The following is a 111,468-nucleotide window of genomic DNA, read 5'->3' as shown; positions in this document are numbered from 1 at the left end:
CGTTGCAGTGGCAAGTCCCCCGCTTAAGTATCCATGTTTCTTTGGCATTGATATTCAACGAAGAAGCGAGTTGATTGCTGCCAATCACTCTGTGGAGGAGATTCGTGAGATTATCGGTGCAGATAGCTTGACCTTCCTTTCCCTTGAAGGCTTGATTGAAGAAATCGGTGTCAAAACAGATGCACCAAACGGGGGGCTTTGTGTCGCTTATTTTGATGGAGACTATCCAACGTCACTAGAGGATTATGAAGATTGCTATCTCAAGAGTTTGAGTGAGCAAACCAGTTTTTACTAGAGGAGAAAACATGACAGATAATGCTTACAAACAAGCAGGTGTGGACGTTGAAGCAGGCTATGAAGTCGTTTCACGGATTAAAAAACATGTGGCAAAAACCGCTCGTATGGGTGTTTTAGGAGGATTAGGTGGCTTTGGCGGAGCGTTTGACCTCTCTAGCCTTGATGTCAAAGAGCCAGTTCTCATCAGTGGCACAGACGGTGTCGGCACCAAGCTCATGCTAGCAATCAAGTACGATAAGCACGATACTATTGGTCAAGACTGTGTGGCGATGTGTGTCAATGATATTGCAGCCGCAGGAGCAGAACCGCTTTATTTCCTAGATTATATCGCAACAGGCAAGAATATCCCAGAAAAGCTAGAGCAAGTGGTCAAGGGAGTGGCAGATGGCTGTGTGGAGGCAGGCTGTGCTTTAATCGGCGGTGAGACAGCTGAAATGCCTGATATGTACGAGGCGGACGACTATGATTTGGCTGGTTTTGCTGTTGGTGTGGTGGAGAAATCCCGCATGCTAGACGGTAGCCGTGTGAAAGCAGGAGATGTCCTTTTGGGTCTTGCTTCAAGTGGCATTCACTCTAATGGCTATTCTCTTGTGAGAAAGGTCTTTAAAGACTATACTGGTGAGGAAAAATTGCCTGAGCTAGAGGGGGCTCTACTCAAGGATGTCTTACTTGAGCCGACTCGGATTTATGTTAAATCCTTACTTCCTCTTTTCAAGGAAGATCTGGTCCACGGCGTTGCCCATATCACAGGAGGTGGTTTTGTAGAAAATATCCCTCGAATGTTTGCTGATGACCTTGCTGCGGAGATTTTTGAGGAAAAACTGCCTGTTTTACCGATTTTCACTGCTTTAGAGCGCTACGGTAAGATTCCCCACAAGGAAATGTTTGAAATCTTTAACATGGGAATTGGCATGGTCTTAGCCGTTGCACCAGAAGATGTCAAGAAAGTTCGTGACCTTCTTTCAGAAGAAGTCTACGAGATCGGACGAGTGGTAAAGCGAAGTAATGAGGGAGTGATTTTTTCATGAAACGCTTAGCCGTTTTTGCCTCTGGAAATGGCAGTAATTTTGAGGTTTTAGCCAAGGAATTTCCCATCAGTTTGCTCTTTTGTGATAAGAAAAACGCCTATGCTTTAGAAAGAGCTAAACGCTTAGGAGTGGATCATCACAGTTTTGAGTTAAAGGACTTTGACAATAAAGTTGCTTATGAAAAGGCGATTATCGCTCTTTTACAGGACTATGAAATTGATCTGATTTTGCTTGCAGGTTATATGAAAATCGTGGGTGAAACCTTGCTGAGTGAGTATGAGGGAAAGATCATCAACATTCACCCTGCCTATCTACCAGAGTTTCCAGGTGCCCACGGAATTGAGGATGCTTGGCGTGCTGGTGTTCTAGAATCTGGTGTGACCATTCACTGGGTGGATGCTGGAGTCGATACGGGTCAAATCATCGCTCAAAGGCGCGTACCTAGACGAGCAGATGATACCTTAGAAAGTTTTGAACACCGCATTCATGAGATGGAGTATCAGCTCTATCCTGAGGTAGTCAGGACACTTTTAGAAGAAACATAAAGGAGAAGACATGACAAAAAAAGCGCTGATTAGCGTATCGGATAAGACAGGTTTGCTTGATTTTGCAAGAAACTTACAAGATCTTGGTTGGGAGATTTTATCAACTGGAGGGACCAAAAAAGCCCTTGAAACAGCAGGGCTTAGCGTGACTGGTGTGGAGGAAGTGACCCAGTTTCCAGAGATGTTGGACGGACGTGTCAAGACCCTTCACCCCATGATTCACGGTGGACTTTTGGGACGCAGGGATCTAGATAGTCACAAAGAAGCTATGCGTGAACACGGCATTTCTCCGATTGATATGGTGGTGGTCAACCTCTATCCTTTTAAAGAAACCATTGAAAAGCCTGATGTGACCTACGCTGAGGCGGTGGAAAATATCGACATCGGTGGGCCTTCGATGATCCGCTCTGCGGCTAAAAATCATGCCAGTGTGACCGTTTTGGTGGATAGCGCTGACTATGCTAGAGTTTTGGAGGATCTAGAGCAAACTGGCGAAACCACGCTTGAGACGAGAAAAAACCTTGCAGCCAAGGCCTTTCGTCACACAGCAGCTTACGATGCCTTGATTGCAGGCTATTTCACCCAGCAGGTGGGAGAAAGTCATCCTGAAAAGCTGACTTTGACTTACGACCTCAAGCAAGGCATGCGCTACGGAGAAAACCCTCAGCAAGCAGCAGACTTCTACGCAGCCCCTCTTGCTAGCAACTACTCTCTAGCTAGAGCCGAACAACTCCACGGAAAAGAACTTTCTTACAACAATATCAGAGATGCAGATGCTGCCATTCGCATTATCAGAGACTTTATGGATACACCGAGTGTGGTGGCGCTTAAGCACATGAACCCTTGTGGTATTGGTCAAGCAGAAGATTTAGAAAGTGCATGGGACTATGCTTACGAGTCTGATCCTGTCTCTATCTTTGGGGGCATTGTCGTTTTAAATGGCACTGTGACCAAAAGCATCGCTGAAAAGATGAGTAAGATTTTCCTTGAAATCATTATCGCACCAGACTTCACACCAGAAGCTTTAGCGATTTTGGAGAAAAAGAAAAATATCCGTCTGTTAAAACTTGACTTTACAGAGCAAACCCAAAGCCTAGATGAGCTAGAAGTGACAGGTGTCCTAGGAGGTCTTTTGGTATCTGAGCAGGACAAGAGCGTAGAAAGAGAAGACACTTGGCAAGTCGTGACTAAAAAAGCTCCGACAGAAAGACAGAAAAAAGCCCTAGACTTTGCTTGGCGAGCTGTCAAATACGTCAAGTCAAACGGAATCATCATCACGAATGACCACATGGTCTTAGGTGTTGGACCAGGTCAGACCAACCGTGTCGGATCTGTTAAAATCGCTATTGAAGGCGCAAAAGACCGCCTAGAAGGCGCTGTCCTAGCTAGTGACGCCTTCTTCCCATTTGCAGATAATATCGAAGAAATCGCAAAAGCAGGCATCACCGCCATTATCCAACCAGGTGGTTCTATCCGTGACCAAGACTCTATCGATAAAGCCAACGAATACGGCATCAGCATGGTCTTTACAGGAATCAGACACTTTAGACACTAACATAAGATACAAAGGACGTAAAAAACGCATAGTGAAAATAGGAAAAATAGCGATGAAGTTTTAGCTTCTAGCGATTTTTCTCTTTTTCAGACAGTGTTTAGTCCGTGTTCAGTTGCATAAGATACAAAGGACGTAAAAAACGCACGTTCATAGGAAGAGGGTGTATTTACAATCCTTTACATAGCCAATCGTATGATATAAGTGCGTTTTCGACATTTTACCTTGTCATTATATTGACTTATATATTTTCCGAAAGTCCACAAAAAAAGACCTAAAAAAGGTCTCTATCAATGAGTTCAGTAGGCAAGAAACTAGCACCCTCAGCACGGTGCTTTTTTTAGTTTTTTTAGTAATTATTATAGCATAAATCAGCTTAATCATAAATGGATTTGCGGTGTCCTACCTCCAAAGCAAGAATAACCATCTTGTCGTCTTGGATGTCGCAAATCAAACGGTAATCACCGATACGATAACGCCATTCTCTAGCTCTATCTCCCGTTAACCCTTTACCGTGTTGTCTAGGATTTTCGGTTTGTTCTAAATGTTTATCAATCCAAGAAAGTAGTAAACGTTGGACGTGCTTGTCTAGTTTCTTGATTTGTTTCTGAGCTTTTCTAGAATATTCTACATGGTAGGTCATAGGCCTAATTCTTTCTTAAAATCAGCGTGTGAAACAGTTTCAGGGTCTTTTTGATATTCGTCATAAGCAGTATGATAGATATTTAAGTCATACTCATCTTCGATTTTTTGACTGAGCGCTGTTTTGAAAAGCTCGGATAAGGTTTTTCCTGTTACTTGTGCATAAGATCTAAAAAATTCTTCCTCTTGTTGATTGAGACGTAATGATACAGTAGCCATGGTTTTTCCTCCTTTTTGTAATACATTGTAGCACACAAAATGTTAGTCGTCAAGTAAGGTCTCCAGCACGCCCTGCTTGTAGTGTTTGGCAAACTCTAACAAGGCTTCTTGCATAATGGTATTGTAGTCATCGATGGTCAGATTGAGAATGTGACACATTGCGGTGCGTGATAGGCGTTTCTTGCCGATAGTACAATACCAGTTGGCCAGTATCTGTCTTTTAGGCTCGGTCATGTTATCCAGTACCCTGTCAATCTCAACTAACAAAGCAGACGCATGATCCGCAAAATTACCCTCGTAGTTATTGGTCAGCTTGTAAAGGTTCTTATAATTGCCCAGCACCCGCCTAGAATGTCCCAAAATGGTTTTGATTGTCATGGTCTAGCCCTCCATGGTATAATAACCTTGTACCTTAGGTTAATTATACACTAAAGCTAGCGGTTCCCTGTTGGCTTTTTTTGTCATTTCTCGGAGTTCAAGTCCTTCTGTCACTTAAAAATTCAAGCTGCCTTTGTAAAACCTTAGTATTCCTACTTTACTGTTTTCGGCACCTCACCAAACGCCCTTATTTGCCCCTGTCATCGTCTTTTGGTGGTGTGTGATGATTTAGTCTATCATAGACAAACAGTGGCTAGAATGGAGCAAAAAATCAATTTAGCGACCTACTCCGTTGCGACCAAGCAAATGCCGTGACGGTAGCATTCCGCAAATTCCACCAAAGCTTTATTCAAGACTTCGTAAAACGTAGTTTCAGAATAACCCAGCTCGGTGTAAATACAAAAATCATAGACCTTGGGTAGGCAATATTTACGCTTTAAGATATTTCGGTAGTCCTCGCTAACCATGTCCAAGGCTTTTAGAATATCATCACGCTCTTGCTCGGCTTGGGCTTTTCTTGTGACTTGATATTCCACTTGGCTGTAACGTTGATGATTTGATTTAGTTTTGTTATCTGACCAAGTGGGGCTGGTTATGGTCTGATAAGGTGTACCTGCTACCCTGCTTAATCGGCGGTAGCTGTTTAGCACTTTCTTGGCTTTCTTGATGGTCGCTTTCTCGTCAATATCCAGTAAAAACATTGTCGGCTGTCTCCTTGATACAGAATACCCCTAGTCAATGACAGGGGTAGTGGTGCGTGTGTTCGGTTTGTGCTATTCTAAATTTCGATTTAATCGGTGTAAAAAACAACATTGAGGTTCTCGTCTAAGTCCCAAAGGCTATCAACTTCATCAACACTTGGAAAGCTCTCAATCATAATTATAGACTTTTCAAATTGTTTTTGTCGTAGGTATATCCCAACCTTATCGGATTTTAGTAATACCCCGTTGATAGCAAATAGACCGTCCAATTCTGGCGGTCTTTCTACGAATAGCACCTTGTTGCCGTTGCGGTTTTCCAATTTGTCTGATATCACCTTTAATCTTGAGACTAGAGCTTTTTTATTCATCGTCAAACCTCGCTTCGATTTCTTCGATATATTCCATGATGTCCTCGGTCTCGTGGGCTTTGTAGCCAAATTCCAAGATAGTTCTAGCACTCTGCTGGCGGGCGTAGGGGCTTATAGATTCATCTAGCATAATATCCCGCAAGACCTCCACCGCCTCCGTACTAGCCGACTGTAAACGGGCGGTGGCTTGTTGCATGATGTCGCTTCTTGCTTTCCTATAAGCTCTTTTAAAAGCAATAGATTTCAGGTATTTGTGGCCTGTTGTCCGTGAGATACCCGCTTTTTGAGAAGCCTCCTCAATGGTGCGTGAGGTGAGAAGAGCGGTTAAAAAGTTATTTTGCTTGGTGTTTAGCTTTTCAACCATCATCATCCCTCTGTTCTAACAGGCTTCTGATGGCTATTCTAAAATCTTTGTTATAACGGAACGTCTTAAAATCGGGTGTTTGTGACAAAGCGTTTATTTGTGCTTCCAACTCTTCGTTAGTCAGTAAAGCACTAATAAAATCAAACCATTGGGCCATGACCTCTTCCAGTGAGTCGCTGTTTAAATACTCTAACCGCTCTTCTATCATCTCAAGGCGCTTCAATAGGGCTTGTTTGTTCATGTCGTCCCTACCATTTCTTGGGGTTGACCATCTTTTTGTAAAGCTCTTCGTTTTCTTCTTTGAGTTTTACCCGTTCAGTGTAGCTCAAGCGGTCAAATTCTTCTTGGGTGAGTTGGTTGGTCTTGCGATACTTTTCCAGTTCGTCTTTTAATTGCGCATTCTCTTGGACAACTTTCTTATACTCACCATGTACCAAATCAAGCGTCTTAACTGTTGATAATTCTTCAATCATTTCTTTGTCCATCGTTTTTAACGTCCTTTCATGATGTAAGCCAAGTCGTTGGGATCGCCAAAGGTTTGGTCTCGGCGCCCCTCAAAAAACTCTCCTGCATCGGATAGATAACCTGTTGAGTAGGTTATGTAATAGTCGTGGGCATTGATTTTATCCACCAATTCTCCGTAACCTTGACCTGAAAATTCCGTCCCCAATTCTTTTGCTTTTTGCTTGTAAGCTGTATTGTAGGTATTGATACGGTTAAATAGCTCCTTGGCAGCCGTGATGATAGATTCACGCTCCGTTACTAGCTCTGTTTGTTTGTCCAATTGCTCTTTTAGATAACGTTCAACGGGTAACCCTCGGATTTTTTGGGCTAAGGGGAGAATGCGTTGCTTGGCAATTTCCTTAGCTTGTGCTTTGACTGATGGTAAAAACTGCTTTTTCTCATGGAGTAGTGTAAAGTCTTCAAAGGTAAGAGATTCAGCATTTTTCTTCTCCAATTCTTTGATTTCTCCTTCTAGTTTGATAACCTCGCTATCGAATCGCTCGATAATAGCAAATTCTTTGGCCAGTTCATCAACTTGTTTTTGTAACTCCTCTTTTGTTATCATTGTATTTTTCCTTTCTTTGATAAATAGAAAAGGCATGACAAAGAGTGGTTAAAACTCTCTATCATGCCTCTTTTTGTAGTAGTCGGCTATCTGATCACTTCATCCTTGGTTACGGACACCTTGGTCACTTCGCCTTGGTGGAGTGTTAGCGTGACGCTTCCAAATTCTGGGGTAATCACATTTCTTATTATACCATTTTTTTTGTAATAAATAAAGCCTTCTTCCATCTCACTCACCTTAACCCCTCCTTATTGTTAAATTTCGTTTAGGTTTGTTCAGTAATTTTCATAGTCAATTTTCCTGTTTGAGTTCTCTGATGTGATAGCGTTTATCCTTGATTCCAAAGGCTCTGAAACTATTTCCTTCCAGTCCTTTAGTAATACGGCTATAATTTCGCTCATTGTAAACCCGCTTCATTTCATCGGATGTCAAGTTGGTATTGATAATAGTTGTTTGTCTTGCATTTAGAATTTTAAATAAAAAGTTTTGTTCCCAGTCGCTTTTAGCTTTGATTTCAGCATTTTTAGCGCCTAAATCGTCTAAAATGAGATAGTCCACCCCAGTTAGTAGCTTGATCGCTTCATATTCTGTCAAGTTGGCTTGCCTTCCGTAGTTCCAACCGCTTTGGATTTGTCCCACAATATCATCAAAAGTCAAAAAGAGCACGCTTTTAGGTTGTCCTCTGTCTTTGTAAAGCTCATTGATATTCTTGGCTATAGCTAGACAAAGATGGCTTTTACCAATGCCAGTCCCTCCAGTAATCAAAGTATTGCCTACCATACCGTTGAGATACTTCAAAGCTTGACCTTTGGCAAAGGCCAACAATTTTTGTTCTTCGTCGGTCTGTGCTACATAGTTTTTGAAAGTAGCATCATCAAGTTCTGCTGGGATAATGCTATTGCGCTCCAAAACGTCATAGGTCGATCTATAACTATCTTTGTTTTGTAAGTCTCTCAAGCTTTTTTCTTTTTTAGCTTCGATAACTTCTTTGGCGCATTCAGGGCAAAACTCTTGATACTGCCAATCTTCGCCATCTGGAATAGGGTATCTAATTTTCCAGTAATTGACTTTGTGTGTGTCACAAAGGCGGTCAATCACCTCCCGACGGCGGTGTTGGTCAAATTGTTCTGTCATGTCACCTCCATACTGCCTCCTAATCTAAGTTTTAGGGGGCAAATAGCGTCTATTTTTATCCAAATGATAAATAATACCACCTAACAATAAAATCGCTCTATGGCCTCGTGAGAGCCTAAAAAGGTTCATCAGCACTTGGTTGCCAATTATCGTAGTTTCTGGGCGTGTGTTTCGTGGTGTTTTTACGTTGTGAGTTCCGCACTAAATCAACGGTCATCAATCTATCAGATTTCCAACGTTTCAGAATGCTTTGGATATAGGCAAAGTTAGCTTTACCGTGTCTGACCGCCTCTCTCAAAGCCTCCAAGATAAGGTCGTCTTCAAAATCTTCTAGCATGTAACCTAATTCTTCTCTTTGAAACTGGGATAAGGGCAAGCCTAATTCTTGCTCAAAGGCTTCATAGAGTTTTTTATATTCTTGACTGAAAATAGGGGGAGTAGCAGGGGGTGTCTCTATACTAGATATAATGCTACCACTACCCCCTTTTCTTGGTAACTCAGTCTTGGTTCCCTTAGTCTTAGTAATATCAGTCTTAATTGAGTGTAATTTTTTCACGTCCGTAGAGCCCTTTTTTACACTATCAGACGTGTAATTTTTACACTTCCTAGATGTATTTTTTACACTTTCAAGAAAGAGCATGTTTGGCTTGTTTAGACCTTGTCGTTTTTCTTCCAACAATCCCTTGTCTATCAATTCCTTTTTGATGTTGATAACCGTTTTATTGCTACAATCTAGATCATACATGAGTTGGTTGACGGTATAGAATTGATACACGCACCCACGCTCATCAATCCAGCCGTTATCAATCGATAAGCTCAAGCGGTCAAAGAGCAACATATACATGAGTTTGGCGTTAGAGCTTAAATCGGAATAAGCTTCATCAGTAAACAAGACCTTTGGCATTTTGTAAAAAGCCATAGCTTGCTTCAAGTCATTTGCTTTTATTGGCAATGGTAGCCTCCTTTATCTTAAAATTTGTGTGCGTGATCATCAATTCCCATAAATAAGAGAATGTCGCTAATCTTGTAATAGGTCTTCTTGGTATCTTCAAGCGGTGGCTGGTATTTCCTCAGACCTGCCTTTTCCCACTTACGCAAGGTTTTTCCCTTGATATTTAGTTCATCCTTTAGGTCAGACGCTTCAATCAAGCCTGTTACTCGTGGCTTTTGTTTTTTGGCATAAGAGAAGAAGCGGGTCGCAAAGTCTGACAGCCACGTCATGACCCGTTCTTCAAAGCCTTTAGAAAATATTTCCATCAGTTGTACCTCTTTATTTGTATCACAGCCCCGTAACGCTCCCTAACGACGTTTCTTTTGGGCTCTGGTGTTTGGCTTGGTTCTTCTTCCTGCGGTAGCTGGTAGCGGATCAGTTTGACGGCTAGCCAGACTAAAAGTAGCAATAAGACCAGCTCAAGCGGTAGTGGTAGGTTGATTTCTTGGATCATGTTTCTTCCTCCTCGCTCTTTCTTCTCTTATTCCTGCAATTCTGCCTATCTCAAAAAGATAGAGCAGCGCTAGGCTTGTTGAGTTGTGCTTATATAGGTATTCCTGGTAAAAGTTAATCGCTTTAAGGTCGGTAGCGTTAACTGGTTGGAGTTCTGCGATTTTGCTGATTTCTTCTAGTGTCATTCTTTCTCCTCCATGATCTTCTCAATAAAGCGATAATGGTCGCTAGCTAAATGGCTTAAAGAATCAATAGCAAGCGTTAAAACGTCTGCATACTGTTCCTTTAGCGCTATAAAATTATAAAAATCGGCTTGGCTATTTTTAATGCTCCTTAGCCATCCTTCAACCAAAATCAAGGCGTTGCTCGGTGTCGCCATTTGACTTGTTAGGTCTTCATACTGATCAAGGATTTGTTCTGTTTTCATTTCTCGTCCTCTCTTTTGAGTGCTTCATGTTTTTTACTGTACTGTTTTTTGTTATCCAATCATTTGTAGCCAAGATACCCAAATTATGCTATAATTTAAGTATCTTATATCACTAAAACCCCTTTAATAACGGCTTGCCTGCTCGTTATTTGTGTTTTAGTTAGTGTTTAAAGGCTTGTGAGTTTGGCGACTGTTAAGCCTTTTTTTGTTGCATTTTAGTCACTAAGTAAGCCAAAGACACCGAATAGGGGCTGTCTAAATTCTTCCACCTCTGCTGGGTGCCAATTCTCCATGGTAGCTCTGATATAAGCTAACTTGAGTTTATCCTTGACGGCACAATAATTTAGAATTTCCTCAAAGCTGGCCAAGCCAATATCAATGACTGTCGGGCGAATATCTCGCAAGTAGGAATAAGGCACGCCCTTGGTGTAGCCATAGTAGCGAAGTAGGCCGTACATGCCCAAGCAAAAGTAGTCTTGGTGCATTTCGTCATCTTTTGGTTGGATGATAATGCTTGCCTTGGATAGCCTATCGCGTAAGATTCCCACTAACTCGGCTGGTGTTGGGATTGGGATTTCTCCAGTTTTTGGCTCGTTTAGAGCCTTTTTCATTGCCTCGAATTGTTCAATGTAGGCTACCTTATATTCCAAGGCACGTTGGCCAGTGTAGCCCATAGCTAGCAAAGTAAAACCTTTTTGGGTCATGTAATAAAGGGGACGAGTTTCTCCTTTGGGGTCTATGTATTCCCCCTTGGCAAAATAAGTGTCGCATTTTAGGTTAACGAGCACAGATCTGTGCTCGTTGATTTTCTCCATTTCCTCTATCTTTTTCCGAATATCCGTCAGCACTCTTCTGTGTTCCTTGTTAAATACCTCAGCAACCTGTAAACTACTGACAACTAATTCATCATTTCTTAGAATAATTCCTAGCTCCATTTTGGTCTCCGTTTCTTTAATTTTTTTTGGGTACGAAAAAAGTACCCTATTTTTTCTCCCTGTAACTGTTAAGGGTTCACAAAATAGAGTACGCATGATATAATATTTACGTACCTACTTTGTGGGTCGCCCCCTGTTTAGTTGCTCGGTCGCCAAACTAAGACAACTAAACAGGGTTCTTTTTATTTTTCAGACTTTAAAAGTTCTATTCCTTTCAAAATCGCTTGGGATTTTGTCAAGTTTCTGGCCGTTGCTACGTCTTCCAAATTTTGGAACTCATCAGCCGTCATCTTGATTGTTACCTTGCGATTTTTAGGATTTTCGCTTTTAGGTCTTCCAATTTTTGCAGTCATGGATTTCCTCCTTTCTGACTGTACCATTATTATATAACGGTACAGCCCATAAGTCAACCCCTAAATCAAACTTTTTTTAATTTTTTTGCGTACTCTATTTAATTGTCAAAGGTCAAGTTGTTCCCTTCAGATTTGGGGACGTTTTTTTGTTTTGGTCGGCATCTCTACTTCGATTTTTCAAAGGTGAAAGGTAGTGAAAAATCTTATTTATCGTCTTCTAGCCAGTTCATGACAGCATTATAGATCCGCCGTGGGGCATCATAGTCGCCATTCTCAACCTTGGCTAGTGTGACGTGTGTTGTCTCTAGCCTTTTGGCTAGATCTTTAGCGGTCATACGCTCAATAGCTCGCTTTACTCGAACACGCTCAGCCATTTCTTCAGTAATAAGCATTTTGTATCCTCCTTTTCTAAATAATAGGTAAGTAGTGAAAGATAAGACAGATTGAAAAAATCATCTATAAGTTATCCAAAACGGATAACTTGATTTTAGTATATATCTATTTTTGTTACTTGTCAACACTTTTTTTAAAAAAAGTTATCTTTTTTGGATACAATAATAGAAAATAATGTTATAATAATGGCGAAAGGTAGTAGTTACTATGAACAGATTGAAAGAATTACGCAACGAAAAAGGCCTAACCCAGCAAGAGTTGGCTGACGCAATAAATGTTTCAAAAATAACCATCTTAAGATGGGAAAAGGGCGAACGGGATATAAAATCAGCCAAGGCTCAGCAACTTGCTGACTATTTCGGTGTAAGTGTAGTGTACTTATTGGGGTATCAAACAGAGGAAGAACGTAAGATAATAGAAAATACCGTTAAGAGTATAGAACCAATTATCAATCTTCATAAAGAGTATAAAGAGAAACTAGAGTATGCTAAGAATAATGACATTTCAGATTTGATAAATTCCGCTTGGAATAACGAAAGTATAAGTTTGTATTGCAGCCGTTTATCTGAGGTTATAAACCAAATTGTTGTGAAGGATAATTACTCAGAAAAGGAACAAAAGGAAATAGAGACGTTGAAAAATGAGATACTATCCTTATTGGACTTCATCTATGGTATGCGTTTAAAATTGGAAAATCATGTTTACTATTATAAGTAAGGGGGGATAATATGGGATTCTTTTCTAATCTATTCAAACCGTCTCAAAATATAAACAAAACATTTACAAATAAAAAAGCAGATAAAGAACTTGATTCTAAATACTGGAATATATGGGATAAACGTCCTAGTCTAGTTGATTACTACGGTCGTCCATGGAATTTAGCTCCTTATACTGATAAATATAAAACTGATGAAGGTTTTAAATTAAGAGAGTTACTATTATTGATATGGTGGGGCAAGCCTAAAAAAGGACGGAAGATGTCTGCATCTATACCTAAATATTTTTTTAATGATTATGCGCTGAACGGCGATAAATTAACCCAAATATTCAAAAGAAAAGGATTATTATTTGAAAATAACGGACAGATAATACTTACAGAACAAGGAAAAAGTATTTATAATAAATATTACACTTTGTGGGAAGTTCATTCTTTTAAAGAATTACCTACTTGCTTAGACTCGGATTTCCCTAATTGGAATCTGAAGCTATTCACTATCGAATGGTATAAGCAAAAAATAAAATACCTCAAAGCTGAAAATATCCATAACAAAAAAATAATTGATTTTTATAAAGATTATCCAACATATAGTAACGGACTAGATCGCATGGACAGTGTAGAATATTTTCAGGGTGAAATCGAACGGAACCAACTAGAGATTAAGGCGTTATTGGAAAAAATACAGATTCTATCCAATGATTAAATTTAAGCTTCAAAATCTATCCAGTCATTGATTCATCTAAACAAACAACAATGTAATTTTACTTTCCAAAATTGAAAAGCAAACAAGGATCTAACTCCAAGTGAGGTTCTCACGCACCTCCCTCTGTTTTAGGACGGCGCCCTATTTTAGGGCGTCCTAGGCTGTTGGTTTAACCTCCCCCTCTTGAAAACCTCGGATAAAATTCTGTACAGGGAATTGATGTCTGATTGTGACTCAATAACAAATCGTTAGTGAGAACCTCAAAAAACCTCAATTTCAAACTATCAGGGGTGACGGGCTGGAACGCCCCATCATATTTTCTTGTGGTGTGTGAGACTATAAAATTTAGAAAGGAAAAATAATGTATTCGCAAAAATATCTTGATGACGTTCTTGTTCGCATGGCCTATCATTCCAGCGGCATAGAGGGCAACACCATATCCTTGCCCGAAACCGTCAGCATTATCATTGAAAATAGCCTACCGGGTAATCACAAAAGCATCCGTGAGTTTTATGAGATAGAGAACCATAAGCAGGCTTTTAGCTTTTTGCTGGATCAGCTAGATAGTCAACCACCTCTTACAGTGGGACTGATACAAGATTTTCATGCTCTCTTGACGGATAGATTGCAGCATGATAGAGGACGTTTTAAAAGTTCCCAAAATGCTATTATCGGGGCAGAATTTAAAACAGCTACACCAGAAGAAACACCCTATTTGATGACTCAGTGGGGGGACAATACGTCCTATCGTCTAGAAAATGCCCAAAGTGATGAGGATATTTTGGAGGTGTTGGCTGATACGCATATTCAACTAGAGCGCATTCACCCTTTTTCTGATGGTAACGGCCGAACAGGTCGCCTTATCTTGATGTATCTTGCTATGAGGTATCTTGGCGCCCCAGTCATTATCAGCAAAGACAATCGGGCGGAGTATATGGAGTTGTTGGCTAACCAAGATAGTAAAGGCTTGGCCAACCTACTTCAGCAGTCGCTGACTTATGAAAAAGACCGTATGATACAGTTTTAACTATAGAGTGTGCGTGATCCATTTCTTCTTGATGGAACAGTGACAATTTTATAAAATAGCGATAGAATAAAGGGGTAAAAGATTGTTTTTATCATTGGTCAATACCTCCTTTCCAAGGTGGTATCGTTAGCCCCAGTGATGTTATACCATATTTTTAAAAGCCCCCTATTGGCCTCTCTGTACACTTTTTTCTTCGGTCATATAAATTCCCACCCAGACCAAAAACAAGCGAAAATCGGGGCATTCTCGTAGATCCTCGCATGATATCACCTAAAACCCCTTTAATAACGGCTTGCCTGCTGATGTATAGAAAGGTATATCATGAAAATCAACGAAGTTAAAAAGAAAAATGGTAGCATTGTCTACCGTGCTAGCGTCTATCTTGGTGTGGATTCTGTCACAGGAAAGAGAGTTAAAACTAGCATAACGGGACGAACTAAAAAAGAGGTCAAGAATAAAGCCCAGCAAGCTCAAATCGACTTTAAGGCTAATGGATCAACTGTTTTTCAGGAAGTTAAGATAAAGACCTATCAAGAATTGGTAGACTTATGGCTTGAGAGTTACCAGCTCACGATCAAGCCCCAGACTTATCTCAGTACGCTTTCTTTTTTAAAAACGCATATTTTGCCGACTTTTGGGCATATGAAGTTAGATAAAATAACGCCCAGCCTTTGCCAAAGTTTTGTTAATCAATTATCTACAAAGCTGGTTAATTTTAAAGTACCGCATTCCATCAATCGGCGCATTTTACAGCTAGGGGTCACGCTCCAGCTCATTCCTTACAATCCAGCTCGTGAAGTTATCATGCCCAAGCAAAGGAAAGAGGGGCGCAAGGCAGTCAAATTCATAGATCCAAGCGACCTGAAAACTTTTCTTGACTATATGGAAAAGCAAGCAAACCGCAAGTATTTATACTATTTCGAATATGTCTTGTATAGTTTGCTTTTGGCCACCGGTTGCCGTTTTGGTGAGGCGGTTGCCCTTGAGTGGTCAGATATTGACCTAGATCAAGGGACTATCAGTATAAATAAGACTTATAACCGCCAAATCAAGCAAACTACCACGCCAAAAAGTAAAGCGGGGAACCGTACTATCAGTATTGATAAAAAGACGGTCAATCTGCTCAAACTCTATCGTAGTCGACAAGCACAGTTATTTAGAGAGGCTGGTCAAGAGCTTCCAAGCGTTGCCCTAGCCGTCCCGAATCGAACCTACCAAGACATGTCTATCCGACAATCAACATTGAAACAACGTTGTAAGGACGCAGGGATAGCCCGTTTTAGTTTTCATGCTTTTAGACACACGCACGCTAGTCTATTGCTTAATGCCGGTATCAACTATAAGGATTTGCAATATCGGCTGGGCCATGCTAATATAACAATGACGCTAGACATTTACGGACACCTTTCCAAAGACAAAGAAAAAGAGGCGGTTTCCTATTATGAAAAAGCCATCAATAATCTTTAGTCCACAAAAATGTCCACAAATTTAGTTTTACAGTCTTATCAAGGCCTTAAACTCCTTGATATATCAATGTTTTTAAAGGAGATATACAAAATCATGACAAAAACGCACGTTTTGACTTATTTTTTCTAAAAGAAATTAAAAAACCAGTCGACTGAATGAACTGCTCCCTGTCAAGTGGACAATGAAATAATAAAAGATTAGGCGACGGCCTTGTTCCTCATTTCAAGAGGGGCAAGGCCGTTGTTGCGTTCTTGAAAACGTTGATGATTATAAAAATAGATGTAGGCATCAATATCTGACACCAGCTCCTCAAAGGTCTTATATTTCTTCAAATCATAGCACTCCGTCTTAAAGTGCCCAAAGAAACTTTCAATTGGTGCGTTGTCAATACATTTGCCAACACGAGACATAGAGCGTGTCATCTGATACTGGGGCGTTAAACGGTAATAATCTTTCGAAGTATACTGCGAACCTCGGTCGCTGTGAATTAATGGTGTCGCATCCGGATTAGCTGTTCGTGCTTTACGAAGCGTTTCTAACACCAACTCATTATCATTAAACTGACCAACCACATAAGCGACAATAGAGCCGTCATAAAGGTCCTTAATAGCACTCAAATAGGCTTTACAGCCGAGACCATACTTCAAGAACGTCACATCTGTACACCATTTCTGATTGGGGGCAGTAGCTGTAAAATCACGATTGAGAATGTTGTCTTCTACATTGACAAAGCTGGTCTTGGTACAGTAGCCCTTAGCCCTTCTGATAATGGAACGAATGCCTAAAATGTGCATCAAGCGACGAATCCGCTTCTTGTTGTAGTTTGTTTCAAGCTTGCGATTGACAAATAGCGTCATACGACGATAGCCAAGAATGTCATTATGTTGACTATGAAGGTCCTTGATGACGTCTATCAATCTTGTATTTTCTTGTTCCGAAGGAGTTTCTTGATGATGTAACCACTTGTAATAGCCCGAGCGAGATACCTTTAGAATACGGCACAAGTGGCTGATAGAAGCCTCTTCTTGTTCTTTCCTGTATTCTTTAATCGCTTTGAAGGATTCTAAGTGGCGACCTAGTCTTACCGTCGGTTTCGTCGTTTGATGTCTTCTAACTTTTTTAGCAGGCCGTTCTCCATTTCAAGATACTTAATCCGTTCTTCCTGTTGCTTGATTTTGAGGCGTAACTCTTCTTCTGGAGTAAGGTTTGGTTTACTTTCAAGGCCTTTTCCACGTCGGTCGAGGAGGCCGTTAGAACCGTCCTTCTCGAACTTTCTCACCCAAGAATAGACCTGTTGGTAGGAAACACCATACTTCTCAACAGCTCCTTGGTAATCTTTCTCGTGGGCAAGAGTAAAATTGACAATCTCAACCCGTTCTTCAAATGTTGTCTTGCGTCCTTGTTTCATACGACTCATTCCTCTACTAGTAGCTTTCAATTCTTTACCACTAGTCTAACGTTTTATCCATGAGCTGAGAACATAATGACAAGAAATTCCATATTTTTCAGTCAAATCTTTGAGACTTCCCAAGCCACTGAGATAGTCGGAAACAGCTTGTTCCTTTAGTTCCTTACTATACTTCGTCCAGTGACGGCTTTCCTCTAGCCCTTCAATACCAGCTTCTTTGTACTTCCGAACCCAGTTCGATAGGGTGTCTTTAGACACACCATGGTGCTTAGCTAACCAGCTAAGTGATTGCCCAGCTTCCAAGTGGAGTAGAACAATTTCTAGTTTCTCAGAGACAGACTTTGGACTTCTTTTGGACATAGTAAAACTCCCTTTATCGTTTCTAGTGAAAATTTTTGTTTTTTCACTGTCCACTATAAGGGGAGTATATCAGAATGTCGATTGGTTTTTTAGGCTTTTAAACAGGCTAAAATTTCTTTTTCTATCCGTTTTTTTTGCTCTGTTTGATCAGAGACTGAAAGGTTTAAGATATAGGTTTGAAAAAAGAAACTCATGAGATGACTTGATATGATTCTAAAGAAATCTTTGGTAGTCAGATCAAAAGCAAGTTCTGGGAATTGTTCTTTTAAGGTAATCAGAAAGGACTCCCACTGACTGAAAAAATCGTGCTGATCTAGAATCTCTAAAAAAGCCTGTCTCATCTTCTCTTGCACCATGATTTCTTGCCAGATGATTTGGACGAGTTCGTGATTTTCCCCTAAAAAATCGAGGCGGTCTGTCACGATAAAGTGAATGAGATCTTCTAATTTTTCAAATTGAGACAACTGATCAAAAAAAGGATGAAAAATGGAAGGAAAAATCTCTCGAATCATCTCAAGCAAGATGCCGTCTTTGGTCTTAAAATATTTAAAAATCGTAGCTTGAGAAACCTCAGCTTGTTCAGCGATTTCCGCTGTAGAAGTCGCTGAAAAGCCTTTTTTTGAAAAGAGGTCAATCGCAGCTAAAAGTACTTTCTTTTTCCCCTTTGGGGCTTTGTGTAAATCTAGCCACTGCATATAGGTGGTGATAATCGTTTGGTTCATGTCATACTTTCCTGTATCGTTTGAGTCCTGTGATATTGATGAAAATGAGAATAATAAGAAATCCAAGGAGAGCTAGGCAATCGTTTGAGATAGCCTGAAAGCTTGCGCCTTCAAGAATGACTCGACTCATAGCGTCTCCTGAATAGGAGAGAGGAAGAATCTTAGCAAAAGCGCTTGCCCAGTTTGGCATGCTCTCTAAAGGAATGATTCCTGAAAAAATCAGCTGAGGCATAACGATGAGTGGGATAAACTGCATCATCTGAAATTCGGATTTGGCAATTGTTGAGAGTAAAAGTCCAAAAGACAAGGCGACTAAGGCAAGAAGACCTGCTACTATTATAACATAAAAGAGATTTCCTGTAACTTCTATACCGAGTAAGAAGATAGCAGAAGTAAGAATCACTCCCGTTTGCAAAAGAGCTAATAAACCGTAAGCCAAAAGATAGCCAAAGACAATCTCAGATCGTGTGACCGGTGTAGCCAAAAGGCGATCCAAGGTTCCTGTGGTTCGCTCTTTGAGAAGCCCCATACCTGAAATGAGAAAAACAAAGAAAAAGATGACAAAACCGATGATAATCGGAATGATTTTAGCAAAAAATCCTGTGTCTTGATCGCCGTATTGATAGCTTTCTTGGATAGTTGGCGAATTTGTTCCCCTAAAGTTGGGGTTCATGCTTTTGAGAGCAGTTGTCATATTTTTGACGCCTATTTTTTGTAGACTCGCCTTGAAGATGGATCTCGTATAGTTTGTTTTTGAGGCATCGGTATTGGCATAGATGATTTTATAACCTGTCTCTTTTTGATAGGAAATCACGGCATCTGTCTCATGATTTTTTAGATCCTGCTTTGCAGTGTCTAGAGTTTTGACTTTCCTTAGAGTGATATTTTTGGCATCATGTAGCTCATCAGTGAGGACTTTTTCAACTCCAACGGTGGTGATGTTGACCTTGACTTCAGTGTTTGCACTAAACATGGTATTGATCAACCACATCATGAGAATGGGAGCGAAAAGCATCATGGCAAGCGTGCGTTTATCACGGAAAAATTCTGTTAAAATACGTTTACAAATAGCAAATGTAGAGTTCATTTTTCTGTCCTTTCATTTTTTTGTTCAATGTTTAAAAAGACATCTTCGATAGAAGCGACTTGATGGGTTTTCTTGAGTTGGTCTGGTTGATCCAAAGCGATGAGTTTTCCGTTTGAAAGAAGTCCCACCTGATCCACCAATTCCGCCTCATCCATGACATGAGTCGTTATGAGAATGCCCTTTCCTTCTTTTTTAAGACGAAAGAGTTCTTGCCAGATTTGCCTTCTAAGGCTAGGATCTATCCCAACCGTTGGTTCATCGAGGATGAGAAGTTCTGGATTTCCCAAAAGAGCGATAGCCAAAGAGAGCCTTCTTTTCATTCCTCCTGAGTAGTTTTTGACCTCTTTATCGAGGTGTTCAGCTAGGGCGGTGACCTGAGCGACGTGATCGATGCTATCTTTTATCCGCTTTTTTTTCAATGCCTTTCATTTGAGCAAAAAAGGTTAGATTTTCTCTAGCAGTGAGAGCGTCATAGAGGGCATCAGATTGCGCCATATAACCGATTTTCCCTAGAATTTCCCGATTCGGCATGGCTTTTCCTAGGAGTAGGGCTTCTCCGCTATCTGCTTTTTCCATCCCCATACTGATTTTGATGAGTGTCGATTTTCCAGCACCGGACGGTCCAATCAGTCCTAAAAGTTCCCCTTTTTTGAGAGTTAAACTCAGCCCGTCTAGGACTTTTTGACTTGAAAAAGATTTTTTAATCTTTTGTATAGACATAAGAGTATCCATAGTCTAGCTCCTTTTATTTTTATTATAAGTGATTGCTCACTCACTTTTATAAGATTAGTATAGCGGGTAATCACTCACTTGTCAAGAACAAAATATTTTTGATTGAGATATGGGAAAACGATAATGATATTTAAATTTAATAAAAAATAGGTTAAAGGAAGAAAAATGACGAACATTTATGATATAATAAAGAAAAAACATTCGACAGAAAGGGAAGTCATGAAATTATTGGTTGTAGGTTCGGGTGGTAGAGAACACGCTATTGCAAAGCAACTTCTAGCATCAAGCAAGGTTGAGGAGGTTTTTGTCGCACCAGGAAATGCTGGGATGAAACGTAGTGGTTTGACACCGGTTGCTATCTCAGAGAGTGATTTTGAGGCGCTGATTCATTTTGCTAAGGAAAAGGATGTCGCTTTTACATTCATTGGGCCTGATAATGCTTTAGCAGATGGGATTGTAGATCGTTTTGAACAAGTCAATCTCAAGGCATTTGGACCGACTAAAAGGGCAGCTGAGCTTGAATGGTCAAAGGCTTTTGCTAAGGAGATGATGGCAAAATACCAGATCCCAACAGCAGAGTATAAAAGCTTTACAGACTTTGATCTGGCGCTAGAATATGTGCGCAAAAAAGGTGCGCCTATCGTCATCAAGGCAGATGGCTTAGCGCTCGGAAAAGGTGTCGTGGTTGCTATGACCCTGGAAGAGGCAGAACAAGCCCTTTACGACATGCTGGTGGATCAACAGTTTGGATCAAGTAGCGCTCGAGTCATCATCGAGGACTTCTTAGAAGGGGAGGAGTTTTCTTTGTTTGCCTTTGCAAATGGGAAGAAATATCACCTCATGCCGACAGCGCAAGATCATAAGCGGGCTTTTGATGGAGATAAAGGGCCAAATACTGGTGGTATGGGCGCTTATTCCCCAGTGCCACAGATTTCAGATGAGGTGGTTGCCTTAGCTGAAAAGACCATTATTGCACCGATTTTAAAAGGAATGGTAGAAGAAAATAGACCCTATCTAGGTGTGCTTTATGCAGGGTTGATTTTGACCAAGGATGGACCTAAGGTGATCGAGTTTAATGCACGTTTTGGTGATCCAGAAACGCAGGTCATCCTCCCACGTTTAACGTCTGACTTTGCAGAAAATATCATGGATCTCTTAGATGAAAACACACCGAACTTTACATGGAAAAAAGATGGTGTCACCTTAGGCGTCGTTGTAGCAAGCGAGGGGTATCCTAGAGCCTATGACAAAGGTGTGAAATTGCCTGATATAAAAGAACTCACTACCTACTACGCAGGAGTTTTAGAAAATGATGAGGGTGAGTTGCTCTCAAATGGCGGTCGTGTCTATATGCTTGTGGCAGAAGGTGAAACGGTCAAAGAAGCACAAAGCAAGGTGTATGCAGTGCTTGAAGAAAACCAAAGAGAAGGTCTGTTTTACCGTACAGACATCGGCAGTAGAGCCATCAAGGAGGAAGAAAAATGACAAAAGTTGGCATTATCATGGGGTCTAAGTCTGACTGGACAACCATGCAAAAAACCGCAGAAATTCTAGAAAAATTCGGTGTTTCCTATGAAAAAAAGGTTGTCTCTGCTCATAGAACGCCTGATCTCATGTTTGACTACGCAGAAAAGGCTAAAGAAAGAGGAATTGCAGTCATCATCGCTGGAGCAGGAGGGGCAGCACATCTCCCTGGTATGGTAGCAGCCAAGACCACCCTTCCTGTGATTGGTGTGCCAGTCAAATCTCGTGCCTTGTCTGGGCTTGATTCTCTTTATTCTATCGTGCAAATGCCAGGAGGTGTACCGGTTTTGACCATGGCGATTGGTGACGCTGGTGCGGTCAACGCAGGACTTTCTGCGGTGAGAATTTTAGCGATTGAAGACAGCCAATTGGCGCAAAAGTTGACGGATTATCACAAAGAGCAAGCCAAGCTAGCAGAGGAGTCCACGCATGAGCTATACTAAGACGATTGGAATTTTAGGGGGCGGTCAGCTAGGGCAGATGATGGCAATCGCCGCCATCTATCGTGGGCATCGTGTCGTGGTGTTAGATCCAGCAGCGGACTGTCCAGCATCTAAGGTGGCAGAGGTCATCGTAGCGCCTTATGATGATGAAAATGCCGTGCGTGAGCTAGCAAAACGTTCGGATTTGATTACCTATGAGTTTGAAAATGTTGATGCAAACGCTTTAGACAGTGTTGCGACTTTAACGAACATTCCGCAAGGGACAGATCTCCTTCGGATGACACAGGACAGAAGGCGTGAAAAAGCTTTTCTTAAAGACGCAGGGATTCCGATTGCTCCTTATCAAGTCATCGAAAGCGCAGCGGATTTACCAGAGGAGATATCTCAAGTCCGTGTGTTAAAAACGGCGCGTGGTGGCTATGATGGTCATGGTCAAGTGGTGATTAGAGATGAAGAAGATTTGAAAAAAGCAAGGGAGCTAGCAGATAGTGCACCTTGTGTTTTGGAGGATTTTCTGACATTTGAGATGGAAATCTCTGTCATTGTGTCTGGAAATGGCAAGGACATCACGGTCTTTCCTGTTCAGGAAAATATTCACCGCCACAATATTCTCTCAAAAACCATTGTTCCTGCTCGAATCTCTGATGAGTTAGCCCAAAAAGCAAAAGCTCTTGCTTGGAAAATCGCCAAAAACTTGCAACTTTATGGTACACTATGTATAGAGATGTTTGTAGCAGGTGGCGAGATTTTGGTGAATGAGCTAGCACCTCGTCCACACAATTCGGGGCATTATAGCATTGAGGCTTGTGATTTTTCCCAGTTTGACACACATATTTTAGGGATTTTAGGAGAAAACCTGCCTGAGATTACCTTGCATGCGCCTGCTGTTATGTTAAACGTTTTGGGGCAAGATATGCAAAAAGCGATTTCTTATCAAAAGGAACACCCCAAGGCGCACTTACATCTTTACGGCAAAGAACAAGCCAAGCATAACCGCAAGATGGGGCATGTGACGGTCTTGACAGATCGCCCTGATGAGGTGGAGGAGTTTCATCTTTAGGCGAAGGTTAAGGGCATTTATAAGGTGGAAATCTTAGGACACTTTTTGCTCCCATCTTGATAGTCGGAGTTTATGGCGATTTCGTCTATCAAAAGACGAGAAAGGTAACCGATAGGATTGCTTTACAGGGGTCAAATCAAGAGCTTTACGCCCTTTGCTGGTGATTTTAATTTGAAAACAAATAAAGGAGAAGACATGTTAGAACGTTACACCCGCCCTGAAATGGGGGCAATCTGGACAGAGGAAAACAAGTACAAGGCTTGGCTTGAAGTGGAAATCCTAGCCGATGAGGCTTGGGCAGAGCTAGGGGAAATCCCTAAAGAAGACGTGGCTTTGATCCGTGAAAAGGCAGGCTTTGATGTCAAGCGGATTTTAGAAATCGAAGAAGAAACTAGACATGACGTGGTCGCCTTTACCCGTGCGGTGTCTGAGACCCTAGGACGTGAACGCAAGTGGATCCACTATGGTCTCACCTCAACTGACGTGGTGGATACGGCTTATGGCTATCTTTACAAGCAAGCCAACGACATCATTCGTGAGGATTTGCGCAGGTTTACCGACATCATCGCAGACAAGGCGCGTGAGCACAAGATGACCATCATGATGGGGCGCACCCACGGTGTCCATGCAGAGCCTACGACCTTTGGGCTGAAACTGGCGACTTGGTACAGCGAGATGAAGCGCAATATCGAGCGCTTTGAAGTGGCAGCTCGTGGCGTAGAGGCAGGAAAAATCTCAGGAGCAGTCGGAAACTTTGCCAATATCCCTCCTTTTGTGGAAAAATACGTCTGTGACAAGCTAGGCATTCGTGCGCAGGAAATCTCAACCCAAGTCTTACCACGTGATTTACACGCTGAATACTATGCGACGATTGCGCTGATTGCAACCTCTATCGAGCGCATGGCAACGGAAATCCGTGGTCTGCAAAAGTCTGAACAACGTGAAGTAGAAGAGTTCTTTGCCAAAGGACAAAAAGGCTCATCAGCGATGCCTCATAAACGCAACCCAATCGGATCTGAAAACATGACAGGACTTGCCCGAGTGTTGCGTGGCAACATGGTGACAGCTTTTGAAAATGTGGCGCTTTGGCATGAACGTGACATCTCTCACTCATCAGCAGAGCGCATCATCGCACCAGACTCGACCATTCTCTTGGATTACATGCTCAACCGTTTTGGCAATATCGTGAAAAACTTGACGGTCTTTCCTGAGAATATGATTCGCAACATGAACTCGACCTTTGGGCTCATTTATAGCCAGCGTGTCATGCTAGCTCTCATCGAAAAAGGCATGACGCGTGAAGAGGCATATGATTTGGTGCAACCAAAAACGGCTAAGTCTTGGGACGAGCAAACCGACTTTAAACCGCTTTTAGAAAGCGATGAAAGAGTGATGGACTTGTTGAGTCAAGACGAGCTTGATGAACTCTTTAATCCTGTTTATTACACCAAGCGTGTGGATGAGGTCTTTAAGCGCCTGGGATTAGAAGATTGATAGAATATAGCGTTTGTCTTTTATACTTTTGTTGACTCGTTATAAAAGCAAACGAAAAGATGATAAAAAACAAGTGAACCGCTTCTAAAGGAGTGGCTCGCTTTTATGAGAAAAAATAAAGGAGAAAACTATTTTATGCAAGAAAAGAAAGTTCAAGTGATTGAACTCTTTTACGACCTTGTCTTTGTTTATGCCATCTCAAGGATGACAGGGCTTATCCACCATCTGCATCATGGTAGGATTGGAGTTTTTGAGATTTTTACTTATATCAGCTGTGTCTTTATCGTTTTACACGTCTGGATGGTGCAGACCGTCTTTTACAACCGCTACGGTCAAGGGCGAGGCAGAGATGTGATGATGCTACCTCTTGGGATGATTCCTCTGCTTTATATTTCAAGTACCTTTACGGTAGATAGTGAGAGTTGGAGCCGGATTTTTCAACCTCAAGTCATTGCTATTGCGCTTTTATCCCTCCTTCCTGCCGTTCAGTATGCTTTGGAATACCGAGAGAGTCAAAACAGCGTTGATAAACGAATCACAGGAGGCTTTGCCCTGTCTTTAGGACTAAGGGCGCTCTTAACGCTGATTTCTGCTTTTTTACCTTATCAGATTGGTTTTATTTTCTTTTTCATCATTGTTTTTGGTGGGAACTTCTTTCCTCTTCTCTTCACTCAAAATTTAAGTCAAAGTGAGGTTAACTTCCCTCACTTGGTAGAGCGCCTATCTCTTTTGGTGATTCTCACCTTTGGGGAGATGATTATCGCTATTGCCCCTTATTTTACCATTAAAACGTTTGGGATCATGTCTCTTTTGGTCTTTCTTATCACAGTCAGTCTCTTCTTTCACTATCAAGCCACCTTTGATCATATGGTGGACCACCACAGAAAGGGAGAATCTGGGGTCAAGATGATTTATACCCATTATCTCATCTTTATCGGTCTTGGTCTAGTGACTGTTTCCTTGAGCTTTTTTAAGGAGACGGTAGATCCTTTCTTTTTGATTGGCTTACTCTATGCAGGTTTGGGGATGTTTTATCTAGGCATTTATGCCAATGCCTCCTATCAAAAAGACAATTTTCGCTATCCTAGGAGTTTTCTCCTCATCCAAGCTGGGATTTTCCTAGCTGGTATGCTACTGAGTTTTCTTTTTACCAGCAATCTTTTGGCTATTTTAGTCATTGCAACGGTAGTGGTTTTCGCCCTAGTAGGGAGAACGACACAATTTTACATACGCTATCACTGATGAGAAGGGTTGGGCAGTTTTTGCCCAACTATTTTTTGTTCCTTGAACTGTCAAATTAAGATTAGAAAATCTAGGCGAATCATGGTATAATAGGACTGAAAATCCAAGCAAAGGAGAAAACAATGGAAGCGCTCAAAAAAGAAGCTGGCATCAGAGCTGCCGCTTATGTGACCGATGGTATGGTTGTGGGGCTTGGAACAGGTTCTACGGCCTACTATTTTGTAGAAGAGTTGGGACGACGAGTCAAAGAAGAAGGCTTGTCAATTGTGGGAGTGACCACTTCAAGCAGGACTAGCAAACAAGCCCAAGGGCTAGGGATTCCTCTCGTGTCTATTGATGATATTGATAGGATTGATGTCACCGTTGATGGCGCAGATGAGGTGGACAAAGACTTTAACGGTATCAAGGGAGGTGGAGGTGCCCTCTTGATGGAAAAAGTGGTGGCTATGCCAACTAAAGACTACATCTGGGTGGTGGATTACACCAAGATGGTAGACACCCTAGGTGCGTTTAAATTGCCAGTTGAGGTGGTGCGCTATGGGGCTGAAAAGTTGTGTCGTTCCTTTGCTGAAAAAGGCTATGCGCCTGCTTTTCGAGAAAAGGACGGCGAACGCTACCTGACAGATATGGGCAACTATATCTTAGACCTTGATTTGAAGGCGATTCCAGACCCTGTTGCCTTTGGTTTGGAGCTAGACCACACGGTCGGTGTGGTAGAGCATGGTTTGTTTAACGGCTTGGTGGACAAGGTTATTGTGGCCAGTCCAGAAGGTGTCAGCGTTTTAGAGAGTGGAAAATAAAGGAGAAAAGATGACAAAATTCAACCGTATTCATTTGATTGTACTGGATTCTGTTGGGATTGGGGCTGCCCCTGATTCGGACAAATTTTTTAATGCAGGTGTCCCAGATACCGATTCGGATACCTTGGGACATATTTCAGAAACCGTAGGGCTACATGTACCCAACATGGCTAAGATTGGTCTTGGTAATATTCCTCGTGTAGCGCCTATGCCGACCGTTCCTAAAGAAGAGCATCCAACAGGCTACGCCACCAAGTTAGAAGAGGTATCGCTAGGAAAAGACACCATGACTGGTCACTGGGAAATCATGGGACTCAATATCACAGAGCCTTTTGACACCTTTTGGGATGGTTTTCCAGAAGATCTGCTAGAAAAGATTGAAGCCTTTTCAGGACGAAAGATTATCCGAGAAGCCAATAAGCCTTATTCTGGAACTGCGGTTATTGATGACTTTGGTCCACGTCAGATGGAGACGGGTGAGTTGATTGTCTATACGTCGGCTGATCCGGTGCTTCAGATTGCCGCTCATGAAGACATTATTCCGCTGGATGAGCTCTACCGGATTTGTGAATATGCACGTTCGATTACCATGGAGCGTCCGACCCTACTTGGTCGGATTATTGCCCGTCCTTATGTGGGAGAGCCTGGCAACTTTACTAGAACAGCTAATCGCCATGATTACGCAGTGTCTCCTTTTGAAGATACGGTCATGAACAAGCTGGCAGATGCGGGAGTTTCTGTGTATAGCGTGGGTAAAATCAGCGATATTTTCAATGCCTCTGGTGTTACCAACGATATGGGCCACAACCAATCCAACAATCATGGTGTGGATACGCTTCTTAAAACCATGGCGTTGCCTGAGTTTGAAAAAGGGTTCTCCTTTACCAACTTGGTTGACTTTGATGCGGTCTATGGTCACCGCAGAAATCCAGAAGGCTACCGTGATGCCCTAGAGGAATTTGACGCCCGCTTACCTGAAATCATGGCAGCCATGAAGGAGGATGATTTGCTTCTCATCACCGCAGACCACGGCAATGACCCGACCTACGCTGGTACGGATCATACCAGAGAGTATGTGCCGCTTCTTGCTTATAGCGCCTCCTTTAAGGGTTCTGGTCTTCTTCCAGTCGGTTATTTTGCAGATATTTCTGCTACTATTGCTGATAATTTTGGGGTTGATAAGGCCATGATTGGTCAGTCTTTCCTTGCAGATTTGGTTTAATAGAAAGGGATACAATGACACATTTAATGGAAAAAATCAAAGAAACAGCAGCTTTCTTGAAAGAAAAAGGCATGAGCGCCCCACAATTCGGCTTGATTTTAGGATCTGGTCTAGGGGAGTTGGCAGACGAGATTGAAAATCCAATCGTGATGGATTACAAGGATATCCCTAATTGGGGTCGCTCAACTGTTGTTGGGCATGCTGGCAAACTGGTTTATGGTGACTTGGCTGGCAAGAAAGTCTTGGCCCTTCAAGGACGTTTCCATTTTTATGAAGGCAATCCCCTTGAAGTGGTGACTTTTCCTGTGCGCGTGATGAAGGCACTCGGTTGTGAGGGTGTTCTTGTGACCAATGCGGCAGGTGGGATTGGCTATGGCCCAGGAACCTTGATGTTAATCAGCGACCATATCAACTTCACTGGACAAAATCCTCTAATCGGTGAAAACCTTGAGGAGTTTGGCCCACGTTTCCCTGATATGTCCAACGCCTACACTAAGGCTTACCGTGAGGTCGCGCATGAGGTCGCATCTAGCCTAGGTGTGGATCTAAAAGAAGGCGTCTATCTCGGCGTGACGGGTCCAACCTATGAAACCCCAGCTGAAATCTTGGCCTTTAAAGGCATGGGAGCGCATGCGGTTGGCATGTCCACTGTACCAGAAGTCATTGTGGCAGCTCATTCTGGGCTCAAGGTTTTGGGAATTTCTGCCATCACTAATTTTGCCGCAGGTTTCCAAAGCGAGCTTAACCATGATGAAGTCGTCGAAGTCACTGAGCGCATCAAGGAAGAATTTAAAACCCTCATCAAAGCCATTTTAGCGGAGCTTTAGGATGAAACAAGAGGTCAAACTGCTTGTTCTAGCAGTCGTCTCAGCCATTTTGACTGGTTTTTCAGCGATTTTCTTACATGATGTGCTGGATGTGGTGCAAGAGCTTGCTTATGGACATGTGGATGGCGAATTTTTGGTTCTCTCCACGCATGTCTTTCCCCTAAGACGGAGTCTGGCTGTGATCTTGGGAGGAATGGTGGTTGCGCTTATCTGGTACCTCTTGCAGAAGAGCGCTTCTCTTCACAGCATTAAAAAGCAGATGCTCTTAGCCAGTGAGGGAGAAGCGCCACCTTATTTGAGGCAGTTTTTACATGCCTTGACTCAGATTTTAGCTGTAGGAACAGGTATGCCCATCGGAAAAGAAGTGGCACCCAGAGAGTTAGGTGCCTTGGGGGCCAATCTATTGGTGAGAAAATCAGGTCTAGGACTTGAGGACAGTCGCCTCTTGATTGCAGCCAGTGCAGCCGCTGGTCTAGCAGCCGTTTATCAAGTCCCTCTAGCCAGCTTTATCTTTTTATTTGAGGCGCTAAAGCTAACCAAAACATGGAAAAATGGTGTGGTGGGTGCCCTCATCATCTGGATAGCGACCAAAGTAGGCCACTTGGCTATTTCAGACAAGCCGACCTATCAGCTGCCAAATCTAGTCTTGAGCTTAGAAAGCCTTGGTCTTGCGGTGCTGCTGGGGTTAGCCATTCCTTTATTGGCCCTTTGGTTTCGAAAAATCGTCCAGTGGGCAGAAGGCTCTCGTTTGAAGGACAAAAGACTTTTGCTGGCGCTTCCAGTGGTTAGCCTTTTGGTGGGGGTATTGGCTTATTTCTATCCAGAGATTTTGGGAAATGGTCGGGATTTGGCTCAAGCCATCTTTTCAGGCACTAGCTTGATGAACGCGCTGCTTTTGATTGCTATCAAGGCTTTGGTCGTGGTCTTGGCTTTAAAAAGTGGGGCTTATGGAGGGACCTTGACCCCTGGCTTTGCCCTAGGGGCAGGTCTTGGTTTTGTCCTTGTCTCCCTCTTGCCTTTTGGGGGATCTTCCCTCCTTCTTTGGGGGAGTGTCATTGGGGCAGCGACTTTTTTGTCTCTTTCTACGAATGCGCCCTTCACTGCCATTTTTTTAACACTTGGCTTTACAGGCCAGTCTTTCTGGTTATTGTTACCGCTTGGTTTAGCGGTCGGTCTTGGTCAAGGGGTGAAACACTTCCTTAACCGTTATCATATCGTATAAAGGAGAAAACACGTGTCTATTCACATTGCAGCGAAAGCTGGAGATATTGCAGATAAAATTTTATTACCGGGTGACCCGTTGCGGGCTAAGTTTATTGCAGAAAACTTTTTAGAAGACGCCGTTTGTTTTAACGAGATTAGAGGCATGCTTGGCTTTACAGGAACCCATAAGGGAGAGCGTGTCAGTGTTATGGGAACAGGGATGGGGATGCCGTCTATTTCCATCTATGCGCATGAGCTCATCACCGAGTATGGGGTGAAAAAACTCATTCGTGTAGGAACAGCAGGTTCACTCAGTGCAGATGTCCATGTTAGGGACTTGGTGCTGGCTCAGGCAGCCGCAACCACGTCACGCATCATTCGTAACGACTGGCCAGAGTATGATTTGCCACAAATTGCGGACTTTACCCTCTTAGACAAGGCCTATCACATCGCAAAAGGTCTTGATTTGACCGTGCATGTGGGTAATGTCTTGTCTGCCGACTTGTTCTACTCAAATCTTTTTGAGAAAAATCTTCAACTCGGTCAGCTCGGTGTCAAGGCTGTTGAGATGGAGGCGGCAGCCCTCTACTATCTAGGAGCGAAGCATCAAGTACAGACGCTAGCTCTCATGACCATTTCAGACAGCTTAGTGTATCCATCGGAAGATACCACCGCAGAAGAGCGTCAAAACACCTTCACCGATATGATGAAGGTGGGCTTAGAAACCTTGATTGCGGACTAATCATGTCAGAAAAAATGCGTCGGAACTTTTGTTCCAGACGCATTTAGTTTTTCTTCTTCATCTCACCATGTGGGTAGTAGGTGCCTTCTGGCATGTCGTTGATAAAGACGTGGATGGCTTCTTTCGGCGCTTTGGCAATACGAGAAACCACCTCAGTGACTTCACGCGCTAGCTCAATCTTTTGCTCTGGGGTCCGACCTTCAAATAAATCAATCTTGATAAATGGCATGATTGTTCTCCTTTTTGTTATCGTTACCATTATTATATCATAGTTTCTTAGGCTTTTTGGAATAAAAATCTAGGTTCAGTATTCATTTTTTAAATAGCTATATACGTTATTAACATTGTACCTTTCGAAGTAGATAAGGTAAACTAGATGTATCACATGAAGAAAGCGAGACAAACAATGGAATATACAGTTTTGAATAACGGCGTGAAAATGCCTATGGTAGGCTTTGGAGTGTTCCAAATCTCAGATCCTAAGACCACACAAGAAGTGGTGGAAGAAGCGATTAAAACTGGCTATCGTCTTATCGATACCGCTCAATCTTATGGCAATGAAGAAGCAGTTGGAAAAGCTATCAAGGCTTCTGGTGTGGCGCGCGAAGATCTCTTTATCACCACCAAACTGTGGATTAGCGATATGACTTACGAGGGGGCCAAGCGAGCCTTTCAAGAATCCTTGGAAAAATTGGATTTAGATTATATTGACCTTTATTTGCTGCACCAGCCCATTGGAGATACCTTTGGGTCTTGGCGGGCGCTTGAGGAATTTTATAAAGAGGGTAAGATTCGTGCTATCGGCGTGTCTAACTTTAAGCCAGACCAGTTGGCAAACCTCTCCCTCTTTAACGAGGTAAGGCCTGCGGTCAATCAGATTGAACTCCACGTCTTCCACCAAAAAGAGAAGGAGCGTGCCTACATGGCGCAAAAAGGCATCCAAGTTGAGAGCTGGGGAGCCTTTGCAGAAGGCAAGTTTGACGTTTTTACCAACCCAACCTTAACCGCTATCTCAGCAAAATATGGTAAGACGCCTGCTCAAGTCATGTTACGCTGGCAACTGCAATTAGGTGTGGTGTCCCTGTCTAAGTCTGCCAATCCAGAGCGGGTGCGTCAAAACTTTGACATCTTTGACTTTGCCTTGAGTGATGAGGACATGGCAGAAATCGCTAGTCTCAACCGTGATGCCACTGTCTTTATGGATCATCACGACGAAAAAACGGTGGAACTCCTCGCAGGCTTTGTCGGCAAAACCTTTTAGTGTATCAGAAAAGCTGGGCATAAGCTCGGCTTTTTTCTGTATAGCCTTGCCATTTATCTTTGATGACTTTGTTAGCCTTCCTTCTCTAACCTGAGGAGGATTTGTTTGTTCGGATTTTCGCTTCTATTTTTTGAGATTTCTGTCGACTTCTTCGTGTCAAATGCGGTATTTTATGATAAAATAAAAAAGACGTGAAAATAGAATAGGAAGATGGAATGGCACAGCTATATTACAAGTATGGAACCATGAACTCAGGCAAGACCATTGAGATTTTAAAGGTAGCCCATAACTATGAAGAACAGGGAAAACCGGTGGTCATCATGACCAGCGCCCTTGACACACGCGATGCTTTTGGTGTGGTGTCTAGCCGCATGGGCATGAGACGAGAGGCGATTCCCATCTTTGATGAGACGGATGTCTTTGGTTTGGTGGCGAACTTAGAAGAGAAGCCCTACTGTGTTTTGATTGACGAATGTCAGTTTTTAAGTAAGGAAAACGTCTATGATTTGGCGCGCATTGTGGATGAGTTGGACGTTCCTGTTATGGCGTTTGGTTTGAAGAATGATTTTAGAAATGAACTCTTTGAAGGAAGCAAGCACCTCCTGCTTTTGGCTGACAAGATCGATGAGATTAAGACCATTTGCCAGTATTGTTCCAAAAAAGCCACTATGGTGCTGAGGACCAAGGATGGCTTGCCTGTTTATGATGGTGAGCAGATTCAGATTGGTGGCCACGAAACCTATATTTCCGTATGTCGAAAGCACTATTTTAATCCAGAAATTGAGAGATAAAGAGGAGAGATGATGTGAATATTTATGATCAGTTGCAGGCGGTAGAGGACCGCTACGAAGAGTTAGGCGAGCTTTTAAGTGACCCAGATGTGGTCTCTGATACCAAGCGCTTTATGGAGCTTTCTCGTGAGGAGGCGAGAACTCGTGAAACCGTGACCACTTACCGTGAGTACAAGCAGATTTTACAAAACATCACGGACGCAGAAGAAATGATCAAAGAAGCAGGCGGAGACGCTGAACTTGAGGAAATGGCTAAGATGGAGCTAAAAGAAGCCAAGGAAGCCAAGAGCGACTACGAAGAAAAACTCAAGATTTTACTGCTTCCTAAGGATCCTAATGATGACAAGAATATCATCCTTGAAATCCGTGGGGCAGCAGGTGGCGATGAGGCAGCTCTCTTTGCAGGAGATTTGCTTTCTATGTATCAGAAATACGCAGAAGGTCAAGGCTGGAAGTTTGAGGTCATGGAGGCTTCAACCAACGGTGTCGGCGGTCTCAAGGAAGTGGTGGCTATGGTTTCTGGGGAGTCAGTCTATTCCAAGCTCAAGTATGAGTCTGGTGCCCACCGTGTGCAGCGTGTCCCTGTGACGGAAAGCCAAGGTCGGGTACACACCTCGACGGCTACGGTTCTCGTCATGCCAGAAGTGGAGGAAGTCGAGTACGAGATTGATCCAAAAGACTTGCGTGTGGACATCTATCACGCATCTGGAGCTGGTGGACAAAATGTCAATAAAGTAGCAACAGCGGTGCGGATTGTCCATCTTCCGACCAACATCAAGGTGGAAATGCAGGAAGAAAGAACCCAGCAGAAAAACCGTGAAAAAGCCATGAAGATTATCCGTGCCAGAGTGGCAGACCACTTTGCCCAAATCGCTCAAGACGAGCAAGATGCAGAGCGCAAGTCCACCATCGGAACAGGGGATCGCTCTGAGCGGATTAGAACCTACAATTTCCCACAAAACCGTGTGACAGACCACAGAATCGGTCTGACACTGCAAAAACTCGATACCATTCTCTCTGGAAAACTCGATGAGGTGGTCGATGCCTTGGTCCTTTATGACCAAACGCAAAAATTAGAAGACTTGAATAAATAATGCGTCTTGCACAGAAACTAAAAGACTTAGAAGAAGAACTCGTCCTTCTTGGGGAAGAAGCAGAGAGCCTTGCTTTTACTTATCGTGCCTATAAGGGTTGGGATTTGACGCAGTTTGTGTTGCATTTGCAAAGGGAGTTGAGTGCGGAAGATGAAGCCCTCCTAGAAAGGATTTATCAGCAGTTGTCCCAGCATATTCCGCCCCAGTATATCTTGGGGAATGCGGAGTTTTGTGGCTTGCAGTTAGCCGTAGATAAGAGGGTCTTGATTCCACGTCCTGAAACTGAGGAGCTGGTGGCTCTCATCTTGCAGGAAAATGAAACGCAAGATTTACGTGTGCTAGATATTGGCACTGGAAGTGGTGCGATTGCTCTATCTTTAAAAAAAGAGCGTCCCACTTGGCAAGTGCGAGCGAGTGATCTCTCGCCTGAAGCCCTTGCAGTGGCGAGAACAAATGCAGAAAGTCTGAGGTTAGCGCTTGACTTTGTTCAGTCAGATGTGTTTAGCCAGATTTCAGGAACCTTTGATATCATCGTTTCAAACCCTCCCTACATTGCAGAAACAGACAAAGATGAGGTGGGGTTGAATGTGCTAGCTTCAGAACCTCATCTGGCTCTGTTTGCGAAAGACGATGGGCTTTCCATTTACCAAAAAATCGCAAGACAAGCAGAAGGTTTTCTCCTCCCCAAAGGAAAAATCTATCTGGAAATCGGCTACAAGCAAGGACAAGCGGTTAGAGTGCTATTTGAGAAAGCTTTTCCTGATAAGCGTGTGCGCGTGCTGATGGATAGTTGGGGTAAGGATAGAATGGTGGTAGTGGACTGATGGAACAATACCTAGAGATATTAGAAGATGGCGGTGCCGTGGTACTTCCGACCGAAACTGTCTATGGACTCTTTGCTAAAGCGCTGAGTCAAGAAGCAGTGGACTTGGTCTATGCTCTCAAAAAACGCCCTAGAGATAAGGCGATGAATCTGAATGTGGCTGATTTTGAGGACATTTTACACTATTCTAAAGTTCAGCCTAGTTACCTCAAAAAGCTCTACGATGCTTTTTTACCTGGCCCTTTGACCGTGATTTTACAAAGTAATAACCGAGTACCTTCTTGGATCAATTCTGGTCTTGATACCGTTGGTTTTCGGCTACCTAGTCACCCTGTGACGAGAGAACTCATCCAAAAAACCGGTCCTCTCATCGGTCCTTCTGCTAACTTGTCTGGTCAGGCTAGTGGAAAGAAGTTTGAGCAGATTATGGCAGATTTTGCTGGACAGGTGACAGGATTTGCTGACGACGGTTTTTTAACGGGACAAGATTCGACCATTTTAGATTTATCAGGAGATCAGGCAAAAATCTTGAGACAAGGTGCTATTACAAAAGAAGAATTGCTGACTGCAGTGCCAGAACTGGTATTTGAAAGGAGTTCGTCATGATCAGACCTCTCACCCTAGAAGATGCAGCGGATGTCAAGCGTCTTAGCCAAGAGCTGGGCTATACGGTTCCCTTGGACTTGGTCCAAAGACAGGTCCAAAAGCTGATCCAAGATGATCATCACTACCTCATTGGGTATGAAAAAGATGGACGCTTGGTAGCTTATCTTGATGCCCAAGTTTACGAGAGTCTCTATTCAGAGACGGGGTTTAATATCCTAGGCTTGGTCGTTTTGGAAAGCTGCAGGAAAGAAGGCATCGCAAGACAACTTCTTGACCAGCTAGAAAAGGAGGCAAAAGAGCGAGACTATCATTTTATCCGGCTGAACTCAGCCGACCATAGATTGGGAGCCCATGCTTTTTATGAAAAGTGTGGCTATGAGGGGGATAAAGTTCAACGACGCTTTATCAAGCTATTGAAACAAAGGAGACACTACCGATGACACGCAACAGAACAGACTACATGACACTTGACCCAGAAGTTTTTGCAGCCATTGAAGCAGAAGGACAGCGCCAACAAGACAATATTGAACTCATCGCCTCTGAAAACGTGGTTTCTAAGGCCGTGATGGCGGCTCAAGGAAGCCTACTCACCAACAAATACGCTGAAGGCTATCCAGCCAAACGCTACTACGGTGGAACAGATGTCGTCGATGTCTTGGAAAACCTCGCTATTGATCGGGTGAAAGAGATTTTTGGCGCAAAATTTGCTAACGTCCAACCCCACTCAGGTTCGCAAGCCAATGCAGGGGCTTACTTTGCCTTGGTTGAGCCAGGAGATACCATCCTTGGCATGGATCTCTCAGCTGGAGGACACTTGACTCATGGTTCACTAGTTAATTTCTCTGGAAAGACCTACAATTTTGTGCCTTATACCGTAGATGCTGAAACAGAGGAGTTAGACTATGATGCCATCTTGGCTCTAGCCAAAGAACACCAACCAAAACTCATCGTTGCAGGAGCCTCTGCTTATTCGCGCACCATTGATTTTGCCAAATTCCGTGAAATCGCAGATAGCGTAGGAGCTAAGCTCATGGTGGACATGGCGCATATCGCAGGGCTTGTGGCTGCTGGACTGCATCCAAATCCAGTCCCTTATGCAGATGTCGTGACTTCAACCACACACAAGACCCTTCGTGGACCTCGTGGTGGCTTGATCTTAACCAATGATGAGGAACTCGCTAAAAAGATTAACTCTGCCATCTTCCCTGGTCTACAAGGTGGTCCCTTAGAGCATGTCATCGCAGCCAAGGCGGTTGCTTTCAAGGAAGCCTTAGATCCAAGTTTCAAGGATTACATGCGCCAAGTTCTTGAAAATAGCAAAGCGATGAGTCAAGTCTTTGCTGAGGATGAAGATTTCCGTGTCATCTCAGGTGGCACAGATAACCACCTCTTTATGGTGGATGTGACCAAGGTTTTGGAAAATGGGAAAATCGCTCAAAACCTCCTCGAAGAAGTCAATATCACACTCAATAAAAACAGTATTCCATTTGAAACCCTTTCTCCCTTTAAAACATCAGGGATCCGTATCGGGACACCAGCCATCACCAGCCGTGGTATGGGTGTAGAAGAAAGCAAAGAAATTGCACGTCTCATGATCAAAGCCATGAAACACTCTGAAGATGAGGCTATGCTAGCAGAGATTAGAGCAGACATCAAAAAGCTGACCGATGCCTTCCCGCTTTACGAAGACTAATGACGGATTTAGATTTTTACATTCAAGAAATTATCATTCACCAATTTACCCCAAATGAGACCGACATCCATTATTCCACGACACCCCTCACCCTAACGCCAAATCTAGACGACTATTTCAGAAAGAAGTTGAGCCGCGTCTTTTCAGAAGAGGCCAAGCGTGGCAAATTAGAAGATGACCATCCTTTTGTGGAGATTTTGTCAAAGGATTTGATGTCTCTTTCCACCATTATGACTAAGAAGTGGCAGGAAGCCTTTGTCTATACGGAAAATCAACGGATCAATGACTTGGTTTTTCTCTCCTTTAAACGTGGAGATAAGGCATATGTGGCTTTCTTGCGCCTTCCCTTACAGGACAGTCTGGAACATCTGGCTACTCTGGATACCCCTACTATTCAAGTGCGACAAAACAACCTACCTGCTCCCTCTCAAGCACCTGCAGACGGGATTGCTATTTCTCTTTCTAGCCATGAGTACTACCTGATTGAAAAGCGTGTGAAATCAGAAGATGGCTTTGCCCATTATTTTTCAGAAGCATTCTTAGCTCTTGCTCCCAACCCCTCTATTAAAAAGAGTATTCAGGTCTTGGAGCAGACGGCTAAAAAGATTGCGGGGCAGTTTCAGCAGGATGACTATGCCTTTGCTTCCAAGATGAAAAGTGCCCTTTTTGACCAGATGACAGAGAAACAAGAGCTATCACCCGAAGATTTGGCTAACCAGCTATTTGATCACAATCTGACGGCTAGACTAAGATTTGTAGATCAGGTCAAGGAAAGTATTCCAGAACCCATTGAGCTTAAGGATATTGATTATTCTAAACAGAGCAAAAAGCTGGAAAATCAAAAATTATCCCTATCTAATGGCATTGAACTCATTGTACCCAATCAGGTCTATCAAGATGCGGATGCGGTGGAGTTTATCCAAAATGAGGACGGGACCTACTCCATCTTGATTAAAAATATTAAGGACATCATCAGCAAATGATCAAGCGAATCATGAAGCTGTTGCTCCTTGTCGCCGTTATCTTTTCTGCCTTTTACAGTTATCGGACTTACCGTGATGTCCAAAACGTGCTATCCTATCGCCCTTTGGTGCGAGAGGTTCTAGCAGATCATGATACGCATATCAATGAGGAACTGTTGCTTTCTATGATTTACACCGAAAGCAAGGGCAGGAGTCAAGATGTCCTCCAATCTAGCGAGAGTTCCACAGGAGGACAGGGCAATATCACCGATAGCAGAGAGAGTGTCAAACAAGGGGTAAAACTGCTGTCGGATAACTTGGATAGGGCGCAGGATGCTGGGGTTGATTCGTGGACAGCCGTACAGGCCTATAATTTCGGTACGGCTTATATCGACTATGTGGCTAATCATGGTGGGAAAAATAGCATTGATTTGGCCAGTACCTATTCGAGAGACGTGGTGGCACCCAGTCTTGGGAATAAGACTGGCACGACCTATCGATACTACCACCCTATCGCCCTCTACTATGGTGGTGGGGAACTCTACCGCAACGGTGGCAATATCTACTACGCCAAGGAGGTTCAGTTTAATCGCTGGATTCTGCGTCTTTTTGGATTGGGGAAATGATAAGACGAAACGACTGAGAAAACTCGGTCGTTTTTGTTGTTGTCTCAAAAAAATAAAATGTAATTATAAAAAATCACAAAAAGTTGTTGACAAGATTTTTCGCGAATGCTAAAATAATATCGTCGACAAAAGATGTAATTACGCAAAACTACAAAAGGAGATCGTATGAATCATTTAAAAGAATGGGCAACCATAACCAGTGGCACGCCACAATTTCGCATCGTAGAGACTACGGATAAGGTAGCGCCGATTTACCTATCATATAGTCAAGCAGATCTGGATGAGGATTTATCTGGCCAACCGCAGGAAAAAGATCGCATCAAGACTTACCAAACGTTTGATCATGTCGAACAGTTAAAAGAGGGGGATCTTGTCATCAGTCTGATTTCTGGACGAGCCGCTCTGGTCAGCAAGGCGCATGAAGGTTACCTTTTTACTCAAAATTACCTCAAAGTCAGTCCAAACGAAGGATTAGACAAGACCTACTTGCTCTTTCTCCTCAATGAAAGTCGAGAGATGCAAAGACAATTTCGTATTGAAAAGCAAGGAACCATTGTCAAAAAATATACGACAAGAGGGATTAAAGACTTGATCTTACCGACTCTTCCATCTCTAGAGGAACAAAGAGCGATTGGTCAGTTGTATCTGGATTTGCTCAAAGAAGAGCAGTTAAAATGCCAGCTAGCTAAAAGAGAGTGTCGTTTCTATATTGAACAGCTCAAAAATCACGTCGAAAAGTAAAGGAGAAAATATGTTACCAGTAACTGAACGAGAATGGTCCATTTACATCTTATTTTATCGCTATCTCGCCTTTGATGGTCTAGTGGACTGGGAAATTTTTGAAACAGTCCAAAACAGCGAGGATTGCCAAACGCTTTTTCAAGAAGTGAGTGATCATCTAGCTGAGGATTCAAACCAAGGATTGCAGGAGATCCTTAACTTTATTAAGGAAAGGTTCGTTGATTTGGATGAGAGAGACAAAGAAGAGGTGTCTGAGACATTACAAAGTTGGGTGAAAAAACTCAAGAAAACGGATTTCAGTCGAGAAAAAATCAAAGACCTTTGTGAGGAAAGCATTGCTAGTTTACCAAGTCCTTATGTTCCAGCTAGTCTGGCTCAACTGATTGGAAAGATCATCCTGCCTAAAACAGCTAGCTCCCTTTCTCTTTATGAGTTTGATATGAGGTCTGGCAGTTTATTAGCTCATTTAGTATCGGAGGTACAAGAAGCAGGGATTCGTTTTTCTGCTTACGGTGAGGAGTCAGATAGCATGCACTTTCATCTCGCCCTTATTCGTTTTTACTTGTCCGATGTGAATGTTGAGGCCAAATCAGTTCGTGCGATTGATGAAAAAGAACTAGGGAAGGATTTTGACATTGTTGTAACCACTCCTTTTGATTACGCTCCCTTGTCTAAGGGAGTGTTCACAAAACTAGAGCAGGATCCTCGCTACCAATCTTATGCCTCAGCTGTCGATAAATCATTCCAACTGTCTTTACTTCACGGACTTTATCACACCAAAGAAACGGGGACTTTTGCCATCATTATTCCTCAAAGTTTTCTTTTTAAAGGAGGAAGGGAAAGGAAACTGAGAGAGGAGCTTTTGACAGGTTCATTAGGCAATCTCTTAGAGACTATTATCCTCTTACCTTCAAGAATGTTTCGCCATATGGGGGTGTCTATGCAACTCCTTATCTTTAAAAAGAACCGCACGACAGATGATGTGCTCTTTATTGATGCGTCAGAGGACTTCAAACGCCTTAGAAAAGAAGTCCTATTAGACAAAACAGCTATGCAGAAGATTCTAAATACCTATGAAAAGAGAATCAGTCAAGTCGGATATAGCTATCTTGCAACCTTAGATGAAATCAAAGCAAATGAGTACAACCTCAATCCCGCACGCTATATCCAAGTTGCAGAGGAAGACAAGATTGATTTAGACCAAGAAAAAAAGACGCTAGAAGAGGTCAGAAATCAACTGAACCCTATACAAGAACGCATCCAAAGCAATATCCAATTCCTTAATTTGATAAAGTTTTAAGAAGAAAGGAGAAAAGAATGAATCAAACGACATGGCAGGAAGTATTAATTCCCACACAAGAGGAGATGACCGATTTTCTAAAGGCTAAGCTATCGCAGTACGGTTATCAGATTATTTGCTCGCACAATCCATCTATCATTGGAGCTTTTTTCAACGAAGATGAAGGTGCTCCCCTTCTAGTGGCTCACCTGGATACGATCAATACCCACTATGGTGAGAATTTACAAAGTGAGGATATCCTTGAAACAGAGGATATCGTCGCTCTTTGTGAATATGCTCCTGAAGAAGTAAAATGCCTAGGAGCCGATGACAGAGCAGGGGTCAAGACGATTTTGGATCTGTTGGAGATGGGCAAACGCCCCAATGTCCTGTTTACGACCGATGAAGAAATTGGGTGCAAGGGGACGAGACAATTTCTCGATAAGCGCTCAAGGAAGTTATCAAGCAAAGAAGAGAGCATTGATGCAATGATAAAAAGAAGTAGCCTCCTAATTCAGATTGATCGCGGAAAACACCAAGGGTCTTGGAATGAAATGGTCTTTTATCAGTATCCTATTTGGCAAAATCCAAGACTTAGCCGTCTGCTCGAGAACTATTTTGTGACGGCAAGAGGAACGAATACCGATGTCGCCCTTTTGGGTCAAGCTTACAACAAGCCTCTTGTTAATGTCTCAGCTAGTTATCAGTACGAACATAGCCGAGATGAATATATCAGTAAGGCTCATTATCAACAAAATCTAAGCTCGCTAGCTCAACTTCTTAATGACTTGGAAGACGTAGAAGAAAGAATCACTTGGCGATATACCTGAGATGATGGTGATAAAAAAGAGGAGTAACACTCCTCTTTTTTGCAAGTATCAGAGCCTTTCTGATGATGACGCCTAGTCCTGCGCCTAGATTTTTGGTATAATAGAACAGCGACCTTGGTTTGATTTTAGGAAAAGGAGAAAAGATGATAGCCTTTTTTACCAGCCACCCTAGCCAAGTACCTCATTTAGGGCTTGTGGGACATGGCTTGCTCTTACTCAGCCTGATTTTGGTTTTTGTGGTGACGAGACGCTACTGCGATAGCAAAAGGGTGCAGCAGCTCTTTTATGTGAGTCAGGGTATTCAGATTCTCTTGCTCTATGGTTGGTATATGGCTAGTCACGCTCCCTTATCAGAGAGTTTACCCCTCTATCATTGTAGGCTTGCTATGTTTGCCCTTCTTTTTTTGAGGGAGGAGAGTCCGATTAAGACTTACTTTGCCCTTGTTGGTGTCTTTGGTCCCATAGCTGCCTTGTCTTATCCTATTTTTGATCCTTTTCCTATCTTTCATGTGACCTTTTTTTCTTACCTCGTGGGTCACTTGGCGCTTTTTGGCAATAGTCTTTTCTATCTCTACCGCACGCCTCAGATAAACCTAGATATTAAGCATCTGGCTTATCTGACCTTGGGTTTAAATCTCCTTTTAGATGGGGTTAACGCCGTGACCAAAGGTAATTATGGCTTTTTAGCCCATCCTCCTTTAGTGGGCAATCACGGATGGTTGCTCAATACATTGATTGTTTCTGCTGTTTTTGTGTTTGTTATGCGTGCTGTCTCTCTTTGGATACAAGGGCACAGACAAGCAGAAACCAAGTACTATACACTAATAAAATAAATGAGGTTATGATGACACTTACTGAAGAAATTAAAAAACGTCGCACATTTGCTATTATCTCCCACCCCGACGCAGGGAAGACCACCATCACAGAGCAGTTGCTCTATTTTGGTGGAGAAATCCGTGAAGCAGGGACAGTCAAGGGGAAAAAGACCGGAAATTTTGCCAAGTCTGACTGGATGGACATCGAAAAACAAAGAGGAATCTCAGTGACCTCCTCTGTTATGCAGTTCGACTACCGCGAAAAACGGGTCAATATCCTTGATACCCCAGGGCATGAAGACTTTTCAGAAGATACCTATCGCACCCTTATGGCTGTGGATGCTGCTGTCATGGTCGTGGACTCTGCCAAGGGGATTGAGGCGCAGACTAAAAAACTTTTTGAAGTCGTCAAACACCGTGGCATTCCTGTCTTTACCTTTATCAACAAGCTAGACCGTGATGGTCGTGAGCCTTTAGAGCTGCTCGAGGAATTAGAGGAAGTCCTTGGTATCGCTAGCTACCCGATGAATTGGCCTATTGGGATGGGAAAGAGTTTTGAAGGTCTCTACGACCTCTACCACAAGCGCCTAGAACTTTACAAAGGAGAGGAGCGTTTTGCGCCACTAGAAGCAGGCGAGCAACTTTTTGCCAATAACCCTTTTTACGCCCAAGTCTTAGAGGACATCGAGCTCTTGCAGGAAGCAGGAAATGCGTTTTCAAAAGAGGCTATCTTAGAGGGCAAGCTGACCCCTGTTTTCTTTGGTTCTGCCTTGACTAATTTTGGCGTACAGACCTTCCTTGATGGTTTCCTTGATTTTGCACCAGAACCTCACGGACACATGACCACAGATGGGGACATGATTGATCCGTTTGACAAAGATTTTTCCGGTTTTGTCTTTAAAATCCAAGCCAATATGGACCCAAGACATCGTGATCGCATCGCCTTTGTACGCATTGTCTCTGGTGAGTTTGAGCGTGGCATGAGTGTCAATCTCCCACGTGCCAAAAAGACAGCCAAACTCTCTAACGTGACCCAGTTTATGGCAGAAAGCAGGGAAAATATCGAAAATGCCGTAGCAGGAGACATTATTGGGGTTTATGATACAGGGACTTATCAGGTGGGGGATACCCTAACGGTTGGAAAAAACAAGTTTGAGTTTGAGCCCCTACCGACCTTTACCCCAGAGCTGTTCATGAAAGTCTCTGCCAAAAATGTCATGAAGCAAAAATCCTTCCACAAAGGCATGGAGCAACTGGTCCAAGAGGGAGCCGTGCAGCTCTACAAGAACTATCAAACTGGCGAATACATGCTCGGAGCAGTCGGTCAACTCCAGTTTGAAGTCTTTAAACACCGCATGGAAAATGAGTACAATGCCGAAGTCGTCATGACCCCAATGGGTAAAAAGACCGTGCGCTGGATCAAACCAGAAGATTTGGATGAAAAGATGAGCTCGAGCCGAAACATCCTAGCCAAGGATCGCTTTGACCAACCTGTTTTCCTCTTTGAAAATGACTTTGCCCTTCGCTGGTTTAATGACAAATACCCAGATATTGAGCTAGAAGAGAAGATGTAACCTTCTCTACCACTCATAATACGGATAAAAACAAGGAGGCAGCCGATGACCCTAAGTGATCAAGACCGCCAGATGGAACTAGGCGAATTTTACAAAGAACTCAGAATAGCCAGAGGACTTAAACAAAAGGATGTAGCAAGAGACCTGCTTAGCACCTCCCAGCTCTCGCGTTTTGAAAAAGGGGAGTCTATGCTTTCTGCTGATCGTCTCCTCATCGCCATCTCAGGCATTAACATGACCTTTGAAGAGTTTGCCTATAAGCTCAATAACTATCAAGAAGCAGAGCATGTGAGGTTTAATCGAAAAATAAAGTCTTATTTTAATCACCAAGATATTGATAGTTTGAAAAAATTGGCACAAAGCGATTTTTTAAAGAATGAACTAGATATTTATCAGGATCTTTATCGAATTTTGATTGATATGTTTATTCATATGATAGATGGCACAGACTATCCAAAAAAAGAAGTCGGACAAAAGATTTCAACTTATTTGTTTTCCATAGAAGAATGGACAGAATTTGAATTAACGATATTTGCCAATGCTCAGTGGATTTTATCTGATGGTTGTTTACTGGAATTAGCATCTGAGTTATTACATAAATCTAAAAATTATAGGATGCTTTATCATGAAACATTAGTTGATGTTCTGATTAACCTTATTTCTGAGATGATTGATCGAGAATTTTATGAGAAAGCTAATCGATTTATTCAGGAATTGGAAAGTATTACGGAAGATTACGATGCCTTTCCAAGAATTATGATGAACTATTGTCGATTATTGATTGATTTTTTACAAAGTCATCAAAAAAACACAAAAGAAATAGAGGCTTTTATAGCCTCTGTTAGAATAGCAACCAGCGATGTGATTGCGGATTTATTGGTCTTTAATCTTGATTATTACAAGAAAAAATTAGGATTAATGATAGATGAGAGGAATCAAGATGGTAAAGGGTAAAAGGAAATGAATAAGGGCTAAGAATTTATGATGATTTTTCATAAGGCGTTCTTCCTTTGTTTTATATCCTCATATGGTATAAAAGTAATTTTGTGAAGAAACTTGCAAATATGGGATTCCTGAAAAATTGGGATGCAAATTTGCAAGTTTTTTTGATGGGCTTTTTTAGGTGGTATAACAAATGTGTGAAATGAAGAATCATAAACGAGGAGGTAAAGGTGAAACACAAAAAAATATTTAGTAACATACTGAAATAAATTGTTTCATTTTAAAATATAAGTGCTATAATAGAACCATAAAGAATAACAAGCGATTTCAGAAAGGGAATCATCATGAAAAAGTCAACCTCAAAAAAAGTTTTAGCCATTATCGGACTTTCCTCTCTCCTTATTTTAGGTGCATGTGCAAAAAAAGAAAATGCCGAGTCTGAATTCATGAACAAAGATAAGACGGTGCAAAGTAGCTCCTCATCTAGTAGCAAGGCAACAGCCAAGAAAGTAGCTAAAGCATCAACACCATCATCCGCAAAAGCAATGCAACAAGCAAAAGGAAACAGTAAGCCCGTCGTATCAACTGCGACACCAGCTCCATCTGTATCTTCGGCTTCCCCATCGGCAGCGGAAAGTAATACAAGTCAAGTCCCTTCATCATCAGATGAAACAGAAACAAGCAATAATAGTGCAAGCAATTCAGAAAGCGTTGGAGCTGGAGCCGGAGCTGTGGCAAATGTCAATGCAATATTGTCAGGTGATTTTTCAAGTATAGCAGGAACTTGGATAAATGGAAATGGCAGTCAGATTTTTCTTGATAGCGATGGTACAATTCCTGGACAAATCACACATGGTTGGACTCAGCGTGGTAGCTACATCTATGGAGGTATAAGTAATCAAGGTGGCGCTTCAGAAGGTATTGTCATTATCCCAGCAGGAGTTCCAGATTCCGAAGGTAATGTGGATAGCCGTGATCGTTTTGCCATTACTCAATCAGTTAGCGATCTTACAGCACCAAATGTTTATTATCATCAATAACAATCTCTTTACACCCAACTTCTTCAAAAGAGTTGGGCGTTTTTGTACTAAAATATTTTGTAACATTTAGCAATAAACCGTTGCATTTTAAAATATAAGTGTTATAATAGAGTCATAAAAAATAACAAGCGATTTCAGAAAGGGAATCATCATGAAAAAGTCAACCTCAAAAAAAGTTTTAGCCATTATCGGACTTTCCTCCCTCCTTGTTTTAGGAGCGTGTGGTAAGAAAGAAAATGCCGAGTCTGGATTCATGAACAAAGATAAGACCGTTCAAAGTAGCTCTTCATCTAGTAGCAAGGCAACAACAAAGAAAACACCTAAAGCCTCTGTTTCTTCCTCTTCAAAGGCTTCTCAAGTCAATGCAGAAAGTCAAGCTCCTGTTACGGAAATGCAGGCAGAAGCAGCACCGAATACTGCACAGGTGGCATCTCAATCTGCTCCAGAAGTACCACAAACTGACACAGCAGCTTCTGTCATTGTGGGAGATGTCAATTTGACGGCTCTTGCATCTGGTGATTATTCCAGCATTGCAGGGACTTGGGTTAATAAACAAGGAGAATCCTTAACGATTACCCCTTCTACGATTGTGAGCGATCAAACAACAGAGATGGAACTTTTTTCCCCTTCTATTAACGGAGATAGATTTAACTCAGGAATAGGAGTGGCAGGACATAGAGGACCTGGTTCAGCAGCTTTCAGTGTTATCCCAACAGGTGTCGTTGATAATAATGGAGTTGTTTCTCAAGTCGATCGGATTGCAGTCGGTCAAAGTGTCTCTGCTGAATTTGATTCAGAAGTCTTTTATCGTCAATAAGAAATAATACTAGATTTCAGAAAGGGAATCATCATGAAAAAAGTAACCTCAAAAAAAGTTTTAGCCATTATCGGACTTTCATCTCTCCTTGTTCTAGGTGCATGTGGCAAAAAAGAAAACGCCGAATCCGAATTCATGAACAAAGACAAGACGGTGCAAAGTAGCTCTTCATCTAGCAGTAGCAAAGCTGTAACCAAGAAGGCACCGAAAGTGTCAACACCGTCTTCAGCAAAGGCAACGCAAACAGAAGAAGATAGTGATTCAGCTGCTTCCCCTGCGACCCCAGCTCCCTCTGTGTCTGCCACTTCCCCATCCGTTGCAGCAAATAAAGAAGCTCAAACCACCCCATCATCAGCTGATGCAACATCAAGCAGTAATCGTGTGACCAACTCAGGAAGTAGTACTGGTGGCGTCAATCTAAGCGCTATGGTAGAGGGGGACTACTCAAGTGTAGCAGGAACTTGGGTAAATGGAAACGGAGAAGTGGTTCATATTCGTGATAACGGAAGTATCGATGGGAATACGACAGGCTGGGAAATTCGTAATGGCATCGTGAACGGTGGATTTGGTCAGATGAACGGACCAGCAATTAGTTTTGCCATTATCCCTGCTGGTGTGCCAGACATGGAGGGAAATGTGGACAGTCGCGATCGTTTTGCGATTGTTCAGTCCGAGGGTGACTTAACAGCACCACATGTTTACTATCATCAATAAGTCATCCTTTTCACTCCAACTTTTCAAAAGAGTTGGAGTTTTATTTTTGTAATATAATGAAATAAACCGTTGCGAAATAGAAATGAAAATGATATAATAGAATTATCTGGTTGAGGTCTTACCGAAACTAGTGTCTTGTCTCTTTTTACCAGCTATTAAAAATTTAAAACCGACTCAACCTGTTCTTGTTGATAGGAGGGGACAAGGCTTGTATCCAGTTTCATCAGAGACTGGATTTTTATTTGATGTTTACGGAGGGCTTTTATTATCTTTTTGCTTGATTTTATGATATACTGGATAAGTTGTCTATTGTGATAATGAGAACCCGTATTCACAAGTGAAGTGTTTTTAGGTAAGAGACAAGTTTTTCGCTAATCAAGGCAGTTTTTGAGGAAATACTGACTGTATTTTGAAAAAAATTAACGTTGAGTAGCTGAAAAAACCTGCCTTAGATAGAAGGACTGAACTGTGAATACGGGTTCTGGAATAACAGGTGGATCAGACAGCTTCGCACTGTCTGTTTAGAAAAGGAAAACATGAAATTTACAGAACTTAATTTATCCGATGAAATCTTATCAGCTGTTGAAAAGGCTGGTTTTCAAGAACCTTCTCCCATTCAGGAGTTGACGATTCCTCTTGCCTTAGAGGGCAAAGACGTCATCGGTCAAGCACAGACCGGAACAGGAAAAACGGCAGCTTTTGGCTTGCCAACCTTAGAAAAGATTCACCCACAAGATCAGACTGTGCAAGCCTTGGTCATCGCTCCGACTCGTGAGCTTGCGGTACAAAGTCAAGAAGAGCTCTTTCGCTTCGGTCGAGAAAAGGGAATCAAGGTGCGGGCGGTTTATGGTGGCTCAAGCATCGAAAAACAAATCAAGGCGCTTCGCTCAGGGGCGCATGTGGTGGTGGGAACACCAGGGCGCTTGCTAGATTTAATCAAGCGCAAGGCGCTAAAGCTTGGTTATGTGGAAACCTTGATTTTGGATGAGGCAGATGAAATGCTCAACATGGGCTTTTTGGATGACATCGAGGACATCATTAGCCGTCTTCCCAAAGAGCGTCAGACGCTCCTCTTTTCAGCGACCATGCCAGATGCCATCAAGCGCATTGGGGTTCAGTTCATGCAAGAGCCTGAGCATGTCAAGATTGCGTCCAAAGAGTTGACCACAGACTTGGTGGACCAATACTATATCCGTGTCAAGGAGCAGGAGAAGTTTGATACCATGACGCGCTTGATTGACGTGGAGCAGCCTGATTTGGCCATTGTCTTTGGTCGGACCAAGCGTCGTGTGGATGAGTTGACCCGTGGCTTGAAGTTGCGTGGTTACCGTGCTGAAGGCATTCACGGCGACTTGGATCAAGGCAAGCGTCTGCGTGTGTTGCGTGATTTTAAAAATGATAACTTGGACATCTTGGTAGCGACTGATGTGGCAGCGCGCGGTCTAGATATTTCTGGTGTGACCCACGTCTATAACTACGATATTCCTCAAGATCCGGAGAGCTATGTGCACCGGATCGGACGGACAGGACGGGCTGGAAAACACGGGATTTCCATTACTTTTGTCTCGCCAAATGAGATGGGCTATCTGTCTATCATTGAAAATCTCACCAAAAAACGCATGAAGGGCATGAAACCACCAACGGAAAAAGAAGCTTTTGATGCGAAAAAACATGTTGCCCTGAAAAAGATTGAGCGTGATTTTGCTGATGAAAATATCCGCAAGAGCTTTGACAAATTTAAAGGGGACGCTCTTAAACTAGCCAGTGAGTTCAGCCCAGAAGAGTTGGCGCTTTATATCTTGAGCCTCACGGTGCGAGATCCAGAAAACTTGCCAGAAGTTGAGATTGCTCGTGAAAAACCATTGCCATTTAAGCCATCAGCTAGCCAACAACGCTCTGGTAACCAAAGACGACGTGGCAATGACAATCGCAGAAGAGAGTTTCATCGTGATGACAATCGTAGCCGTAACCGTAAGGAATACCGCTCAAGAGATAACCGCAAACCACGCCAAACCTCTAGTGAAAAACATAGTGGATTTGTCATTCGAAATAAGGGAGATCGCTAAAACCTAGAAACCAGAGTTTGACTCTGGTTTTCTTTGATACAGAAAACATTGACGAAAAGATGAAAAAGGTCTATAATACCATTATTGTAAAGGAGAAATCATGTTTTCCAAAGTCAAAAAGTTTTTTATCGGTCGTCCCTTGCGGTCTTTGGACGAAGGAGATGAAGGACAGGCGCTCTCGAAAAGAGAGGCTCTTGCGATGTTATCTAGTGATGCGCTCTCATCTGTGGCTTATGGACCTGAGCAGGTCGTTTTGGTCCTGTTTGCGGTATCAGCTGGAGCTATTTGGTGGTCGCTTCCAATTGGTTTTTTGGTCTTGGTCTTGCTGGCTAGTTTGACCATTTCTTATCGTCAGGTCATTGCCGCTTACCCTCAAGGGGGCGGTGCCTACATGGTGACCTCGCAAAACCTTTCTGCCAAATGGGGCTTGGTTGCTGGGGGTAGTCTTTTGGTGGACTACATGCTGACGGTGGCGGTTTCTGTCTCGGCTGGTGCTGATGCCATCACCTCGGCTCTTCCCATGCTCCATCCGTATAATCTGCACCTGTCTATTTTATTGGTGCTCCTTTTGATGTTGATGAACCTACGGGGCTTGAGAGAGTCGGCGACTTCTTTGATGGTGCCGGTTTATCTTTTCATTGCTAGTAGCTTTTTGCTCTTGCTGTTGGGGATAATCCAGCTATTCACAGGGCATCTCCCTTATCACGCGGCGGCAAGGATTGGCTCAAGCATCACTGGGGTTAATCTTGTTCTTTTATTACGGGCTTTTACTAGCGGATCTGCATCCCTAACGGGGGTAGAGGCGATTTCAAATTCGGTTCCTTTTTTCAAGCAACCTAAAGTAGAAAATGCTGCCAAGACCCTGACCATCATGTCGGTCATCTTAGGTCTTTTATTTGCAGGCATTACTTTTTTCAATTATTGGTTAGGGATTGTCCCTACCAAGGGAATCACGACCTTAGCTCAAATGGCATCGACCATTTTGGGGAAATCAGCTCTTGGACAGGTCTTATTTTATCTTTTTCAATTTTCAACAGCCTTGATTTTAGCGGTGGCTGCTAATACTGGATTTTCAGCCTTCCCCATGTTGTCTTACAATATGGCTAAGCAAAAATATATGCCCCATCTCTATTTGGAAAAAGGGGATCGTCTGGGCTATTCCAATGGGATTTTGACCTTGGCTATTGGGGCTATTCTTTTGCTTTTGATTTTTGAAGGCAAGACAGAGAGCTTGATTCCGCTTTATACGATTGGTGTTTTTGTGCCCTTTGCCTTAGCACAGACAGGGATGATTCAGTACTGGCGGCGTCAGTCTGGTAAGGACTTCTTCAAAAAATCCCTAGCCAATCTTGTTGGAGCCTTTATCTGTTACGGCATCATCGCTATTCTTTTGGTCTTTCGTTTGGGAGACATCTGGCCTTTCTTTCCGATTTTAGCAGTCCTGGTGTCCCTCTTTTTAGCCATCAAAAGCCACTATCAAAATGTGGCAGCTCAGTTGCGTTTGCATGAGGTCAAAGCGCCAGTGCGCTATAAGGGTAATCTCGTCATTGTTTTGGTGGGAAATGTCACTCAAGTCAGTATCGGTGCCATGAATTACGCTTCTAGTATTGGAGATCGGGTGGTGGCGCTCCATGTGTCCACCAAGGAAACTCAAGAAAAAGATGCTGAAGTGGCTGAGGAGTTTCACCATTATTTCCCAGAGATTGATTTTAAAAATGTCAAAACCAGTTACCGTGATATTATCCGTCCGGCCATTCGTGAAGTAACCAAGATTAGCCATAAAGCCAAGGCAGAAGGTTATACCGTGACGGTGCTCATCCCGCAGTTTATCCCTAATCATAGCTGGCAGAACATCTTGCACAATCAGATGAGTTTGAAACTGAAGTATTACCTCAAATGGCACGAAGATGTCATCATCGCCAGCTATTCTTACCATCTAAAACGTTAAAAGTAAAACAAAAGCAGTCTAGAGCATGTGATTTCTAGTCTGCTTTTTTTTCAAGAAAATTGGAGCACGAAATCATTTTTTTACTGGACATTAGGAAAAAATAGGTCTATAATGAAAGCGTAAACAAAATTGGAGGTAAAGAAAATGGTAAAAGTTGCTATTGTTACAGGTGCTGCACAAGGAATTGGTCTTGCGATTGCTCAGCGTTTGCATCAAGATGGATTCAAACTAGGATTGCTGGATTACAATGCTGAGGCCGTTGAAAAGGCTAGCGAGCAGTTTGCTGGAGATGCGATTGCTGTTGCTGTGGATGTGTCTAAGCGCATGGATGTCTTTGCAGCTTTTGACAAGGTTGTTGAAGCTTTTGGTGATTTGCATGTCGTGGTTAATAACGCCGGAGTAGGTCCGACAACACCAATCGATACCATTACTGAAGAACAATTTTATCAAGTTTATGGCATCAATGTTGGGGGCGTTTTGTGGGGCATTCAAGCGGCACACAAACATTTCAAGGATCTTGGACATGGTGGTAAAATCATCAATGCCGCTTCACAAGCAGGGGTTGTAGGAAATCCAGAATTGTCCCTTTATAGCGGAACCAAGTTTGCTGTGCGCGGTATTACGCAAGTAACAGCGCGTGACTTGGCAGAAGAAGGCATCACGGTCAATGCCTTTGCACCAGGAATTGTCAAAACACCGATGATGTTTGACATTGCCCACAAGGTTGGTCAAAATGCAGGCAAGTCAGATGAGTGGGGCATGGAACAATTTGCTAAAAACATCACCTTGAAACGCTTGTCAGAGCCAGAAGATGTTGCTAATGCGGTTGCCTTCCTAGCCGGCAAGGATTCTGATTACATTACTGGACAAACCATTATTGTTGATGGTGGGATGCAATTCCACTGATCGATTTTGGAGTCTTTGGGAGCTTTTTCCCAAATCCTTAATAGTGATACTAGAAAAACCTTGGAAATGTTGTACTGACCCCCAAAAGTTGGACATTTTATTTATCTAAAGGATTTAGTTCTGTACCCCACAGGACTAAGTCCTTTTAGTTTTGCTTTGATTCGTTTGTTGTTGTAGTAAAAAATGTAATCTGTGATAGCTTGCTCAAGGTCATCAAGGGATTGATAAGACTTCTCAAATCCATAAAACATTTCAGATTTGAGAATGCCAAAGAAGGACTCCATCATCCCATTATCTGGACTATTTCCCTTGCGAGACATAGAGGAACGAATTCCTTTGGTTTTCAAAAAGTGATGATAAGACTGGTGCTGGTATTGCCAGCCTTGATCGCTGTGAAGAATGGTTCCGCTATATGAATCTGCTGGAAAAACCTTCTCAAGCATGGTTTTAATCTGTTTCAAGTCAGGTGAGCGAGATAGGGTAAAATCAATAATCTCACTGTTATAGCCATCAAGAACAGGGGAGAGATAAAGTTTCCCTCCAGGTAAGGCAAACTCCGTCACATCGGTATAGCACTTCTCGTAAGGTTTAGAGCCTTCGAATTGACGTTTAATCAGATTATCAGACTTCTTACCAACCTCACCTTTGTAAGAAGAATACTTGCGCTTACGACGAATACGAGCGGTCAAGCCTAACTCTTTCATCAAGCGCTGCACCTTTTTGTGATTGATGATAAAGCCACGATTTCGTAATTCTAAATGAATCCGACGATAGCCGTAATTACCTTTATGGTCATCATAAATAGATTGTATTTCATCCTTGATAGTTTTCTCCTTATCTGGCTTAGCCAGTCGCCTCACTTGATAGTAATAGGTGGAGCGTGGCAAATCAAGGATTTCGAGTAGCGTTTCTAGGGAAAACTGATTCGTTAATGCTTGAATGATTTCTGTTGCTCTTTGCGCTTTGCTTCGTCCCTCAAGCGGTATTCTCTCAGCTTTTTTAGCACAGCATTCTCCGCTCTAAGGTATTCATTTTCATGTTTTAGTCGTTCTAACTCTGTCATTTGGTCCAAAGTCTTTTTTGGTTTACGTCCCATCTTTGGTGGTCTCCCTCTTGATTTTTCAAGAATAGTATAACCGTTTTTCTTGTATTTGGCTATCCAATTTGGGAGCATCCCTCGATTTGGCAAGGCATAATCAAGGGAAACTGAGAGTTGAGAGCAACCATGAATCAAGACTTTATCCATTATTTCCTGCTTTAATTCGGGTGAATAATACCGATTTTTACCCTTTTCAACAATCTCAACACCATATTTATCCATGAGTTTAACCATGTACTTGAGATTGGAAGGACAGACTTCATATCGCTGACTGATCTGAGGCCATGATACACCTCTCTTTCTCAACTTGTATATACCTCGTTTATCTTCATAACTTAATTTCATAAGAAAAGCACCCCAATCGTTAGATTTTGTGTCTAACTTTTGGGGTGCAGTTCATGTTTCCAAGGTTTTTCTTAATTTGCTTTTTGCGTTAGGTTTTTTAAGCTCTTTCTGATGATATAAAGCGTGACCAAAAAGGCGAGAGCATCTGCAATAGGACCTGCAAACATGATGTGATCGACACCGCTCATATGCGCAAAGAAAAAGAGCAAGGGAACAATGAAGAAAAATTGTTTGCAAAGGGCGAGAAAAGCGCCTGTCTTGGCTTCTCCGATAGAGGAGAAGAAGGTGGTAGAGATGATTTGCGCACCATTGAGAAAGACACAAGCAAGGAAAATTCGCATGTAAGTCACACCATAAGCCATATAAAGCGGATCATGTGAACCAAAGAGTTTGAGGATTTGCGGGGCAAAGACCTCAAAGATGACAAAGGCGATAAGAGAGATGATGGTGGCGATTTTCACAGCTAGCTTGTAGGCTGCTGTGACTCGGTCAAATTGTTTGGCACCGTAGTTAAAGCCTAAGATAGGCTGGAGCCCTTGGGTCAGACCTAAGATGACGGCTGTGAAGATCATGTTGAGCTTTTGGACGATACCAGAAATGGCGATGGGAATATCACTCCCATAGATGGAGTGGGCACCGTAGGTGCGCATGAGATTATTGGTGATGATTTGCACCGCTGTGACCGCTAATTGGTTAAACATTGGCGTTAAACCAAGCGCCATCAAGCCAAGAAGAATGGCAGGCGATAAGCGAAAATCCGACCAAGAAAGGGTCACATGTTTAAAGCGTGGAAGGTAGGCTAGGATCATGATGCCAGAGATAATCTGACTAATGACCGTGGCCCAAGCTGATCCTGCAATGCCCCAGCCAAAACCAAAGATAAAGATAGGGTTGAGGATGATGTTTAAAATAGCTCCAAGCAGGATGGCGTTCATGGAGTACTTGGCAGACCCATCGGCACGCACGAGAGGATTGCCTCCAGCAGAAAGGAGGAGAAAGGGAATCCCTATGTTAGTGATGCTGGTATAGGTCATGGCATAGTCGAGAATGGCATCGGTTGCTCCAAAGGAAATCATCAAGGGCTTTAGAAAAATCCAGATCAGAACCGCTAGGAGAATCCCGATGAGAACCAGTCCACTAAAGGTATTGCCAACGATTTGCTTTGCCTTTTGTTGGTGGCCTGCCCCCATTTCAAGATTGAACTTGGAGGCTGCTCCTACCCCGATGAGGAGGGCTAGCGCAATGGTGATGGTGGTGATGGGAAAGGCGATGTTGGTCGCAGCGTTGCCCAGATAACCGACCCCGTGTCCGATGAAAATCTGATCCACGATATTATAGAGGGTATTGACGACGTTAGCAATCGTGGCTGGGATGACAAACTGCTTGAGCAGGGTTGGGATGGGAGCACTTAGCATGTGGTCACGTTTGGAAGTCTGTGCCATCTTACTTGTCCCTCCATGGTGTGGTGTAGGGGTACCAGAGGTTGGCACCGTGGTGCTGGAGTCTGGACCAAGGGTAAACTTCTTTTCCTTCTTTGATCAGCATATCCTCGAGATAGTCTCTGACCTTCCAGACATCTCCTGGATTTGCCCCCTTCATGCTAAGGACAGCTTTTAGGGCTTTTTCGGTGAGTTGGGTGTCTGCAAGGACTTGCTGGGTTGGGTATCCAAGACGCTTGAAATTTTCTTCTAATTCGTGTTGGGTTGCGAGGGTTTCTGCTTTGGTGAGCATGGTTACTCCTTTTCTAATAGTAGTGTTAGTAGGTGTGTGAGTTCCTGCTTTTGGTTATCGGTCAAAGAGTGTGTCAGTCTTTGGTCAATTCTTTTTCCGATAGCCCTCATCTGTTCTTTGAAGGCCAAGGCCTTGTCGCTCAGGGTGATGAGGTTACTGCGTTTATCCTCTGGATTTTTGGTGCGGATGATAAAGTCATGCTTTTCCAGATTTTGCAAAAGCCCCGTTACGGTGGGATTACTCATGGAAAAATAGGCCTCAATCTGCCTCTGGGTCATCTGTTTTTCTCGGTAGAGTAGTTTGACAATCTTGAATTGAGCATGGGTCAGTTGGTAGGGCGCCAGTTCTTGATTGGCTAATTTGTCAAAAGCGAGACTGGCTTGTTTGAGCAAAATTGAAATAGACGGCTTAGTCATGAAAATTCCTCCAAAAAAGATAGCCTCCTATATATTATCATAGGAAGCTATCTAAGTCAAGAGGTGTGCTCTTCTCGGCGATGTAGGCGAGTTTTTGCTTGCGGGTCTTTTTTTTAAACTGGCTTTCTGCCTTTAGGGCAGAAGATTTATCTGAGAAGGTTTCAAAATAGAGGAGCTCGACCGGTAATCGGCTCTTGGTATATTTGGCCCCTTTGCCCTTTTGGTGGGTGGCGAGCCGTTTTTTTAGATCGGTCGTATAGCCCGTATAGAGGCTACCGTCTGCACAGGTCAGGACGTAGAGGTAGGCTTTAGTTTCCTTTTCCAAAGTAAATCTCCATAATCTCATCCGTATAGGTATTGTCGTCTTGATGTACAATCAAGGGAGGGAGTACCTTAAAGCCTTCCATGGAGCCGTCTTTGATGGCTTCGATGAGGAGCATATTGGCTGGCTTGTCCTGCTTGGGATAGATAAACTGGAGCCGTTTTGGCGCTAACTTGTAGCGTTTGAGGGTTTCTAAGATTTCCAAAAAACGGTCAGGACGATGTACCATAGCTAGACGGCCGTGGGATTTCAAAGCCTGCTGACTGACGGCACAAATGGTTTCTAAATTTGTCGTGATTTCGTGCCTAGCAAGGAGGTAGTGGGGCGAGATATTTTTCTTGGAATCGGGTTGGTTTTTAAAATAAGGCGGATTGCAAAGAATCAAATCCACTTGAGAGCGTTCTACATGTTGGAGGAGGTTTTTCAAATCGTCTTGAATCATGGTGATTTGATCCTCCAGATGGTTGAGCTGGATGGAACGTCGTCCCATATCCGCTAGGCGCTCCTGCAATTCGATAGCTACAATAGGCAGGTGTGTTTTGGTGCTAGCAAAAAGAGCCACTGCTCCATTTCCACTACACAAATCCACAATTAGTCCTTTTTTTTGTGGGTAGTGGGGAAAGCGTGACAGCAAAACCGAGTCCAGAGAATAGCTGAAGACTTCCTTGTTTTGAATAATCTTGGTATCCGTTGAAAAAAGTTGATCAATGCGTTCGTTATCGTGTAAAAGTTCCTGTATCATACCCTTTATTATACCATAGATTTCCTTAAAACTTGCCATTTACCGTCATCAATGCTAAAATGAAAAGATAGTAAAGAAAAGGAAGAAAATGATGGCGACAGAATATCAAAAAATGCTAGCTGGAGAGTGGTATGATGCCAACTTTGATCAAGAATTGATTGCAGCGCGTTTGGTGGCACAAGACAAGGTGTTTGACCTCAATCAGCTAAAACCCAGCCAGTTGGAGGAGAGAAGAAACCTTCTAAAAAGTCTCCTAAAAGAGATGGGAGAGGATGTCTTGGTTCTTAGCCCTTTTACCTGTGATTATGGGAAAAATATCTCACTAGGAGCAGGAACCTTTGTGAATAGTCACTGTTACTTTATGGACGGGGCACCGATTTCACTAGGTGAGCATGTCTTTGTGGGGCCCTATACGGGTCTTTATACCGCTCATCATCCCTTGGATGCTAAGACGAGAAATCAGGGTTTGGAACAGGCAAGACCCATCACGATTGAGGATGATGTCTGGATTGGGGCAAACGTGACTATCACACCGGGTGTCACCATTAAAAAGGGCAGTGTCATTGCAGCAGGATCTGTGGTGACCAAGGACATTCCTGAAAACAGTCTAGCAGCTGGTGCGCCTTGTCGTGTTTTGCGCACGATTGATCAAACTATCCCACTAACAGGAAAAGAGGAAAAATAATGTTTTATGCTTATTTGAGACACTTGGTGGTCTTTCTCCTATGGATTGTAAACGGTAATGTTCACTATCATCATGTCAACCGTTTGCCTAAAAAGGATGAAAATTATATCTTAGTTGCTCCCCATAGGACGTGGTGGGATCCGGTTTACATGGCTTTTGCTGCAAGACCCAAGCAGTTTATCTTTATGGCCAAAAAAGAACTGTTTACCAACCGTATCTTTGGCTGGTGGATTCGCATGTGTGGCGCTTTTCCCATTGACCGTGAAAATCCTGGTACCGACGCCCTCAAATATCCCATCAAGATGTTGAAAAACAGTTCACGTTCTCTTCTCATGTTTCCAAGTGGTAGTCGTCACTCTAGTGATGTCAAAGGGGGTGTGGCTGTCATTGCCAAGATGGCCAAGGTTCGGATTGTGCCATCTGTCTATCTAGGACCATCTAGTTTTAAGGGCTTGATTAAGAGTGAGCGGATTGACATGAATTTTGGAGAGCCGATTGACATTTCTGATGTGAAAAAGATGAACAGTGAAGGGATTGAGATCGTTTCAAATCGCATTCAGGCTGCCTTTGATCAGCTGGATCAAGAAGCAGGTCAGGTGCACGATAACAAAAAGCCAAATCCCTTGTGGCTCTTAATTCGTATTCCAGCGGGCGTTTTAGCCATCATTATTGTCTTTTTGACTTTGGTCTTTAGCTTCTTAGCCAGCTTTGTCTGGGATCCAGACAAACACCGGAAGGATTAATGTGTGATAAAAGATTGGACAATGGTTCAATCTTTTTTTGTTTTTACGAATAAATAGAGTGAAAACAAGGAGGACAACACATGATTGCAAAATATATGACATTAGTTGATAGAAACAAGGGGTTAGCCACCCTCTTATTGATTGTTTTGGTGATGGTGACGACCATCTTACTCTTGTCTTATTCCCTTATTCCAGAGCCAAATCCCTTTCAAGAAGCGAGTTTGGCAGCTGGATTTTGGGGAGGTTTGGGATGCTAGATTTGGTAGGATGGCTGAAGGCGAATAAATGGTTGGCAGCTGGGATTTCTAGTCTTGTGGTGATTTTACTTGGTGTGGCGGCTTGTTTTGGTCTATTTTCACCCAAAGAGAAAACGTCGCTTGACCAGCTCTTAGAGAGCAACTCCGCGTCAAGTTTAGTGACCAAAACGAGCAAGGAAGCAACATCCAGTTCTTCATCACAAAGCCAAGTCGTGGTGGACGTCAAAGGGGCGGTCAAGCAAGAAGGCATTTACAAACTCAAAACCGGAGCACGAGTAGCCGATGCCATCACAGCAGCGGGTGGTTTTCTAGAAGGCGCTGATAAAAAGTCGGTCAATCTGGCTCAAAAGCTGAGTGATGAAGCGGTGGTCTATGTCGCTAGTCAAGGAGAAAATGTGAGTGTTGTTGCGAACGCCACGACTTCCCAAAATCCTTCCAGCCCCTCAAAAGAAGCCAAGGTCAACATCAACACCGCTAGTCTGGCTGAACTTCAGACCATCACGGGTATTGGTGCCAAGAGAGCCCAAGACATCATTGATTACAGGGAAAGTAATGGGGGATTTAAGACCTTGGAGGATTTGAAAAAGGTGTCTGGTATTGGTGAAAAGACCTTTGAGAAGATTAAGGAGGGCTTGACGATTGGTTAAATACTTTCCCATTAAGCCAATTTATTTGGCTTTTTTCTGTTTAGTGCTGTATTTTACCATTTGGCGCTTTTCGATTTGGTCGCTTCTCTTACTCATCTTTTTAGGTCTCGCTCTTTGTGTGCAATATAGGCCAAAAACGGTGTTTCACGTTTTGCTTTGTTTGGTGGTATTTGGTAGCATCACTTATTATCATAAGGAGGCAGCGACCAAGCAAGCCGAGAGAAAAGTCACTCAGCTGAGCGCCTTGCGCCTGCAACCCGATACCATCCAAATCAATGGGGATCGGCTGAGCTTTCGAGCGAAGGCAAAGGAGCGCCAGTTTCAGGTCTTTTATCAGCTAAGGTCGGAGCAGGAAAAGCGGTATTTTGAACACTTGAGCAGTCCTCTTCTTTTACGTGGAGAGATGAGCTTGTCTGATCCAGAGCAGATGAGAAATTTTAAGGGTTTTGATTATCAGGCTTATTTGAAAACACAAGGCATTTACCAGCTGGTGAGGATTGAGCGGTTGACAGCAAGGCAGGAAGTAGCGGCTTCTGACGTTTTTGAGATCTTGAGTCAGTGGCGCAGAAAGGCGATCGTCCACAGCCAAGAGACTTTTCCAAAGCCCATGAGCCACTATATGACAGGGCTTTTGTTTGGCTATTTGGACAAGTCTTTTGAGCAGATGAGCGATGTCTATTCGGAGCTTGGCATTATCCATCTCTTTGCTCTTTCTGGGATGCAAGTGGGCTTTTTCATTGGGTATTTTAGGAAGGGCTTGTTGCGTCTGGGTGTGAGAGAGGATTGGGTCAACTTAGCCCAAGTTGCTTTTTCCTTTCTCTATGCTGGTTTGACGGGCTTTGCCATCTCTGTGATGCGTAGTCTTATCCAAGCCCTCTTGTCTCGTTATGGCATTAAGCGGTTGGATAATCTGGCGATTACGCTGATCCTCTGCTGTGTGTGCTTGCCGATGAGTCTTTTGAGTGTGGGTGGGATATTGACCTTTCTTTATGCCTTTATGATTGGGATGATGGACTTTGAGGGGCTTTCTCACTATAAGCGTCAGATTCTATCATCTATTGCGATTTCTCTTAGTGTGGTACCGATCTTGCTCTATTATTTTGCGACCTTTCAGCCTTGGTCCATTCCCCTGACGGCTCTTTTTTCTTTCTTGTTTGATGTGATTTTTCTGCCGCTTCTATCCCTTCTTTTTCTGCTGTCTTTTCTTTTACCCTTGCCTTTTTTTAATGGTTTATTTGTCTTATTGGAAAAGGTCATGTTGGTGTTAGGAGACATCTTGCCCAAGCCCTTGATTTTAGGGAGTCCGTCTCCCTTGCTTTTATTGCTGCTGTTGGGTGCTTTGGGACTAGCTTATGACCATTATCACAACAAGAGGACTTGGCTGTATCTAGGGGTGGTCCTGCTCCTTTTGATGGCAACCAAACATCCTTTAGAACAGGAAGTGACAGTGGTTGATATTGGACAAGGCGATAGCATCTTGCTAAGAGACTGGTCTGGAAAAACCATTCTCATCGATGTGGGAGGCAAGGTGACTTTTGACCAGAAAACAGCCAAGTGGCAGGAGGCAGAAAGTGAAGCCAATGCGCAAAGGACCTTGCTACCTTATCTAAAAAGTCGTGGCATTGGCCGTATTGATCAACTGGTCTTGACCCATACCGATACAGACCATATCGGTGATATGGAAGTGGTGGCAAAAGAGATAAAGATTGGGGAAATTTTGGTCAGTCAAGGCAGTTTGACCAAGCGTGATTTTGTTAATCGACTGAAAAAAATGAAACAAACCGTCCGTACTGTGCAGGCAGGAGATCGTCTTTCCATCATGGGAAGCGAGTTAGCGGTTTTATATCCATTTGACAAGGGAGATGGGGGTAATAACGACTCCATCGTGCTTTACGGTTCCTTGCTTGGCACAGGCTTTTTGTTTACTGGAGATTTGGAAAAAGAAGGAGAAGAAGCCTTGCTTCAGCGCTACCCCCATCTGCGCGTGGATGTTTTAAAAGCAGGGCATCATGGCAGTAAAGGCAGCTCTAGTCCGGAGTTTTTAGCCGCTATCCAAGCCAAACTTGCCCTCATCTCCGCAGGAAAAAATAACCGTTACCACCACCCACACGAGGAAACCTTGGAACGTTTTGCAGTCGAAAAGATGAAGGTTTACCGCACCGATCAGTCAGGCGCCATCCGCTTTAGGGGGATTCAGAACTGGACGCTTGAAACGGTGAGGTAGAAGAGCTTGTCCTTTTCTTCTTTTCATGTTATACTGGTAAGTTATTATGAAAAGAAATGAAACGAGGAAATATGTTTTCAGCTTATAAAAATTTTGGACCCACTATGCGGATTTTGAGGGACGCACGTCACGCTCTGATTTTTGGTGAGCGATGCTGTGTCAAGTGCTCGTCTATTTGTTATTCTTTGGGCTCTTTTGGATTGTAGCTGATGAAACGGGGAGCTATATTGATTTACTGGTTCCGTTCTTTCTCTATCTTGTCTATACATTAGCCAGCATCGTTCCTTACTATGCCATCATTGTCAGGCGTTTACGAGATGCGGGTTATCATTGGGGCTTTGCCTGTTTAGAAGTGGGACCAATCCTTTTGCTATGTGACTTTAATCTCTTTTTCATGGTAGGTTGGCTCCTCACCATGCCTTTACGCCTTCCCTTGATTGTCCTTTTGTGTCGTAAGACCAAGGAGACCTATTGAGATAAAAATTGGAAAACAATCCGTTAGGAGAGTAAAGACCCGTCTTTCTCTCTTTTTTGTGCTATACTAGTAGGAGAGAAAATGAGAAAAGGACAAAACCATGAAACTAAGTTTACATGAAATCGCCTCTGTGGTAGGGGCTAAAAATGATGTCACTCGGTTTGAGGACATCCCTATTTTAGGAATTGAGTTTGATAGCAGAAAGGTGAAAGCAGGGGATCTTTTCCTTCCCTTAAAAGGAACCGTGGATGGACATGCTTTTATCGATAAAGCTCAAATGGCGGGTGCTGTGGCGACCTTTTCAGAAAGTGAGCGTGAGTCTGCTTTTCCCTACCTTTGGGTGGAGGACAATTTAGCGGCTTTCCAAGAATTGGCTCACTACTATGTGAAAAAGATGCAGGTTGACGTGATCGCAGTGACGGGATCTAACGGAAAAACCACTACCAAAGATATGATTGCAGCGGTTCTTGCGACGACCTATCCCACCTACAAAACGCAAGGTAACTACAATAACGAAATCGGTCTGCCTTACACGATTTTATCCATGCCAGATGAGACACAAAAGTTAGTGCTTGAGATGGGGCAGGATCACCTTGGCGACATTGCTTTACTTTCTAAGATCGCTGAGCCGAAGACGGCTGTGGTGACTCTGATAGGAGAAGCTCATCTTGAATTTTTTGGCACGAGGGAAAAAATTGCAGAAGGCAAGCTACAAATCAGCCAAGGAATGGCAGCTGATGGCTTATTAGTGGTGCCAGTGGATCCTTTGATTGATCCCTTCCTTCCTAACAACCAAGAAATCGTGCGTTTTGGAGTTGGTGGTGATTTGTATGTGACGCATTTACAGGAAAAAAAGCGCTCCCTAACCTTTGAGATGAACACCTTAGATGGAAAGCTATCACTTCCCTTGACTGGGAAATACAATGCCTCCAATGCCATGCTAGCTGCTTATATCGGGCAAAGAGAAGGTGTTTCTGAAAGCAATATTCGCACAGCCCTAGAAGTCATCCAACTCACTGCCAATCGCACCCAGTGGAAAAAAGCCAGCAATGGCGCAGATATTTTATCAGATGTCTATAATGCCAATCCAACCGCATGTGCCTTGATTTTGGAGACTTTTTCTGAACTCCCTAGGCAAGAAGGTGGAAGAAAAATCGTTGTTCTAGCGGATATGAAAGAACTGGGCGAAAGCTCAAGAGATTTGCACGCTGGTCTTGCAGACTGTTTATCACCTCAGGATGTGGATCATATCTATCTCTATGGCGATGACATTTCAGCGCTCAGAGATCGGTTGAGCGAAGCATTCTCTCCAGAACAGCTGCATTATTTTGTCAAAAATGAAGCACGTGATACCTTTTCTGACTTGGTTGCTCACTTGAAACAAAGCTTGCAACCACAGGATCAAATCTTGCTAAAAGGTAGCCACTCCATGAATTTAGAGCAGGTTGTAGAGGCTTTGATGGTCTGAAAAAATTTCAAATCAGCTAGCCGTTGACAGACCTTGGGCATTTGGAGTACAATATAGTTAATATATGAAATCGATTTCTTTTTTGGATAAGGAGGCAAAGAAATGATTTTAACAGTGACTCTAAATGCAGCGATTGACAAGGCTTATATCTTAGAAAGTCCTTTGGAAGTCGGACAGGTCATGCGGGTAAAAGAAGTCCGCAACACCGCAGGTGGTAAGGGATTAAATGTTTCTCGGGTGGTCCAACTCTGCGGCGCTAAGGTACTTGCGACAGGGCTTGTCGGAGGGTTTAATGGCGATTATCTAGAAGATTTGTTGGAAAAAGATGGCATCTCCGCACAATTTACGAAAGTAAAGGGTGAAACGAGATCTTGCATCAACGTTTTGGAAGAAAAGGCTGCCTTTCGCTCCACAGAATTTTTAGAACCAGGCACACAAGTTAGCGAGGCTGAGTGGCTGCGTTTTCTAGAGGACTACCAAGCCTTATTTGCCTTAGAAAGCGTGAGCACGGTTGTGCTTTCAGGGAGCTTGCCGTCTGGACTGGAAGGAAATGCTTATCAAACCTTGATTGAGCATGCTAAAAAAGCAGGAAAACGTGTCCTGCTAGATAGTAGCGGTCTTTCTTTTCGATTAGCCTTAGACGCTAAACCAACCCTTATCAAACCAAACAAAGATGAGCTCGAGCAGTTTTTTGGTACCAAGATTACCAGCTTAGATGACACCATCCACTATACCAAGCAGTTGGCTGCGACAGGCATTGATTATGTGGTGGTTTCTTTGGGAAAAGACGGCGCCCTCTTGTGTCATAAGGATAGGATTTATCAAGCTAGACCACCTAAGATTAAGCCTGTGAATACGGTGGGGTCTGGCGATGCGATGGTGGCTGCCTTAGCGGTCGCTTTGGAGCAAGGACAGTCCCCAGAAGCCTGCTTACGCTACGCCGTTGGTGTCGGCACAGCCAATGCCCTATCAAGAGAAACAGGACGAATCGCCCCGGATGTTTTAGCTGATTTACTACCGCAAATCAAGACGCAAATCGTGGGGTAAAAAATGACCTCCTCTCACCTGAGAGGAGGTTTTCTTATGTGGTGGTTTCATCAAAGACGAAGGTCAAAACGTCAAAGAAGATGAGTAGGCTAACGAGCGAAACAAGAGCTGAAACGAACGTTGAGGCAAAGGGTGCATTCCACAAAAAATGGATAACAAAAGGTGACACCAGCCAGAGGTAAATCTTTCTAGCAGGAAGCTGAACGTCTTTTTTAACGAGGAGATAGATGGCTGTAACGAGAATAGCTGTGTAGAGGTAGTGAGAACTCAGCGCCCCTGAGATGCGTGAAAAGGCACTGGGGACTGCATCATTCAAATGCTGAGAGGCATCTTGAAAAATATAGGCAATGTCTTCTGAGAGCTGAAAACCAAGCCCTACTCCAAGCCCTGTCAGAAAGACCAAGCGTTTGTTCCAGTATTGCCATAACAAGAGAAGAAGAAAAGCACAGCCAGCTTTGACGATTTCCTCAGAAAAAGGAGCGGTTAAGGCATCTTCCCAGTTTTCCAGTGTAGATTTGCTTAAAAAATGGACAAAGACATCATGCAGGCGATGATTGCCCCAGATGGCAAGCCACCCTGTTGTAAAATAGCCAACGAAAAAAGAAAGAGGTAAAAGAAAGAGAGACACCTCCCATTTTTTCCTGAGATAAGACAAAAGTAATATGGCTGGAATCAGATAAATCCCCAGTAAACTGATGGCAAAGATGACCTGAACATAAAATGGTGTGGAAAAGGCAGAGTCATACCAGATGGCTAATTCATGATCCCAACCGATGAGCGTTAAAAAAAGTAAGACCACTAGCGATAGCGTCTGCTTACGAGAGAGTGATAGCATAAGACCTCCTTAGGGGTTGTGATGTTTCTATTATAACAGATGCGAAAAGACTTTGTCCTTCTTTTTTGCTTTCCTTGTCAAATAAAAGAGAGTGAGCTATAATAGAAGCATGAAAAAAAATCGGACTTACTTGGTATTTATCGTCTTAGCTTTTTCAGCTTGTTATGCCGTGATGACTTACTGGTCAGTGGGCGCTTCGTTGATAGCAAAATTATACGGCGCTTCTATGCCGTTTTTGACAGGAGCGGGCATTGCTTATATCGTGAATATTGTCATGAGTGCTTACGAACAAGGACTGATTAAGTTATTTGGAAAACCCTTCAAGGGACAGCGGGCGCTGACCTTGTTACTGGCTTATTTGACCTTTATTTTAGCCATTGTCTTTCTCTTTTCCATTGTTTTACCTGACTTGATTGCAAGCTTGCAGCGTTTATTATCGATTAATCCGAGTGACATTCAAAAGCTGCTTAATAATTTGCAGCACAACAAATGGGTGGATCGGTTGCTGGAGTATATGGGAGGGGAGCAAGATTTGAGTAGCTTGATCTCGCGGTATAGCCGGCAGATTTCTAGTCAGTTCTTGTTTATCTTAACGGGTCTTCTCTCATCTGTGACCAACTTTGCGTCTACTCTTTTATCCGTCTTTGTCAGCTTGATTTTCTCTATTTATATCTTAGCCAGCAAGGATAGCCTAGCCAAGCAGGCCAATCTTTTGATTGACACGTATTTGGGTCGCTTTAGCAAACCTTTTCATGAGGTGAGAAAGACTGTTCACGAGAGTTTTCATAATTTCTTTGTCAGTCAGACGCTTGAGGCTATGATTTTAGGGACCCTTTGTACCCTTGGCATGATGATTTTTCAATTTCCATACGCTGCGACTGTTGGGGTTGTGGTTGCCTTTACTGCCATCCTTCCTGTGGTGGGAGCCTATATCGGAGTGACCATCGGTGCTATCCTCATCATGACCCAATCCATCAATCAAGCCCTCTGGTTTGTGGTCTATATGGTGATTTTGCAACAGTTCGAAGGCAATCTCATCTATCCTCGCGTGGTGGGTGGATCTATCGGACTGCCTGGCATTTGGGTCTTGGTCGTGATTGCTATTGGCGTTTCCTTTGGTGGTATTTTGGGCATGTTGGTCGCTGTTCCTTTAGCAGCATCCTTCTATAAGCTCATCAAAAGAGATGTCGCTAAAAGACAAGCCCTCTCAAAATCAGATACAACAAAAAGTTAGGACAAGGTTCCTAACTTTTTTTGCGAATAAAAAAAAAGAAGATCAAAAGAGAGGAAAGAAATATGTACACGATTCAATTATCAAAGGAAAGTCTGCGTCCTAGGGAGCGTCTGGTCGAAGTGGGGGCGGAAAATCTGAGCCATCAGGAATTATTAGCCATTTTGTTAAGGACAGGAACCAAAGGACAGCCCGTCTTGTCCCTTGCAACAGAACTTCTTGGTCAACTCTCTCATTTAGGAGATTTAGAGGAGGCGAGCCTACAAGAATTACAGGGGCTAACCGGTATCGGAAAGGTCAAGGCTATTGAAATCAAGGCTATGTTAGAGCTTGCTAAACGTATTTTACAGTCCAGCGATCTGAAAAAAGAGCGCCTGCTTAGTAGTCAGCGAGTGGCTCAAAAAATGATGCTAGAAATCGGACATAAAAAACAAGAGCACCTTGTGGCGCTCTATTTGGATACACAGAATCGTGTGATTGAACAAAAAATCATCTTTATCGGTAGTGTCAGACGCTCTATCGCAGAACCGCGTGAGATTTTGCACTATGCCTGTAAGGTGATGGCGACTTCTATCATCATTGTGCACAATCATCCTTCTGGTGTGCCATTTCCAAGCGATAATGACAAGACCTTTACTCAAAAATTAAAACGGTCCTGTGAGGACCTAGGCATTCTCTTTTTAGACCACTTGATTGTGGGGAAAAAGGATTATTATAGTTTTAAAGAAGAAGATCTCATTCTTTAGAGTTCGTTGACGACATAGTCAAAGAGGGCTTGGTCGGTAGGACGACTGCCTTGGAGTAGCTCAGGGTGCCACTGAACGCCTAAAAAGGAATGCTCGGTAGAAGCAACCGCCTCAATGGTACCATCGTGGGGATCTGTTGCGATAACACGCAATTCTGGCGCCAAGTCTTTGATGCTTTGGTGATGAAAAGAGTTAATCCGAGAAGTCGGTCCATAGATAGAGTAGAGAACGCTATCTTTTTCGGTCACCATGTCTTGAGAGGTGTACTGGCCGGGATTATCTTGCCAATGGTGTTCGATGGCTTGATTGAGATTTCCACCAAGAGCAACATTAAGCAGCTGCGTGCCACGGCAGACTGAAAAAATAGGTTTTTTCTGCTCGATAGCTGCTTGAATCAAGGCTAGCTCAAATTCATCGCGTTCACGGAAAAAATCGTCGCCGTTGGTTTCATCGGCTTCTCCGTAATACTCTGGGCAGACATTTTGACCGCCGGTGAGGATGAGCTTGTCAATGCGTGCAATATAATCACTTGCTTCTTCTGGTTTTCCGATTGGAATAATAAATGGAAGGCCGCCAGCGCGGCTGACACCTTGGGAAAAGCCAGTTGCTACATAAGAAACTGTAACACCAGCCCAATCCTCAATGGCGCGCTGATTGCCCGCTATACCAATAACAGGTTTTGTCATAATATTAGTCTTCTTTCTCTTGATTCATAAAGTAAAGTAGGGTCTGAAGCTCACTGGTGAGATCCACATACTGCACCACCACATCTTTTGGAAGAGATAGATGCACAGGAGAAAAGCTCAAAATGCCTTTGATTCCTGCGTCAACTAAAAGATCGGCGACTTTTTGAGCCTCTTTACTTGGAACGGTTAAAATAGCCGTATGGCTGTCGAGTTGTGGGAGATAGTCCTTGATAGTGGTGATGTCGTGAACAGGGATCCCATCAGGTGTTGTCTGGTCCATCATATCGTGGTCTTTTAAATCAAAGGCCATGACAATCTTCATCTTGTTCCGATCATGAAAGCGGTAGTGCAAAAGAGCCCGTCCCAGATTTCCCACGCCGACCAAGACCACATTTGTGATGGAATGGTCGTTTAAAATGTCCGCAAAAAAGTTCATCAACTTTTTGACATCATAGCCAAAGCCACGCCGTCCTAGTTCTCCAAAATAAGAAAAGTCACGCCTGACGGTAGCAGAGTCGATGCCGATGGCTTCTGCGATTTGTTTGGAACTCGCTTTTTCAATGTTTTCAGAATAGAACCGCTTAAAGATACGGTAGTAGAGCGATAGCCGTTTTGCTGTCGCGTTTGGAATAGATTTCTCCGTTGTCACAATTTTCTTCTCCTTTTCATCCTTACTATACTATTTTAAAAAAAGTATTGGATTTTGGCAAGGTTTTGAGCGCTTTTTACGTATGGAAACATAGATTTCAGAATAAAGAAAAGGGCTAGCTTATGAAAATAGCCCTTTTCCTTTTATCTTAGACGGGTGTTTTGGTAAAAATGTGACGTTCCACCAAGCTATCCATCAAAAAGTAGAATTTATCTTGATAAATGCGGTGCGCGTCTGATTGAAAGATATTGACTAGATGAAGTCCAGATTTATCTGTGATGCTCATCTTAAAACCATTCAAATCTTTATTGATGATGATTTTGAGGAGAAAACCTTGATTGGAATTTGGGATTTCCTCTAGCAATCGCACTAGCTCGTAGTTACCAACTTTGGTCTGTAAAAAGGTTGTATCTCTTAGGGTATAGGGTTTGACCTGATCGGTCAGCTCATAGACGTAAGGACAGTCTTTTAGGGTGATGCTTGTTTTAAAAGCCATAAATTACTTCTTTCTAATGTAGTGAGAGAGGGTTGTAGCAAGGGTTTTCAAATCGTCGCTCTTGGTTCTATCGCTTAAACTAATGCGGATGGACTCTTTTAGTCGAGGAGACTGGCTACCATAGTAAGCGGTCAACACGTGACTAGGTTCGATATTTCCAGCTGTGCAGGCAGAACCAGCAGAAGCAGCGATACCAGAGAGGTCCAGCTGGGTCAGCAAGGTTTGGTTGTTTTCTCCTTCAAAACCAATATTAATCACATAAGGTAGGGCGTTTTTTCCTTGATTGAGGTAGTAGGGGATGCCCTTTTCTTTGAGGTCTTTTAGAAAGTTTTCCTTGAGTGTTTCTAGACGTTGATAGGTTGTTTCAGCTTGTTCTAGGCTTTCTGTGAGAGCAGCAGCCATTGCGACAATACCTGCTAGATTTTCAGTGCTAGCACGGTGTTTGCTTTCTTGGTCTCCTCCGTGAAGGAGTTGGTCAAAATGAAAATCCTTGGCATAGAGAAAACCAACACCCTTAGGTCCATGAAATTTGTGGGCAGAAGCGGACAAAAAGTCAATGTGAAGGCTTCTAGGGTGAACCGGAATTTTCCCAATCGCTTGAACCGCATCCACATGAAAGGCAGCAGGGTGATTTTTTAGATACTCACCAAACTCAGCAACAGGATAAAGGTCGCCTGTTTCGTTATTGGCGTACATGAGGCTGACTAAAATCGTATCCTCTCGGATCGCTTCTTTTAGCTGATCGAGGGTGATTTTTCCATCAATGGGTTTGAGATAAGTGACCTCAAAACCAAAGCGTTTCTCCAAATAAGCCATGGTGTGAAGGACAGCGTGGTGCTCAAGAGCAGTTGTGATTAGGTGCTTACCTTGATCTTGGTGAGCGATTGCATAGCCCTTGATAGCGGTGTTGATGCTTTCTGTCCCGCCAGAGGTAAAGAAAATGTGAGATGCGTTCACGTCCAAAGCTTTAGCGATGTCGATTCTGGCTTGTCTGAGGTAGTGGCTGGCTTTTCGCCCCAAAGCGTGGGTACTAGATGGGTTGCCGTAAACGTCGCTTAGGACCTCTGTCATCTTAGATAAGGCGAGAGGAGAGAGGGGGGTTGTTGCAGCATTATCGAGGTAAATCATGCGTCGTCCTTGTTTTCATCTGGTTGATAAGAAAAGAGTGGGCTGAGCGCTTCACGGTTATGAATACGCACAATAGCTTCTCCAATCAAGTCACTAGCTGAAATGTATTTGAGCTTTTCTGGAAGGGCTTGGTCTGTTTTAACGGAGTCTGTCACGATGATCTCTTTGATTGGAGCAGCATTAAGGATTTCTGCCGTGCCTTTGGTGAGATGACCGTGGCTGGCGACGGCATAGATTTCTGTTGCGCCTTCACGCTCGACAATCTTAGCTGCTTCTGCAAAGGTTTTACCCGTATTTAAAATGTCATCAATCAAAATCGCCTTTTTACCTGCGACATCTCCGATGATGTAGCCTTCCTCACGTTGGGCATCGTCTTGAGAATAGTCGATGATGGCAATCGGTGCATCCAAGTATTCTGCAAGACTTCTTGCGCGCTTGATACCAGAATTTTTAGGACTAACGACGACCACGTCGCTACCAACAAGCCCTGCTTCCACATAGCGTTTGGCAAAAAGTGGAATCGTAAAGAGGTTATCCACTGGAATATCGAAAAATCCTTGCACCTGCACGGTGTGAAGGTCTAGTGTCACCACACGATCCACCCCAGCTTTGACCAGCATATTGGCCACTAACTTGGCTGTAATTGGCTCTCTTGAAGCCGCGATACGGTCTTGTCTAGCGTAGCCAAAATAAGGGATAACGACATTCACGGTATGAGCGCTAGCACGTTTGCAGGCATCGACCATGATGAGCAACTCCCAGAGATGGTCATTGACGGGAAAATTAGTGGACTGGATGATAAAAATATCAGCTCCCCGAACACTTTCTTCAATGTTAATCATGATCTCACCATCTGAAAACTGGCGAGAAGAAACCTTACCAAGAGGAAGTCCAGCAGCTTGGGCAATTTTTTCTGCAATCTCTTTGTTGGATGAAAGAGAGAAGAGTTTGAGTGGACGAGTAGGTTTTTCGATGAGCAACATGGCAATAAGAACTCCTTTTTATTTTTATAAGTCACGTTTATTGTATCAAAAAAGACGAAAAAAATCAGATTTCTAACCAATAAAGTAAGGATTTTTTATTTAGGAAGGGTCTGACTAAAGCGAGCGACCTTACTTTTGGCATACTTATAGGCGATGGCTTGCTGGTTGAGAAATGCCTCAAAATCCGCTTTTCCCTTAGTTGCATCAAGGACTTCAAGCTCAAGTTCGTAGTCAATGATGTCGGCGTATTGATTGTAATCCAGTGCCATTAGCCCGATAGGGGTTTCTTTTTCACGCCGAGTGGTGGTCAGCTGACCAAAGACTCGAATAGCAAAAAGATCAATGCCGCGTTCCATCAGGTGTTTGGTTACGCTATTTTGCGGGAGCTGTCCGTCTTTGATGATGCTTTTGGCTAAATCCAGCTCAAGCGGGAGATTGTATTCGATATTGCCCACTTTTTGTGGGATTTTTAGGGTCAATTCAGCCGTTTTATTGAGGGTTCTAATTCTAAGGGAGAGCCGGTGTTTTTTTAGGGCGAAATCCTTAGTGTCAAAATAATAGTTGGTCTGGGTGATGGCGGGGACTTGGTTAAATTGTTTTAAGAGTCGGTTGAACTCATCTTTGGTGAGTAAGGTTTTGTATTCGATTTCAAGATGTGTCATTGTTTTTCCTTTGCTCGATTTTATGATATACTAAGGTTAATTGTATAAAAAAGTCTATTATTTGACAAGAAGGAGTGTGATGGCATGGATTGGGAAGTATTTCTAGACCCTTATATTCAGGCGGTAGGCGAACTCAAGATTAAGCTGCGTGGCATCCGCAAACAGTTTCGTAAGCAGGGACGTCATTCTCCGATTGAGTTTGTGACAGGACGTGTCAAATCCATAGACAGTATTCAAGAGAAGATGGTAAGAAGAAACCAGCAACATGACCAGCTAGAGGATATTGCAGGTCTTAGGGTTATGGTGCAGTTTGTGGATGACATTTATGAGGTTTTAGAACTCATCAAAAATCGTCAAGATATGACTGTGGTCTTAGAGCGTGACTATATCACCAATCAAAAGGAGAGTGGTTATCGTTCTTATCATGTGATTGTGGAGTATCCAGTTGATACCATTGATGGGCCTAAGACTATCCTCGCTGAGATTCAAATCAGAACCTTGGCGATGAACTTTTGGGCGACGATTGAGCATTCGCTCAATTATAAATACCGAGGGGCTTTCCCTGATGATTTAAAAAGGAGACTAAAACGCACGGCTGAGATTGCGCTAGAGTTGGACCAAGAAATGCGGCAAATCCGAGATGAAATCAAGGAAGCCCAGCTGCTCTTTGATCCAGAGCACAAGCGTGTGAGTGACGGTGTGGGAAATAGTGATGACACAGATGAATTTTACAGATAAATCAAAAAAAACACTCAGAGTTGCCTTGGTTGCTAATGGCAAATATCAGAGTAAGCGGGTTTGGCACAAGCTCTTTCAGGCACTTCGTGATGAGGACAAGTTTTATTTGACCAAGCACCATCCAGATGTGGTTATCTCTATTGGTGGTGATGGGATGTTGCTGTCTGCCTTTCACATGTATGAAAAAGAGCTAGAGACGGTGCGTTTTGTTGGGATCCATACTGGGCATCTGGGTTTTTATACGGACTACCTCGATAGCGAGGTGGACAAGCTCATCGCTGATCTCAGAGAGGACAAGGGCGAAACGATTTCTTATCCAATTTTACGAGTGACCATGACGCTTTCGGATGGACGAAAGGTTAAGGCGCGTGCTCTGAATGAGGCGACGATTAAACGCATTGAAAAAACCATGGTGGCAGATATTAAGGTGAATGGTGGCTTGTTTGAGCGTTTTAGAGGAGATGGTTTGTCTGTGGCGACCCCGACAGGTAGTACGGCTTATAATAAATCCTTGGGAGGTGCCATTCTTCACCCTACCATTCAGGCCATGCAGATGACGGAAATCGCAAGTCTTAATAATCGGGTATTTAGAACCTTGGGTAGTCCTATCATTGTTCCTAGGGGAGAAAAGATAGAAGTTGTGCCCAAACGGTTGGGACAATACTTGGTGACAGTGGATAATAAAACCTATCGCCATAAAGATATTGCAAAGATTGAGTTTGATATTGACCGCAAGAAAATCCAGTTTATCAACTCAGCCAATCACACTGGTTTTTGGGAACGGGTGCGAGATGCCTTTATCGGGGAGTCGGAAGAATGAGATTTGACTATCAGGCCACAAGACCTTGTTTGGTCAAATCACTTCTTAAAGAGCACGATGTTTCTAGAAGCTTACTGGCTAAGATTAAGTTTCGTGGGGGCGAGATTTGGGTTAATGGTGAGCCTGCTTTTGCCACAAGGCCTCTTGCGGTTGGAGATCGGGTCACTATCATCATTCCAGATGAAAAGGACGAGGACGGCAGACTAAAACCCATTTCAAAACCGCTTTCGATTATTTCGGAAGACGACCATTTTCTGGTCCTAGACAAGCCAAGCGGGGTGGCTAGTATTCCAAGTAGTATTCACTCCAATACGATGGCTAATTTTGTCAAGGGATATTATCTGGATGAGGGCTATCCCAATCAGCAGGTGCATATCGTGACTAGGCTAGACCGCGACACCACGGGTCTCATGCTCTTTGCCAAGCACGGTTATGCGCATGCGAGGCTAGATAAGCAGCTGCAACAAAAGGCGATTCAAAAGCATTACTATGCTCTGGTTTCAGGAAAAGGAGATTTGCCAGCAAAGGGGGAGATAAAGGTGCCTATCGGCAGACCCAAAGATAGCATCATTACCCGCTGTGTGGATCCAGATGGCAAGTATGCCCATACCAGTTATGAGGTGGTGGAGGACTATGGGGACGTGAAGCTGGTGTCTATTCGTCTGCATACAGGCAGGACCCATCAGATTCGGGTGCATTTTTCTCATATCGGTTTTCCGCTTTTAGGGGATGACTTGTACGGTGGGCGCATGGATCTAGGGATAGAGCGTCAGGCGCTTCATTGTTATCGTCTTTCTTTTTTTGACCCTTTTCGCCAAAAACAAGAGACCTATATCAGTCAGTTGACAAAAGACATGGAAAACGTTATCATTAGTAGGAAACAAAATTTAGAATAGAGGTTCATCATGACATCCTTATTTGACACATTGAAAGAAAAGATTGCAGGAAAAGACATCAAAATCGTTTTCCCAGAAGGAGATGATTTACGCGTGGTGACTGCGGCGGCACGTTTGAAAAAAGAAGCCTTGTTAGAGCCAGTTGTCCTAGGAGACGAAGCGCTTGTGACAAGTCTTAAAGAAGAAGCAGGCTTTGGTGATGTTGACCTAACAGTCATCAATCCAGAAACCTACGGCAATCTTTCTGAAATGAAGGCACTTTTCCTTGACTTGAGAAAGGGAAAGGCAACGCCAGAACAAGCGGATCAGCTGTTAAAAGATGTGAACTATTTTGGTGTCATGTTAGTGCAGATGGGGCTTGCAGCTGGAATGGTCAGTGGCGCTGCTCACTCAACAGCAGATACAGTACGTCCTGCTCTTCAAATCATCAAGACCAAACCTGGTGTTTCAAGAACATCTGGCGTCTTCATCATGAACCGTGATAGCAGCAATGAACGCTTGGTCTTTGGGGATTGTGCCATTAACATCGATCCAAATGCGCAAGAGTTGGCTGAAATTGCGGTGAATACAGCTGAAACAGCTAAAATCTTTGACATTGATCCTAAAATTGCCATGTTGAGCTTTTCAACCAAGGGAAGTGGCAAGTCACCTGATGTGGACAAGGTAGCAGAAGCGACGCGTCTTGCTAAAGAAATGGCACCAGAACTTGCTCTTGATGGTGAGCTGCAGTTTGATGCAGCTTATGTGGCAGCTGTTGCCAGCCTCAAAGCGCCAGATAGCCCAGTAGCTGGTCATGCTAATACCTTCATCTTCCCAGACCTTCAAGCGGGAAATATCGGTTACAAGATCGCAGAGCGTCTTGGTGGTTTTGAAGCGATCGGACCAATCCTTCAAGGACTTAACAAACCGGTCAATGACCTTTCTCGTGGTTCAAATGCCGAAGACATCTATAAACTTGGTATCATCACCGCAGCGCAGGCTTTAGACTAGAGAGAATAGACATAAAAAACCAGAGTCTCTTTTAAGAAGAGGCTCTGGTTTTATTTGTGTTTCGACTTTCTGAGGAGGGCATAATCTTTAATGTTTTTGTCGTTATGTTGTATCCCAGTCAAAGTGTTCATGACTGGTTATTGAAAAATGATTTGAGGTATCAAAGAAATGTAAAAACCGCTTTCAAAAAATAATTGACAGCCTGTGGAATTTTTAGTAGAATAGATTTAACACAACGAGGTGTTTATTCAAATGGAGAGCAACGAGGCTACACTTATAGACAAAAATCTATGCGTGTAGCCTCTTTTTGTTTGAATCACAAACGCCACGAGGAGACAAGTATGAAAGAATTACTATTAGCCGGTGTATCAAGTGGAGTTGGAAAGACCACTGTGACCTTGGGGATTTTAAAAGCCTTAACGAATAGGGGCTATGTTGTTCAAGCCTATAAAGTAGGGCCAGACTATATTGACACCGCTTACCATAGCAGAATCACTGGACGAGCTTCTAGAAATTTGGATAGTTTTATGATTCCAGAAAATAAGCGCTTGTCTTGGTCTTATCATAAGTGGCATCAGAAAAGTGATATTGCGCTTGTTGAGGGAGTGATGGGGCTCTTTGATGGTCTTGGAACGGATAAGGATTGTGCTTCGTCTGCTGAGATGGCAAAGCGTCTGGATTTGCCTGTGGTTTTGGTGATTGATGGAAAGGCAACTTCTACCTCAGCGGCTGCTATGGTGCATGGCTTTAAAACCTTTGATCCAGAGGTTAATATTATAGGTGTCATCATCAATCGCGTGGCTTCTAAGAACCATTATGAGTTGATCAAAGGAGCGATTGAGCGTTATACAGATGTTGAGGTCTTGGGCTATCTGCCTAAAAATGCTGAAGTGGCGTTGCCTTCTCGTCATCTGGGCTTGATTCCTGATGTGGAGATGGATGACGTGGAGCAGACCTTTGCCTTGCTTGGGAATTTGGTCGAAGAGCACATTAATCTTGAGCGCCTCTTAGAAGTGATGGAAAGAGAAGATAAAGAGGCAAAAAATCCTTTTAATTTGCCGACTGACGAGGATGTGACCCTTGCTTATGCTATAGATGAGGCCTTTCATTTTTACTACGAAGATAATCTGGATTTGTTAAGGGACATGGGGGTTCAGCTGATTCCTTTTAGCCCTTTGACGGATGAGACTTTGCCAGAAGCAGATGCTTATTACTTTGGTGGTGGTTTTCCAGAAATGTATGCCAAAGAACTCATGGAAAACGAGGCTTTGCGTCAGTCTGTCCTTCTTGCTCATGAAAAGGGAAAACCAATCTATGCGGAGTGCGGAGGCTTGATGTATCTGGGAGAATCCTTGAAAATCGATGGAAAATCCTATGAGATGGTTGGCATTTTTAAGGGAGAAAGTGTCATGACCCCACGCTTGAAACGCTTTGGCTACTGTGAAGCGACCACAAAAGTGACGACCTTATTTGGCCCTAAAGGCACCAAGGTGCGAGGGCATGAATTTCATCACTCCACCTTTGAAACTAAGGAAACGACTGCTTTAGATTTGGAAAAGACAAGAGATGGTGAGGTTGTTGCCAAATGGAGTGGTGGCTATCAAAAAGGACGAACTTTTGCCAGTTATTTGCACGTTCATTTTTACCAAAATGAAGAGCTTCTCAAGAACTGGATAGCGACTATTAAAGGAGCTAAGAGCAAATGAAACTCATGATTATTTTCTTAGCGGTGCTCTTGGATTGGCTTTTGGGTGACCCTTACAGCTGGCCCCATCCGATCAAATGGATGGGTAACTATATCATGCTGTGTTTGAAAATTCAAGAAAAATGGCCCATACCTGCTTATATTTTTGGGACTTTGTTGGCTGTTTCAACGGTGGGTTTGTCTGTTGCTACGGTGTCTTTAGCATTATGGGGAGCTGGACTTATTTCTCCTATCCTTTATTGGTTGGTCTGGCTCTATGTGGCTTATGCTTGTCTAGCGACACGCAGTTTAGCTTTTGAGGCCAAAAAGGTCTATCAGAGTTTGGTGCATGGCAGTTTAGAAGAAGCAAGAAGTCAAGTGGGAATGATTGTCGGGCGAGAAACGAAAGACTTGTCGTTTGAAGAAATCAGCAAGGCAACGGTTGAAACTGTTGCTGAAAATACCAGCGATGGGGTTGTTGGTCCCTTGCTTTGTCTTTTTATCGGTGGTCCAGTGCTTGCTATTGGCTACAAAGCCATCAATACTTTGGACTCCATGGTGGGTTACAAAACTAAAAAATACCATCAAATTGGGTTTGTATCTGCTAAGTTAGATGATTTGGTCAACCTCATTCCAGCCAGAGTGACGTGGCTGTCTTTGATGGTCGCTAGTCATATCTTACAGTTGGATGCAAAATCAGCCCTTCAGATAGGCTTTAGAGATCGCTATCAGCATGCGAGTCCTAATAGTGCTTTTTCAGAAGCGGTGGTGGCAGGTGCTTTAGGTATCCAACTTGGTGGTGGGCATGTCTATCACGGAGAGTGGGTGGAAAAACCAACCATCGGAGAACAAAAGAGAGAGACGGTAGCAGAGGATATTGAAAAAACGGTATCTCTCATGTATATGGCAACGACCATCTGTCTCTTGGTTGCTGCTGTGATTTATTTGAGTTTAGGAGTGTTTTAGATGTCATATATCAAAAATCCCTCATCTATTGAGGCAAATAGCTTTCAGATCATCCAATCCGTTATCGATCAGGACTATCCTGATTACCATTTTAACTCAGAGATGGAGGAGTCCATTATCAAACGGGCAATTCACACGTCTGGCGACTTTGATTATCTTGAGACGGTGGTCTTTACCCACGGCATTAATGAGCGAATTGAAGATTTATTTCGGAAAAAAGGGACGATTTTACTAGATTCGGTTGTTTCCTTAAATGGGATCAATAAGCGTGTTTTAGATCAAATGGGGGTTTCTTATCTGTGTCTTTCTGACCAAGCAGAGGTTGACCGTTTGGCTCAAGAAAGGGGGATGGATAAGGAAATTGCCATGATAGAGTATGCTAAAACCATCTCTGGACCTAAACTCTTTTCCTTTGGTGAGTCTCCTTTTGCGCTTTTGTATCTCTTAGAATTGGTGGACAAAGGAGAAATAAGGGGTGTTGAGGGCATCATTGGTGTTCCGGTTGGCTTTGTTGATGCGATTGTCGCCAAAGAAGCCTTGCTCGCATCTGATGTGCCAGCTATTCTCGTCATCGGTCCAAAGGGCGGAACCACCATTGCTGTTTCCATGATCAATGCGATTTTGTATCAGATGAAAGATGTCTTGACACAAGATTATGTGCGCTACTCAACCCCTATGAAAAAAGGAGAAGCATAAATGGTAAAGGTAAAAGATCCTAGGCAAATAGAAACCGAAAACATGGCAAAGATTGAAGCATTGATTGAAACCCAATACCCAGACCTTGTTTTTTCCCATCCTATTCAAGAAGCGGTCTTAAAACGAGCGGTGCTGGTCAGTGCGGATTTGGACTATCTCGAGAACATCCAGTTTTCAGATGATGCGATTGAAAAAATAACAGCGGTTTTAAAAAACAGGGGTACGATTTTTACCGATACCACCATGGTAATTGGTGGTTTTGATACCCAAATGATGGATGAGATGGGGATTCAGTACCGTTGTTTGGTCAATGAACCAGCAGTTTTTAAGGAAGCAAAAGAAAAAAGCATCACGCGTTCCATGGCAGCGGTCGAATATGCCGCGAAAATGGAAGGTCCAAAACTCTTTGTCTTTGGCAATGCTCCGACCTCTATTTTTAAGGTATTGGATATGGTGGAAGAAAAGACCTTGGTTCCTGATGCTGTCATTGGTGTGCCAGTTGGGTTTGTCGGAGCAGCGGAGTCTAAGCAAAAACTTCATGAGAGTACAATCCCTTCCATCGCAGCTCTCGGCAGAAAAGGTGGCAGCACGATTGCAGCAGCGATTGTGAATGCGATTTTGTATAGCATGCGCTCCTAATCTCATCAAGCACAAGAGGAGTAAGACATGGAAGAATATGCTTATGTCAATGGTAAAAAATTAAGAAAGGGCTACACGACTGGTACCTGTGCCACAGCAGCGACCGTTGCGGCTCTTTCGATGATTTTAAACCAAGAGCGAGAGGATAAGGTCACTGTAAAAACAGCTTCAGGTGTCGAATTGACCTTGAAAGTGGAAGATCCGACCTTTAGTGAGTTAGAAGCCAGTGCTGCGGTGAGAAAGGACGGGGGAGATGACGCTGATGCCACGCATGGTCTTTTGATTTACGCTAATGTCAAGCTCTTGCCAGATCAAACGGCTATTACTATTGATGGTGGAAAAGGTGTGGGGCGCGTGACACAAAAAGGTTTGGCGATTCCAGTGGGAATGGCAGCCATCAATCCTACTCCGAGACGGATGATTGAAGAAAATGTCCGACAGATGATCGGAGATGATTGTGGCGCATGCGTCATCATTAGTGTACCAGAGGGTGAAGAAACCGCTCGTTTGACCTATAATTCTAGACTGGGAATTTTAGGTGGCATTTCCATCTTAGGGACGACTGGGATCGTCAATCCTATGTCAGAAGAGAGCTGGAAGGCAGCTATCACAGTTGAATTGACCATGCTATACGAAACCGGGCATCGCTGGGTGGTCTTAGCCCCTGGCAATTACGGGGAGGATTTCACTACTCAGGTGCTAGGGATTGATGCTGGTCGCATTGTCAATATGAGTAATTTTGTTGGGCATGTCTTAAAAGAGGTGCAGCGCATCGGTTTTGAACGGGTACTCATGGTGGGACACATGGGAAAATTGGTCAAGGTGGCAGCAGGAATCTTCTCCACCCACAGCAAGGATGCTGATGCACGTATGGAGACACTGGTGGCAAATCTTGCCCTCATGGGAGCGCCACTTGAACTACTTGAGCAGGTGGACGCGTGCCTAACCACAGAAGCCGCAGGAGAGCTGATCCATGCTTATGGCTATGATGGGATTTACCAAATCTTGGCTGACAAGATTAAGGCAAGGAGTGAGCGTTTGCTCAAATACCGAAAACCAGAAGTGAGCGTTGATGTGGTTTTGTTTGCCTCAGAAGCGGGCTATTTAGCTTCGACCAAGCCTTTAGATGTGATTAAGGAGGAATGGCAGTGATTCGTGTGATTGGAATTGGTCCTGGAGATCCTAAATATGGTCTTGTGGGACAAGACGAGTGGTTTCAAGAAGCAGACATTATCTTAGGGAGTGAGCGGCACTTGGAGATTTTACCCGAAGATTATCGTCATAAAGGGGTGGTAGCGCCCAAAAAGTTAAAAGACTTATCCCAGCTTTTGTCCTCTTATGATAAGGATAAAGCCGTCTTGTATTTAGCATCTGGTGATCCTTTGATTTATGGCTTGGGCAAGTGGCTCTCAGAAACCTTTAAAGGACAGGTCGAGATCATCTCTGGGATTAGTGCCATGCAGTATCTGGCGAGTCGGGTGGCTCTTGCGATGAATGATGCTTATCTGACCAGTAGCCATGCTAAGACCCCGAATTTTGATCTGATTATGAGCTTGTCTAAGGTCTTTATGGTGACCGATCAAGCGATTGGACCCTATCAGATTGCGCAAGAAGCTGTCAAGCGTGGGCTTAAGAAGGTTATTATTATCGGTGAAAATTTGAGCTACGCTGATGAAACAATTACTATCTTACCGGCTGAACAAGTCGAAAATAAGATGTATCAAATGAATGTAGTGGTGGTGTTAGATGAAGGATTCGGAATTTATTAGAACCAAGGTCCCTATGACCAAGGAAGAAATCAGAGCCATTAGCTTGGATAAGCTACAACTGCACAAGGCTAAGCGCATGCTTGATGTTGGATCTGGAACAGGAAGTGTGAGTATTCAAGCAGCACGCACTTATCCTAAATTAGAAGTGGTTGCGATTGAACGTAATCCAGATGCTATTGATCTGACGCGTCAAAATATCAAACACTTTCAGTGCGACAATGTCACCCTCCATGAAGGGCTTGCTCCGATAACGTTAGATGGGCAGTTTGATGCGGTGTTTGTCGGAGGGACAGGCGGCAATATGCAGGAGATTTTTGAGTGGCTCAAAGATTTGTTAGTTCCAGAAGGACGCTTGGTCTTGAATTTTATCTTACTGGAAAATGCCCTTGAAGCGGCTCAGCTTGCACAGGAGATGGGTTGGGAAGAGCTTGAAATCACCTCTATCCAAGCCAGTCGCTGGACAGCACTGGGGAAGGGACACTATTTTAAGCCGCAAAATCCAACCATTATCGTGTCGTGTCAAAAAAAGAAGGAATAAAAAGGAGATGAAGATGTCAAAAGTACATTTTGTCGGTGCAGGACCTGGGGATGTCGAGCTTATCACCCTAAAAGGCTACAAGCAGTTGTCCCAAGCGGATGTGGTCATCTACGCAGGGTCTTTGGTGAATAAGGATTTGCTCCAATATTGCAAGGAAGGAGCAGAAATCTACGATAGTGCCAGCATGTATCTGATGGAAATCGTGGACGTTATGGAAGAGAGTGTTAAGGCTGGAAAAGACGTGGTGCGTCTTCAGACAGGAGACTTCTCGATTTACGGCTCCATTCGTGAGCAAACAGAGGAGATGAAAAAGCGTGGCATCGACTTTGACTGCACTCCCGGTGTGAGTTCCTTTTTGGGAGCTGCCTCCAGTATTGGAACGGAATATACGGTGCCTGAGGTGTCTCAAAGTGTCATCATCACTCGTATGGCAGGACGAACCCCTGTTCCAGAGCGTGAGTCGCTACGTAGCTATGCCCAACATCGGACCTCAATGGCGATTTTCTTGTCGATTCAAGGGGTAGATAAGGTCGTTGCCGAACTTATCGCAGGTGGTTATCCTGAAACGACACCAGCTGCGGTCATTTATAAGGCGACTTGGCCAGAAGAAAAGAAAGTCTTTGGCACGCTTGAAACCATTGCTGACAAGGTCAAAGAAGCAGGTATCACAAAGACAGCCCTTATTTTGGTTGGTGATTTTCTTGGGAAAGAGTTTTATTATTCTAAACTCTATCATTCTCATTTTAGTCATGAATATCGTGAAGGGATAGAAAAAGCAGATGAGTAGTCACAAGACCACATATGCCATCGTTGCCTTGACGGCATCGGGATTGGACTTGGCAAAAACCTTGAAAAAACGTTGGCAAAAAGAAGAGCTTTTGATTTATACCATGCCAAAGCTCAGTAGTGAGGCAGCAAAACCTTTAGAAGGTTCACCGATTAAGGCGATTGCTCACCTGTTTACACAGGTGGATGTCTTGGTTTGTATCATGGCAACGGGTATTGTGGTGAGAGCCATCGCTCCAGTGGTTGCCGATAAGGCAGCAGATCCAGCTGTTATCGTCATGGATGAAAGAGGCAAGCATGTCATTAGCCTCTTGAGTGGGCATCTTGGCGGTGCCAACGAATTGACGCTAACCATCGCAGACCTATTGGGGAGTTGTCCTGTCATTACGACCGCTACGGATGTTCAGGGCGTGACCTCGCTGGATGGTCTAGCTCAGTGCGTGCATGGTTGGCGAGATGACTTGCGTCCCTTGGTTAAACCTTTTAATGGTTACTTGGCACGCCATGAAAGGGTCTATCTCTATCAGGAAAAAGAGTGGGTCACGGATACTAGAGGACTGACCGTGATCAAAAAAAAGGAGTTAGAAAGCATTTTACAAGATAAAGCGCCTCTCATCTGGTTAACGACAGCCCCACAAGACTTGGTGCGAGAGCAGTTAGCAATCATTTATCCCAAGCCTTATATCTTGGGAGTGGGGGCAAGAAAGGGCGTAGATGTAGAAGTCTTTAAGGCAGGTTTTCTCCTCTTTTGCCAGCAAGAGGGAATCGATCCAGCTGAGGTGGCACAGATAGTGAGCATTGATGTGAAAAAAGAGGAAGCAGCCATTCTAAATTTGGTGAAAGAATTGGGCGTTCCCTTTGACACTTTTACCAAGGATGAACTGCAAAAAGTAGCAGATAAGTATCCCCAGTCCAACTTTGTCAAGCAGACGGTCGGTGTGGGGAGTGTGGCACTGGCTAGTGCAGATTTAGCCAGTCACGGACAAGTATTAAGCCAGCGATTTGCCAGACAAGGTTGCACCTATGCTCTCGCACGGGCAGTGGTTAGTAAAAGATAAAAAGGAGAAAGAAGATGTTGTATGTCATCGGTCTAGGACCAGGTAAGGAAGAATTGATGTCAAAAGAGGCGTTAAGAGCGATTGAGGATTGTGACATTATCGTTGGGTATGCGACGTATATGCGCTTGATTCGTGATTTGGTTAAGGACAAGGAACATGTAGCAACCGGTATGCGCCAAGAGATTGACCGTTGTCAAAAGGCTATTGATATGGCAAGAGAAACAGGGAAAAATGTTGGTGTGGTATCAAGCGGTGATGCGGGTGTATATGGGATGGCAGGTTTAATCTTGGAGCTGCTTGGTGATAGCAAGGACCTAGAAGTCAAGGTGGTTCCTGGCATTACCGCTAGTCTAGGGGCAGCCGCCGCCATGGGAGCGCCTTTGATGAATGATTTTTGTCATATTAGTTTAAGTGATTTGATGACGCCGTGGGAAATGATTGAAAAGCGTCTTTATGCTGCTTCTCAAGGCGATTTCGTCATCTGTCTTTATAACCCAAGAAGTAAGGGACGTCCCGATCATTTGAGAAAAGCGCTTGACATCATGGCTCAGTATAAGTCGCCAGAAACTATCGTTGGTATCGGAAAAGATATTGGCCGTAAAAAAGAAAGCATTATCTTAACCACTATCAAAGATTTGGATGAAAACTTGGTGGATATGACGACCATTGTCATTGTTGGCAACAAAGAAACTTATGTGAAGAATGGTCGCATGATTACCCCTAGAGGATACACCTTATGAGAAAGTTACTACTAGGTGGGACTTCAGATAGCACAGCGATTTTAGAGCTTTTGGCTGAGCTTGAGATTCCTGTGACCACATCTGTGGTGACGGATTACGGCAGGCACCTCGCTTCAAAATTTGAACAGCCTGTCATCCAAGGTCGCTTGACGGCAGAGGATATGGTCGCCTTTATCAAGGAAAATCAAGTGGATGAGATTATCGATGCCACTCATCCTTTTGCAGACATCGTTTCTAAAGAAGCCATACGAGCTGCCAAGGAGGCAGGTGTGCCTTATATGCGGTTTGAACGTCAAGCCACCAGTGATTTAACTGGAGCTCAGGTGGTCTATTCGACCCAAGAAGCGATTGCCCTCATTCAAAAAGAAGGCTACCAAACTATTTACCTAGGAACAGGTAGTAAGACCCTCCCTTTGTTTGTCGAAGGACTGCCTAAAAAGCGCTTGATCGCAAGGGTTTTGCCAACTTCTGAAGTGGTGGCAGCCTGTGAGGCGCTAGGTCTTGTGGCGGATCAGATTGATGCCATCAAAGCGCCTTTTTCCAAGGAATGTAATAAAGAGTTGATTGCAAGAACCAAGGCGGACGTTTTTGTTTCCAAAGAAAGTGGTACGGTCGGCGGTATTCGAGAAAAGATTGATGGGTGTTTGGAGCTTGGGATTGCTTGTATTATCATTGCAAGACCAAAGGTAGATTATCCGCAAATGGTTTCTAGTGTGATAGAACTAAGAGATTATCTTATAGAGAAAAAGAGAAAGGAGTCAATATGACAGGTTTTGTGACCCTATTGGGAGCAGGTCCAGGAGATAAAGAGTTGCTCACTCTCAAAGGAGCAAGACGCCTCAAGGAGGCAGATGTGGTGGTCTATGATCGCTTGGTCAATCGTGATTTGCTCAAAGACACTCATCCAGATTGTGAATGGATCGATGTCGGCAAAAAGCCTGGTATGCCTTGCATCAAGCAGGCTGATATTGAGCGCATTTTAATTGAAAAAGCGCGTCAAGGCAAGCGTGTCGTTAGGCTAAAAAGTGGCGATCCTTATGTTTTTGGTCGTGGCGGTGAGGAGGCAATGACGCTCTGTGCTGCGGGTATTCCTTTTGAAGTGATTCCGGGAGTGACCTCTGCTATTTCTGCCTTGACTTATGCTGGTATTCCGACCACTTATCGTGATATAGCGACCAGTTTTCATGTCTTTACTGGACATCTCAAGGATGAAACGGAGAGCCTCAACTGGGATGCGATCGCCCAGTTAAAGGGCACCTTGATCTTCCTCATGGGGATGAAGCAGTTAGAGACGATAACACGCGAGTTGATAGCGCGTGGCTATCCAACAGACACCCCCGCAGCCATTGTCGAGTGGGGGACGCATCCAGAGCAACGCTCGATTGACGGAGATTTGGGGACTATTTTTGACTTGGCTAAAGCGCAAGATTTTGGAGCACCAAGTGTGATTGCAATCGGAGATGTGGTGGGCTTTCGTAAGGAACTTGATTTTTATGAGCAGCTTCCCTTGTTTGGTAAAACCATTCTCATCCAAGATTCAAAAACAGGGCGCCTGCCTTATCTTTTAAAAGATGCTGGGGCAAATCTAGTGACCTTTCCTGCTAGAACGAAAGTGGAAAAAAGAGCTTTCGATCTTCCTGACTTTTCTCGTTTTGACGGTCTTGTGGTCACGGATGAAAAAAGCTGGACTTTCTTTTTAGAAGCTCTAAGGTCAGCAGAGTTGGACTTGCGTTCTTTACCGGATTTGAAAATAGCTGCCATAGGACAACACACGGCTAAGAAGGTGGAAAATTCAGGAGTGTTGCTTTATGCCAAGGCAGCACGCTCAGGTGATGTAGCCTTTATGGACCAGCTCCAAAAAGCAGGAAACTGGCTCATTCTTGCTCCTGATTACAAGGTGAAGGACTTGAAAGAAACGGATGCCTTTCCTGTCCTTGAGACCCACAAGGTGGCTTTTGAGGAAGAAGTCGATTCAAAGAATTGGGAGAATCTAGATGCGGTTGCCTTGCCAAATTCCTTGGCTGCGATGAACTTTGTCGCCATGACAGAGATGGTTACTTTTGATTGGAGCAACATCCCCATTATCGTTATGGGAGAGGCGACACGTCTGGTCTTAGAAAAGGCAGGCTTTGGGCAAATCATCGAAACGAATCAAGCAACCATTGTCTCCATCGTTGACAAGCTCAAGCAAGTGCTTAGAAAGGAGAGTTGATGCAAGAGGCGATTTTGGTCGTGAGTTTTGGAACGACCTATAAAGAAACCAGAGAAAAGACCATTGGTGCTTGTGAGAAAGCTATTTCTAAAGCCTTTCCAAAGGCTAAAATCTATCGTGCCTTTACCTCAACCATTGTCAGAAAGCGGATCGCACAACAAGAAGGTATCAAGATCCCTAGCGTGAGCGAAGCGCTGGAGCACATCAAGGCAGACGGCTTTAACAAGGTTTATATCCAACCGCTTCATATCATTTTGGGGGATGAGTATGAAAAAGTGCTCACGCAAGCCGCTAGCTTTAAGAATCAGTTTGAGCGCTTGGTGATCGCAAAACCTTTGCTGAGTTCAGAACAGGACTATCAAGACGTCAAGGAAATTTTGCTGAAAAGCTATGGGCACTTTGGTGAGGGGGACGTCTGTGTGCTGATGGGACACGGTAGTCAGCACTATGCTTTTAGTGCCTATGCCACCATGGACCACATGTTAGAGGGAACGCCTGTTTTTGTGGGTTGTGTGGAGAGTTACCCATCTGTTGAGTTGATTGCTGCTCGTTTGGATAAAAAGGCAGTTAGGACGGTTCATCTCGCGCCCTTTATGTTAGTAGCTGGTGATCATGCGACCAATGATATGGTATCTGATGAAGAAGGTTCTTGGAAAACGTATTTTAGCCAAGAAGGTTATCAAGTTAAAAGCCACTTGGTCGGTCTAGGAGAGTATCCAGCTATTCAAGACCTTTACATCCAGCATCTAAGAGCAGTTATGGATTAGGAGGGCTTATGTCAGTATTTTATGGAATTGGGATTGGACCAGGAGATAGTGAGCTTTTGACGGTAAAGGCGGCTCGGCTACTTCAGGAGTTAGACGTGCTTTACACGCCAGAAGCCAGACGTCAGGCGAAAAGTCTAGCCCTTAGTATCGCCTCACCTTATCTTGGTGAACATTTGGAAATCAAACAGCGCCATTTCCCCATGAGTAGTCAAAAAAAGGATAAGGAAAAGGAGTGGCAGGCGATTTCTGAAGAAATCATTGCGGATGTGACCCAAGGAAAAACAGTCGGCTTTATCACTCTAGGAGACCCTATGGTATATAGCACGTATAGCTATCTCTTAGAGCTGGTCAAGGATAAGATTGCGACCAAGACCATCCCAGGGATCACGTCGTTTACCAGTATGGCAGGAGAACTGGGGATTCCTCTTACCATGGATGAGGAGTCTTTAGCAGTGGTGCCAGCCACGGCAGGTTCAGATCAGATCAAAGCAGCCTTAGAGCTGCACGACACCATCGTTTTGATGAAGGTTGCCAATCATCTGAACGACATCCTTCCCTTACTGGAGCATTATCAGTTATTGGATCACACTTATCTGGTTAGTCATGCCTCAACGGATAAACAAATCATCAAAAAAGGCGTGAGAGATGTCACACTAGATAGCAAATGGAGTTATTTTACCACCATGATTGTCAAAAAGACAAGCTGGTAGAATACGCGTGAAAAGAAATAAGGAGAAAACCGATGAAACAGGTTAAAAAATATTTACCCCTAGCAGGATTATTACTTTTTTGTATCATTTATCCGCAGACAGCGCACGCTATGCACATCATGGAAGGGTATCTGCCACCGTTATGGTGTTTGATTTGGTACCTCATTTTCCTTCCTTTCTTTGTGGTGGGCTTGATCAATGTGCGTAAAATCGTGAAAAAAGACCCTAACTCAAAGACGATGCTAGCTTTATCAGGTGCTTTTATCTTTATTTTATCTGCGCTTAAAATCCCTTCTGTTACTGGTTCGACCTCTCACCCAACAGGTGTGGGGCTTGGGACAGCTATGTTTGGGCCATCTGTCATCAGTGTTCTTGGAACCATTTGTTTGATTTTCCAAGCGCTTCTTCTCGCTCACGGAGGAATCACAACGCTAGGAGCTAATGCCTTTTCTATGGCAGTTGTCGGTCCTTATGTGGGGTATTTGGTCTATAAATTAGCGCTTTCTATGAAATTGTCCACACGCGTGTCCCTCTTTCTTTGTGCGGTGATTGCAGATATTTCTACCTATGCCGTGACTTCTGTTCAGCTTGGTGTGGTCTTTCCAGATGCCAATACTGGCTTTATCGGCTCAGCAGCTAAATTCATGGGAATCTTTTTAACGACACAAATTCCGATTGCTATTGCAGAAGGGTTGCTTACTGTGGTTCTTTATAACTTGATTTCTGAAAATGTTAAGGCAAAAGGAGGGGTATTCAAATGAAAAAACACACCAATTTGATTTTAATTTTGATTGTCATCGCCATGATGGTTGGCGCCTTTATCTTTGGACCAAAAGGTGGCGAGTATGGGGGGACTGATGATGCGGCTGAATCTGCCATCACCAGTATCCAAAAAGACTATAAACCTTGGTTTAGTCCGATTTACGAGCCAGCTAGCGGTGAGATTGAAAGTCTGCTCTTTACCCTTCAAGGCAGTATCGGAGCAGGGATTATCTTTTATGTGATTGGTTACCATCGCGGAAAAAATAAGGGCAAAGACAGTCAAAAAGACTAAGGTTTTGTGAGGTGTAAAGAAAGGAGAGGACACAATCATGTTTGTCATTGATAAATACGCTTATCGAAATCGTTGGAGTGGTGTTGCTGCTGGACGCAAGTTTGTGCTTTATCTCCTTTTTTTGGTGATTAGTTTTTCAGGTATTTCTTGGCTACAATGGGGGATGATGCTAGTGGTTGTTCCCTTGACCTGCTATCTGACACGGCTCTCGCTTTTTCGCTATGCGAAATGGTATCTTCATGCCAGCGTCTTTATCTTGATTAGTATGGTGACCTTTGTGGTGACTTATAGTAAGGTCAATGAGCAGTTTCTTTTTGCGGTGCCTGTGTTTAAGGGCTATCTCGGAGTTAGTCGTCTGTTGCTTCCTCAAGCGGGTTTTATCCTGCTTAGGATTTATAGTTCCTTGGTAGCGACTTATTTCTTTGCACTTTCGACCCCTTTTGATCAGATGCTAAAACTCTTTAAGCGTTTGCGTGTTCCGTCCATTTTGTTGGAATTGATTGTCTTGATGTATCGGTTCATTTTTCTCGTCATGTATGAGTTTTTGACTATTCGCGATACCTTGGACTTGAAATTTTCCTTTTATCATAAAAAGAAAAGTTACCTCGCTTGGGGAATGCTTGCGAACACCTTGTTTGTGAAATTATTAGAAGACAACCAAAGGCTCAATGACGTCTTAACCTTAAAGTTTGATCATGACCATAGAGAATAAAGGAGAACACTCATGTTGCAGTTAAAAGAGATTTCATTTGCTTATGACGATGAGCCGACCTTGAAAAACATTTCCATGGATTTTAAAGAAGGGCGCATCACCGGCATTTTAGGAACCAATGGTTCTGGCAAATCAACGATTATGAAAATCATCACTCGCCTCTTGGTTCCAGAAAAAGGGCAGATCCTCTATGATGACAGGGAGGTTTCCTTGGTCAAAAAGGACTTGTTCCAGTACCGTCAAGAGGTGAACATGGTCTTTCAAAATCCGGAACAGCAGCTCTTTTATACCATTGTGAAAGATGATATTGGTATGGCCTTGCAAAATCTTGGTTACGAGGAAGAAGAGGTCACTAAAAGGGTGCAAGAAGCGCTTGAGATGATGGAAATCACGCACTTGGCGGATCGCCCCTTGCAGTATTTGAGTTTTGGGCAAAAAAAACGGGTTGCTATTGCAGGTATGCTAGCGCTAAAGCCCAAGTATCTCCTCTTAGATGAGCCAACGGCAGGACTTGATCCTAGAGGGCGAGATAAGATGGCTGACACCATGAAAAAATTGGTTGCAGCAGGGACGAACATTATCCTGACCAGTCACGATATGGACTTGATGTATGACTGCTGTGACGATGCTTATCTCATCAAAAAAGGAGAGGTCATCGCGCAAGGAGATAAATACCAGCTGTTTCAAGAGGTTGATTTACTAGAGGCGGCTGGTCTTGGGGCACCTTGGATTGTTAAGCTGCACCAAGCGCTAAAAACACCCTTAGCAGAAAATGAACGTGCATTTTTTGAAGAGGTCAAAGGAGAAATATGGTCAAATCAGTCATGATTCAAGGCACCGCATCAGATGCGGGAAAGAGTATTATTGTCGCAGGACTTTGTCGGATACTAAAACAAGACGGCTTGTCTGTTGTGCCCTTTAAATCGCAAAATATGGCGCTCAACTCTTTTATCACCAAGACGGGCGATGAAATGGGACGCGCCCAAGTGGTGCAGGCAGAAGCAGCAGGCGTTGACCCAGATGTGCGCATGAACCCTGTCTTATTAAAGCCAACGTCTGATCGCAAATCGCAAGTGGTCTTTATGGGAGAGGTACTGCGAGATATGGATGCGGTCGAATACCATGAGTTCAAGCAAGAGTTACTGCCAAAAATCAAGGAAGTCTATGAAGAGCTAGCAGCTGAAAATGATGCCATCATCCTTGAGGGGGCTGGTAGTCCTGCTGAAATTAATTTGAATGCGCGTGACATTGTTAACATGGGAATGGCAAGACTGGTGGATGCGCCCGTGATTTTGGTAGCAGATATTGACAAAGGCGGCGTTTTTGCTTCGATTTACGGAACGATTGAGCTGATGCCTAAAGACGATCGCAAGCGAATCAAGGGTGTCATTATTAATAAGTTTAGAGGCGATGTTGCCCTCTTGCAATCTGGGATTGATATGATTGAAGAGTTGACGCAGGTTCCTGTTTTGGGGGTCGTTCCTTATCTTTCGCTTGATATTGATAGCGAAGACAGTGTTGCTCTATTGCAAAAGAGTCGGACAATGGATCAAAAAAAAGAGTTAGACATTGCGATTGTCAGTCTCAAGCGCTTGTCTAATTTCACGGATTTTCATAGTTTGGAAATCCAGCCTGATGTGTCCGTGCGTTATGTTATGCCAGGCGATCACCTAGGTCTTCCGGACTTACTCATCCTCCCTGGTAGCAAAAACACCATAGAGGATATGGCTTATCTCAGAGAGTCCGGCTTAGAGAAAGAGATCGCCCACTGTTTTGAGCAAGGAGTTCATATCTTTGGCATCTGTGGGGGCTACCAGCTATTAGGGAAAAATCTTGAAGATCCCTATCATGTCGAGTCAGACTTGGCAGAAATCAATGGGCTTGGGCTCTTGGATGCAAGGACTGTTTTTCTGCCTAAGAAAAGGACAACACAGGTCAAAGCCCAGCATCACGATCAGCTCTTAGAAGGCTATGAAATTCACATGGGAGAAACCAAGCTAGGTGATCACATTGAGGCTTTTTCCGTGATTGTGGAGCAAAATGGTGAAAAAACCAAACGCCAAGATGGGGCAGTCGCTCATGATGGCAGGGTGCAGGGCACTTATTTGCATGGGGTGTTTGATAATCTTGAGTGGACGAGAGATTACCTCAATACCATTCGAGTGAAAAAAGGACTAGCTCCAATCGCCCACGAGCTTCTTAGCATTGCTGATTTTAAAAATAAGGAATACGATAAGCTAGCAGACGCTCTACGAGCTTCCTTAGACATGGATGCTATTTATCAGATTATGGAACAAAGTGAGACATCATGAGAATTTATACCAAGTATGGAGACACGGGCTTGACACGGCTCTACGGTGGTGAGCGCGTGTCCAAGACCCATGTGAGGGTGGAGGCTTATGGCACCATGGACGAATTGTGTTCTCTTTTGGGGCGCATTGTTGCGGAGATGAAAGAAGAAGACAAGCTAGCTGATCTTAGGCAAGAATGTGAGCAGATCCAGCAGCAACTCTTTGACTGCGGGAGTGACCTTGCCACCCCTCGTGAGAAGAGACCTTATAAGCAAAAAGAAGGTGATGTTCAGTTTTTGGAAGAAAAAATCGACCAATATATGGATATCCCTCCAAAGTTAGAGCACTTTATCATTCCAGGTGGGCACGTGATTGCAAGTTCGCTTCACATGGCAAGAACCCTGACCCGACGCTTGGAACGTCGCATGGTAGCAGTCATTGAAGCAAATGAAAGCATCAATCCTATCGGTCTTATCTATATCAATCGTCTATCGGATTATTTCTTTGTACTAGCTAGGCTGGTCAATCACCGCTTGGGGGAAAAAGATACGGTTTATCTCAGAAGCCGAAAGATTTTTAAAGAAAAATCTCGTCAAAAGGAGGAAAATAGGCATGTATCCCATCATGATCAATCTTCATCATAAGCCAGTCTTGGTGGTCGGTGGCGGAAAAGTCGCTACGAGAAAGATTAGGGGGCTGTTAAACGAGCAGGCAAGCGTGACGGTGATTAGTCCGACCTTGTCTGAAGCCATTCCACAAGATCAGGTGACTTGGCTCAAGCGTCCCTATGAAACAGGCGATAGTGCTGATTTTGCCTTGGTTTTTGCCTGTACGGATGACCCAGACGTTAACCAACGCATTAAAAACGAAGCTAGCCCTAGTCAGCTGGTCAATAACACTGGGGACAAAAGCGATTCTGATTTTTATAATGTGGCGATGACGCAAAAGAACGGTGTTTGCGTGATGATTTCAACCAAAGGGGTCTCCCCAGAACGAAGCAAGGCGCTAAGACAAGCCTTTGAAGCCTTGTTAGATCAATTATAGAGAGGTGAGTGACACATGTATTTGCTCTATGTCGGATTGACGCACAAAAAAGCGCCCTTGTCCGTTCTTGAGAAAGTGCATTTTTCAGATGAAGCCGTTAGCGAGGCTTTGGTTCGTTTACATGAGGAAAAGAGTGTCTTGGAAAATGTCATTGTTTCGACCTGTAATCGAACAGAATGTTATCTGGTCGTAGATCAGCTGCATACAGGACGTTATTATGGAAAACATTTTTTGGCAGACTGGTTTGGTCTAGATGCAGATCTGATTGCGCCTTATCTAGAGGTTTTAGAGGGAGAAGCGGTTTTAAAACATTTATTGAGGGTGTCTATCGGGCTTGAGTCCAAGGTCTTAGGCGAAACGCAAGTGCTTGGACAGCTCAAACGTGCCTTCATGCAGGCGCAAGACAAACAAACGACAGGTGTGGTCTTAAATCAAGTCTTAAAACAAGTTCTAACCTTTGCAAAGCGCATGCACGACCAGTATCAAATCAATGCCCGTCCCATGTCGATTGGTCTTGTCGCCATGCAGACCCTGGACCGCTTAGGCGTTCCTTATCAAGACAGGAGTGTGGCTGTGCTTGGTCTTGGTGAAATCGGTCAGTTGGTGAGCAAGTACGTCCTTGATCGCCCTTTTGCAACGATTCACTTGGTCAATCGGACCCTTGAAAAGGCAGATTCCTTCTTAGCTGATCCTCGTGTGAAGGCGCATCCTTTTTCTCATTTGGAGCAGGTGGTGAAAGAGGCAGATGTGGTGATTTCTGCGCTAAAAACAGATGGCTATGTGGTCTTTCCTTCCATGCTAAAAGAAGGAGCGATTGTGTTTGATTTATGTTTGCCAAGAACGGTTCATGCAAGCGAGAACACCAAGCTCTATAATATCGACAATCTGACCAATCAACTCGCCACTTATCAAGAAGAGCGCAAGAAAATAGCCAGTCAAATCGAAAAGGAAATCGACACAGAACTGCTCGCTTTTTCTGAATGGGAAAAACAACTCGGCATTATTCCCTTGATTAAGGGCATTAGAGAACAGGCGCTCAAGGTGCAAGAAAGTGCCATGGAAAGTTTAGAGCGAAAATTGCCTAATCTGACCCCTAGAGAGAAAAAGCAGATTTCAAAACACATGAAAAGCATTGTCAATCAGCTGATTAAAGAGCCGATTATCCAATTAAAAGAATTATCGATTGATCCAGAATCCCAGCATGACATTGCCATGATTAGCCATTTGTTTGGCTTAGATAAAAAGGAGATGCCCCATGACAACGATTAAGGTTGGAACCAGAGGAAGCAAATTAGCCCTCGCACAGACCAATCTTGTGATGAAGCAATTACAGCAATTAGATCCTAGTCTTGTGATTGAGCCTGTGATTTATAGGACTAAGGGAGACCGCTTGCAAAATGTCAGCCTGCAAAAAATAGGAGGCAAGGGCGTTTTTGTCAAGGAGCTTGAGCGCGCACTTCTGTCGCATGAGATTGACTTAGCGATTCATAGTCTCAAGGATATGCCTGCGCTTTTGCCGAAAGGATGTGTTTTAGCGGCTGTGCCAGAGCGTGAGGATGTGAGGGATTGTCTGATTTTTCATGAGGCTAACATGACCTTTGAGCGCTTAAAAGCAGGTGCTGTCATTGGTACAAGCAGTATTCGCCGTCATGTACAGCTGGCTGAAAAGCGCCCTGACCTTGTGTTTAAACCCTTGCGAGGAAACATTGACACCCGTATTGAAAAGCTAAGACGAGGAGAGTACGATGCGATTGTGCTGGCTATGGCTGGCTTAAATCGGATGCAATGGACCAAAGAGCTAGAAAATCACCTAGAGCCTTTGGCGACCCAAGTCTGCTTACCTGCCATTTCTCAAGGGGCCTTGGCGCTGGAGTGTCGAGAAGATGATGCGGATTTGCGCAAGCTCTTGTCCAAAATGAATGATGAGAGGACGTCCACTTGTGTTGCACTAGAACGTGAGGTTTTGGCATTGATGAATGCCGATTGTACCTTCCCCATTGGTGCACTAGCTCAAAGAAATGACGAGGGCTACACGCTTAGGGTCATGCTGGCTGATGCTGAGGGACACTGTTTTTATCATCAAGTGAGTGGCAAAGATCCTAAAGGACTCGCCAAGCAGGCGGTTTTGGCGCTAACAGAACAAGGGGTACTAGGTCCACGATGAAACCGACTGTCATTTTTACGCGAGAGCATCCCTTAGAAGAGGGACTTCACCAAGTCTTAGATGAGGCAGGATATGAGACGGTTCATCTGCCCCTTATTCGTTGTCGGATCAACCGCCTTTCCTTAGCCGATGAAAGGGCTGTGGCAAAGGGAGATTGGCTCTTTTTTACTAGTGCTGTGGCTGTTACTTTTTTCTTTGAGCATTTTCCAAAAGGAGATTGGAGGCTAGCGAGCATTGGGGCAAAGACCACTCAGGCTCTAAGAGAGCTTGGTCTTGGGGTAGATTTTGAAGCGAGCAGTTCTTATGGTTTGGACTTTGTCAAGGAGTGGCTAGAACTAGGCTTAGACAAACAGCACATCATTCTGCCTCAAAGCCGCTTGTCCAATCCAAAATTAGCAGAAACACTGCGTCAGAAAGGCCATGACGTCACTGCCTTTGCCCTCTACGACACCAGCTCAAACAAGAAAGGGCAAGCCCTTATTGGTAACTATCAAGAAAAAGAGGACCTTATCTGGACTTTTGCCAGTCCATCTGCTTGGCATAGTTTTTTAGAAGGCAAGGGAAGCATCTCCCCCAACCAAAGGGTTGCTGTTATTGGAACAAGTACCCAAAAAGCTGTCACAGAAAGTGGCTATCTGGTTGATATAATGCCTAAAGAGCCTTCGATTGAAGCTCTGGTTCAAGAAATTCTAAAAGGAGAAAAATGTGACATTTTTTAGACATCGAAGATTGCGGACAACGGCGAATTTGCGCCGTTTAGTGCGTGAAACCAGCCTTAGTGTGGATGACTTGATTTGCCCAATCTTTGTCAAGGAAGGGCTAGAGGAAAAACAAGCCATTGGTGCCATGCCAGGCGTTTATCAATTTGCTTTAGCAGATGTGCTAGAGGAAGTCGAAAGGGTCGTGCAACTTGGCATTTCTGCGGTGATTTTATTTGGGATTCCGAGTCAAAAAGATGCTATCGGCACTCAAGCCTCTCACCCAGACGGTATCGTCCAAAGGGCTATTGGTCTCATCAAATCTCACTATCCAGACTTACTGGTCATTGCAGATACTTGTTTGTGTGAATTCACTAGTCATGGGCATTGTGGGGTCTTGGATGGTCAAGAGGTTTTAAATGATGCCTCCTTGCTACGTTTGAGTGAGGTAGCAGTTAGTCAAGCAAGAGCCGGTGCTGATATTATTGCTCCGTCTAATGCGATGGATGGCTACGTCTATGCTATTCGTCAGGCGCTTGACCAAGCAGGATTCGAGCATATTCCGATTATGTCCTATGCGGTCAAGTTTGCCTCTAGTTTTTACGGTCCTTTTCGTGAGGCAGGAGAAAGTGCCCCAGCCTTTGGAGATAGAAAGACCTATCAGATGGATCCAGCCAATCGCCTAGAAGCGCTCCGTGAAGCTAAAAGCGATGAAGAACAAGGCGCAGACTTTTTGATGGTCAAACCTGCCATGAGTTTTTTAGACATTGTACGAGAGTTAAGAGAAAATAGCCGATTGCCGATTGTGGCTTACAATGTCAGTGGCGAATATGCCATGATTAAGGCAGCTGCTGAGCAGGGCTGGATTGATGAAAAGCGGGTCGTCATGGAAACCCTTATCGGTATGAAACGAGCTGGAGCAGATCTTATCATCACCTATTTTGCCAAGGATGTTGCCCGTTATGTAAAGGAGAAAGATTGGTGAAACGAACAGCGTCAGACAAAGCATTTCAAGAAGCAAAGGAAATCTTTCCAGGTGGGGTCAATAGCCCCGTTCGAGCATTTGGTTCAGTCGGAGGAAATCCACTTTTTATCGACAAGGCAAAAGGTGCTTATCTCTACGACCTAGATGGCAATCGCTACATTGATTACGTCCTGTCTTGGGGACCTATGATTTTAGGGCATGCCAATAGCGAGGTGCTGCCTAAAGTAGAAGAAGCACTCCAAGAGGGCACCAGCTACGGAGCACCGAGTCCTAGAGAGATTGAGCTGGGTCGTCTGCTTCAAGAGCGGTTGCCTTATCTGGAAAAATTGCGCATGGTTAATTCAGGAACAGAAGCGACCATGAGTGCCATTCGCTTGGCTAGAGGGGTGACAAAACGCGCTAAAATCGTCAAATTTATTGGTTGCTACCACGGCCATAGTGATTCCTTTTTGGTTCAAGCTGGTTCTGGTGTGGCTAGTCTTGGGATGGCAGATTCTGCTGGTGTCATTGAAGCGATTGCCCATGAGACCATTACGCTACCTTACAATGACATTCCAGCTTTAGAGGCTTGTTTTGAGCGCTACAAGGGAGAGATTGCCTGTGTGATTGTTGAAGCTGTTGCAGGAAATATGGGGCTCGTTCCAGCTGATCCTTCTTTTTTAGAAAGGATTGCCGCTCTAAGCAAAGAAGATGGGGCGCTCTTTATCGTTGATGAGGTAATGACGGGGTTTAGGGCTAGCTATGAAGGTGCTGTTGGCTACTATGATTTAGACCCAGATCTGGTCACTTTGGGGAAGGTGATTGGCGGTGGTTTTCCTGTGGCTGCCTTTGGTGGCAAGCGTCGCTATATGGATCACATCGCTCCTTTAGGTGGGGTTTATCAAGCAGGCACCCTGTCTGGCAATCCTGTTGCTATGGCAGCTGGCTATGAGACTTTGCGGTTATTGACCAAGGACGTTTTTGACGAGATTGCTCAAAAGACCGCTTATCTCTGTCAAGGGCTGGAGGACTTGGCGAAAAAACATCAGATTCCCCTTCAAGTCGTGAGGGTCGGAACCATGTTTGGCTTTTTCTTTCATGACCAAGTTGTCAAGGATTTTGCTGCGGCAAAAGCAAGCGATCACGAGCTGTTTGCGCGTGTCCATGCGCAGTTATTAGAAGAAGGAGTCTATATCGCTCCCTCTCAATATGAGAGTAACTTTCTCTCGAAAGAGCATACCAAAGCTGATCTTGATGCGACCTTAGCCGCTTTTGATCGCGTCTTTGCTCGAGTGAGGTAAAACATGACAGACATCATTTTCATCACAGGAGGCGCAAAGAGTGGCAAATCTACCTTTGCTGAAAGCCTCATTCAAAAGGACGAAAGAGCCTGCTATATCGCGACCGGCCTGATTCGAACAAAAGACGCTGATTTTCAAGAGCGTATTCGCAAGCACAAGGAGCGCCGCCCCAAGCATTGGGGCACCCAAGAACAATATAAAGGCTTGGCAGACTGGCTCAAAACAGCTCCCTATGACACCTATCTGCTGGACTGTGTGACCATGTTATTAACCAACCTCTTGTTTGATTGGGTGAGTGAGCATGCGCCTAGTAAGCTCGCCTTAGATGACGCACACTTTTTGGATAAGCATCAGCAGGCTGATTTGACGCAATATTTGAAAAAAGAGTGCCAAGAGATAGTAGCTGTCGCCAAAGAAAGGCACTTACGGCTCATTCTGGTGAGTAACGAAGTAGGACTTAGCATCGTCCCAGACAATCGCCTTGGTCGTTTTTTTAGAGACCTACAAGGCGGGATCAATCAAGAGCTAGCAAAGGAGGCGAGTCAGGCCTACTTAGTAATTTGTGGGCTGGCTCAAGCGTTAAAATGATTATTCAAAGTCTCATCATCTACACTCAATTTTTTAGTCGCATTCCCATCAATAAGGCAGTTGATCTCTCTTATCTCAGAAAAGGTGTGCCTTTTTTGAGTTTGTTTGGTGCCTTGATGGGAGGGATTTTAGCCTTGGTTTACCTCGGTTTAGCCTGTTTCTTACCGCATCAGGTTGCCTTTTTGCTGACCTTACTAGCAGATGTTTTGCTAACGGGTGGTTTTCATTTGGATGCTTTGGCAGATACGGCAGATGGACTTTTCTCCTCTCGCAAGAAAAACCGTATGCTTGAGATTATGAAAGACAGTCGTATTGGTAGCAACGGCGTTTTGGCCTTGATTTTCTATTATCTCTTTCTCTTTGTGAGCTATCCTTATCTGCCTGAGCCGAGATGGTTCATTGTGCTTTCGCTTGCCATGATTGGAAAGGCTGGTCTTGCTTTGCAATTGTTTAAGATGACTTATGCTAGACCAAAAGGAGGAACTGGGGACTTCTTTAGCGGGACAAGGACTTGGGCCATCCTACTGAGTCAGGTCTTGCCTCTTGGTTTGTTGCTTTTGGTCTTTGGGAGAAAGGGGCTCTTTGCTTATGGCTTAGTGGTCGCTAGCGCTGTGGTCTATCGCAGATTTGTTTATCAAAAAATTGATGGGCACACAGGAGATACTCTGGGGGCTTTTGTAGAAGTGGCACAAGTGTTTATGATTGTGGGGTTACTCTTATGACAAAAATTTGGTATCTGATGCGCCACGGTGAAACAGACTGCAATAAAAGGGGCTGTTTTTACGGGAGTTTAGACGTTTCCATCAATCAAACAGGCAGACAACAAGCAAGACAGCTCGCTCAGCTGATGGCAAACAAGGATATAGATAAATGCTATACAAGTTCTCTCAAGCGCACACAAGAAACAGCAAGTCTGGCCTTTTTCGGGCACCCTTATGAGATTTTACCAGATTTGGATGAAAAAGGCTTTGGGGCATGGGAGGGTTTGACTGCAGATGAGATAGAAGCTGCTTTTCCTGTGGAATGGCAGGCTTGGTTAGATGCCCCCTTTAGTGTGACCCCGCCTCAAGCTGAGGCTTTTAGCCATTTTAAACATCGTGTCAACGAGCAGATAGAGCTACTCCTAGCGCGAGAAGAAAAGGCGATTGCCATTGTGGCACATTTGGGTGTTTTGCGCTTGATTTATCAAGCCTTGCTAGGAGAAGACCATGATTTCTGGTCTATCCAAGTTCCCCAAGGTCAGGTTTTGGTATTAAAGCAGGAAGATGAGGTGTGGCAGGCAACTTATCTCACAAAGGAGGACTTATGAGTATTCAGATACAAGATCGTTTCGTATTTTCAAATGGCTTAGTGGCTAAAAATCGCATCGTTTTAGCCCCTATGACCATCAGTGCCAGCCAAGAAGGTGGCTATATCTCACCAGCAGATTTTGCTTTTTATAGCAGACGAGCTGGGTCTGTGGGCATGGTTGTAACAGGTAGTAGTTATATCGATCCACTGGGACAGGCTTTTGCTAATAGTTATAGCGTGGCTGAGGATGATAAGATAGAAGGTTTAGCCCAACTGGCTAAGGCAATCAAAGAAAAAGGCACACTTGCAATCTTACAGATCTATCATAGTGGTCGTATGGCCATGCCAGAGGTGATTGGTGGCGTGCCACTTGCTCCCAGTGCTGTCAAGGCAGAGCGTGATTTTGCAGCACAGCCACGAGCTCTGAGCTATGCCGAAGTGGATCAGATGATTGAGCGTTTTCTTGATGCGATTTCACGGGCGATTGCAGCTGGTTTTGATGGCGTAGAGCTCCACGGGGCAAATACCTACCTCATCCAGCAATTTTACTCCCCTCATTCTAATAAGCGTAGGGACAAATGGGGAGGCACCCCAAATAATCGCATGCGCTTTATGAAAACCTTGGTCAAAAAGGCCAAGCAGCGCATCAAAGAAGAAGCCGATCGTCCGTTTTTACTGGGTTATCGCCTGTCACCAGAAGAAACGGAAACGCCTGGTCTGACCTTATCTGACACCTTACAGTTGATTGAACAGTTGATTGCCTATCAGATTGATTACATTCACTTATCTCTTTATGATGTGTTTCAGACATCGCTTCGTGATCCACAAGCGACCACGCCAGTCGCTGAAATCATCTTAAACAAGGTGGCTAATCGTGTCCCGGTGATTGGCGTTGGACACATTCGGACCAAGGCAGATGCGAAAGCTGCTTTAAAGGCAGGTTTTCCCTTGATTTCGCTTGGCAAGGCCTTGCTGCTTGATCCAGACTGGCCTCAAAAAATCACTTCTGGCAAAGAAGAAACCATCATAGAGGTCTATCATGATGACCTCAAGGAAGAACTGGCGCTTCCTGAGACTTTCCTTGAAGAAATCAGAGACTATTTAGAAACAAAAGATTAGAAAAAGGAATCCTAATATGAAGAAGAAGTTATTGATTTTACTCACTCTTATGCTCAGTGTTTTCCTCGTTGCTTGTGGGCAAAGCAAGAATTCAAAAGAGAAAATCGCAGACAAAGACAAACTGACACTCGCTTGGGGTGAAGACTTTGGAGATGTCAATCCTCACCGCTACAACCCCGATCAATTTGTCATCCAAGATTTGGTCTATGAAGGCTTGGTCAAATACGGTGAAAATGGCGTTATCAAGCCTGTCTTGGCTAAATCTTGGGACATCAGTGAGGACGGAAAAACCTACACCTTCCACCTCAGAGATGCCAAGTATTCTGACGGCTCTAAACTCACGGCTGAAAATGTCAAGCGTAACTTTGATACCATTTTCTCAGACAAAAACAAGGGCAACCACAACTGGTTTGGTCTAACTGATCAGCTAGAGTCTTTCCGTGCGGTGGATGAAAAGACCTTTGAGATGAAACTCAAGCAGGCTTATAGTGCTACCTTGTATGACCTTGCCATGATTCGTCCCATTCGTTTCCTAGCAGATGCTGGTTTTCCTAAAGGGGATGATACGGCTAAAAATAATGTCAAAAAACCAATCGGAACAGGACCATGGGTTGTTAAGGATAAAAAATCTAACCAATACATCACTTTTGAGCGCAATGAAAGCTACTGGGGCGAAAAACCAAAGATGAAAGAACTCACCGTCAAAATCATCCCAGACGCGCAAACACGCGCCCTCGAATTTGAGTCCGGCAATATCGACCTCCTTTACGGAAATGGACTTATCAGCCTAGACACCTTTGCCCAATACAAGAAAAACAAAGATTATGTCACAGGTGTTTCTAATCCTATGTCAACACGTCTTTTGCTGCTCAATGCCAAACGTCCATTTTTTGCCGATAAAACAGTGCGCAAGGCCATGAACCATGCCATGAACAAAGCAGCGATTTCAAAAAATCTCTTCCAAGGCGTAGAGCAACCCGCAGACACCATCTTTTCAAAAACCACCCCTCACTCTAATGCCGACATCACCCCATACGCTTATGACATCAAAGAAGCTGAAAGCCTCTTAGATCAAGCGGGTTGGACAAAAGGTGCAGACGGCATTCGTACAAAAGACGGTCAAAAAATGACCCTAGAAGTCCCTTATATCGCGACCAAAGCCACAGATAAGGATTTGGTGCAATATTTCCAAGGCGAATGGAAAAAGATTGGCATTGACCTCAAACTCACAGCTATGGAAGAGGATGACTACTGGGCAAATGCAAAGACTGGTAACTGGGATATGATGCTCACCTACTCATGGGGAGCACCGTGGGATCCTCATGCTTGGATGTCAGCGCTCACGGCAAATGCTGAACACGGTCATCCAGAAAACATCGCCCTTGATGCTCTTCCAGAAAAAGCTGATATTGACAGTACCATCAAGGCAACGCTCGTTGAAACAGACGAAGCCAAGGTAGATGCAGGCTACAAGAAAGTGCTCACCATTCTTCATGATGAGGCCCTCTATATCCCAATCACTTATCAATCTCTCGTGTCTGTTTATCGTAAGGGCGACCTTGAAGGCGTCGGCTTTGCTCCAGAAGAAAACGTCCTCCCTGTCAACACCATTAAAAAAGTCAAGTAGGCTAGCTATCCAGATGGGAGATGAACCATGAAAAAAGTTTTCTCTTTCTTGTCTGCTTTGCTGATGATTTCCATACTGACCTTTTTGTTGACCAAGTTTTCATCCAAAGATCCAGCGGAAAACTACTTGAGAATTTCCCATGTGGCAATCACCAAGGAATCCCTAGCCAGTGCTAGGGATTACCTGGGTTTGAATCGCTCGTGGCTGGAGCAGTATGTGAGCTGGTTGCTTCAGGTTTTAAAAGGGGATTTTGGTGTGTCTTACCTCTATAAAGAACCGGTTTTGTCCTTGGTTTTAAGCAGTTTTGGCTCCACCTTGTCTTTAGGTTTGATGAGTTTTGTCCTGCTGATTGTGATAGCCTTTCCCTTAGGCATTTTAGCAGCGCTTTATCAAGGGAGCTGGCTGGATAAGGGGATTCGCTTGTTCTCATTTGTTAGTGTGTCTATCCCTTCTTTTTGGCTGGGGTATCTGCTAATTTTATTTTTCTCCCTACGATTGGGGTGGTTACCCGTATCGGGACAAGAAGGTCCTAGCAGTATCATTCTACCGAGTTTGACGCTCAGTTTTTCTCTCATCGGGCAATACACCGCCTTGGTGCGAAAGACGATTAGCGAAGAACTTAGAAGCCTTCATGTTGAAAATGCCAGACTACGCGGGGTAAAGCCTTCTTATCTAGTGTGGAATCATTTGTTAAAACCAAGTTTTCCTGCGCTACTGAGTGGGCTTAGTCTGACGGTTGTGTATCTGCTTACGGGCTCATTGATTGTTGAGGATGTGTTTGCTTGGGATGGGATTGGTCGCTTGTTTGTCAAAGGATTGCAAGCCGTTGACCTTCCGCTGATTCAGGCTTGTATGTTACTTTTTGGTGTCCTCTTTTTGCTCAGTAGTTTTTTGACGCAAAGCCTGCTTGGACATTCTCCTTTTCAAAGAAAAAGGAGGTTAGGTCATGGTTAGGCGCTATTCTTTACCGATTTTCTCTTTGCTTTTGCTGGCTTTCTTTTGTTTGCTAGTGCCTTATCTTGCCCCCTATCATCCAGAAACGATTGATATTACGCACAAGCTAGCTCCTATGAGTGCCAAGCACTGGCTAGGGACAGATCACTTGGGACGTGATGTGCTCTCAAGGCTTCTTTATGGGGCGAGACTTTCCTTGTCCTTGTCTTTTTTGATGACCTTGCTTGAGGTGGCTATCGGATTTGGAATTGGCTTTTGGGTGGGTTGGTCTCAGGGCTTTCTTGAAAAGAGTTTTTTGTGGCTGAGTAATGTCTTGTCCGCCTTTCCGAGTTTTTTACTGGCTCTTGCGACTGCGGGGATTTTAGGACAAGGGGTCATCAATCTAACCCTTGCGATTGTGAGTATTGAGTGGATTTTTTATGCGAGGGTGATTGTGACCACGGTCAAAGAGGTCAAGGAGCGCTCCTACGTCCTCGTTGCTAAAACGCTTGGTTATTCGCCTTTTTACATCATTAAAACCCATATTCTTCCCTTTATCTACAAGCCCATTTTGGTCCTTGCCTTGATGAATATGGGGAACTTAATTTTAACCATTTCTGCCTTTTCCTTTTTAGGAATTGGGCTGCAACCCAATGTTGCTGAGTGGGGCATCATGCTTTATGATGCAAGACCTTATTTCAGACTCAGACCTGGCTTGATGTTATTTCCTGGGCTGTCTATCTTTGTGACGGTTATCCTCTTTAATTGGCTAGGAGATTATTTAGAAGGAAAGGAACGGTGATTGATGTTACAGCTAGAGAACTTTTCCTTGCGTTTGAACGACGCAAAGCTATTAGATCACGTGTCCTTATCCTTAAAAGGTGGTCAATTGCTGGTCTTAATAGGTCAAAGTGGCTCAGGAAAAACCCTCCTAAGTCGCGCTTTATTGGGACAATTCCCACCTCACTCAAAAACTTCTGGCAAGCTCACCTATCAAGGCAAGCCCCTGCTTGATTTGAAAGAAAAAGACCTGCGAACTTATCGGGGGAAGAAATTGGCTTATTTGGTGCAAAATCCCATGGCTATGTTTAATCCCTTCCAAAATATTAAAAGCCATTTCACCGAAACCCTAAAAAGCCACGGGACCTATCAGACAAAAGAAATAGAAGCTATTGCTGTCAAACACCTCACACGGCTAGGCTTAAAAGACGCCCATCAGCTTCTCTTTGCCTACCCAGCTGAACTCAGTGGCGGGATGTTGCAGCGGGTCATGCTGGCTATCTTACTAGCGCTAGATCCAGATATCTTTATCTTAGATGAGCCGACATCAGCTCTTGATAAGGGCAATCGTGACAAGATTAAAGCGGTTATAACTGACTTAATCGCTGCTAAAAAGGCTGTTTTTCTAGTAACCCATGATTATCATTTTCTAGACGATTTAGAAGGGTATTTGTTGGTGATGAAAGATGGACGCATCCTTGAAGAAGGACAGCTATTAGATGTTTTAAAGCAGCCAAGGCATCCCGATACTGCGCAATTACTCTTACAAGATCCTTATCGGAGGTTGGTGGACCATCATGATTGAATACCAAAATGTCACCAAGATTTACGACGACAAAGCTGTGATTAAGGCTTGCAACCTAACGATTAAAAAAGGGGAAATTCTCGGTCTGATGGGCGAGAGTGGCTCTGGGAAAAGCACTCTAGGTCGGCTCTTAATCGGTCTTGAGATTCCAACGACCGGTCAGGTCTTGATTGATCAAAAGCCTTATACCCCAAAGACAGCAGGAGTCAGAGTACAGCTAATTTTCCAAGATGCCTTATCTGCGGTCAATCCTTTGTTTACCATCGAGGAAATCTTGCAAGAGGCTAGACCAGCAGGTGTGACGCAGGCTGCCATCTTATCCATTTTGCAAGAAGTCGGGCTAGAGTCAGGCATTCTCCACCGAAGTGCTAGAGAGCTTAGTGGTGGGATGTTGCAGCGGGTTTGTGTGGCGCGTGCTCTTCTTAGTCAGGCAGATATTTTTATCTTTGATGAGGCGCTAAGTGGTCTTGACCCCTTTGTGCAAGGACAGCTACTCGATTTGCTTTATGATTTGAAGCAAAAGCACAGCTACACTTACCTCTTTATTTCCCATGACTTTGCCCCATGTTATGCCATTTGTGATCGGGTCTTGGTTTTAGATGAAGGAAAAATCGTGGAGGAATTAACGGATTTTCACCTGCCAATAACACCCCATCACCCCAAAACACGACAATTACTACCCCCATCTTTTCAGTCAGAATAGAAGAAAAGGAGAACTCTATGAAAAAAACATTTGACACACGAAAACTCTACTTTGGATTTCCTGTCTTTTTCCTTGGCTACAAGGACGATACCTACGGCTATAACATCACGACATCAAGTTCGGCTTACTCCTTGGGAAAGATGATGGTGATTGCCATGCGAACCAAGGGTGGAGCCATGACTCAAATCAAAAAACATGGTCAATTTACCGTCAATATCCCAGACCAAAGCCTCCTAAAAGAAGTGGAGGTGGCAGGTTTTAATAGCCGCAAGGATAAGTTTGCTTTAACAGGGCTTACTTATACCCTTGGTGAGACCGTAGATGCCCCTTTGGTTGATGCCTGCCCTGTTTCCATCGAATGTGTGGCAGAGGAATTTGTCGAATTTGGTGCTCTAACCAATGTCATCGCCAGAGTAACCAGACGAGTGGTCGAAGAGAGCTTAATTGATGAGGAGGACGCCTTTAAAAGTGATCGTTTTTCTCCTATTAGTTACATTGGAGATGGCGCAGGGCGCTTGTACCGCTATTATAATGACGAGTCTGTGAAAATGGGCAGCATCATCAAACAACTCCGAGAAGAAGAGGAAAAAGCCCAACCCAAATAGCAAGAGGTGGGGGATGAAGACGATTTTTTTAGAACGCAAGCGTTTTTCGTCAGCTTCCCTATTCTTATTTTGGAGCTTTCTGCCCAGCAGAAAACTAGACGCGCATCTTAGATTAGGAGGTTGGGGTGGTTATTTTTGATTGTGGTCGGTGTGGATTTGTTTACAATGTTTTTGAAGGGGACCATAAAAATGGTGTGCCTGCCCACACGACTTTAAATGCGCTTTCTTCGACCCTTTGTTCCATGTGTGGCATGAGTGAGGAGAGCCGTCTAGAGCGTTCCTCTACGCTCTACCAAGGCATGGAAGCAGAGGTTTATCACTTATTTTCAGGTCAGAGCTCTCCCTTGGTTTACGGTGAGGTGGTTCTAAAAGGGAAACGTATTCTTGATGTTGGTGCTGGGACGGGGCGCGTGGGGCTGTCTTTCTGGGAATATGGTGCCGAAGTAACCCTACTAGATGAAAGTGCTGACATGCTGGATCACCTCCCTCAAAAGGTCAAAGATCAGGTGCAGGTGGTGGTAGCAGATGCTAGAGAGGCGGCGTTTGAGGAAAGCACCTTTGACCTTATCCTCTTTTCAGATGGCTTTTTGCAGCATTTTCCTCAAAAAGAGCAAGAGGATTTACTTCAAAAGTATTTTGTTTTCTTAAAAAAAGGCGGTGCTTTGGTGATTGAAGTCTTTATCCCTAACCAAATGCACATCCAAGTCGCTAAACATAAGGAAATCAAAGTTGGGCATACTGTTTTTTATCAAGCCAAGGCAGACCTTCACTTACCGACTAAGGAAATTCAGACCCAAATCCAGATTAAGGAATGTCAGCAAAATCTCGTTCAACGAGAAACGTGCTTGTTGCGCCCCTTACACCTTATCCTTCCTGATGACATCAAACGCTTGGCGGATCAGCTACTTCCTGCCTACAAGAGTTTAATCGAAGAGCGCTTTGATACAGCTGGGCTTCACCCTCTCAATCACGTTAACTCAAGCGGTCGTTATAAGAAAATCACCCAAACCTGGATTCAAGGTGGCTACCCTTTTTCCACCAGTGACAGTGATTTGGTCACTTGGATGAGATTTTTTATTGAGAAATAAACACTTTATTTTCTAACCCTGCATATTCTCTACAAAGAAAGCGGTTTTCTATTGACCTTATTTCTCAAATAGAGTATAATAGAACTGTTCAATTCGATACTTAAAAGATGGCAAAGGCGCCTGTTTGATTCGCAAGGAAGCGAGAGATGCACAATCAACAGGATGACTATGCCATTTTTCATTTTGTCGCTTTTTAGTTTTATTTTAGATGAAGAGATGCTAGCGGCTTCACGCTCAAATAGGACGAACAAACGATAAAATGCTTTCTTAAAGAAAGGAGAAAGAATATGAATAAAGGAAAACTCATTTTGCTGTGTGGTGCTGCTTTACTTTTGTCGGCATGTCAGGCAAAGACCAATCAAACCACCTCATCATCAGATGTCAAAACCTTTCAGTCAACAAAGGATAGTAAGCAATTGGAAAAAGGTGCTTTTGAAGACAAACTCTACACCCGCTTAAAGCAAGTGATTAAGGAAAATGGTGATAGTAACAAGGACTACGATGCCAAAGAAAAACCTTATGCTGTCTTTGACTGGGACAATACCACCATTATCAATGATATTGGTGAAGCGACTTTTAACTATCAAATCACCCATCTGCGCTTTAAGATGGATCCAACTCAGTTTGAGTCGGTGATTCGCCATACTATTCCAGAAGAGGATTTCAAGGAAGAGTTTAACAATAAGGCTGGCGAAGCGGTCAATATCAATAAAGTGGCGGATGATTTGAGTTCTGACTATCTTTATTTGTACCGTCACTATAAGGGCTTTGAAGGAAAAGAAAGCCTTGAAGAGGTTCAAAAGTCAGACGAGTACAAGGATTTTAGAGCCAAGTTGCTTTACCTCTACGAAGCTATCGGTGGCAGCTTTAGTTCGGACATCAGCTACCCTTGGGTGACTTATCTCTATGCGGGGATGACGTCTGATGAGGTGCAGGCGCTCTCCAAGGAATCGATTGATCACGCCCTCAAGGACAAGCTGGTCTATGAAACTTGGGAAAGTCCAGAAAGTAAAAAAGGCGAAGCCGGTCAAGTCAGCGTGACCTTTAAACGTGGCGTGCGTTCGGTCAAAGAGATGCAAAATCTTTACCATACTTTGATGGCAAATGGGATTGACGTTTATATTTGTTCGGCTTCCTTTTATGATGTAGTGCTTCCCTATGCAACGGATGCCAAATATGGTTATGACATTCCTAAAGACCATGTCTATGCCATGCGTTTGATGAAAAATGAGTCAACAGGTGAGATTAACCCAGATTACGACACCAACTATGCGCAAACGCAAGGTGACGGTAAAACAGAGACCATCCAGCGCTTTATCGCAAGCGAGCACGGTGGCAAAGACCCGGTTATCATTGGCGGCGATAGCAATGGTGACTATGCCATGCTCAAGGATTTTGAAGGCTTGAAAGTCGGCTTGATTTTCAATCTCTTACGCGATCCAAATAAGGGCGTGGGGCTACTCGCCAAACAAGCCGTAGAAACTTATGGTCAAAAAGATGAACGCTATTTCCTTCAAGGACGTGATGAAAATAAAGGAGTCCTAAGAGATAGCCGAGAAACCATTAAGCTAGACACCAAAAAGGCGGAATTGATGAAAGAATAAGAGCAGGAGAGTGTATGAAGAAAATCATGTTTGTGGGATCCGTTGGCGTAGGCAAAACCACCCTCAGCCAGCGGTTAAAGGGACTAGACATCACCTATGCTAAAACGCAAGCGGTTGAGTTTGGTGATGACATTATCGACACACCGGGAGAATTTTTACAGCACAGGCGCTACTACAATGCGCTAACAGTGACAGCTGTTGAGGCAGATGTGATTGGGATGTTGGTGTCGGCTGAAGCCAAGATGCAGACCTTTCCGCAAGGATTTTCTTCCCTTTTTACTAAGCCTGTCATTGGCATTATCACAAAGATTGACCTAGCGCCTAATGAAGCTAGCATTGAAAAAGCTAGGCAGCAGTTGAAACTAGCAGGAGCAAGAGAGATTTTTGAGATCTCAGCGACCAAAGATCAAGGAATTGCTCCCTTACGTGACTATTTGGAAAAAAGCGACATGTAAAAGAGAAAGGACCAAACCATGCAGGTGGAACACGGAGGAAATCTTGAAGCTCTTGCAGAGCAGTTGGGCTATCGGGTGGAGGATTGTCTTGATTTTAGTGCAAATATCAATCCTTTGGGGCTTCCTGAGTCCTTTCAGGCTTATGTGAAGGAGCATTTGGAGATGCTGGTGCATTATCCTGACATTCATTATAGTCGGTCCTTGACGTATTTATCCGACTATTATCACATGGACAAAGAGAGGATTTTGCTGTCAAATGGTGCGGTAGAGCTTTTCTATGATTTGGCGAGATGTTTTCAGCCAAAACGGGTGCTAACGCTGAGTCCGACCTTTATGGAATATGAGAAGGCTTTTAGGCAGGTCGCAGCAGAGATGAGCTATTGTGTGCTGGAAGCGCCAGATTACAAGGCGAGATTAAGCGACTTATTGGTCGCAGTAGAGCCTTTATCTTCTGGTGCTATGGTTATCTTGTGCAATCCAAATAATCCAACGGGAACGCTCCTATCAGCCAAGGATTTGGTCAAACTAGCAGGTGTGCTCAAGGAAAAAGGGATAATTCTTGTCTTGGATGAAGCCTTTCAGGATTTTTTAGAAAAGGAAAGCGAGTATAGTTTTGCGCCCTATCTAGCCGATTTTCCAAATGTTATCATTGTCAAGTCGATGACCAAATTTTATGCGATTCCTGGTTTACGTCTGGGATACGGACTAACCTATCATCCGACTTGTTTTGAGGTCATTCGAGAGATGCGTCCGCCATGGACAGTCAATAGCCTAGCTGATGCTTGTCTTTCTGTACTTTTGGAGGACAAGAGCTATCAAGCAGCCACCAAGGCATGGTTAAAAAAAGAAAAGGCTTATCTCTATGCACAATTAAAGCAACTGCCCTTTTTAGAGGTCGTTGAGCCTAGCGTGAATTACATTTTCTTTCGGTATAAGGGAGACTTAGACCTGTGTGAGGCCTTGTATGAACACCAGATTTTCATTCGCTCTTGTGCCAATTATCATCATCTGACGCAACAAGATTATCGCATTGCCATCAAGAGCCGTAAGGATAATGATCGCCTACTAGAAGCGCTAAAGCAGGTTCTAGGAAGAGGTGGCGTGTGAGAGGGGTGAAAGCCAGTTGCCACGGGTCTTGTGGAGAGTTGTTTCAAGGGATTTATGATCACCAAGAATGTCTCTTGTCCTATCAGATTGCCCCTTATAGTCAGGTTTTGGTAAAAGAAGGGAGACAAATCCAGCATTTACCGCAAAAACTCGAACAAGCCCTAACCTTGTTAGATAGTAACGACTTGATGATAGAACACCAAAGCCACCTTCCTGTGGGAAAGGGCTACTCAAGCAGCACGGCGGATTTGGTGAGTGGCTTGGCTGGAGTGGCTGCTTACCACCAGAAACAGCTCTCTCCTGAAAGTTTGACCCAGCTGAGTGCCAGCATTGAGCCGACTGATTCGGTGGCCTTTTCCAACTGGACGGTGATTAATCCCTTGAGTGGCGAGGTTCTCTATCAGACCACTTGGCAACCGAGCTTGGCCGTTTACGTCTTAGAGCCAAAAGAGCAGCAGCTAACAGATCGCCTAGAGCGGATGATGACATCAGCTGTTTACGACCGTTCTGCGTCTGAGCGCCTTTTTGAGCAATTTGTGAAAGCCTGCCTTGTCAAATCTTTGGAGCAGCTCGGACAAGTTGCAACTCAAAGCGCCTTGTTAAATGACCATAGGCTGCCCAAGCCTTACCTAAAAGAATTGATTCAGATGTCAGAAGAGATTGGTTGCTTAGGGGTCAATATTGCCCATAGTGGGACGCTTGTTGGCATGCTAATGCGAAAAAGTGAGGCGAATCGGATTGTCCCCCTTCTT

General features: G+C 43.7%; 128 protein-coding genes and 3 pseudogenes (2 of these 131 only partly in view). 95 read left to right on the top strand and 36 right to left on the bottom strand.

Annotated features, from left to right (window positions below):
- The 4 genes in view from purF to purH are tightly spaced (at most 10 nt apart) and all read left to right on the top strand, a layout consistent with a single transcriptional unit that may run on beyond the window.
- Nucleotides 1-295, top strand: the 3' end of a protein-coding gene (gene purF, locus ACZ49W_RS05080; protein WP_464814247.1) for an amidophosphoribosyltransferase. It extends 1,145 nt beyond the left edge of the window; only the last 295 of its 1,440 coding nucleotides appear in the window; its start codon lies beyond the left edge, outside the window; the stop codon is at nt 293-295.
- Nucleotides 296-305: 10 nt separating this feature from the next.
- Entirely contained in the window at nt 306-1,325 is a 1,020-nt protein-coding gene (purM, locus tag ACZ49W_RS05075; RefSeq protein ID WP_464814246.1) for a phosphoribosylformylglycinamidine cyclo-ligase, read from the top strand.
- A complete protein-coding gene (purN, locus tag ACZ49W_RS05070; protein WP_464814245.1) occupies nt 1,322-1,870 on the top strand; it encodes a phosphoribosylglycinamide formyltransferase in 549 nt (182 codons plus the stop codon). The genes purM and purN overlap by 4 nt, the downstream gene beginning before the upstream one ends.
- A gap of 10 nt (nt 1,871-1,880) precedes the next feature.
- Nucleotides 1,881-3,425: a bifunctional phosphoribosylaminoimidazolecarboxamide formyltransferase/IMP cyclohydrolase gene (purH, locus tag ACZ49W_RS05065; RefSeq protein ID WP_464814244.1), complete on the top strand. Its 1,545-nt coding sequence runs from the start codon at nt 1,881-1,883 to the stop codon at nt 3,423-3,425.
- Between the two features lie 373 nt (nt 3,426-3,798).
- Here purH and ACZ49W_RS05060 read toward each other — a convergent pair whose 3' ends face one another.
- The 18 genes from ACZ49W_RS05060 to ACZ49W_RS04975 all read right to left on the bottom strand — a co-directional run bounded on the left by ACZ49W_RS05060 (nt 3,799) and on the right by ACZ49W_RS04975 (nt 11,848).
- The gene (locus ACZ49W_RS05060) at nt 3,799-4,065 is read right to left on the bottom strand and encodes a type II toxin-antitoxin system RelE family toxin (RefSeq protein WP_464814243.1); all 267 of its coding nucleotides are present in this window, start codon (nt 4,063-4,065) and stop codon (nt 3,799-3,801) included.
- Nucleotides 4,062-4,283 (bottom strand): type II toxin-antitoxin system RelB family antitoxin, encoded by a 222-nt coding sequence (relB, locus tag ACZ49W_RS05055; RefSeq protein WP_464814242.1) that lies wholly within the window; start codon nt 4,281-4,283, stop codon nt 4,062-4,064. Before relB ends, ACZ49W_RS05060 begins: the two co-directional genes overlap by 4 nt.
- A gap of 42 nt (nt 4,284-4,325) precedes the next feature.
- Nucleotides 4,326-4,661, bottom strand: a complete 336-nt coding sequence (locus ACZ49W_RS05050; protein WP_464814241.1) for a hypothetical protein — start codon at nt 4,659-4,661, stop codon at nt 4,326-4,328.
- Nucleotides 4,662-4,945: 284 nt separating this feature from the next.
- On the bottom strand, nt 4,946-5,362 hold the full coding sequence (locus tag ACZ49W_RS05045) for an ArpU family phage packaging/lysis transcriptional regulator (RefSeq protein WP_464814240.1): 417 nt from the start codon (nt 5,360-5,362) through the stop codon (nt 4,946-4,948).
- A gap of 89 nt (nt 5,363-5,451) precedes the next feature.
- Nucleotides 5,452-5,730 carry a hypothetical protein gene (locus ACZ49W_RS05040; RefSeq protein ID WP_464814239.1) on the bottom strand — a complete coding sequence of 93 codons (279 nt, stop codon included), beginning with the start codon at nt 5,728-5,730 and terminating at the stop codon, nt 5,452-5,454.
- Nucleotides 5,723-6,100, bottom strand: coding sequence for a replication protein (locus ACZ49W_RS05035; protein ID WP_464814238.1), 378 nt, complete (start codon nt 6,098-6,100; stop codon nt 5,723-5,725). Before ACZ49W_RS05035 ends, ACZ49W_RS05040 begins: the two co-directional genes overlap by 8 nt.
- Nucleotides 6,087-6,335: a hypothetical protein gene (locus ACZ49W_RS05030; protein WP_464814237.1), complete on the bottom strand. Its 249-nt coding sequence runs from the start codon at nt 6,333-6,335 to the stop codon at nt 6,087-6,089. Before ACZ49W_RS05030 ends, ACZ49W_RS05035 begins: the two co-directional genes overlap by 14 nt.
- 7 nt (nt 6,336-6,342) lie before the next feature.
- Nucleotides 6,343-6,579 carry a hypothetical protein gene (locus ACZ49W_RS05025; protein WP_464814236.1) on the bottom strand — a complete coding sequence of 79 codons (237 nt, stop codon included), beginning with the start codon at nt 6,577-6,579 and terminating at the stop codon, nt 6,343-6,345.
- A 5-nt stretch (nt 6,580-6,584) separates the two neighbouring features.
- Entirely contained in the window at nt 6,585-7,163 is a 579-nt protein-coding gene (locus ACZ49W_RS05020) for a hypothetical protein (RefSeq protein WP_464814235.1), read from the bottom strand.
- 86 nt (nt 7,164-7,249) lie between these two features.
- Nucleotides 7,250-7,399: a hypothetical protein gene (locus ACZ49W_RS05015; protein ID WP_464814234.1), complete on the bottom strand. Its 150-nt coding sequence runs from the start codon at nt 7,397-7,399 to the stop codon at nt 7,250-7,252.
- Nucleotides 7,400-7,454: 55 nt separating this feature from the next.
- Entirely contained in the window at nt 7,455-8,297 is an 843-nt protein-coding gene (locus ACZ49W_RS05010; RefSeq protein ID WP_464814233.1) for an ATP-binding protein, read from the bottom strand.
- A 115-nt stretch (nt 8,298-8,412) separates the two neighbouring features.
- Nucleotides 8,413-9,249 (bottom strand): replication initiator protein A, encoded by an 837-nt coding sequence (locus ACZ49W_RS05005; protein ID WP_464814232.1) that lies wholly within the window; start codon nt 9,247-9,249, stop codon nt 8,413-8,415.
- 17 nt (nt 9,250-9,266) lie between these two features.
- Nucleotides 9,267-9,554, bottom strand: coding sequence for a hypothetical protein (locus ACZ49W_RS05000; RefSeq protein ID WP_464814231.1), 288 nt, complete (start codon nt 9,552-9,554; stop codon nt 9,267-9,269).
- Between the two features lie 153 nt (nt 9,555-9,707).
- Complete coding sequence (locus tag ACZ49W_RS04995) at nt 9,708-9,926, bottom strand: hypothetical protein (protein WP_464814230.1); 219 nt, start codon at nt 9,924-9,926, stop codon at nt 9,708-9,710.
- Nucleotides 9,923-10,168, bottom strand: a complete 246-nt coding sequence (locus tag ACZ49W_RS04990) for a hypothetical protein (protein ID WP_464814229.1) — start codon at nt 10,166-10,168, stop codon at nt 9,923-9,925. The genes ACZ49W_RS04995 and ACZ49W_RS04990 overlap by 4 nt, the downstream gene beginning before the upstream one ends.
- A gap of 215 nt (nt 10,169-10,383) precedes the next feature.
- Entirely contained in the window at nt 10,384-11,103 is a 720-nt protein-coding gene (locus ACZ49W_RS04985; RefSeq protein ID WP_464814228.1) for a Rha family transcriptional regulator, read from the bottom strand.
- Between the two features lie 182 nt (nt 11,104-11,285).
- A complete protein-coding gene (locus ACZ49W_RS04980) occupies nt 11,286-11,456 on the bottom strand; it encodes a hypothetical protein (RefSeq protein WP_464814227.1) in 171 nt (56 codons plus the stop codon).
- A gap of 203 nt (nt 11,457-11,659) precedes the next feature.
- Nucleotides 11,660-11,848, bottom strand: a complete 189-nt coding sequence (locus tag ACZ49W_RS04975; RefSeq protein ID WP_464814226.1) for a transcriptional regulator — start codon at nt 11,846-11,848, stop codon at nt 11,660-11,662.
- Between the two features lie 208 nt (nt 11,849-12,056).
- Between ACZ49W_RS04975 and ACZ49W_RS04970 the strand changes: the two genes are divergently transcribed.
- The 4 genes from ACZ49W_RS04970 (at nt 12,057) to ACZ49W_RS04955 (ending at nt 15,764) form a co-directional block, all read left to right on the top strand.
- Nucleotides 12,057-12,566 (top strand): helix-turn-helix domain-containing protein, encoded by a 510-nt coding sequence (locus tag ACZ49W_RS04970; RefSeq protein ID WP_464814225.1) that lies wholly within the window; start codon nt 12,057-12,059, stop codon nt 12,564-12,566.
- Nucleotides 12,567-12,577: 11 nt separating this feature from the next.
- Nucleotides 12,578-13,270, top strand: a complete 693-nt coding sequence (locus ACZ49W_RS04965) for a hypothetical protein (protein WP_464814224.1) — start codon at nt 12,578-12,580, stop codon at nt 13,268-13,270.
- 358 nt (nt 13,271-13,628) lie between these two features.
- Entirely contained in the window at nt 13,629-14,297 is a 669-nt protein-coding gene (locus ACZ49W_RS04960; protein ID WP_464814960.1) for a Fic family protein, read from the top strand.
- A 321-nt stretch (nt 14,298-14,618) separates the two neighbouring features.
- A complete protein-coding gene (locus ACZ49W_RS04955) occupies nt 14,619-15,764 on the top strand; it encodes a tyrosine-type recombinase/integrase (protein WP_464814223.1) in 1,146 nt (381 codons plus the stop codon).
- A 197-nt stretch (nt 15,765-15,961) separates the two neighbouring features.
- Here the strand turns inward: ACZ49W_RS04955 and ACZ49W_RS04950 are convergent.
- From ACZ49W_RS04950 to ACZ49W_RS04935, 4 genes and pseudogenes are all read right to left on the bottom strand, one after another.
- A pseudogene (locus ACZ49W_RS04950) lies at nt 15,962-17,532 on the bottom strand (IS3 family transposase).
- An 89-nt stretch (nt 17,533-17,621) separates the two neighbouring features.
- Nucleotides 17,622-18,254 (bottom strand): TetR/AcrR family transcriptional regulator, encoded by a 633-nt coding sequence (locus ACZ49W_RS04945; protein WP_464814222.1) that lies wholly within the window; start codon nt 18,252-18,254, stop codon nt 17,622-17,624.
- Between the two features lies 1 nt (nt 18,255).
- The gene (locus ACZ49W_RS04940) at nt 18,256-19,341 is read right to left on the bottom strand and encodes an ABC transporter permease (RefSeq protein WP_464814221.1); all 1,086 of its coding nucleotides are present in this window, start codon (nt 19,339-19,341) and stop codon (nt 18,256-18,258) included.
- Nucleotides 19,338-20,073: pseudogene (locus ACZ49W_RS04935) on the bottom strand (ABC transporter ATP-binding protein). The gene ACZ49W_RS04940 and the pseudogene ACZ49W_RS04935 overlap by 4 nt, the downstream one beginning before the upstream one ends.
- Before the next feature lie 219 nt (nt 20,074-20,292).
- On the opposite strand from ACZ49W_RS04935, the gene purD reads away from it, so the two are divergent.
- The 10 genes from purD to deoD all read left to right on the top strand — a co-directional run bounded on the left by purD (nt 20,293) and on the right by deoD (nt 30,630).
- Nucleotides 20,293-21,558 carry a phosphoribosylamine--glycine ligase gene (gene purD, locus ACZ49W_RS04930; RefSeq protein ID WP_464814959.1) on the top strand — a complete coding sequence of 422 codons (1,266 nt, stop codon included), beginning with the start codon at nt 20,293-20,295 and terminating at the stop codon, nt 21,556-21,558.
- Nucleotides 21,555-22,040, top strand: a complete 486-nt coding sequence (purE, locus tag ACZ49W_RS04925) for a 5-(carboxyamino)imidazole ribonucleotide mutase (protein ID WP_464814220.1) — start codon at nt 21,555-21,557, stop codon at nt 22,038-22,040. The genes purD and purE overlap by 4 nt, the downstream gene beginning before the upstream one ends.
- Nucleotides 22,027-23,100, top strand: a complete 1,074-nt coding sequence (gene purK, locus ACZ49W_RS04920; protein ID WP_464814219.1) for a 5-(carboxyamino)imidazole ribonucleotide synthase — start codon at nt 22,027-22,029, stop codon at nt 23,098-23,100. The genes purE and purK overlap by 14 nt, the downstream gene beginning before the upstream one ends.
- Nucleotides 23,101-23,295: 195 nt before the next feature.
- Nucleotides 23,296-24,594: an adenylosuccinate lyase gene (gene purB / locus ACZ49W_RS04915; protein WP_464814218.1), complete on the top strand. Its 1,299-nt coding sequence runs from the start codon at nt 23,296-23,298 to the stop codon at nt 24,592-24,594.
- 135 nt (nt 24,595-24,729) lie between these two features.
- Nucleotides 24,730-25,836, top strand: a complete 1,107-nt coding sequence (locus ACZ49W_RS04910; protein WP_464814217.1) for a low temperature requirement protein A — start codon at nt 24,730-24,732, stop codon at nt 25,834-25,836.
- A gap of 122 nt (nt 25,837-25,958) precedes the next feature.
- Entirely contained in the window at nt 25,959-26,636 is a 678-nt protein-coding gene (gene rpiA, locus ACZ49W_RS04905; protein ID WP_464814216.1) for a ribose-5-phosphate isomerase RpiA, read from the top strand.
- A 10-nt stretch (nt 26,637-26,646) separates the two neighbouring features.
- Nucleotides 26,647-27,858, top strand: a complete 1,212-nt coding sequence (locus ACZ49W_RS04900; RefSeq protein WP_464814215.1) for a phosphopentomutase — start codon at nt 26,647-26,649, stop codon at nt 27,856-27,858.
- A 14-nt stretch (nt 27,859-27,872) separates the two neighbouring features.
- Nucleotides 27,873-28,685, top strand: coding sequence for a purine-nucleoside phosphorylase (locus tag ACZ49W_RS04895; protein ID WP_464814214.1), 813 nt, complete (start codon nt 27,873-27,875; stop codon nt 28,683-28,685).
- Between the two features lies 1 nt (nt 28,686).
- Complete coding sequence (locus tag ACZ49W_RS04890; RefSeq protein WP_464814213.1) at nt 28,687-29,907, top strand: chloride channel protein; 1,221 nt, start codon at nt 28,687-28,689, stop codon at nt 29,905-29,907.
- 12 nt (nt 29,908-29,919) lie between these two features.
- Entirely contained in the window at nt 29,920-30,630 is a 711-nt protein-coding gene (gene deoD / locus ACZ49W_RS04885; protein WP_464814212.1) for a purine-nucleoside phosphorylase, read from the top strand.
- Nucleotides 30,631-30,673: 43 nt separating this feature from the next.
- Here deoD and ACZ49W_RS04880 read toward each other — a convergent pair whose 3' ends face one another.
- Nucleotides 30,674-30,859, bottom strand: coding sequence for a 4-oxalocrotonate tautomerase (locus tag ACZ49W_RS04880; RefSeq protein WP_464814211.1), 186 nt, complete (start codon nt 30,857-30,859; stop codon nt 30,674-30,676).
- A gap of 177 nt (nt 30,860-31,036) precedes the next feature.
- Between ACZ49W_RS04880 and ACZ49W_RS04875 the strand changes: the two genes are divergently transcribed.
- The 21 genes from ACZ49W_RS04875 (at nt 31,037) to ACZ49W_RS04775 (ending at nt 52,158) form a co-directional block, all read left to right on the top strand.
- Nucleotides 31,037-31,891, top strand: coding sequence for an aldo/keto reductase (locus ACZ49W_RS04875; RefSeq protein ID WP_464814210.1), 855 nt, complete (start codon nt 31,037-31,039; stop codon nt 31,889-31,891).
- A 215-nt stretch (nt 31,892-32,106) separates the two neighbouring features.
- On the top strand, nt 32,107-32,682 hold the full coding sequence (locus tag ACZ49W_RS04870; RefSeq protein WP_464814209.1) for a thymidine kinase: 576 nt from the start codon (nt 32,107-32,109) through the stop codon (nt 32,680-32,682).
- A 14-nt stretch (nt 32,683-32,696) separates the two neighbouring features.
- On the top strand, nt 32,697-33,776 hold the full coding sequence (gene prfA, locus ACZ49W_RS04865) for a peptide chain release factor 1 (RefSeq protein ID WP_464814208.1): 1,080 nt from the start codon (nt 32,697-32,699) through the stop codon (nt 33,774-33,776).
- The gene (gene prmC, locus ACZ49W_RS04860; RefSeq protein WP_464814207.1) at nt 33,776-34,600 is read left to right on the top strand and encodes a peptide chain release factor N(5)-glutamine methyltransferase; all 825 of its coding nucleotides are present in this window, start codon (nt 33,776-33,778) and stop codon (nt 34,598-34,600) included. The genes prfA and prmC overlap by 1 nt, the downstream gene beginning before the upstream one ends.
- Nucleotides 34,600-35,205 (top strand): L-threonylcarbamoyladenylate synthase, encoded by a 606-nt coding sequence (locus ACZ49W_RS04855; RefSeq protein WP_464814206.1) that lies wholly within the window; start codon nt 34,600-34,602, stop codon nt 35,203-35,205. Before prmC ends, ACZ49W_RS04855 begins: the two co-directional genes overlap by 1 nt.
- Complete coding sequence (locus ACZ49W_RS04850) at nt 35,202-35,645, top strand: GNAT family N-acetyltransferase (RefSeq protein WP_464814205.1); 444 nt, start codon at nt 35,202-35,204, stop codon at nt 35,643-35,645. The genes ACZ49W_RS04855 and ACZ49W_RS04850 overlap by 4 nt, the downstream gene beginning before the upstream one ends.
- On the top strand, nt 35,642-36,898 hold the full coding sequence (gene glyA, locus ACZ49W_RS04845) for a serine hydroxymethyltransferase (RefSeq protein WP_464814204.1): 1,257 nt from the start codon (nt 35,642-35,644) through the stop codon (nt 36,896-36,898). The genes ACZ49W_RS04850 and glyA overlap by 4 nt, the downstream gene beginning before the upstream one ends.
- Nucleotides 36,898-37,881 carry a nucleoid-associated protein gene (locus ACZ49W_RS04840; protein WP_464814203.1) on the top strand — a complete coding sequence of 328 codons (984 nt, stop codon included), beginning with the start codon at nt 36,898-36,900 and terminating at the stop codon, nt 37,879-37,881. Before glyA ends, ACZ49W_RS04840 begins: the two co-directional genes overlap by 1 nt.
- Nucleotides 37,878-38,486 carry a lysozyme family protein gene (locus ACZ49W_RS04835; protein ID WP_464814202.1) on the top strand — a complete coding sequence of 203 codons (609 nt, stop codon included), beginning with the start codon at nt 37,878-37,880 and terminating at the stop codon, nt 38,484-38,486. The genes ACZ49W_RS04840 and ACZ49W_RS04835 overlap by 4 nt, the downstream gene beginning before the upstream one ends.
- Before the next feature lie 165 nt (nt 38,487-38,651).
- Nucleotides 38,652-39,227, top strand: coding sequence for a restriction endonuclease subunit S (locus ACZ49W_RS04830; RefSeq protein ID WP_464814201.1), 576 nt, complete (start codon nt 38,652-38,654; stop codon nt 39,225-39,227).
- Between the two features lie 10 nt (nt 39,228-39,237).
- Entirely contained in the window at nt 39,238-40,527 is a 1,290-nt protein-coding gene (locus ACZ49W_RS04825; protein WP_464814200.1) for an N-6 DNA methylase, read from the top strand.
- A 17-nt stretch (nt 40,528-40,544) separates the two neighbouring features.
- Nucleotides 40,545-41,336 carry a zinc-binding metallopeptidase family protein gene (locus ACZ49W_RS04820; protein WP_464814199.1) on the top strand — a complete coding sequence of 264 codons (792 nt, stop codon included), beginning with the start codon at nt 40,545-40,547 and terminating at the stop codon, nt 41,334-41,336.
- 143 nt (nt 41,337-41,479) lie between these two features.
- Nucleotides 41,480-42,169: a YwaF family protein gene (locus ACZ49W_RS04815; protein ID WP_464814198.1), complete on the top strand. Its 690-nt coding sequence runs from the start codon at nt 41,480-41,482 to the stop codon at nt 42,167-42,169.
- A gap of 11 nt (nt 42,170-42,180) precedes the next feature.
- Nucleotides 42,181-43,725, top strand: a complete 1,545-nt coding sequence (locus tag ACZ49W_RS04810) for a peptide chain release factor 3 (protein WP_464814197.1) — start codon at nt 42,181-42,183, stop codon at nt 43,723-43,725.
- A gap of 45 nt (nt 43,726-43,770) precedes the next feature.
- On the top strand, nt 43,771-44,679 hold the full coding sequence (locus ACZ49W_RS04805) for an Rgg/GadR/MutR family transcriptional regulator (protein WP_464814196.1): 909 nt from the start codon (nt 43,771-43,773) through the stop codon (nt 44,677-44,679).
- A gap of 332 nt (nt 44,680-45,011) precedes the next feature.
- Nucleotides 45,012-45,707, top strand: a complete 696-nt coding sequence (locus ACZ49W_RS04800; protein WP_464814195.1) for a DUF6287 domain-containing protein — start codon at nt 45,012-45,014, stop codon at nt 45,705-45,707.
- Between the two features lie 151 nt (nt 45,708-45,858).
- The gene (locus ACZ49W_RS04795; protein ID WP_464814194.1) at nt 45,859-46,524 is read left to right on the top strand and encodes a DUF6287 domain-containing protein; all 666 of its coding nucleotides are present in this window, start codon (nt 45,859-45,861) and stop codon (nt 46,522-46,524) included.
- Between the two features lie 33 nt (nt 46,525-46,557).
- Nucleotides 46,558-47,238 carry a DUF6287 domain-containing protein gene (locus ACZ49W_RS04790; protein ID WP_464814193.1) on the top strand — a complete coding sequence of 227 codons (681 nt, stop codon included), beginning with the start codon at nt 46,558-46,560 and terminating at the stop codon, nt 47,236-47,238.
- A gap of 536 nt (nt 47,239-47,774) precedes the next feature.
- Nucleotides 47,775-49,304: a degradosome RNA helicase CshA gene (locus tag ACZ49W_RS04785; RefSeq protein ID WP_464814192.1), complete on the top strand. Its 1,530-nt coding sequence runs from the start codon at nt 47,775-47,777 to the stop codon at nt 49,302-49,304.
- Nucleotides 49,305-49,404: 100 nt separating this feature from the next.
- The gene (locus ACZ49W_RS04780) at nt 49,405-51,252 is read left to right on the top strand and encodes an APC family permease (RefSeq protein WP_464814191.1); all 1,848 of its coding nucleotides are present in this window, start codon (nt 49,405-49,407) and stop codon (nt 51,250-51,252) included.
- Nucleotides 51,253-51,396: 144 nt separating this feature from the next.
- On the top strand, nt 51,397-52,158 hold the full coding sequence (locus ACZ49W_RS04775; protein ID WP_464814190.1) for a (S)-acetoin forming diacetyl reductase: 762 nt from the start codon (nt 51,397-51,399) through the stop codon (nt 52,156-52,158).
- A gap of 101 nt (nt 52,159-52,259) precedes the next feature.
- Here ACZ49W_RS04775 and ACZ49W_RS04770 read toward each other — a convergent pair.
- The 6 genes from ACZ49W_RS04770 to ACZ49W_RS04745 form a co-directional block, all read right to left on the bottom strand.
- A protein-coding gene (locus tag ACZ49W_RS04770; protein ID WP_464814189.1) for an IS3 family transposase occupies nt 52,260-53,602 on the bottom strand; the annotation gives its coding sequence in 2 pieces (ribosomal slippage) (nt 52,260-53,152 and nt 53,152-53,602; 1,344 coding nt in all).
- Nucleotides 53,603-53,673: 71 nt separating this feature from the next.
- The gene (locus ACZ49W_RS04765) at nt 53,674-55,044 is read right to left on the bottom strand and encodes an MATE family efflux transporter (protein WP_464814188.1); all 1,371 of its coding nucleotides are present in this window, start codon (nt 55,042-55,044) and stop codon (nt 53,674-53,676) included.
- Nucleotide 55,045: 1 nt separating this feature from the next.
- Nucleotides 55,046-55,333 (bottom strand): DUF2316 family protein, encoded by a 288-nt coding sequence (locus tag ACZ49W_RS04760; protein WP_464814187.1) that lies wholly within the window; start codon nt 55,331-55,333, stop codon nt 55,046-55,048.
- A gap of 2 nt (nt 55,334-55,335) precedes the next feature.
- A complete protein-coding gene (locus tag ACZ49W_RS04755) occupies nt 55,336-55,749 on the bottom strand; it encodes a MarR family winged helix-turn-helix transcriptional regulator (RefSeq protein ID WP_464814186.1) in 414 nt (137 codons plus the stop codon).
- Nucleotides 55,750-55,786: 37 nt separating this feature from the next.
- Nucleotides 55,787-56,074 (bottom strand): GIY-YIG nuclease family protein, encoded by a 288-nt coding sequence (locus ACZ49W_RS04750; protein ID WP_464814185.1) that lies wholly within the window; start codon nt 56,072-56,074, stop codon nt 55,787-55,789.
- Nucleotides 56,058-56,813 (bottom strand): tRNA1(Val) (adenine(37)-N6)-methyltransferase, encoded by a 756-nt coding sequence (locus ACZ49W_RS04745; RefSeq protein ID WP_464814958.1) that lies wholly within the window; start codon nt 56,811-56,813, stop codon nt 56,058-56,060. Before ACZ49W_RS04745 ends, ACZ49W_RS04750 begins: the two co-directional genes overlap by 17 nt.
- A 91-nt stretch (nt 56,814-56,904) precedes the next feature.
- On the opposite strand from ACZ49W_RS04745, the gene ACZ49W_RS04740 reads away from it, so the two are divergent.
- The 9 genes and pseudogenes from ACZ49W_RS04740 (at nt 56,905) to pfkB (ending at nt 64,359) form a co-directional block, all read left to right on the top strand.
- Entirely contained in the window at nt 56,905-57,498 is a 594-nt protein-coding gene (locus ACZ49W_RS04740) for a sugar O-acetyltransferase (RefSeq protein ID WP_464814184.1), read from the top strand.
- Nucleotides 57,498-58,241, top strand: coding sequence for a lysophospholipid acyltransferase family protein (locus ACZ49W_RS04735; protein ID WP_464814183.1), 744 nt, complete (start codon nt 57,498-57,500; stop codon nt 58,239-58,241). Before ACZ49W_RS04740 ends, ACZ49W_RS04735 begins: the two co-directional genes overlap by 1 nt.
- An 80-nt stretch (nt 58,242-58,321) precedes the next feature.
- A complete protein-coding gene (locus ACZ49W_RS04730; RefSeq protein ID WP_464814182.1) occupies nt 58,322-58,498 on the top strand; it encodes a hypothetical protein in 177 nt (58 codons plus the stop codon).
- Complete coding sequence (locus tag ACZ49W_RS04725; protein ID WP_464814181.1) at nt 58,492-59,145, top strand: helix-hairpin-helix domain-containing protein; 654 nt, start codon at nt 58,492-58,494, stop codon at nt 59,143-59,145. The genes ACZ49W_RS04730 and ACZ49W_RS04725 overlap by 7 nt, the downstream gene beginning before the upstream one ends.
- Nucleotides 59,138-61,369 carry a DNA internalization-related competence protein ComEC/Rec2 gene (locus tag ACZ49W_RS04720; RefSeq protein WP_464814180.1) on the top strand — a complete coding sequence of 744 codons (2,232 nt, stop codon included), beginning with the start codon at nt 59,138-59,140 and terminating at the stop codon, nt 61,367-61,369. The genes ACZ49W_RS04725 and ACZ49W_RS04720 overlap by 8 nt, the downstream gene beginning before the upstream one ends.
- Before the next feature lie 71 nt (nt 61,370-61,440).
- Nucleotides 61,441-61,514: pseudogene (locus ACZ49W_RS04715) on the top strand (DUF805 domain-containing protein); the annotation flags it as partial.
- A 6-nt stretch (nt 61,515-61,520) separates the two neighbouring features.
- Nucleotides 61,521-61,844 carry a DUF805 domain-containing protein gene (locus ACZ49W_RS04710; RefSeq protein WP_464814179.1) on the top strand — a complete coding sequence of 108 codons (324 nt, stop codon included), beginning with the start codon at nt 61,521-61,523 and terminating at the stop codon, nt 61,842-61,844.
- 100 nt (nt 61,845-61,944) lie between these two features.
- Nucleotides 61,945-63,312 carry a UDP-N-acetylmuramoyl-tripeptide--D-alanyl-D-alanine ligase gene (locus ACZ49W_RS04705; RefSeq protein ID WP_464814178.1) on the top strand — a complete coding sequence of 456 codons (1,368 nt, stop codon included), beginning with the start codon at nt 61,945-61,947 and terminating at the stop codon, nt 63,310-63,312.
- Between the two features lie 102 nt (nt 63,313-63,414).
- Complete coding sequence (gene pfkB, locus ACZ49W_RS04700; protein ID WP_464814177.1) at nt 63,415-64,359, top strand: 1-phosphofructokinase; 945 nt, start codon at nt 63,415-63,417, stop codon at nt 64,357-64,359.
- A gap of 34 nt (nt 64,360-64,393) precedes the next feature.
- Here the strand turns inward: pfkB and ACZ49W_RS04695 are convergent, their stop codons facing one another.
- A complete protein-coding gene (locus tag ACZ49W_RS04695; RefSeq protein ID WP_464814176.1) occupies nt 64,394-65,194 on the bottom strand; it encodes a PrsW family glutamic-type intramembrane protease in 801 nt (266 codons plus the stop codon).
- Nucleotides 65,195-65,303: 109 nt separating this feature from the next.
- On the opposite strand from ACZ49W_RS04695, the gene ACZ49W_RS04690 reads away from it, so the two are divergent.
- Nucleotides 65,304-66,428 carry an AI-2E family transporter gene (locus tag ACZ49W_RS04690; RefSeq protein ID WP_464814175.1) on the top strand — a complete coding sequence of 375 codons (1,125 nt, stop codon included), beginning with the start codon at nt 65,304-65,306 and terminating at the stop codon, nt 66,426-66,428.
- A 62-nt stretch (nt 66,429-66,490) separates the two neighbouring features.
- Complete coding sequence (gene radC, locus ACZ49W_RS04685; RefSeq protein WP_464814174.1) at nt 66,491-67,171, top strand: RadC family protein; 681 nt, start codon at nt 66,491-66,493, stop codon at nt 67,169-67,171.
- Here the strand turns inward: radC and ACZ49W_RS04680 are convergent.
- The 6 genes from ACZ49W_RS04680 to ACZ49W_RS04655 all read right to left on the bottom strand — a co-directional run bounded on the left by ACZ49W_RS04680 (nt 67,168) and on the right by ACZ49W_RS04655 (nt 71,775).
- A complete protein-coding gene (locus tag ACZ49W_RS04680; RefSeq protein ID WP_464814173.1) occupies nt 67,168-67,857 on the bottom strand; it encodes a gamma-glutamyl-gamma-aminobutyrate hydrolase family protein in 690 nt (229 codons plus the stop codon). The two genes, radC and ACZ49W_RS04680, sit on opposite strands and share 4 nt — an antisense overlap.
- A 4-nt stretch (nt 67,858-67,861) precedes the next feature.
- Nucleotides 67,862-68,506 (bottom strand): redox-sensing transcriptional repressor Rex, encoded by a 645-nt coding sequence (locus tag ACZ49W_RS04675; protein ID WP_464814172.1) that lies wholly within the window; start codon nt 68,504-68,506, stop codon nt 67,862-67,864.
- A 148-nt stretch (nt 68,507-68,654) separates the two neighbouring features.
- Entirely contained in the window at nt 68,655-69,002 is a 348-nt protein-coding gene (locus ACZ49W_RS04670) for a DUF1831 domain-containing protein (RefSeq protein ID WP_464814171.1), read from the bottom strand.
- A gap of 3 nt (nt 69,003-69,005) precedes the next feature.
- On the bottom strand, nt 69,006-70,130 hold the full coding sequence (locus ACZ49W_RS04665) for a cysteine desulfurase family protein (RefSeq protein ID WP_464814170.1): 1,125 nt from the start codon (nt 70,128-70,130) through the stop codon (nt 69,006-69,008).
- The gene (locus ACZ49W_RS04660) at nt 70,127-71,113 is read right to left on the bottom strand and encodes a ribose-phosphate diphosphokinase (RefSeq protein WP_464814169.1); all 987 of its coding nucleotides are present in this window, start codon (nt 71,111-71,113) and stop codon (nt 70,127-70,129) included. The genes ACZ49W_RS04665 and ACZ49W_RS04660 overlap by 4 nt, the downstream gene beginning before the upstream one ends.
- A gap of 95 nt (nt 71,114-71,208) precedes the next feature.
- Nucleotides 71,209-71,775, bottom strand: a complete 567-nt coding sequence (locus ACZ49W_RS04655; RefSeq protein WP_464814168.1) for a CYTH domain-containing protein — start codon at nt 71,773-71,775, stop codon at nt 71,209-71,211.
- An 84-nt stretch (nt 71,776-71,859) separates the two neighbouring features.
- Here ACZ49W_RS04655 and yjbM point away from each other — a divergent pair, with 84 nt between their 5' ends.
- The 45 genes from yjbM to ACZ49W_RS04430 all read left to right on the top strand — a co-directional run.
- Nucleotides 71,860-72,513, top strand: coding sequence for a GTP diphosphokinase (gene yjbM, locus ACZ49W_RS04650; protein ID WP_464814167.1), 654 nt, complete (start codon nt 71,860-71,862; stop codon nt 72,511-72,513).
- A complete protein-coding gene (locus ACZ49W_RS04645) occupies nt 72,488-73,333 on the top strand; it encodes an NAD kinase (RefSeq protein ID WP_464814166.1) in 846 nt (281 codons plus the stop codon). Before yjbM ends, ACZ49W_RS04645 begins: the two co-directional genes overlap by 26 nt.
- Nucleotides 73,330-74,229: an RluA family pseudouridine synthase gene (locus ACZ49W_RS04640; protein WP_464814165.1), complete on the top strand. Its 900-nt coding sequence runs from the start codon at nt 73,330-73,332 to the stop codon at nt 74,227-74,229. Before ACZ49W_RS04645 ends, ACZ49W_RS04640 begins: the two co-directional genes overlap by 4 nt.
- A gap of 9 nt (nt 74,230-74,238) precedes the next feature.
- Nucleotides 74,239-75,219, top strand: a complete 981-nt coding sequence (pta, locus tag ACZ49W_RS04635; RefSeq protein WP_464814164.1) for a phosphate acetyltransferase — start codon at nt 74,239-74,241, stop codon at nt 75,217-75,219.
- 341 nt (nt 75,220-75,560) lie between these two features.
- A complete protein-coding gene (locus tag ACZ49W_RS04630; protein ID WP_464814163.1) occupies nt 75,561-76,925 on the top strand; it encodes a cobyrinic acid a,c-diamide synthase CobB in 1,365 nt (454 codons plus the stop codon).
- Nucleotides 76,922-77,869, top strand: coding sequence for an adenosylcobinamide-phosphate synthase CbiB (gene cbiB, locus ACZ49W_RS04625; RefSeq protein ID WP_464814162.1), 948 nt, complete (start codon nt 76,922-76,924; stop codon nt 77,867-77,869). Before ACZ49W_RS04630 ends, cbiB begins: the two co-directional genes overlap by 4 nt.
- A complete protein-coding gene (locus ACZ49W_RS04620; RefSeq protein WP_464814161.1) occupies nt 77,870-78,565 on the top strand; it encodes a precorrin-8X methylmutase in 696 nt (231 codons plus the stop codon).
- Entirely contained in the window at nt 78,566-79,204 is a 639-nt protein-coding gene (locus tag ACZ49W_RS04615) for a cobalt-precorrin-8 methylmutase (RefSeq protein ID WP_464814160.1), read from the top strand.
- Nucleotides 79,205-79,231: 27 nt separating this feature from the next.
- Nucleotides 79,232-80,356: a cobalt-precorrin-5B (C(1))-methyltransferase CbiD gene (gene cbiD / locus ACZ49W_RS04610; protein WP_464814159.1), complete on the top strand. Its 1,125-nt coding sequence runs from the start codon at nt 79,232-79,234 to the stop codon at nt 80,354-80,356.
- Nucleotides 80,347-80,973, top strand: coding sequence for a cobalt-precorrin-7 (C(5))-methyltransferase (locus ACZ49W_RS04605; protein ID WP_464814158.1), 627 nt, complete (start codon nt 80,347-80,349; stop codon nt 80,971-80,973). The genes cbiD and ACZ49W_RS04605 overlap by 10 nt, the downstream gene beginning before the upstream one ends.
- The gene (locus ACZ49W_RS04600) at nt 80,951-81,511 is read left to right on the top strand and encodes a decarboxylating cobalt-precorrin-6B (C(15))-methyltransferase (protein ID WP_464814157.1); all 561 of its coding nucleotides are present in this window, start codon (nt 80,951-80,953) and stop codon (nt 81,509-81,511) included. Before ACZ49W_RS04605 ends, ACZ49W_RS04600 begins: the two co-directional genes overlap by 23 nt.
- A gap of 13 nt (nt 81,512-81,524) precedes the next feature.
- On the top strand, nt 81,525-82,298 hold the full coding sequence (locus ACZ49W_RS04595) for a cobalt-precorrin-4 methyltransferase (protein WP_464814156.1): 774 nt from the start codon (nt 81,525-81,527) through the stop codon (nt 82,296-82,298).
- Entirely contained in the window at nt 82,291-83,355 is a 1,065-nt protein-coding gene (locus tag ACZ49W_RS04590; protein ID WP_464814155.1) for a cobalt-precorrin 5A hydrolase, read from the top strand. Before ACZ49W_RS04595 ends, ACZ49W_RS04590 begins: the two co-directional genes overlap by 8 nt.
- Nucleotides 83,356-83,369: 14 nt before the next feature.
- Nucleotides 83,370-84,095: a precorrin-3B C(17)-methyltransferase gene (cobJ, locus tag ACZ49W_RS04585; protein WP_464814154.1), complete on the top strand. Its 726-nt coding sequence runs from the start codon at nt 83,370-83,372 to the stop codon at nt 84,093-84,095.
- Nucleotides 84,092-84,862 carry a precorrin-6A reductase gene (gene cobK, locus ACZ49W_RS04580; protein ID WP_464814153.1) on the top strand — a complete coding sequence of 257 codons (771 nt, stop codon included), beginning with the start codon at nt 84,092-84,094 and terminating at the stop codon, nt 84,860-84,862. Before cobJ ends, cobK begins: the two co-directional genes overlap by 4 nt.
- Nucleotides 84,859-86,307 (top strand): uroporphyrinogen-III C-methyltransferase, encoded by a 1,449-nt coding sequence (gene cobA / locus ACZ49W_RS04575; RefSeq protein WP_464814152.1) that lies wholly within the window; start codon nt 84,859-84,861, stop codon nt 86,305-86,307. Before cobK ends, cobA begins: the two co-directional genes overlap by 4 nt.
- Nucleotides 86,307-87,074 carry a sirohydrochlorin cobaltochelatase gene (locus ACZ49W_RS04570; RefSeq protein WP_464814151.1) on the top strand — a complete coding sequence of 256 codons (768 nt, stop codon included), beginning with the start codon at nt 86,307-86,309 and terminating at the stop codon, nt 87,072-87,074. Before cobA ends, ACZ49W_RS04570 begins: the two co-directional genes overlap by 1 nt.
- 8 nt (nt 87,075-87,082) lie before the next feature.
- A complete protein-coding gene (locus tag ACZ49W_RS04565) occupies nt 87,083-87,784 on the top strand; it encodes a cobalt-factor II C(20)-methyltransferase (RefSeq protein ID WP_464814150.1) in 702 nt (233 codons plus the stop codon).
- Between the two features lie 32 nt (nt 87,785-87,816).
- The gene (locus ACZ49W_RS04560; protein ID WP_464814149.1) at nt 87,817-88,545 is read left to right on the top strand and encodes an energy-coupling factor ABC transporter permease; all 729 of its coding nucleotides are present in this window, start codon (nt 87,817-87,819) and stop codon (nt 88,543-88,545) included.
- Nucleotides 88,542-88,838 carry an energy-coupling factor ABC transporter substrate-binding protein gene (locus ACZ49W_RS04555; protein ID WP_464814148.1) on the top strand — a complete coding sequence of 99 codons (297 nt, stop codon included), beginning with the start codon at nt 88,542-88,544 and terminating at the stop codon, nt 88,836-88,838. Before ACZ49W_RS04560 ends, ACZ49W_RS04555 begins: the two co-directional genes overlap by 4 nt.
- A gap of 37 nt (nt 88,839-88,875) precedes the next feature.
- Complete coding sequence (locus ACZ49W_RS04550) at nt 88,876-89,550, top strand: CbiQ family ECF transporter T component (protein ID WP_464814147.1); 675 nt, start codon at nt 88,876-88,878, stop codon at nt 89,548-89,550.
- A 12-nt stretch (nt 89,551-89,562) separates the two neighbouring features.
- Nucleotides 89,563-90,378, top strand: coding sequence for an energy-coupling factor ABC transporter ATP-binding protein (locus ACZ49W_RS04545; RefSeq protein ID WP_464814146.1), 816 nt, complete (start codon nt 89,563-89,565; stop codon nt 90,376-90,378).
- On the top strand, nt 90,360-91,862 hold the full coding sequence (locus tag ACZ49W_RS04540) for a cobyric acid synthase (RefSeq protein WP_464814145.1): 1,503 nt from the start codon (nt 90,360-90,362) through the stop codon (nt 91,860-91,862). The genes ACZ49W_RS04545 and ACZ49W_RS04540 overlap by 19 nt, the downstream gene beginning before the upstream one ends.
- Complete coding sequence (locus ACZ49W_RS04535; RefSeq protein ID WP_464814144.1) at nt 91,859-92,485, top strand: cob(I)yrinic acid a,c-diamide adenosyltransferase; 627 nt, start codon at nt 91,859-91,861, stop codon at nt 92,483-92,485. The genes ACZ49W_RS04540 and ACZ49W_RS04535 overlap by 4 nt, the downstream gene beginning before the upstream one ends.
- Complete coding sequence (locus tag ACZ49W_RS04530) at nt 92,454-92,885, top strand: precorrin-2 dehydrogenase/sirohydrochlorin ferrochelatase family protein (RefSeq protein ID WP_464814143.1); 432 nt, start codon at nt 92,454-92,456, stop codon at nt 92,883-92,885. Before ACZ49W_RS04535 ends, ACZ49W_RS04530 begins: the two co-directional genes overlap by 32 nt.
- Before the next feature lie 15 nt (nt 92,886-92,900).
- The gene (gene hemA / locus ACZ49W_RS04525) at nt 92,901-94,154 is read left to right on the top strand and encodes a glutamyl-tRNA reductase (protein WP_464814142.1); all 1,254 of its coding nucleotides are present in this window, start codon (nt 92,901-92,903) and stop codon (nt 94,152-94,154) included.
- A complete protein-coding gene (hemC, locus tag ACZ49W_RS04520) occupies nt 94,141-95,049 on the top strand; it encodes a hydroxymethylbilane synthase (RefSeq protein ID WP_464814141.1) in 909 nt (302 codons plus the stop codon). The genes hemA and hemC overlap by 14 nt, the downstream gene beginning before the upstream one ends.
- Nucleotides 95,046-95,768: a uroporphyrinogen-III synthase gene (locus ACZ49W_RS04515; protein WP_464814140.1), complete on the top strand. Its 723-nt coding sequence runs from the start codon at nt 95,046-95,048 to the stop codon at nt 95,766-95,768. Before hemC ends, ACZ49W_RS04515 begins: the two co-directional genes overlap by 4 nt.
- On the top strand, nt 95,755-96,732 hold the full coding sequence (gene hemB / locus ACZ49W_RS04510; protein ID WP_464814139.1) for a porphobilinogen synthase: 978 nt from the start codon (nt 95,755-95,757) through the stop codon (nt 96,730-96,732). Before ACZ49W_RS04515 ends, hemB begins: the two co-directional genes overlap by 14 nt.
- Nucleotides 96,729-98,012, top strand: coding sequence for a glutamate-1-semialdehyde 2,1-aminomutase (gene hemL / locus ACZ49W_RS04505; RefSeq protein ID WP_464814138.1), 1,284 nt, complete (start codon nt 96,729-96,731; stop codon nt 98,010-98,012). The genes hemB and hemL overlap by 4 nt, the downstream gene beginning before the upstream one ends.
- A gap of 3 nt (nt 98,013-98,015) precedes the next feature.
- Nucleotides 98,016-98,600, top strand: a complete 585-nt coding sequence (gene cobU, locus ACZ49W_RS04500) for a bifunctional adenosylcobinamide kinase/adenosylcobinamide-phosphate guanylyltransferase (RefSeq protein ID WP_464814137.1) — start codon at nt 98,016-98,018, stop codon at nt 98,598-98,600.
- Nucleotides 98,600-99,322, top strand: a complete 723-nt coding sequence (gene cobS / locus ACZ49W_RS04495) for an adenosylcobinamide-GDP ribazoletransferase (RefSeq protein WP_464814957.1) — start codon at nt 98,600-98,602, stop codon at nt 99,320-99,322. Before cobU ends, cobS begins: the two co-directional genes overlap by 1 nt.
- On the top strand, nt 99,319-99,909 hold the full coding sequence (locus ACZ49W_RS04490) for a histidine phosphatase family protein (RefSeq protein ID WP_464814136.1): 591 nt from the start codon (nt 99,319-99,321) through the stop codon (nt 99,907-99,909). The genes cobS and ACZ49W_RS04490 overlap by 4 nt, the downstream gene beginning before the upstream one ends.
- Nucleotides 99,906-101,009 (top strand): NADH-dependent flavin oxidoreductase, encoded by a 1,104-nt coding sequence (locus ACZ49W_RS04485; RefSeq protein WP_464814135.1) that lies wholly within the window; start codon nt 99,906-99,908, stop codon nt 101,007-101,009. Before ACZ49W_RS04490 ends, ACZ49W_RS04485 begins: the two co-directional genes overlap by 4 nt.
- Nucleotides 101,010-101,025: 16 nt before the next feature.
- The gene (nikA, locus tag ACZ49W_RS04480; RefSeq protein ID WP_464814134.1) at nt 101,026-102,636 is read left to right on the top strand and encodes a nickel ABC transporter substrate-binding protein; all 1,611 of its coding nucleotides are present in this window, start codon (nt 101,026-101,028) and stop codon (nt 102,634-102,636) included.
- A gap of 27 nt (nt 102,637-102,663) precedes the next feature.
- Nucleotides 102,664-103,590, top strand: a complete 927-nt coding sequence (locus tag ACZ49W_RS04475; RefSeq protein WP_464814133.1) for an ABC transporter permease — start codon at nt 102,664-102,666, stop codon at nt 103,588-103,590.
- Nucleotides 103,583-104,371, top strand: coding sequence for an ABC transporter permease (locus ACZ49W_RS04470; RefSeq protein WP_464814132.1), 789 nt, complete (start codon nt 103,583-103,585; stop codon nt 104,369-104,371). The genes ACZ49W_RS04475 and ACZ49W_RS04470 overlap by 8 nt, the downstream gene beginning before the upstream one ends.
- Nucleotides 104,372-104,374: 3 nt before the next feature.
- Nucleotides 104,375-105,154, top strand: a complete 780-nt coding sequence (locus tag ACZ49W_RS04465; protein ID WP_464814131.1) for an ATP-binding cassette domain-containing protein — start codon at nt 104,375-104,377, stop codon at nt 105,152-105,154.
- Nucleotides 105,147-105,857, top strand: coding sequence for an ABC transporter ATP-binding protein (locus ACZ49W_RS04460; protein WP_464814130.1), 711 nt, complete (start codon nt 105,147-105,149; stop codon nt 105,855-105,857). Before ACZ49W_RS04465 ends, ACZ49W_RS04460 begins: the two co-directional genes overlap by 8 nt.
- A gap of 17 nt (nt 105,858-105,874) precedes the next feature.
- Nucleotides 105,875-106,462, top strand: a complete 588-nt coding sequence (locus ACZ49W_RS04455; RefSeq protein ID WP_464814129.1) for a flavin reductase family protein — start codon at nt 105,875-105,877, stop codon at nt 106,460-106,462.
- Between the two features lie 125 nt (nt 106,463-106,587).
- The gene (locus ACZ49W_RS04450; protein WP_464814128.1) at nt 106,588-107,550 is read left to right on the top strand and encodes a methyltransferase domain-containing protein; all 963 of its coding nucleotides are present in this window, start codon (nt 106,588-106,590) and stop codon (nt 107,548-107,550) included.
- Between the two features lie 287 nt (nt 107,551-107,837).
- Nucleotides 107,838-109,154 (top strand): HAD family hydrolase, encoded by a 1,317-nt coding sequence (locus tag ACZ49W_RS04445; protein ID WP_464814127.1) that lies wholly within the window; start codon nt 107,838-107,840, stop codon nt 109,152-109,154.
- 14 nt (nt 109,155-109,168) lie between these two features.
- The gene (locus ACZ49W_RS04440; RefSeq protein ID WP_464814126.1) at nt 109,169-109,609 is read left to right on the top strand and encodes a EutP/PduV family microcompartment system protein; all 441 of its coding nucleotides are present in this window, start codon (nt 109,169-109,171) and stop codon (nt 109,607-109,609) included.
- Between the two features lie 18 nt (nt 109,610-109,627).
- Nucleotides 109,628-110,716 (top strand): threonine-phosphate decarboxylase CobD, encoded by a 1,089-nt coding sequence (cobD, locus tag ACZ49W_RS04435; protein WP_464814125.1) that lies wholly within the window; start codon nt 109,628-109,630, stop codon nt 110,714-110,716.
- Nucleotides 110,713-111,468, top strand: partial view of a GHMP family kinase ATP-binding protein gene (locus ACZ49W_RS04430; protein WP_464814124.1) — the 5' portion only. It continues 102 nt past the right edge of the window; 756 of the gene's 858 nt are visible here — the first part of the coding sequence; it begins with the start codon at nt 110,713-110,715; the stop codon falls past the right edge of the window. The genes cobD and ACZ49W_RS04430 overlap by 4 nt, the downstream gene beginning before the upstream one ends.

It is taken from the genome of Streptococcus sp. STR1/CE/0325, assembly GCF_055386095.1.
This window is presented reverse-complemented; position numbering and strand designations above follow the sequence as displayed.

Coding starts and splice junctions, on each gene's coding strand:
- purM (WP_464814246.1), top strand. CDS start 306: ATGACAGATAATGCTTACAAACAAGCAGGTGTGGACGTTGAAGCAGGC.
- purN (WP_464814245.1), top strand. CDS start 1,322: ATGAAACGCTTAGCCGTTTTTGCCTCTGGAAATGGCAGTAATTTTGAG.
- purH (WP_464814244.1), top strand. CDS start 1,881: ATGACAAAAAAAGCGCTGATTAGCGTATCGGATAAGACAGGTTTGCTT.
- ACZ49W_RS05060 (WP_464814243.1), bottom strand. CDS start 4,065: ATGACCTACCATGTAGAATATTCTAGAAAAGCTCAGAAACAAATCAAG.
- relB (WP_464814242.1), bottom strand. CDS start 4,283: ATGGCTACTGTATCATTACGTCTCAATCAACAAGAGGAAGAATTTTTT.
- ACZ49W_RS05050 (WP_464814241.1), bottom strand. CDS start 4,661: ATGACAATCAAAACCATTTTGGGACATTCTAGGCGGGTGCTGGGCAAT.
- ACZ49W_RS05045 (WP_464814240.1), bottom strand. CDS start 5,362: ATGTTTTTACTGGATATTGACGAGAAAGCGACCATCAAGAAAGCCAAG.
- ACZ49W_RS05040 (WP_464814239.1), bottom strand. CDS start 5,730: ATGAATAAAAAAGCTCTAGTCTCAAGATTAAAGGTGATATCAGACAAA.
- ACZ49W_RS05035 (WP_464814238.1), bottom strand. CDS start 6,100: ATGATGATGGTTGAAAAGCTAAACACCAAGCAAAATAACTTTTTAACC.
- ACZ49W_RS05030 (WP_464814237.1), bottom strand. CDS start 6,335: ATGAACAAACAAGCCCTATTGAAGCGCCTTGAGATGATAGAAGAGCGG.
- ACZ49W_RS05025 (WP_464814236.1), bottom strand. CDS start 6,579: ATGGACAAAGAAATGATTGAAGAATTATCAACAGTTAAGACGCTTGAT.
- ACZ49W_RS05020 (WP_464814235.1), bottom strand. CDS start 7,163: ATGATAACAAAAGAGGAGTTACAAAAACAAGTTGATGAACTGGCCAAA.
- ACZ49W_RS05010 (WP_464814233.1), bottom strand. CDS start 8,297: ATGACAGAACAATTTGACCAACACCGCCGTCGGGAGGTGATTGACCGC.
- ACZ49W_RS05000 (WP_464814231.1), bottom strand. CDS start 9,554: ATGGAAATATTTTCTAAAGGCTTTGAAGAACGGGTCATGACGTGGCTG.
- ACZ49W_RS04995 (WP_464814230.1), bottom strand. CDS start 9,926: ATGACACTAGAAGAAATCAGCAAAATCGCAGAACTCCAACCAGTTAAC.
- ACZ49W_RS04990 (WP_464814229.1), bottom strand. CDS start 10,168: ATGAAAACAGAACAAATCCTTGATCAGTATGAAGACCTAACAAGTCAA.
- ACZ49W_RS04985 (WP_464814228.1), bottom strand. CDS start 11,103: ATGGAGCTAGGAATTATTCTAAGAAATGATGAATTAGTTGTCAGTAGT.
- ACZ49W_RS04980 (WP_464814227.1), bottom strand. CDS start 11,456: ATGACTGCAAAAATTGGAAGACCTAAAAGCGAAAATCCTAAAAATCGC.
- ACZ49W_RS04975 (WP_464814226.1), bottom strand. CDS start 11,848: ATGCTTATTACTGAAGAAATGGCTGAGCGTGTTCGAGTAAAGCGAGCT.
- ACZ49W_RS04970 (WP_464814225.1), top strand. CDS start 12,057: ATGAACAGATTGAAAGAATTACGCAACGAAAAAGGCCTAACCCAGCAA.
- ACZ49W_RS04965 (WP_464814224.1), top strand. CDS start 12,578: ATGGGATTCTTTTCTAATCTATTCAAACCGTCTCAAAATATAAACAAA.
- ACZ49W_RS04955 (WP_464814223.1), top strand. CDS start 14,619: ATGAAAATCAACGAAGTTAAAAAGAAAAATGGTAGCATTGTCTACCGT.
- ACZ49W_RS04945 (WP_464814222.1), bottom strand. CDS start 18,254: ATGAACCAAACGATTATCACCACCTATATGCAGTGGCTAGATTTACAC.
- ACZ49W_RS04940 (WP_464814221.1), bottom strand. CDS start 19,341: ATGAACTCTACATTTGCTATTTGTAAACGTATTTTAACAGAATTTTTC.
- purD (WP_464814959.1), top strand. CDS start 20,293: ATGAAATTATTGGTTGTAGGTTCGGGTGGTAGAGAACACGCTATTGCA.
- purE (WP_464814220.1), top strand. CDS start 21,555: ATGACAAAAGTTGGCATTATCATGGGGTCTAAGTCTGACTGGACAACC.
- purK (WP_464814219.1), top strand. CDS start 22,027: ATGAGCTATACTAAGACGATTGGAATTTTAGGGGGCGGTCAGCTAGGG.
- purB (WP_464814218.1), top strand. CDS start 23,296: ATGTTAGAACGTTACACCCGCCCTGAAATGGGGGCAATCTGGACAGAG.
- ACZ49W_RS04910 (WP_464814217.1), top strand. CDS start 24,730: ATGCAAGAAAAGAAAGTTCAAGTGATTGAACTCTTTTACGACCTTGTC.
- rpiA (WP_464814216.1), top strand. CDS start 25,959: ATGGAAGCGCTCAAAAAAGAAGCTGGCATCAGAGCTGCCGCTTATGTG.
- ACZ49W_RS04900 (WP_464814215.1), top strand. CDS start 26,647: ATGACAAAATTCAACCGTATTCATTTGATTGTACTGGATTCTGTTGGG.
- ACZ49W_RS04895 (WP_464814214.1), top strand. CDS start 27,873: ATGACACATTTAATGGAAAAAATCAAAGAAACAGCAGCTTTCTTGAAA.
- ACZ49W_RS04890 (WP_464814213.1), top strand. CDS start 28,687: ATGAAACAAGAGGTCAAACTGCTTGTTCTAGCAGTCGTCTCAGCCATT.
- ACZ49W_RS04880 (WP_464814211.1), bottom strand. CDS start 30,859: ATGCCATTTATCAAGATTGATTTATTTGAAGGTCGGACCCCAGAGCAA.
- ACZ49W_RS04875 (WP_464814210.1), top strand. CDS start 31,037: ATGGAATATACAGTTTTGAATAACGGCGTGAAAATGCCTATGGTAGGC.
- ACZ49W_RS04870 (WP_464814209.1), top strand. CDS start 32,107: ATGGCACAGCTATATTACAAGTATGGAACCATGAACTCAGGCAAGACC.
- prmC (WP_464814207.1), top strand. CDS start 33,776: ATGCGTCTTGCACAGAAACTAAAAGACTTAGAAGAAGAACTCGTCCTT.
- ACZ49W_RS04855 (WP_464814206.1), top strand. CDS start 34,600: ATGGAACAATACCTAGAGATATTAGAAGATGGCGGTGCCGTGGTACTT.
- ACZ49W_RS04850 (WP_464814205.1), top strand. CDS start 35,202: ATGATCAGACCTCTCACCCTAGAAGATGCAGCGGATGTCAAGCGTCTT.
- glyA (WP_464814204.1), top strand. CDS start 35,642: ATGACACGCAACAGAACAGACTACATGACACTTGACCCAGAAGTTTTT.
- ACZ49W_RS04840 (WP_464814203.1), top strand. CDS start 36,898: ATGACGGATTTAGATTTTTACATTCAAGAAATTATCATTCACCAATTT.
- ACZ49W_RS04835 (WP_464814202.1), top strand. CDS start 37,878: ATGATCAAGCGAATCATGAAGCTGTTGCTCCTTGTCGCCGTTATCTTT.
- ACZ49W_RS04830 (WP_464814201.1), top strand. CDS start 38,652: ATGAATCATTTAAAAGAATGGGCAACCATAACCAGTGGCACGCCACAA.
- ACZ49W_RS04825 (WP_464814200.1), top strand. CDS start 39,238: ATGTTACCAGTAACTGAACGAGAATGGTCCATTTACATCTTATTTTAT.
- ACZ49W_RS04820 (WP_464814199.1), top strand. CDS start 40,545: ATGAATCAAACGACATGGCAGGAAGTATTAATTCCCACACAAGAGGAG.
- ACZ49W_RS04815 (WP_464814198.1), top strand. CDS start 41,480: ATGATAGCCTTTTTTACCAGCCACCCTAGCCAAGTACCTCATTTAGGG.
- ACZ49W_RS04810 (WP_464814197.1), top strand. CDS start 42,181: ATGACACTTACTGAAGAAATTAAAAAACGTCGCACATTTGCTATTATC.
- ACZ49W_RS04805 (WP_464814196.1), top strand. CDS start 43,771: ATGACCCTAAGTGATCAAGACCGCCAGATGGAACTAGGCGAATTTTAC.
- ACZ49W_RS04800 (WP_464814195.1), top strand. CDS start 45,012: ATGAAAAAGTCAACCTCAAAAAAAGTTTTAGCCATTATCGGACTTTCC.
- ACZ49W_RS04795 (WP_464814194.1), top strand. CDS start 45,859: ATGAAAAAGTCAACCTCAAAAAAAGTTTTAGCCATTATCGGACTTTCC.
- ACZ49W_RS04790 (WP_464814193.1), top strand. CDS start 46,558: ATGAAAAAAGTAACCTCAAAAAAAGTTTTAGCCATTATCGGACTTTCA.
- ACZ49W_RS04785 (WP_464814192.1), top strand. CDS start 47,775: ATGAAATTTACAGAACTTAATTTATCCGATGAAATCTTATCAGCTGTT.
- ACZ49W_RS04780 (WP_464814191.1), top strand. CDS start 49,405: ATGTTTTCCAAAGTCAAAAAGTTTTTTATCGGTCGTCCCTTGCGGTCT.
- ACZ49W_RS04775 (WP_464814190.1), top strand. CDS start 51,397: ATGGTAAAAGTTGCTATTGTTACAGGTGCTGCACAAGGAATTGGTCTT.
- ACZ49W_RS04765 (WP_464814188.1), bottom strand. CDS start 55,044: ATGGCACAGACTTCCAAACGTGACCACATGCTAAGTGCTCCCATCCCA.
- ACZ49W_RS04760 (WP_464814187.1), bottom strand. CDS start 55,333: ATGCTCACCAAAGCAGAAACCCTCGCAACCCAACACGAATTAGAAGAA.
- ACZ49W_RS04755 (WP_464814186.1), bottom strand. CDS start 55,749: ATGACTAAGCCGTCTATTTCAATTTTGCTCAAACAAGCCAGTCTCGCT.
- ACZ49W_RS04745 (WP_464814958.1), bottom strand. CDS start 56,813: ATGATACAGGAACTTTTACACGATAACGAACGCATTGATCAACTTTTT.
- ACZ49W_RS04740 (WP_464814184.1), top strand. CDS start 56,905: ATGGCGACAGAATATCAAAAAATGCTAGCTGGAGAGTGGTATGATGCC.
- ACZ49W_RS04735 (WP_464814183.1), top strand. CDS start 57,498: ATGTTTTATGCTTATTTGAGACACTTGGTGGTCTTTCTCCTATGGATT.
- ACZ49W_RS04730 (WP_464814182.1), top strand. CDS start 58,322: ATGATTGCAAAATATATGACATTAGTTGATAGAAACAAGGGGTTAGCC.
- ACZ49W_RS04725 (WP_464814181.1), top strand. CDS start 58,492: ATGCTAGATTTGGTAGGATGGCTGAAGGCGAATAAATGGTTGGCAGCT.
- ACZ49W_RS04710 (WP_464814179.1), top strand. CDS start 61,521: ATGCTGTGTCAAGTGCTCGTCTATTTGTTATTCTTTGGGCTCTTTTGG.
- ACZ49W_RS04705 (WP_464814178.1), top strand. CDS start 61,945: ATGAAACTAAGTTTACATGAAATCGCCTCTGTGGTAGGGGCTAAAAAT.
- pfkB (WP_464814177.1), top strand. CDS start 63,415: ATGATTTTAACAGTGACTCTAAATGCAGCGATTGACAAGGCTTATATC.
- ACZ49W_RS04695 (WP_464814176.1), bottom strand. CDS start 65,194: ATGCTATCACTCTCTCGTAAGCAGACGCTATCGCTAGTGGTCTTACTT.
- ACZ49W_RS04690 (WP_464814175.1), top strand. CDS start 65,304: ATGAAAAAAAATCGGACTTACTTGGTATTTATCGTCTTAGCTTTTTCA.
- radC (WP_464814174.1), top strand. CDS start 66,491: ATGTACACGATTCAATTATCAAAGGAAAGTCTGCGTCCTAGGGAGCGT.
- ACZ49W_RS04680 (WP_464814173.1), bottom strand. CDS start 67,857: ATGACAAAACCTGTTATTGGTATAGCGGGCAATCAGCGCGCCATTGAG.
- ACZ49W_RS04670 (WP_464814171.1), bottom strand. CDS start 69,002: ATGGCTTTTAAAACAAGCATCACCCTAAAAGACTGTCCTTACGTCTAT.
- ACZ49W_RS04665 (WP_464814170.1), bottom strand. CDS start 70,130: ATGATTTACCTCGATAATGCTGCAACAACCCCCCTCTCTCCTCTCGCC.
- ACZ49W_RS04660 (WP_464814169.1), bottom strand. CDS start 71,113: ATGTTGCTCATCGAAAAACCTACTCGTCCACTCAAACTCTTCTCTCTT.
- ACZ49W_RS04655 (WP_464814168.1), bottom strand. CDS start 71,775: ATGACACATCTTGAAATCGAATACAAAACCTTACTCACCAAAGATGAG.
- yjbM (WP_464814167.1), top strand. CDS start 71,860: ATGGATTGGGAAGTATTTCTAGACCCTTATATTCAGGCGGTAGGCGAA.
- ACZ49W_RS04645 (WP_464814166.1), top strand. CDS start 72,488: ATGACACAGATGAATTTTACAGATAAATCAAAAAAAACACTCAGAGTT.
- ACZ49W_RS04640 (WP_464814165.1), top strand. CDS start 73,330: ATGAGATTTGACTATCAGGCCACAAGACCTTGTTTGGTCAAATCACTT.
- pta (WP_464814164.1), top strand. CDS start 74,239: ATGACATCCTTATTTGACACATTGAAAGAAAAGATTGCAGGAAAAGAC.
- ACZ49W_RS04630 (WP_464814163.1), top strand. CDS start 75,561: ATGAAAGAATTACTATTAGCCGGTGTATCAAGTGGAGTTGGAAAGACC.
- cbiB (WP_464814162.1), top strand. CDS start 76,922: ATGAAACTCATGATTATTTTCTTAGCGGTGCTCTTGGATTGGCTTTTG.
- ACZ49W_RS04620 (WP_464814161.1), top strand. CDS start 77,870: ATGTCATATATCAAAAATCCCTCATCTATTGAGGCAAATAGCTTTCAG.
- ACZ49W_RS04615 (WP_464814160.1), top strand. CDS start 78,566: ATGGTAAAGGTAAAAGATCCTAGGCAAATAGAAACCGAAAACATGGCA.
- cbiD (WP_464814159.1), top strand. CDS start 79,232: ATGGAAGAATATGCTTATGTCAATGGTAAAAAATTAAGAAAGGGCTAC.
- ACZ49W_RS04605 (WP_464814158.1), top strand. CDS start 80,347: ATGGCAGTGATTCGTGTGATTGGAATTGGTCCTGGAGATCCTAAATAT.
- ACZ49W_RS04600 (WP_464814157.1), top strand. CDS start 80,951: ATGAAGGATTCGGAATTTATTAGAACCAAGGTCCCTATGACCAAGGAA.
- ACZ49W_RS04595 (WP_464814156.1), top strand. CDS start 81,525: ATGTCAAAAGTACATTTTGTCGGTGCAGGACCTGGGGATGTCGAGCTT.
- ACZ49W_RS04590 (WP_464814155.1), top strand. CDS start 82,291: ATGAGTAGTCACAAGACCACATATGCCATCGTTGCCTTGACGGCATCG.
- cobJ (WP_464814154.1), top strand. CDS start 83,370: ATGTTGTATGTCATCGGTCTAGGACCAGGTAAGGAAGAATTGATGTCA.
- cobK (WP_464814153.1), top strand. CDS start 84,092: ATGAGAAAGTTACTACTAGGTGGGACTTCAGATAGCACAGCGATTTTA.
- cobA (WP_464814152.1), top strand. CDS start 84,859: ATGACAGGTTTTGTGACCCTATTGGGAGCAGGTCCAGGAGATAAAGAG.
- ACZ49W_RS04570 (WP_464814151.1), top strand. CDS start 86,307: ATGCAAGAGGCGATTTTGGTCGTGAGTTTTGGAACGACCTATAAAGAA.
- ACZ49W_RS04565 (WP_464814150.1), top strand. CDS start 87,083: ATGTCAGTATTTTATGGAATTGGGATTGGACCAGGAGATAGTGAGCTT.
- ACZ49W_RS04560 (WP_464814149.1), top strand. CDS start 87,817: ATGAAACAGGTTAAAAAATATTTACCCCTAGCAGGATTATTACTTTTT.
- ACZ49W_RS04555 (WP_464814148.1), top strand. CDS start 88,542: ATGAAAAAACACACCAATTTGATTTTAATTTTGATTGTCATCGCCATG.
- ACZ49W_RS04550 (WP_464814147.1), top strand. CDS start 88,876: ATGTTTGTCATTGATAAATACGCTTATCGAAATCGTTGGAGTGGTGTT.
- ACZ49W_RS04545 (WP_464814146.1), top strand. CDS start 89,563: ATGTTGCAGTTAAAAGAGATTTCATTTGCTTATGACGATGAGCCGACC.
- ACZ49W_RS04540 (WP_464814145.1), top strand. CDS start 90,360: ATGGTCAAATCAGTCATGATTCAAGGCACCGCATCAGATGCGGGAAAG.
- ACZ49W_RS04535 (WP_464814144.1), top strand. CDS start 91,859: ATGAGAATTTATACCAAGTATGGAGACACGGGCTTGACACGGCTCTAC.
- ACZ49W_RS04530 (WP_464814143.1), top strand. CDS start 92,454: ATGTATCCCATCATGATCAATCTTCATCATAAGCCAGTCTTGGTGGTC.
- hemA (WP_464814142.1), top strand. CDS start 92,901: ATGTATTTGCTCTATGTCGGATTGACGCACAAAAAAGCGCCCTTGTCC.
- hemC (WP_464814141.1), top strand. CDS start 94,141: ATGACAACGATTAAGGTTGGAACCAGAGGAAGCAAATTAGCCCTCGCA.
- ACZ49W_RS04515 (WP_464814140.1), top strand. CDS start 95,046: ATGAAACCGACTGTCATTTTTACGCGAGAGCATCCCTTAGAAGAGGGA.
- cobU (WP_464814137.1), top strand. CDS start 98,016: ATGACAGACATCATTTTCATCACAGGAGGCGCAAAGAGTGGCAAATCT.
- ACZ49W_RS04490 (WP_464814136.1), top strand. CDS start 99,319: ATGACAAAAATTTGGTATCTGATGCGCCACGGTGAAACAGACTGCAAT.
- ACZ49W_RS04485 (WP_464814135.1), top strand. CDS start 99,906: ATGAGTATTCAGATACAAGATCGTTTCGTATTTTCAAATGGCTTAGTG.
- nikA (WP_464814134.1), top strand. CDS start 101,026: ATGAAGAAGAAGTTATTGATTTTACTCACTCTTATGCTCAGTGTTTTC.
- ACZ49W_RS04475 (WP_464814133.1), top strand. CDS start 102,664: ATGAAAAAAGTTTTCTCTTTCTTGTCTGCTTTGCTGATGATTTCCATA.
- ACZ49W_RS04470 (WP_464814132.1), top strand. CDS start 103,583: ATGGTTAGGCGCTATTCTTTACCGATTTTCTCTTTGCTTTTGCTGGCT.
- ACZ49W_RS04465 (WP_464814131.1), top strand. CDS start 104,375: ATGTTACAGCTAGAGAACTTTTCCTTGCGTTTGAACGACGCAAAGCTA.
- ACZ49W_RS04460 (WP_464814130.1), top strand. CDS start 105,147: ATGATTGAATACCAAAATGTCACCAAGATTTACGACGACAAAGCTGTG.
- ACZ49W_RS04455 (WP_464814129.1), top strand. CDS start 105,875: ATGAAAAAAACATTTGACACACGAAAACTCTACTTTGGATTTCCTGTC.
- ACZ49W_RS04445 (WP_464814127.1), top strand. CDS start 107,838: ATGAATAAAGGAAAACTCATTTTGCTGTGTGGTGCTGCTTTACTTTTG.
- ACZ49W_RS04440 (WP_464814126.1), top strand. CDS start 109,169: ATGAAGAAAATCATGTTTGTGGGATCCGTTGGCGTAGGCAAAACCACC.
- cobD (WP_464814125.1), top strand. CDS start 109,628: ATGCAGGTGGAACACGGAGGAAATCTTGAAGCTCTTGCAGAGCAGTTG.